The organism is Methylocella sp. (assembly GCA_037200525.1).
Lineage (GTDB): Bacteria > Pseudomonadota > Alphaproteobacteria > Rhizobiales > Beijerinckiaceae > Methylocapsa.
Genome location: JBBCGG010000001.1, coordinates 865,074 through 965,000, shown reverse-complemented (window position 1 = coordinate 965,000; position 99,927 = coordinate 865,074). Strand labels below are relative to the sequence as shown.

84 protein-coding genes and 2 pseudogenes are annotated in these 99,927 nt (G+C 60.1%); 45 read left to right on the top strand and 41 right to left on the bottom strand.

Going from position 1 to position 99,927, the window contains the following annotated elements; genetic code table 11:
• Positions 1–205: 205 nt before the first annotated feature.
• Complete coding sequence (locus WDN46_04425) at positions 206–499, top strand: hypothetical protein (protein ID MEJ0092692.1); 294 nt, start codon at positions 206–208, stop codon at positions 497–499.
• 153 nt (positions 500–652) lie between these two features.
• Here WDN46_04425 and WDN46_04420 read toward each other — a convergent pair whose 3' ends face one another.
• A complete protein-coding gene (locus tag WDN46_04420; GenBank protein ID MEJ0092691.1) occupies positions 653–1,771 on the bottom strand; it encodes an extracellular solute-binding protein in 1,119 nt (372 codons plus the stop codon).
• A 235-nt stretch (positions 1,772–2,006) separates the two neighbouring features.
• Here WDN46_04420 and WDN46_04415 point away from each other — a divergent pair, with 235 nt between their 5' ends.
• From WDN46_04415 to cysN, 4 genes are all read left to right on the top strand, one after another.
• On the top strand, positions 2,007–2,441 hold the full coding sequence (locus tag WDN46_04415) for a heme-binding protein (protein MEJ0092690.1): 435 nt from the start codon (positions 2,007–2,009) through the stop codon (positions 2,439–2,441).
• A gap of 148 nt (positions 2,442–2,589) precedes the next feature.
• A complete protein-coding gene (gene cobU, locus WDN46_04410; GenBank protein ID MEJ0092689.1) occupies positions 2,590–3,144 on the top strand; it encodes a bifunctional adenosylcobinamide kinase/adenosylcobinamide-phosphate guanylyltransferase in 555 nt (184 codons plus the stop codon).
• A 163-nt stretch (positions 3,145–3,307) separates the two neighbouring features.
• Positions 3,308–4,159: a sulfate adenylyltransferase subunit CysD gene (cysD, locus tag WDN46_04405; GenBank protein MEJ0092688.1), complete on the top strand. Its 852-nt coding sequence runs from the start codon at positions 3,308–3,310 to the stop codon at positions 4,157–4,159.
• A complete protein-coding gene (cysN, locus tag WDN46_04400) occupies positions 4,159–6,087 on the top strand; it encodes a sulfate adenylyltransferase subunit CysN (protein ID MEJ0092687.1) in 1,929 nt (642 codons plus the stop codon). Before cysD ends, cysN begins: the two co-directional genes overlap by 1 nt.
• 758 nt (positions 6,088–6,845) lie before the next feature.
• Here the strand turns inward: cysN and WDN46_04395 are convergent.
• Both WDN46_04395 and WDN46_04390 read right to left on the bottom strand, forming a co-directional pair.
• Entirely contained in the window at positions 6,846–7,469 is a 624-nt protein-coding gene (locus WDN46_04395; protein MEJ0092686.1) for an IS5 family transposase, read from the bottom strand.
• Positions 7,436–7,573 (bottom strand): annotated as a pseudogene (locus WDN46_04390) (transposase). Before WDN46_04390 ends, WDN46_04395 begins: the two are co-directional and overlap by 34 nt.
• 543 nt (positions 7,574–8,116) lie before the next feature.
• Here WDN46_04390 and WDN46_04385 point away from each other — a divergent pair.
• Entirely contained in the window at positions 8,117–8,602 is a 486-nt protein-coding gene (locus tag WDN46_04385) for an MmcB family DNA repair protein (GenBank protein ID MEJ0092685.1), read from the top strand.
• A 115-nt stretch (positions 8,603–8,717) separates the two neighbouring features.
• Here the strand turns inward: WDN46_04385 and WDN46_04380 are convergent, their stop codons facing one another.
• Both WDN46_04380 and WDN46_04375 read right to left on the bottom strand, forming a co-directional pair.
• Entirely contained in the window at positions 8,718–9,512 is a 795-nt protein-coding gene (locus WDN46_04380; protein MEJ0092684.1) for a Crp/Fnr family transcriptional regulator, read from the bottom strand.
• A gap of 318 nt (positions 9,513–9,830) precedes the next feature.
• A complete protein-coding gene (locus tag WDN46_04375) occupies positions 9,831–11,906 on the bottom strand; it encodes an AI-2E family transporter (protein ID MEJ0092683.1) in 2,076 nt (691 codons plus the stop codon).
• Positions 11,907–12,270: 364 nt separating this feature from the next.
• Between WDN46_04375 and WDN46_04370 the strand changes: the two genes are divergently transcribed.
• Both WDN46_04370 and WDN46_04365 read left to right on the top strand, forming a co-directional pair.
• Positions 12,271–13,260, top strand: a complete 990-nt coding sequence (locus tag WDN46_04370; protein ID MEJ0092682.1) for a flagellar motor protein MotA — start codon at positions 12,271–12,273, stop codon at positions 13,258–13,260.
• 28 nt (positions 13,261–13,288) lie between these two features.
• Positions 13,289–14,323 carry a peptidoglycan -binding protein gene (locus WDN46_04365; protein MEJ0092681.1) on the top strand — a complete coding sequence of 345 codons (1,035 nt, stop codon included), beginning with the start codon at positions 13,289–13,291 and terminating at the stop codon, positions 14,321–14,323.
• 35 nt (positions 14,324–14,358) lie between these two features.
• On the opposite strand, the gene WDN46_04360 is transcribed toward WDN46_04365, so the two are convergent.
• On the bottom strand, positions 14,359–15,918 hold the full coding sequence (locus tag WDN46_04360; protein MEJ0092680.1) for an acid phosphatase: 1,560 nt from the start codon (positions 15,916–15,918) through the stop codon (positions 14,359–14,361).
• Positions 15,919–16,106: 188 nt separating this feature from the next.
• Between WDN46_04360 and WDN46_04355 the strand changes: the two genes are divergently transcribed.
• From WDN46_04355 to WDN46_04345, 3 genes are all read left to right on the top strand, one after another.
• On the top strand, positions 16,107–16,709 hold the full coding sequence (locus WDN46_04355; protein MEJ0092679.1) for a mismatch-specific DNA-glycosylase: 603 nt from the start codon (positions 16,107–16,109) through the stop codon (positions 16,707–16,709).
• 212 nt (positions 16,710–16,921) lie between these two features.
• Complete coding sequence (locus WDN46_04350; protein ID MEJ0092678.1) at positions 16,922–17,635, top strand: SDR family oxidoreductase; 714 nt, start codon at positions 16,922–16,924, stop codon at positions 17,633–17,635.
• Positions 17,636–17,743: 108 nt separating this feature from the next.
• A complete protein-coding gene (locus tag WDN46_04345) occupies positions 17,744–18,820 on the top strand; it encodes a nitronate monooxygenase (GenBank protein MEJ0092677.1) in 1,077 nt (358 codons plus the stop codon).
• 71 nt (positions 18,821–18,891) lie between these two features.
• Here WDN46_04345 and WDN46_04340 read toward each other — a convergent pair whose 3' ends face one another.
• From WDN46_04340 to WDN46_04330, 3 genes are all read right to left on the bottom strand, one after another.
• The gene (locus WDN46_04340) at positions 18,892–20,400 is read right to left on the bottom strand and encodes an amidase (protein MEJ0092676.1); all 1,509 of its coding nucleotides are present in this window, start codon (positions 20,398–20,400) and stop codon (positions 18,892–18,894) included.
• A gap of 282 nt (positions 20,401–20,682) precedes the next feature.
• Positions 20,683–21,876: an urea ABC transporter substrate-binding protein gene (gene urtA / locus WDN46_04335; protein MEJ0092675.1), complete on the bottom strand. Its 1,194-nt coding sequence runs from the start codon at positions 21,874–21,876 to the stop codon at positions 20,683–20,685.
• Between the two features lie 350 nt (positions 21,877–22,226).
• Positions 22,227–23,009, bottom strand: coding sequence for a hypothetical protein (locus WDN46_04330; protein MEJ0092674.1), 783 nt, complete (start codon positions 23,007–23,009; stop codon positions 22,227–22,229).
• Between the two features lie 323 nt (positions 23,010–23,332).
• Here WDN46_04330 and WDN46_04325 point away from each other — a divergent pair, with 323 nt between their 5' ends.
• Complete coding sequence (locus tag WDN46_04325; GenBank protein MEJ0092673.1) at positions 23,333–23,596, top strand: hypothetical protein; 264 nt, start codon at positions 23,333–23,335, stop codon at positions 23,594–23,596.
• Positions 23,597–23,668: 72 nt separating this feature from the next.
• Positions 23,669–25,465 (top strand): SulP family inorganic anion transporter, encoded by a 1,797-nt coding sequence (locus tag WDN46_04320; GenBank protein ID MEJ0092672.1) that lies wholly within the window; start codon positions 23,669–23,671, stop codon positions 25,463–25,465.
• 74 nt (positions 25,466–25,539) lie between these two features.
• Here the strand turns inward: WDN46_04320 and WDN46_04315 are convergent, their stop codons facing one another.
• The 6 genes from WDN46_04315 to WDN46_04290 all read right to left on the bottom strand — a co-directional run bounded on the left by WDN46_04315 (position 25,540) and on the right by WDN46_04290 (position 36,184).
• The gene (locus tag WDN46_04315) at positions 25,540–26,859 is read right to left on the bottom strand and encodes an HlyC/CorC family transporter (GenBank protein ID MEJ0092671.1); all 1,320 of its coding nucleotides are present in this window, start codon (positions 26,857–26,859) and stop codon (positions 25,540–25,542) included.
• A 3-nt stretch (positions 26,860–26,862) separates the two neighbouring features.
• Positions 26,863–28,701 carry a 3-dehydroquinate synthase gene (gene aroB, locus WDN46_04310; protein ID MEJ0092670.1) on the bottom strand — a complete coding sequence of 613 codons (1,839 nt, stop codon included), beginning with the start codon at positions 28,699–28,701 and terminating at the stop codon, positions 26,863–26,865.
• Positions 28,702–28,785: 84 nt separating this feature from the next.
• Positions 28,786–29,562, bottom strand: coding sequence for a hypothetical protein (locus WDN46_04305; GenBank protein MEJ0092669.1), 777 nt, complete (start codon positions 29,560–29,562; stop codon positions 28,786–28,788).
• 206 nt (positions 29,563–29,768) lie between these two features.
• Entirely contained in the window at positions 29,769–31,925 is a 2,157-nt protein-coding gene (locus WDN46_04300) for an amylo-alpha-1,6-glucosidase (protein MEJ0092668.1), read from the bottom strand.
• A gap of 87 nt (positions 31,926–32,012) precedes the next feature.
• Complete coding sequence (locus tag WDN46_04295) at positions 32,013–33,170, bottom strand: glycosyltransferase family 4 protein (protein ID MEJ0092667.1); 1,158 nt, start codon at positions 33,168–33,170, stop codon at positions 32,013–32,015.
• 242 nt (positions 33,171–33,412) lie between these two features.
• Positions 33,413–36,184 (bottom strand): DUF6165 family protein, encoded by a 2,772-nt coding sequence (locus tag WDN46_04290; GenBank protein ID MEJ0092666.1) that lies wholly within the window; start codon positions 36,182–36,184, stop codon positions 33,413–33,415.
• A 309-nt stretch (positions 36,185–36,493) separates the two neighbouring features.
• Between WDN46_04290 and WDN46_04285 the strand changes: the two genes are divergently transcribed.
• Positions 36,494–36,877 (top strand): response regulator, encoded by a 384-nt coding sequence (locus WDN46_04285; GenBank protein MEJ0092665.1) that lies wholly within the window; start codon positions 36,494–36,496, stop codon positions 36,875–36,877.
• A 37-nt stretch (positions 36,878–36,914) separates the two neighbouring features.
• The gene (gene hrcA / locus WDN46_04280) at positions 36,915–38,015 is read left to right on the top strand and encodes a heat-inducible transcriptional repressor HrcA (GenBank protein MEJ0092664.1); all 1,101 of its coding nucleotides are present in this window, start codon (positions 36,915–36,917) and stop codon (positions 38,013–38,015) included.
• A 9-nt stretch (positions 38,016–38,024) separates the two neighbouring features.
• On the opposite strand, the gene WDN46_04275 is transcribed toward hrcA, so the two are convergent.
• The 3 genes from WDN46_04275 to WDN46_04265 form a co-directional block, all read right to left on the bottom strand.
• Positions 38,025–38,498, bottom strand: coding sequence for a MarR family transcriptional regulator (locus tag WDN46_04275; protein MEJ0092663.1), 474 nt, complete (start codon positions 38,496–38,498; stop codon positions 38,025–38,027).
• Positions 38,499–38,587: 89 nt separating this feature from the next.
• Positions 38,588–41,269, bottom strand: a complete 2,682-nt coding sequence (gene mutS, locus WDN46_04270; GenBank protein ID MEJ0092662.1) for a DNA mismatch repair protein MutS — start codon at positions 41,267–41,269, stop codon at positions 38,588–38,590.
• Between the two features lie 229 nt (positions 41,270–41,498).
• Positions 41,499–43,427 carry a potassium transporter Kup gene (locus tag WDN46_04265; GenBank protein ID MEJ0092661.1) on the bottom strand — a complete coding sequence of 643 codons (1,929 nt, stop codon included), beginning with the start codon at positions 43,425–43,427 and terminating at the stop codon, positions 41,499–41,501.
• A gap of 399 nt (positions 43,428–43,826) precedes the next feature.
• Here WDN46_04265 and hrpB point away from each other — a divergent pair, with 399 nt between their 5' ends.
• A complete protein-coding gene (gene hrpB / locus WDN46_04260; GenBank protein ID MEJ0092660.1) occupies positions 43,827–46,331 on the top strand; it encodes an ATP-dependent helicase HrpB in 2,505 nt (834 codons plus the stop codon).
• A 27-nt stretch (positions 46,332–46,358) separates the two neighbouring features.
• On the opposite strand, the gene WDN46_04255 is transcribed toward hrpB, so the two are convergent.
• Positions 46,359–47,681: a UDP-glucose/GDP-mannose dehydrogenase family protein gene (locus tag WDN46_04255; GenBank protein ID MEJ0092659.1), complete on the bottom strand. Its 1,323-nt coding sequence runs from the start codon at positions 47,679–47,681 to the stop codon at positions 46,359–46,361.
• Positions 47,682–47,951: 270 nt separating this feature from the next.
• Here WDN46_04255 and WDN46_04250 point away from each other — a divergent pair, with 270 nt between their 5' ends.
• The 5 genes from WDN46_04250 to WDN46_04230 all read left to right on the top strand — a co-directional run bounded on the left by WDN46_04250 (position 47,952) and on the right by WDN46_04230 (position 55,371).
• Complete coding sequence (locus WDN46_04250; protein ID MEJ0092658.1) at positions 47,952–49,412, top strand: FAD-dependent oxidoreductase; 1,461 nt, start codon at positions 47,952–47,954, stop codon at positions 49,410–49,412.
• A 13-nt stretch (positions 49,413–49,425) separates the two neighbouring features.
• Positions 49,426–51,048, top strand: coding sequence for a HAMP domain-containing sensor histidine kinase (locus tag WDN46_04245; GenBank protein ID MEJ0092657.1), 1,623 nt, complete (start codon positions 49,426–49,428; stop codon positions 51,046–51,048).
• 251 nt (positions 51,049–51,299) lie between these two features.
• On the top strand, positions 51,300–52,964 hold the full coding sequence (locus WDN46_04240) for an FAD-dependent oxidoreductase (GenBank protein ID MEJ0092656.1): 1,665 nt from the start codon (positions 51,300–51,302) through the stop codon (positions 52,962–52,964).
• A 5-nt stretch (positions 52,965–52,969) separates the two neighbouring features.
• Complete coding sequence (locus tag WDN46_04235) at positions 52,970–54,691, top strand: cation:proton antiporter (GenBank protein ID MEJ0092655.1); 1,722 nt, start codon at positions 52,970–52,972, stop codon at positions 54,689–54,691.
• 272 nt (positions 54,692–54,963) lie between these two features.
• Complete coding sequence (locus WDN46_04230; GenBank protein ID MEJ0092654.1) at positions 54,964–55,371, top strand: DUF4399 domain-containing protein; 408 nt, start codon at positions 54,964–54,966, stop codon at positions 55,369–55,371.
• A 128-nt stretch (positions 55,372–55,499) separates the two neighbouring features.
• Here the strand turns inward: WDN46_04230 and WDN46_04225 are convergent, their stop codons facing one another.
• Together WDN46_04225 and WDN46_04220 are read right to left on the bottom strand one after the other, a co-directional pair.
• Positions 55,500–57,116 (bottom strand): porin, encoded by a 1,617-nt coding sequence (locus WDN46_04225; GenBank protein MEJ0092653.1) that lies wholly within the window; start codon positions 57,114–57,116, stop codon positions 55,500–55,502.
• 554 nt (positions 57,117–57,670) lie between these two features.
• On the bottom strand, positions 57,671–58,447 hold the full coding sequence (locus WDN46_04220; GenBank protein ID MEJ0092652.1) for a PRC-barrel domain-containing protein: 777 nt from the start codon (positions 58,445–58,447) through the stop codon (positions 57,671–57,673).
• A gap of 528 nt (positions 58,448–58,975) precedes the next feature.
• Between WDN46_04220 and WDN46_04215 the strand changes: the two genes are divergently transcribed.
• From WDN46_04215 to fae, 14 genes are all read left to right on the top strand, one after another.
• A complete protein-coding gene (locus WDN46_04215) occupies positions 58,976–59,332 on the top strand; it encodes a phasin family protein (GenBank protein ID MEJ0092651.1) in 357 nt (118 codons plus the stop codon).
• Between the two features lie 318 nt (positions 59,333–59,650).
• Positions 59,651–60,274: a glutathione S-transferase N-terminal domain-containing protein gene (locus WDN46_04210; GenBank protein MEJ0092650.1), complete on the top strand. Its 624-nt coding sequence runs from the start codon at positions 59,651–59,653 to the stop codon at positions 60,272–60,274.
• Positions 60,275–60,522: 248 nt separating this feature from the next.
• Complete coding sequence (msrA, locus tag WDN46_04205; GenBank protein ID MEJ0092649.1) at positions 60,523–61,194, top strand: peptide-methionine (S)-S-oxide reductase MsrA; 672 nt, start codon at positions 60,523–60,525, stop codon at positions 61,192–61,194.
• Between the two features lie 311 nt (positions 61,195–61,505).
• On the top strand, positions 61,506–61,997 hold the full coding sequence (irrA, locus tag WDN46_04200; protein MEJ0092648.1) for an iron response transcriptional regulator IrrA: 492 nt from the start codon (positions 61,506–61,508) through the stop codon (positions 61,995–61,997).
• A gap of 534 nt (positions 61,998–62,531) precedes the next feature.
• Entirely contained in the window at positions 62,532–63,764 is a 1,233-nt protein-coding gene (locus WDN46_04195; GenBank protein MEJ0092647.1) for a M48 family metallopeptidase, read from the top strand.
• Between the two features lie 90 nt (positions 63,765–63,854).
• Positions 63,855–64,373: a YqhA family protein gene (locus tag WDN46_04190; protein MEJ0092646.1), complete on the top strand. Its 519-nt coding sequence runs from the start codon at positions 63,855–63,857 to the stop codon at positions 64,371–64,373.
• A 95-nt stretch (positions 64,374–64,468) separates the two neighbouring features.
• Positions 64,469–65,812 carry a ClC family H(+)/Cl(-) exchange transporter gene (locus tag WDN46_04185; protein MEJ0092645.1) on the top strand — a complete coding sequence of 448 codons (1,344 nt, stop codon included), beginning with the start codon at positions 64,469–64,471 and terminating at the stop codon, positions 65,810–65,812.
• A 193-nt stretch (positions 65,813–66,005) separates the two neighbouring features.
• A complete protein-coding gene (locus WDN46_04180; GenBank protein ID MEJ0092644.1) occupies positions 66,006–66,977 on the top strand; it encodes a beta-ribofuranosylaminobenzene 5'-phosphate synthase family protein in 972 nt (323 codons plus the stop codon).
• 55 nt (positions 66,978–67,032) lie between these two features.
• Positions 67,033–67,878 (top strand): NAD(P)-dependent methylenetetrahydromethanopterin dehydrogenase, encoded by an 846-nt coding sequence (locus WDN46_04175; GenBank protein MEJ0092643.1) that lies wholly within the window; start codon positions 67,033–67,035, stop codon positions 67,876–67,878.
• Positions 67,865–69,004 (top strand): ATP-grasp domain-containing protein, encoded by a 1,140-nt coding sequence (locus tag WDN46_04170; protein MEJ0092642.1) that lies wholly within the window; start codon positions 67,865–67,867, stop codon positions 69,002–69,004. The genes WDN46_04175 and WDN46_04170 overlap by 14 nt, the downstream gene beginning before the upstream one ends.
• A 50-nt stretch (positions 69,005–69,054) precedes the next feature.
• Complete coding sequence (gene mch, locus WDN46_04165) at positions 69,055–69,969, top strand: methenyltetrahydromethanopterin cyclohydrolase (GenBank protein ID MEJ0092641.1); 915 nt, start codon at positions 69,055–69,057, stop codon at positions 69,967–69,969.
• Entirely contained in the window at positions 69,953–70,900 is a 948-nt protein-coding gene (locus WDN46_04160) for a RimK family alpha-L-glutamate ligase (protein MEJ0092640.1), read from the top strand. The genes mch and WDN46_04160 overlap by 17 nt, the downstream gene beginning before the upstream one ends.
• Positions 70,897–71,745: a triphosphoribosyl-dephospho-CoA synthase gene (locus WDN46_04155; protein MEJ0092639.1), complete on the top strand. Its 849-nt coding sequence runs from the start codon at positions 70,897–70,899 to the stop codon at positions 71,743–71,745. The genes WDN46_04160 and WDN46_04155 overlap by 4 nt, the downstream gene beginning before the upstream one ends.
• A 146-nt stretch (positions 71,746–71,891) precedes the next feature.
• Positions 71,892–72,401 (top strand): formaldehyde-activating enzyme, encoded by a 510-nt coding sequence (gene fae, locus WDN46_04150; GenBank protein ID MEJ0092638.1) that lies wholly within the window; start codon positions 71,892–71,894, stop codon positions 72,399–72,401.
• Between the two features lie 132 nt (positions 72,402–72,533).
• Here the strand turns inward: fae and WDN46_04145 are convergent, their stop codons facing one another.
• Entirely contained in the window at positions 72,534–73,244 is a 711-nt protein-coding gene (locus WDN46_04145; protein ID MEJ0092637.1) for a HisA/HisF-related TIM barrel protein, read from the bottom strand.
• A 154-nt stretch (positions 73,245–73,398) separates the two neighbouring features.
• Between WDN46_04145 and WDN46_04140 the strand changes: the two genes are divergently transcribed.
• Positions 73,399–74,436, top strand: coding sequence for a hydantoinase/oxoprolinase family protein (locus tag WDN46_04140; GenBank protein MEJ0092636.1), 1,038 nt, complete (start codon positions 73,399–73,401; stop codon positions 74,434–74,436).
• Here the strand turns inward: WDN46_04140 and WDN46_04135 are convergent.
• From WDN46_04135 to WDN46_04105, 7 genes are all read right to left on the bottom strand, one after another.
• Complete coding sequence (locus tag WDN46_04135; protein MEJ0092635.1) at positions 74,421–74,984, bottom strand: DUF447 domain-containing protein; 564 nt, start codon at positions 74,982–74,984, stop codon at positions 74,421–74,423. The genes WDN46_04140 and WDN46_04135 overlap by 16 nt on opposite strands.
• Positions 74,985–75,020: 36 nt before the next feature.
• Positions 75,021–76,409, bottom strand: coding sequence for a DUF6513 domain-containing protein (locus WDN46_04130; protein ID MEJ0092634.1), 1,389 nt, complete (start codon positions 76,407–76,409; stop codon positions 75,021–75,023).
• A gap of 7 nt (positions 76,410–76,416) precedes the next feature.
• On the bottom strand, positions 76,417–77,088 hold the full coding sequence (locus WDN46_04125; GenBank protein ID MEJ0092633.1) for a hypothetical protein: 672 nt from the start codon (positions 77,086–77,088) through the stop codon (positions 76,417–76,419).
• The gene (locus tag WDN46_04120) at positions 77,085–78,266 is read right to left on the bottom strand and encodes a (5-formylfuran-3-yl)methyl phosphate synthase (GenBank protein ID MEJ0092632.1); all 1,182 of its coding nucleotides are present in this window, start codon (positions 78,264–78,266) and stop codon (positions 77,085–77,087) included. Before WDN46_04120 ends, WDN46_04125 begins: the two co-directional genes overlap by 4 nt.
• Before the next feature lie 321 nt (positions 78,267–78,587).
• Positions 78,588–79,148, bottom strand: a complete 561-nt coding sequence (locus WDN46_04115; GenBank protein MEJ0092631.1) for an aminodeoxychorismate/anthranilate synthase component II — start codon at positions 79,146–79,148, stop codon at positions 78,588–78,590.
• Positions 79,145–80,509: an aminodeoxychorismate synthase component I gene (gene pabB / locus WDN46_04110; GenBank protein ID MEJ0092630.1), complete on the bottom strand. Its 1,365-nt coding sequence runs from the start codon at positions 80,507–80,509 to the stop codon at positions 79,145–79,147. The genes WDN46_04115 and pabB overlap by 4 nt, the downstream gene beginning before the upstream one ends.
• A gap of 359 nt (positions 80,510–80,868) precedes the next feature.
• Positions 80,869–81,135 (bottom strand): hypothetical protein, encoded by a 267-nt coding sequence (locus WDN46_04105; protein ID MEJ0092629.1) that lies wholly within the window; start codon positions 81,133–81,135, stop codon positions 80,869–80,871.
• A gap of 509 nt (positions 81,136–81,644) precedes the next feature.
• Here WDN46_04105 and WDN46_04100 point away from each other — a divergent pair.
• Genes WDN46_04100 through WDN46_04085 form a run of 4 tightly spaced genes read left to right on the top strand, consistent with a single transcriptional unit; the run spans position 81,645 to position 86,061 of the window.
• Positions 81,645–82,736 (top strand): tungsten formylmethanofuran dehydrogenase, encoded by a 1,092-nt coding sequence (locus WDN46_04100; GenBank protein MEJ0092628.1) that lies wholly within the window; start codon positions 81,645–81,647, stop codon positions 82,734–82,736.
• The gene (locus tag WDN46_04095) at positions 82,737–84,365 is read left to right on the top strand and encodes a formylmethanofuran dehydrogenase subunit A (GenBank protein MEJ0092627.1); all 1,629 of its coding nucleotides are present in this window, start codon (positions 82,737–82,739) and stop codon (positions 84,363–84,365) included.
• Positions 84,353–85,261, top strand: a complete 909-nt coding sequence (gene fhcD, locus WDN46_04090) for a formylmethanofuran--tetrahydromethanopterin N-formyltransferase (GenBank protein ID MEJ0092626.1) — start codon at positions 84,353–84,355, stop codon at positions 85,259–85,261. The genes WDN46_04095 and fhcD overlap by 13 nt, the downstream gene beginning before the upstream one ends.
• The gene (locus WDN46_04085; protein MEJ0092625.1) at positions 85,258–86,061 is read left to right on the top strand and encodes a formylmethanofuran dehydrogenase subunit C; all 804 of its coding nucleotides are present in this window, start codon (positions 85,258–85,260) and stop codon (positions 86,059–86,061) included. Before fhcD ends, WDN46_04085 begins: the two co-directional genes overlap by 4 nt.
• 73 nt (positions 86,062–86,134) lie before the next feature.
• Here the strand turns inward: WDN46_04085 and WDN46_04080 are convergent, their stop codons facing one another.
• The gene (locus WDN46_04080; GenBank protein MEJ0092624.1) at positions 86,135–86,518 is read right to left on the bottom strand and encodes a 4a-hydroxytetrahydrobiopterin dehydratase; all 384 of its coding nucleotides are present in this window, start codon (positions 86,516–86,518) and stop codon (positions 86,135–86,137) included.
• A 68-nt stretch (positions 86,519–86,586) separates the two neighbouring features.
• Between WDN46_04080 and WDN46_04075 the strand changes: the two genes are divergently transcribed.
• Complete coding sequence (locus WDN46_04075; protein ID MEJ0092623.1) at positions 86,587–86,928, top strand: hypothetical protein; 342 nt, start codon at positions 86,587–86,589, stop codon at positions 86,926–86,928.
• A 114-nt stretch (positions 86,929–87,042) separates the two neighbouring features.
• Here WDN46_04075 and WDN46_04070 read toward each other — a convergent pair whose 3' ends face one another.
• Entirely contained in the window at positions 87,043–87,273 is a 231-nt protein-coding gene (locus WDN46_04070) for an ArsR family transcriptional regulator (protein MEJ0092622.1), read from the bottom strand.
• On the opposite strand from WDN46_04070, the gene WDN46_04065 reads away from it, so the two are divergent.
• Positions 87,163–87,429 carry a hypothetical protein gene (locus WDN46_04065; protein ID MEJ0092621.1) on the top strand — a complete coding sequence of 89 codons (267 nt, stop codon included), beginning with the start codon at positions 87,163–87,165 and terminating at the stop codon, positions 87,427–87,429. The genes WDN46_04070 and WDN46_04065 overlap by 111 nt on opposite strands.
• Positions 87,430–87,533: 104 nt before the next feature.
• Positions 87,534–88,253 carry a glutathione S-transferase gene (locus WDN46_04060; GenBank protein ID MEJ0092620.1) on the top strand — a complete coding sequence of 240 codons (720 nt, stop codon included), beginning with the start codon at positions 87,534–87,536 and terminating at the stop codon, positions 88,251–88,253.
• A 6-nt stretch (positions 88,254–88,259) separates the two neighbouring features.
• On the opposite strand, the gene WDN46_04055 is transcribed toward WDN46_04060, so the two are convergent.
• On the bottom strand, positions 88,260–88,925 hold the full coding sequence (locus WDN46_04055) for a histidine phosphatase family protein (GenBank protein ID MEJ0092619.1): 666 nt from the start codon (positions 88,923–88,925) through the stop codon (positions 88,260–88,262).
• A 394-nt stretch (positions 88,926–89,319) separates the two neighbouring features.
• On the opposite strand from WDN46_04055, the gene WDN46_04050 reads away from it, so the two are divergent.
• Positions 89,320–89,631: a hypothetical protein gene (locus WDN46_04050; protein MEJ0092618.1), complete on the top strand. Its 312-nt coding sequence runs from the start codon at positions 89,320–89,322 to the stop codon at positions 89,629–89,631.
• A gap of 20 nt (positions 89,632–89,651) precedes the next feature.
• On the opposite strand, the gene WDN46_04045 is transcribed toward WDN46_04050, so the two are convergent.
• The 3 genes from WDN46_04045 to WDN46_04035 are packed head-to-tail and all read right to left on the bottom strand — an operon-like array spanning position 89,652 to position 93,967.
• A complete protein-coding gene (locus WDN46_04045) occupies positions 89,652–91,148 on the bottom strand; it encodes an efflux transporter outer membrane subunit (GenBank protein MEJ0092617.1) in 1,497 nt (498 codons plus the stop codon).
• Between the two features lie 45 nt (positions 91,149–91,193).
• Complete coding sequence (locus WDN46_04040) at positions 91,194–92,765, bottom strand: DHA2 family efflux MFS transporter permease subunit (protein ID MEJ0092616.1); 1,572 nt, start codon at positions 92,763–92,765, stop codon at positions 91,194–91,196.
• Entirely contained in the window at positions 92,762–93,967 is a 1,206-nt protein-coding gene (locus WDN46_04035; GenBank protein ID MEJ0092615.1) for an HlyD family secretion protein, read from the bottom strand. Before WDN46_04035 ends, WDN46_04040 begins: the two co-directional genes overlap by 4 nt.
• Before the next feature lie 85 nt (positions 93,968–94,052).
• On the opposite strand from WDN46_04035, the gene WDN46_04030 reads away from it, so the two are divergent.
• Positions 94,053–94,649 (top strand): TetR/AcrR family transcriptional regulator, encoded by a 597-nt coding sequence (locus tag WDN46_04030; protein ID MEJ0092614.1) that lies wholly within the window; start codon positions 94,053–94,055, stop codon positions 94,647–94,649.
• Positions 94,650–94,661: 12 nt separating this feature from the next.
• On the opposite strand, the gene WDN46_04025 is transcribed toward WDN46_04030, so the two are convergent.
• From WDN46_04025 to WDN46_04000, 6 genes and pseudogenes are all read right to left on the bottom strand, one after another.
• The gene (locus tag WDN46_04025; GenBank protein ID MEJ0092613.1) at positions 94,662–95,336 is read right to left on the bottom strand and encodes a lactate utilization protein; all 675 of its coding nucleotides are present in this window, start codon (positions 95,334–95,336) and stop codon (positions 94,662–94,664) included.
• Entirely contained in the window at positions 95,333–96,751 is a 1,419-nt protein-coding gene (locus WDN46_04020; protein ID MEJ0092612.1) for a LutB/LldF family L-lactate oxidation iron-sulfur protein, read from the bottom strand. Before WDN46_04020 ends, WDN46_04025 begins: the two co-directional genes overlap by 4 nt.
• A 3-nt stretch (positions 96,752–96,754) precedes the next feature.
• Positions 96,755–97,516, bottom strand: coding sequence for a (Fe-S)-binding protein (locus WDN46_04015; protein ID MEJ0092611.1), 762 nt, complete (start codon positions 97,514–97,516; stop codon positions 96,755–96,757).
• Positions 97,512–97,685, bottom strand: a pseudogene (locus WDN46_04010) (L-lactate permease). Before WDN46_04010 ends, WDN46_04015 begins: the two are co-directional and overlap by 5 nt.
• A gap of 158 nt (positions 97,686–97,843) precedes the next feature.
• Positions 97,844–99,472: an L-lactate permease gene (locus WDN46_04005; GenBank protein MEJ0092610.1), complete on the bottom strand. Its 1,629-nt coding sequence runs from the start codon at positions 99,470–99,472 to the stop codon at positions 97,844–97,846.
• Between the two features lie 147 nt (positions 99,473–99,619).
• Positions 99,620–99,781, bottom strand: a complete 162-nt coding sequence (locus WDN46_04000) for a hypothetical protein (GenBank protein MEJ0092609.1) — start codon at positions 99,779–99,781, stop codon at positions 99,620–99,622.
• Positions 99,782–99,927: the final 146 nt, after the last annotated feature.

The following is a 99,927-nucleotide window of genomic DNA, read 5'->3' as shown; positions in this document are numbered from 1 at the left end:
GCACGCGGCAAAGCGGATGCTCCCGAGGGTCCTCGCCGCGCGATGAGGCTTTTGGCCAGCTTAAAAGTAGTCCTTCAAACACAGCAATCCGTTGCGGCTCAGCTGGCTAAGGAGTACGATTGAGGGGTTGCAAACTAAATAAAATTAGGCCGCCAAGGTCATTCATTCCGTTCGATTTTAGGCGGCGCCTAAGAGGAGTGGGGAAATGTCCGCGACAATCATCAATTTTATTATTCAGCTCTTGGCCGGCGCTGTCGGCGGCAACCTTGCCGCGAAGGCTAAGGATTTTGGCCTCGGCCCAGTCGGCAATACGATCAGCGGGGCCATTGGCGGCGGCCTCGGCGGTCAAATTCTCACAAGCCTGATTCCCGCTTTGACGGGCGCAGGCGGCGTCGACATCGGCACGATCCTTGGCCAGGCGGTCGGCGGCGGCGTCAGCGGCGCAATCGTCACCGCGATCGTCGGCCTCGTAAAAAACGCCATGGCGAGAACGAAATAGCCCGACCCGCTCTGGCGATAGATTGGATTGTTTTCCGGGAATATCGCCTCGAAAAAGCTCGCGCTTTTTTGACGTCATGCGTCGACCCACGCCGGCGACGTGCGGTCGCCGGATGCTCGAGCACCGATCAGAGCGGCCGTAAAGAGAAGTTGCTCATGGATATTTGCCGGTTTTGATCCTGACCCATTCGCGGGCGATTAATTTTTGGGTCGCAGGGTCGGCGTTCGAGACCGCAAAAAGCCGGCTCATCATGTCCGGCTCGGGATAGATCGCCTTGTCATCAAGGATATCCTTCGCGATCCAGGATTTTGACGCTGGAACGCCATTGGCGAATTTGGTCGTATTGGTATTGCACGCGGCGATCTCAGGACGCAGCAAGAAATCGATCAGCGCATAGCTGTTTCCGGTATGCGGCGATTCTTTTGGAATGGCCAAATTGTCCAGCGATATCAACGTGCCTTCTTTTGGGATGGCGTAACCGATGTCGACGCCGTTTTCCGCTTCGCGCGCCCTCGCTCTTGCCTGGAAACCGCCCCCGGTCCAGCCAACCGCCAGGCAAATATCGCCGTTGGCGAGGGCATTGGGGTAGTCGGAGGAGCTGAAGGCCTTCACGTAACGGCGGAGGCCGCTCAAAAGCTCGGCGGCGCGCCTGAGGTCGTTCGGATTCTTGGAGTCGGGATTAAGACGCAGATAGCGCAAGGCGATGGCGAACAGATCTTCGGGGCTATCGAGGACGTCGATGCCGCAATCGGCGAATGCCTTGAAAATGTCCGGCTTGAGGATGGTGTCCCAAGATGCGACGAAGCCGGCCTCAGTGGACGCGGGAGCCAGCCTCGCCTTGGCTTTTTCGATGTCATAGGCGATGCCCGTCGTGAACCAAAGATAGGGGACCGCATACTGATTGGCCGGATCATAGAGGGCGAGACGCGCCATCAGCTCGGGCGAGAGGTTGCGGCTATTTGGCAATTTCGCCTTATCGAGTTTTTGCAGCGCGCCCGACGCGATCAGCCTTTGCAAGGATGCGCCGGGCGCGACCACCATATCGTAATCCGTTTTTCCGCCCCGGAGCCGCGCCTCGAGTTCGTCGCTCGACGCATAAGTATCGTAAACGATCTTGATTCCAGTCTCGCGAGTAAAATCCTCGAGGATTTTGGGATCGAAATAATCGCTCCAGCTCAAAATATTGACGATCTTCGACTCGGCGAAGGCGGGAGACGCGAGCGTGAAGAAAACAAGCGCGAATGCCCAGAATGTGATGCGGAAGGATCTCATTCTCACCCATTGTCGCAGCGCCGTCGCGGATTTCCACGACGATGCGACGATAGGGCAACTTCTTCGCGCGAACAATTGCGCCCGCAAGATGTTACCGAATTGGCTGTAAGAATGGCCGCGAGACGTGTTACTGCGGATTTATCCGGGGTTGAATTGCGCGCCCCGCGCCGCCGGTTTAATGATGCCGCGGGGATGCGCCACGGCGCTGGAATCGCAATAAGGGAGGCGAGCGAACATGCATGTTACCATCGCGCACGCGGAGGCAGCCATAGAGGCCGCGCGGAAGAAGGCCGTCGAGCTCAAAACGCAAATGTGCATCGCAGTCGTCGACTCGGGCGCCAATCTCAAAGCCTTTTATCGGATGGACGACGCCTGGGTCGGCAGCATCGACATCTCCATCAAGAAAGCCAAGACCGCTCTCTTTTTCGGAATGCCGACGGGCGCGATAGGCAAGCTGTCACAGCCAGGCGGCTCGCTGTTTGGCATCGAACATTCCAACGATGGGCTGATTACCTTCCCCGGAGGGCTGCCGATTGTCGATGAGGAAGGCGTCCTCGTCGGCGCAATCGGCGTCAGCGGCAGCGCGGTCGAGAACGATCATAAGGTGGCGCAGGCGGGCGTCGCGGTTCTCGGCGTCAGCGATCTGCCCGACCATCCGTGGCGGACCTGACGCGAATATTCGCCGCGCATAGGCTAGGTCGCGACGCTGCGTCATGTATGCGACTGTCCAAGATGAGGCCGCCTTCGCCAATTTGGCGGCCTTATCGTCTTATGCCTTTCAACGCTGCTTCAAAGAGCCTGCGGGTCGGTAACGCATCATGCCGCGTCTCAATCAGCCCGCCAAAAATCTCCTCGTTTTGGGCGGCGCGCGATCCGGCAAGAGCAGTTATGCGCAAAAGCTTGCGGAAACCTCGGGGCGTCGCCCGGTCTTGATTGCAACCGCGCAGGCCCATGACGCGGAAATGGCGGCGCGCATAGCCCGCCATGCCGCTGAGCGCGGCGCCGACTGGGGCCTCATCGAAGAGCCTTTGGAGCTCGCTCCCGCATTGGTGCGCGAAGCCCGCGAAGACAGAATAATCGTCGTCGACTGCGCGACGCTCTGGCTCAGCAATCTGCTGTTGCTCGAGGCGGATCTCGCCGAGGCGACAGACCAACTGGCGCGGAGCGTCGCGCGCCTTGGCGGCCCGGTCATTTTCGTCTCGAATGAAGTTGGCGGCGGCATCGTGCCGGAGAACGCGCTGGCGCGCACCTTCAGAGATGCCCAAGGCTGGTTGAACCAGGCGCTCGCGGCAGCTTGCGACTCCGTCGTTCTCATTACCGCCGGGATTGCGCTTCAGCTAAAGCCCTTAGAACAACCGCAATTCCGTTTCTGACCGGTTCGGTCTCCCTCGCGACCCGGGCGGGCGTTGCAAACGCAATAGCGAAGGAATAAATGGCGTCTCACGCTACGTGAAATCTTGCGTATTACAGGAACTATACGTGAAACAAGCCGCCTCCCCTCATCTGCGCCGCCTCGAAGCGGAAGCAATATTTATTATGCGCGAGGTGGTCGCGGAGTTTGAGCGGCCGGTGATGCTCTATTCCATCGGCAAAGACTCCGGCGTCATGCTGCATATCGCGCAGAAGGCGTTTTTTCCAACGAAGCCGCCGTTTCCGTTGCTTCATGTCGATACGACCTGGAAATTCCGAGAAATGATCGCCTTTCGCGACGAGATGGCGCGGCAGGTTGGGATGGAGCTTCTCGTCCACATCAATCAGGACGGATTGAACCGGGGCATTTCGCCGGTCGCATCGGGCTCCTCCGTGCATACGCAGGTGATGAAGACCGAAGGCCTGCGCCAGGCTCTCGACAAATGGAAATTCGACGCGGCTTTTGGCGGGGCGCGGCGCGATGAGGAGAAAAGCAGAGCCAAGGAGCGCATTTTCTCGCATCGTTCGGCGGCGCACGCCTGGGACCCGCGCAATCAACGGCCCGAACTTTGGCGTCTCTTCAACACAAGGATCAAACAGGGCGAGTCGATGCGGGTATTTCCCTTGTCGAATTGGACCGAACTCGACGTGTGGGACTATATCGCCGCAGAGGATATCCCGGTCGTGCCGCTTTATCTCGCCAAGGACCGGCCCGTCGTCGAGCGCAATGGCGCGCTGATCATGGTCGATGACGATCGCCTGCCCCTGCGGCCGAGCGAAACGCCGCGCATGGAGAAAATCCGCTTCCGCACCTTGGGTTGCTATCCGCTGACCGGAGCGATGCGGTCGGACGCCGAAACCCTGCCCGAGATCATCGCGGAAATGCGCGCCTCGACCATGTCGGAGCGCGAAGGCCGCTTGATCGATCATGACGAGTCGGGCTCTATGGAAAAGAAAAAGCGCGAGGGTTATTTTTAATGCTGGAGGCTGTGCAACAGCGCCAACAGGCGCCAGACTCGCAACAATCGCCGGCGCTTCCGACGTTGCGGCTGATCACCTGCGGCTCCGTCGATGACGGCAAGTCAACGCTGATCGGGCGGCTTCTGTTTGAGCAAAGCCTCATTCTCGACGATCAGCTCGCAGCGCTCGAACGCGATTCCCGCCGGCACGGGACGGATGGCGACAATATTGACTTCGCTCTCCTCGTCGATGGATTGGAGGCGGAGCGCGAGCAGGGCATTACGATCGACGTCGCCTATCGCTACGTTTCGACACCGCAGCGCTCCTTCATCATCGCCGATACGCCTGGCCATGAGCAGTATACGCGCAACATGGCGACGGCCGCCTCCGGCGCCGATCTTGCGATTTTGCTCGTCGACGCCCGCAAAGGCCTGTTAACCCAGACCTGCCGTCATGCCGCGATTGTCTCGCTCATCGGCATCAAACATGTCGTCCTGGCGGTCAACAAGATCGATCTCACCGGTTTCGATCAGGCTGGATTCGACAAAATCGTCTCCGCCTTCAAGACATTCGCCGCCCCGCTCGGATTCAAGACGATCGCGCCGATCCCGATTTCGGCCCGCCACGGCGATAATATTTCAGAAAAAAGCCAGAATACGCCCTGGCATAACGGTCCTGTCCTCGTTTCCTATCTCGAATCCATCGATGTCGAGGAAGACACCAGCGGTCAGCCCTTCCGCCTTCCGGTGCAATGGGTCAATCGCCCGCATCTCGATTTTCGCGGATTTTCGGGAACGATCGCGAGCGGAACGATCCGCCCCGGCGACAAAATCGTCGTCGCTGGTTCAGGCAAAACCTCGCGTGTCGAGCGCATCGTCACCGCCGACGGCGAACTTCCCGTCGCTGCGGCGGGCGACGCCGTCACTCTCACCCTGGCTGACGAGCTCGACATCGCGCGCGGCGATGTATTGTCGGAGGTGAAAAACCGGCCCGAGGTTTCCGACCAGTTCGCCGCCCACATCATATGGATGAGCGACGACAAATTATTGCCGGGCCGATCCTATCTCTTGAAAGCTGGGGCGAAAACGGTCCCGGTCACCATCACGGAGCTCAAACACCGCATCGACGTCAACACGCTCGGCGAATTGCCGGCGCGGACCTTGAGCCTCAATGAAGTCGGGGTTTGCAATCTGGCGACGAGCGCCCCTATCGCCTTCGACCCCTACGCGGAAAATCACGCGACCGGCGCCTTCATTCTCATCGACCGGGCCAGCAACGCCACGGCGGCGGCGGGCCTTATCTCGTACGGTCTGCGCCGGGCGACAAATATCCACCGCCAGGGGCTAAATGTCGCCAAGATCGACCGCGCCCGGCTGAATAACCACGGACCGGCTGCGCTTTGGTTCACCGGCCTCTCCGGCTCGGGTAAATCGACCATCGCCAATCTGGTCGAAGCACGGCTTTACGCGCATGGCGTCCACACTATCCTGCTCGATGGCGACAATATCAGGCATGGGCTGAACAAGGACCTCGGATTCACCGAGGTTGACCGGGTCGAGAACATCCGGCGCGTCGGCGAAGTGGCCAAGCTCATGGTCGAGGCGGGGCTGATTGTTTTGTGCTCGTTCATCTCGCCGTTCCGGGCTGAGCGGCAGCTTGTGCGCGACCTGTTCGATGACGGCGAATTCATCGAAATATTCGTCGATACGCCGATCGCCGAATGCATAGCGCGCGATCCAAAGGGCCTCTACAAAAAAGCCATTGCAGGCGAGATCAAGAATTTCACTGGCATCGATCAACCTTATGAGGCGCCCGAGGCCCCGGATCTGGTTGTCGCGCGCAAGAGCCAAACAGCCGAACAGGCCGCGGCTGCAATTGTCGCGACGCTGATCAAACGCGGCTTCATCGACAGGATTGAAGAGCCCCGCGACGATTGGTCGATCTGAGATAGACACAGACCCATCTTGCGTCAAAGAAACGCGCTCCGGTGGGGTCATCCACGGCCCTACGACGACTACGCGGCGCCTCGTGGCAACGTCAAACTTGGTCCGCCTGCTTGGAACATCACCACGCTTGAACCTCAGTCTGGACAGGTGGCCGGCTATCTGCGTCACGCGATTCAAGATGATATTTTTGCGCTCTGATCAATCGCCTATTGGATTTTGACAAACTAATCTCTCTGTCTGGCATGCGTTGAAGCGTACAAGGCCCACAACTTTTCTTTCATGGACCAAGATGATGAAGGTTATTCGCAGGGAATTTGCCTGTGATGATTGTTGTGTATTAACAGCTGTTATGTAACATAATGAATGTGGATAATTTTTTGTTATAATGTGGCATTTGCCACAGACAGAAGCGTAGCCATGACAAAATATGCCGGAGTTAAGGCGATCAACAAAAAACTAATTGGACAACTCTAGCAGCCGTATTCAGGCCCAACGAGGGTGATAAGCATGTACGTCTTATTCATACGCGGAATACGCAAACAATATAGATGACATAAAAGATACATAATAGAGTAGCGTCAGAGTTTGTAAGGCGTTAGGGAACCCCATGACACACGATGTATTGTCTACGGACGCACCGGATGAGATTCAACCTGCACAAAACGCGCACATAACAACCCAAAATACATTAGACTATATCTCGTCATTAACAAACGAACTGGCGCAACTCGCATTCGAGGGACGCCTAGGCTCAGGACTCATTGATTGAGATAGAAGAGGACGGCGGCTGCGATGCAGATGGCGGAGAAGAAAGTATGGGCGCATCGATCATAGCGGGTTGCGATGCGGCGCCAGTCCTTGAGCTTGGCGAAGAGGTTCTCGATTCTGTGGCGCGTTCGATAAAGCGTCCTGTCATAGTGGAGCGGCGCTTTGCGGCTTCTGGTTGGCGGGATGCAGGGCTCGACGCCCCTGGCCTTCAGCGCGGCGCGGAACCAGTTGCTGTCGTAGCCCCTGTCGGCGATCAACATTGAAGCGGGCGGTAAAGCCTTGAGCATCAGCCGCGCGCCCTTGTGGTCGCTCATCTGGCCCTCCGAGAGCAACATGACGAGGGGCTTGCCGGCGCCGTCGCAAACGACGTGGAGCTTCGAGTTCAGTCCGCCTTTCGTGCGCCCGATACGGCGGGGAAGAGCCCCTTTTTGAGCAGGCTCGCCGCTGTGCGATGCGCCTTCAGATGCGTGGCGTCGATCATGATGCGCTCGGGCTTTGGACCTTCGCCAGCGAGCGCGGCGAATATGCGGTCGAAGACGCCGAGCCGGCTCCAGCGGATGAAGCGATTGTAAAGCGTCTTGTGCGGCCCGTAATCCTTGGGCGCATCTTTCCATTGCAGGCCGTTGCGGATCACATAGACGATTCCGCTGACCACCCGACGGTCGTCAACCCGCGGAACGCCATGCGACAGAGGAAAATGCGGCGCAAGCCGCGCCATCTGCCGCTCGCCCAACAAAAACAAATCACTCATCCCAGCCTCCCCATGCGGAGACCAGGAATCACATCTCAGGCAAATTTAATAGGTCCTGAGCCTAGATTTGTTGTGCTATCTCCTTCGAAAGGCACAAACAGAAGCGGATCGCCTTATGGCTCACACGTCGTGACCCCTTCGACCTTGTCAATAATATGCGCAATTTTGGGGGCGGCTCCGGCTCTCAGAGCGCTGTTCCGCTAATCGGCGCCGATGCGGCGGGGATGAGAAGCTCCGCCGCATCAATCTAACTCACGGCGCCTCGCGAAGCGCTGCCTTGCGTTTTGATTGACGCTGATCTCAGCAAAAACCCGCGGCGGCGGCCTTCTTCAGAACTAGACAAGCTTTGGCAACATAGGCCTCGGCGCTTGTTCAATGCGAAAATCTCCCTACCCTGCAATACTTACGCCTTGAACGTCGAATCAGTTTGACACAAGATCCGTCCGGTATTCCTGCTCTGTGAACGTCACCCAAGTCTTTTCGCCGATCAGGAGCCTCAATCAAACCTCTATGCCAAAATTGCTCCAGCCCATTGTGAGACAAGATGGACGCCAGTCCGAAACCGCTCTCTTCGTCGCGCGCGGAACGCGGCGGCTTTTGCGCCGATTGAAATTCTCGACCCTCACCGAACTTTCCCTGCTCTCGGGGCGACGGGCCGACATTGTCGCGCTGGCCGATGATGGCGCGATCCACATTGTCGAGATCAAATCCTCGATCGCAGATTTTCGGGCGGATATGAAATGGCGCGACTATCGCGCCCATTGCGACCGGCTTTATTTCGCCATTCCAGAAACTGTGCCAGTCGAGATCATGCCGCCGGACGCCGGCCTCATCATCGCCGACGCTTATGGCGCGGAGATTGTGCGGGAGGCGCCCGAACATCGGATTGCCGCGCCAACGCGGCGCGCCGTGCTGATGCGCTTCGCCCATGCGGCGGCGCATCGGTTGCATGGCCTAAGCGACCCTGAGGTTTTGGCGCTGGAGCCGCTGGGCTGAACCAATCTGGCCGCCCTCGCCCGCGGAGAGGATACTGCTATCCCCACCTTGCATCTTATCCTGCGTCAAAGCCTCGTGATGACTGCGCGAGGCCCTATCCACCGATCGCGAAATTTCATGTACAAATTGGCGACGTCAAACGTCTAGGCGCTTGCTTCGAATAGAGCGCAAAAAATTGCTGACGCAGTTCATTTATAACCCCGTAGCACTCGCATACTGACGATTCCAGGCCGGGACGATCTTGAATTTGGATCTTACCGCGAGAATAGCTAATCAATCCTGCCATCTGAAGACCTTGTGCAGCAAGAGTCACCGATTTCCGATCGACGCCAAGCGCGTGAGATAGAGTTTCATGCGTAAAAGGAAGATGTTCGCTTTCGGCGCAGTCAGGCATGATGAGCAGCCAACGGCAGAGCCTTTCATAAACAGTGTGCACGGTATTGCATGCGAGAGTCTGCTGCATTTGTGCGAGCCGCATGCTTAAGTAGTTCATTAGCACACGTCGTAATGTTTCGCTTCTCTCAAACTCCTCTCGCAGGACCTCAACCGGGATTCGGAATATCGTCCCTTCCAGCAGTACGTGACAGTGGCAGTATGTGATTTTGCTATAAATGCCAGCGAAGCCAAATAGGCCTTCATTGCCTATGTTTCCCGTCTCAATTGCAGATCCTCGCTCTAAAACGGTCGACAGCGTAAGAATTGCGCTTTTCGGAAAGTAGACATATTCGAAAGGCTCATGCGCCTCAGCAATAACATCGCCAAGCTTGGCCTTCATTGTTTGAACATGTCGCTCAAGCCGTCGGCGACTGTCCGCATCAAGCGACTCAAAGATGATATTTTTGCAGTCCGATCGATCGTATATCGGATTTTGCTGGACTAATTTTTGTTCCGAATGTCCGTAGATCGCCATATCGAGGCCACAACTTTCGTCTGCGCCGATTCGGTTGTGTATAATTTTATATTGACAGTTGTCAGACAGCGAATAACTATTGATAATCAAGTGTTCTTATGTGTCAATTAGCCACAGGCGAGAGCGGAGCCATATCCATCTATGGCCCAGATAAGTCGCTCACAGAATTGGCGTTTGCGGCGTACCTGGGTTTACTGCACTAACTTCTTAGAATGGCTCAAACTGAAGCTGATCCAATTGCTCGAGGCCCCAAGGCCACCGTTTGTCGCCCGCGGAGACCACGAAGTTTTGGCGTTAAGGCCGTTCGACCGAACAAATCTAAGCCACTCCCGCTAGCCCCGGCGACGTGGCGGCCTCGCCAGCCCGCTCTTCTGCGCCGGACCGGCCCACAGAAGATTGGTCCGGCGCTTGAGCCTCCTGCACGCAAAATGTTACGGCGTCGACAAGGCGCGTTGCGCAGAAATCGGCCTTCGTCTGGGCGCAAAGATCGGACGCTTTGTCCGTATCCCCCTGCCAAAAGCCGGCAAGAATCTTTGCTTCCGGCAGGCGGCGGCGCAAACGGCGAACCGCATAGCGCGCGCCCGCCGGGCTGACGTCGGCGTCAAGATAAGACAGGCAAATGATCTGCGCCCCCGTCCCCGCAAGATGCATCACCCCGCCGATAGTCAGCATTTCCGGCGGCTCGATTTTGGCCTGCACGCCGTGTTTTTCGAGGATTTGCCCAAGCAACGCCGCCGCCGCTTCGTCAAGCGGACTGCGGCCGGCGATGCAAAGCACCGGTTTGCGCGCCGATTGAACCGAAGGAAAGGCTACCGGCGCCTGCCCCGGCGGCTCGTCGGCAAGAACCGGCGAGTCGGACGAGGTCAGCAACGCATAAGGCTCCGCTTTCTCCGAAGCTGGCGCATCCGGCTTTTCATCCGCTTGATCGGACAAATTCTCGATGACTTCCTCGATCGTCTCCTTGATCCGGTTTTGTCGAGGCTCATCAAGCACGCCGCGCCGCAGATCGGCTTGCGCCATCAACAAGGCCTTCAGCGCAACGTCGTCATAATAAGCGATGAGCGAATTGGTTTTCAAAAACCGCTCGGCCTGATCGGTGACTTCAGACGCATCGCCAACCAGCATGCGCTGGTAAAAGTTTTCGACCGGCGTCAGGGCCGGCGCATCGCCCAAGATCACGTCGAGAAAACCAAGCTGGTCCACATGCCGGCCAAGAACGAGAAGGCAGACCGTGAGGGGCGTTGACAACACAAGGCCAATCGGCCCCCAGAGCCAAGTCCAGAAGGTCGCCGAGACTATCACGGCGATCGGTGAAATTCCGGTGTTCTGGCCATAGAGCCAAGGCTCGACAATGTAGCTAATCGCATTGTCGACAATGAGAAAGAGGGCCAGAGTTTCGAGCGCCATCCCCCAGCCCGGATCGACGGCCCCAGCCAATGCGATGGGGAAGGCAGCGGCGATAAACGACCCGATATAGGGAATGAAACGCAGCAGAAACGCGGCGATGCCAAACAGGATCGGGCTCGGAACCCCGATCAGATAAAGCCCCAACGCGACAATGACGCCGAAGCTGGCGTTGACCAGCGTCTGCACCAGAAAAAAGCGGCTCAACCGCCCGGCGGCGTCGTTCATGGCGACGGTCGTGCGTTGCAGATCCTGCGATCCAACAAGTCTTATGAATCTGTTTCGCAGATCCTCGCGTTGAAAAAGAACGAAAATCACGAAGATGACGACGATGCCGATCGTCTCCAGCGGGGAGAGCGCCGTTCCGGCGACCGTCCGCAGCACGGTGAAAGGTCCGGGCGAAGGCTCATGCACCTCAACCGGCACCGGACGCGCCCCTTCTTGCGCCTGCGTCAGTATATTTCTCTGCGCGTTCTGCGAAGATTCCTCGCTCGCGAGCGTCCGATTTGGACTTTCGCCAATGCTTTCGAACGCCGTCGCGCCCTTCTTGAAAAGCGCATTGCCCGTCACCGCATCGCGCAACCGCCCGATCTTGACGTTGATCGTCGTCTCATATTTCGGCAAGTCGACGGCAAGGTCGGAAACCTGTCGGGTCAAAACGGCGCTGATCGTAAAGGCGATCAAAAGACTGGCGATAACCACGATCACGACGGATACAGCGCGATGGAGGCCCAAGCGCCGCAAAAGCAGAATGGGCGGCGATAGGACGAAACTGAGCAGAATGGCGATTGCGATCGGCACGAAAATGTCGCGGCCGACATAAAGCGCGGTAACCGCCAGTGCGCCGACAAAAAGCGTCGCGAGCATTTCCAGCGTCCGCGCCGGGTCGCGCCCCGCGTGCCTGCGAGCCACGGACCTTTCGAGCAAATCGCTCATCTGCTCCTCCACAACCGGTCCGGGCAACTCTCCATGGGGCTCAAGGTTCCGCATGGCGTCCCGGTCGAAATTACATAGCATATTGAAATAACGTATTTTTCAGAAACAGAGGGTTCTCGTCGCGGCGAGCGATTTCGCAGCGCCCCTCGCTCTTTGCGCGCCGCTCAGGCGCAGTTTTTAGAAGGTTCAGCCGCTTCGCTTCGTCAAATGTCTGGTCCGATCACGGCGAATCTGCTTACACTCGGGAGAGAGCAGGATCGCATCGCCAGAAAGCGATTCTGTTCCCTATCTGGCTGTTTTAACGCATGATCTTGGCCGAAAGGCCGACACGTTTTCAAAGATCATGGTCAAAGGATCGGCGCAATGACCATCGCGGAAGCGCTTTTCGACGGCCTCTCTTGCGCAGCAGGTGATCGACATGGGCCCTTTGATCCACACGAGGAATGACCGTCCCGGCCAGCTATCTGCGCCGCTCATCTTCCTTGTGCGTATGCTGGCGTTTCTCATCCTAGCCGGTTTTTGCGCGCTCATTCTGCATCGCCAGATCATCACCGCCTTCATGGCCAATCCCGGCCTCAACGGCTTGATCATAGGAGTGCTCGCGTTCGGCATCATCATGGGGCTGCGGCAGGTCATCCGCCTGTTTCGCGAAGTCCGATGGGTCAATGCGCTGCTGCGCGGCGAAGCCGGGCGCGTCAAGCCGCCTGTTCTTCTGGCCCCCGTCGCATCGCTCATTGGCGACAAGCCCCTGGCGACTGCAATGGCCCCGGCGCCTTTGCGCGCCGTTCTCGACACGATCGGAGCCCGGCTCGACGAGGCGCGCGACACGGCTCGCTATCTGACCGGCCTGCTCATTTTTCTCGGCCTGCTCGGCACGTTCTGGGGCCTGCTTGAGACCGTCGGATCGATCGGCGGCGTCATCAAGTCGATGCAAACCGGCTCCGACGCCGCCGTTATGTTCGATGATCTCAAAAACGGGCTCTCGGCCCCAATCGCCGGCATGAGCATTTCCTTCACCTCGTCCCTGTTCGGCCTCGCCGGCTCGCTGGTGCTCGGCTTTCTTGATCTCCAGGCCGGGCAGGCCCAAAACCGCTTCTTCACCGAACTCGAGGACAGCCTGACCGCAATCTCCGTAGCCTCCCCGCTCGAGACTTTGCCAGGACTCGAGGGCATGTCCGTCGAGCTTCGCATCGCGCTTGAAAAAATCGCCGCGGGGGCCGACCAGAGCCATGCGAAGGCGACCTCGATCGCAGTAGCCAATCTGGCGGAAGGCGTTCAGTCGCTGGTTCAGCATATGCGTTCTGAACAGCAGATCATCCGCGATTGGGTTGAGGCTCAGGCCGAACAGAACCGCGAGGTTAAGGTCGTGCTGCAAAGTCTCGCCGCCGAATTGAAGGAGCGCAACTGATGCGCCTCCGCTTAAGGGAGCGGCTCTGATGGCCTCCCCCCGCGCGCGTCAGCGCATGCGCCAGATCGATTATTGGCCGGGCTTCGTCGACGCTCTGTCGACCATGCTGCTCGTGATGATTTTCCTGCTGTCCGTTTTCATGCTGGCGCAATTCTTTCTCGCCCGCGAGGTCATCGGCAAAGATACGGCATTGCAGAAACTCAATCGCCAGATCGAGGAATTAACCTCTCTGCTCGCGCTTGAGCGTACGAGCAAGACCGAGGCGGAGGGGACCGCGGCCACGCTTTCGGCGAATCTTGAGGACGCTCAAAAAGACAATACGCGCTTGCAGAGATTGGCCGATTCCAGCAAAGCCGCGGATGGGGTCGACGCCGCCAACGCGCGGATCGCCGACGCGCGGCAGGAACTCAATGCCGAACAACAGATTTCCGCCCGCGCCCTGGCGCAAGTCGAGATCCTCAACCAGCAGATCTCGGCCCTGCGACGCCAGCTGGCCGCGCTCGAGGACGCCTTGTCTGCGTCAGAAAAATCCGGACAGGAATCGCAGGCGAAAATCGCCGACCTTGGTTCTCGCCTCAACGTGGCTCTCGCGCAGAAAGTCCAGGAGCTCGCCCGCTACCGCTCCGATTTCTTCGGACGCCTACGCCAAATTCTTGGCGACCGGCCGGGCGTCAGCGTCGTTGGGGATCGATTTATTTTTCAGTCTGAGGTGCTCTTTCAGTCGGGCCAGGCGAGCCTAGACCCGGCGGGGCGCGACGAGCTCGACAAGCTGGCGGCCGCCTTGGTTGAACTCGAACATGAAATACCGCCAGATATTCCCTGGATCATTCGCGTCGACGGCCATACTGACAAAAAGCCGATTCAATCGACGCAATTTCCCTCGAACTGGTCATTGTCCGCCGCGCGCGCCATCGCGGTAGTGCAATATCTCGTCGGCAAAGGGGTGGCGCCGCAACGGCTCGCCGCCGCCGGCTTTGGCGAATTTCAGCCGCTCGACTCCGGCGATAGCGACGATGCCAACAAGCACAACCGTCGAATCGAATTGAAGATTACGGAAAGATAGCGCCGCCGCAGTGCCGCGGGACTCGCAAAGCGCGGTCAAGGGCCGAAATCGAGGGAGCCGGTCAGGTCGCCAAGCGTCTGTCCTCCGGCGGCGGACATAGCCTCGTCTCGCGCTCGCAGGCCGCTCAGAACCGGCAAATCGAAGCGTCTGGTAATGAGGCGCAGCATTGAGGTTGTGTCGTAAAGCGTGTGGTCGACAAAGCCTTTTTTGGCGTAGGGCGACACGATAAGGGTCGGAATCCGCGTTCCTGGGCCCCAACGGTCGCCCCTTGGCGGCGCGACATGATCCCAGAAACCGCCATTCTCGTCATAAGTGATCACAACAAACATATGTCCCCATTGCGGGCTGTTTTCGAGATGCGCCACGAGATCGGCGACGTGCTGGTCGCCGGATAGCACGTCGGCGTAGCCAGGATGTTCATTAAGGCTGCCCTGCGGCTTGTAAAAGCTCACCTGCGGCAAAGTCCCGGCGTCGATCGCTTCGATGAACTTCGCCCCATCGATTCCGCCATCGCGCAAATGTTCGGCGCGCGCGGGAACGCCGGGCGCGAGGCTGGCGAAATAGTTGAACGGCTGGTGATGGAACTGGAATTTCGGATTGGGCGTGATCGCCGCGCCATCAAGGGCGGCCCCCCAGGCGCCGGCATACCACGCCCAAGTCACGCCCTTCGCGCTCAGAAGGTCGCCGATGGTGGTTTCTGTTTGCGGCGGAAGCGTTGTCGGCCGGTTTCGATCGGCATAGGCCGGGTCGCCGCCAGGCGCGGGCTTGTTGCCGCTCGGCTGATAGGGCGGCTGCATTGTATTGATGGCGTAGAAATCCGGCGAGATGCTTCCGTCGTTGACAAATTTCGGGATGCCCTCGAGCGCGGACTTCGGCGAATTCGGCGCCAGCGTCAGTGAAACTCCATCGGGCTCGACGGCGGCGATCAAACCCTTGGCGGGACTTTGATCAGCATTGAGATAGCGCGGCGTACAGGAGCAGATCAAATAAAAGTGGTTGACGAAAGAACCGCCGAAGGCTCCCATGAAGAAATTATCGGCGAGCGCATAGCGTTGCGCGATCGGCCAGAGCGGCAGATTGGGGCCGTCGGAATAGTAGCCCATGACCAGAGCGCCAGAGTCGCCATAGGCGACGAATTTGTCGTTCCTGCCGCCATCGATCTGCATCTGATTTTGATAGAAGCGATGCCAAAGGTCGATCGTCGGGACGCTGATCGGCGTATTGAGGCCTTTTGGATCGTCGATGGCGAATGGGGCGTTTGGCATATGCGCCGCCAGCTGCTCGCCGCCTTCCGGCCTATATTTCTTGGCGGTGAGGCCGCCCCAGATCGGCGGCAGTTCTTTTAAAGGCGAGCCGTCGCGATCGACCTGCATAACCTGATCGGGCGTCACGTTGTCGAGACCATTGGCCCCTGGAAAATGACCATAGAGATTATCGAAACTGCGATTTTCCGCGTAGATCACCACAATCGTTTCGATCTTCGAAAGCCCCTTGGACCCGCTCAGGGCTTCATCTGCGGCGGCGGCTCCCGCCAGAGCCGACGCAAAACCACCGCCGACCAGAATGGCGAGACGCCCAAATTTTAGGTTCATCATTTTTCCTCAACGCGGTCGCGATGGCTCCGACAGATCCGAATGCCTCGTTGCAATTGTCGGCCTTTTGCATTTCGTTTTCTTGACGCTCGAGCGCAAGCCTTCGCATGATCGAGGCCAGTTGACACCATCGTCGTCGAGAGCTGCGGCGCTTTCAACGGCTGACGTTTGGCGCAAGGCGCGACGACGCAATGGAGCACGAGCCAATGGATGAGGAAAATCCGCCAAGCCTCCCCGATCTCGTGCGCGAGGGCCTCAACGTGATCTTCATCGGCATCAATCCTTCAATCTTCTCGGCCTCGCAGGGACATTATTTTGCCCGCAAGACCAATCGCTTCTGGCCAGCTTTCTCACGCTCGGCTTTGAGCGGGACGGCGCGAGAGGCACTCGGCGTCCCGCTTTTGGGTCCCGAGCACGACCGCCTGCTGCTCGATTACGGATTCGGCTTCACCGACGCGGTCAAGCGCCCGACCGCGCGAGCCAGCGATCTCAATCCAGTGGAATTCATCAATGGCGTGGCGCTTCTCGTTGAAAAACTTGAGCGCTATCGTCCAGATGTCGCGTGTTTCCACGGAGTGACGGCATATCGGGCGGTTCACCGCGCGCTGGCTTCTCCCGCAACGGAGGCTAACCTCGGGCCGCAGCCTTTGCGCATCGGAGGAAGCCGCGTGTTCGTCGTCCCGAACCCAAGTCCGGCCAATGCGCATTCAACGCCTGCGGATCAGGCTCTTTGGTATGATCGCCTCGCGGCGTTTCTGACGACACGGAAAGTCAGCGATCCCAAAGCGATTTAGAAGCCCATTTTCAATCTTGCTGACCGCCGCCAGTCGCGGCGTCCAAAAAAATTGCGACCGTAGCTCGATTCTCCGACAGCGTAACGATCGCGTAAGGCGCTATCTCTAGGCGATCGGCAGGACCGGGTTGCGGCGGAACTCCGTCGCGCCGTCAGACCGCGCCACTCCTCTTCCGCCAGCCTTAAAACCCAGCCTTGAAACAGAGAAGCATTATGAGCGCAGAACGCAAAGTCGCATTGATCACCGGCGCGTCACAGGGGATCGGGGCGGGCTTGGTCAAGGGGTTCCTCGATCGCGGCTATTGCGTCGTCGGCAATTCCCGCACGATCAAGCCCAGCGATTGTCTGGATGTGGCGACCGTCGCGGGCGACGTCGCCTATCCAGAAACCGCCGACCGCATCGTCGCCGCGGCTATCGATCGCTTCGGCCGCATCGACACTCTGGTCAATAATGCCGGCGCGTTCATCTCAAAGCCATTTGTCGATTACTCCGAAGCTGATTTCGCGGCGCTGGTCGCCACAAATCTGGCGGGCTTGTTCCACCTCTCGCAGCGCGCTTTGGCGCAGATGCTGCGCCAGGGCGGCGGCCATATCGTCAACATCACGACGAGCGTGGCCGACCAGCCTATCGCAGGGGTGCCCGCGGCGCTGGCGGCGCTGACCAAGGGCGGCCTCAATGCGGTAACCCGGTCGCTGGCCATCGAGTATGCCAACCACGGCGTGCGGGTGAACGCCGTCTCGCCAGGCATCATCAAGACCCCGATGCATAGCCCCGAAGCGCATGGCTTTTTCGCGACGCTCCATCCTTTGGGGCGGATGGGCGAGATTGAAGAGATCGTCGAAGCCGTGCTCTACCTTGAGAGTGCGGCTTTCGTGACCGGCGAGGTCCTGCATGTCGACGGCGGCGCTCACGCCGGCCGATGGTGAGTTTCCGCTAAACCGCCCTGAAATCGAACACGTCGTTGACGGCCCGCCTATGCGGCGAAAGACTGTTTCTAGGCTACGGCGCCGCCATCCAGCGCAGAGGGAAGAACAATGACCGATTGGCCCGACCGCCGAATCCTGGATCTCCTCGGGATTGAACTGCCGATCATTCAGGCCCCTATGGCCGGGGTGGTCACATCGGCGATGGTGGTCGCCGTTGCGGAGGTGGGCGGACTTGGCTCGCTGCCCTGCGCGGTTTTGAGCCCGGACCAAATTCGCAGCGAGATTAGCGCCACCCGGCTGCGCTCGTCGAAGCCCATCAATGTGAACTTCTTTTGCCACGTTCCAGCGTCGATCGAGCCTGCGCGCGAGGAAGCATGGCGGCGACGTCTAAAGCCCTACTATATTGAGCTTGGCCTCGATCCTGGGATGCCGGTCCCCGTCTCGGCCCTCGCTCCGTTCGGCGACGCGCATTGCGATCTTGTGGAGGAGCTAAAGCCCGAGATCGTCAGCTTCCACTTCGGCCTGCCAGGCAAAAACCTGTTAAGGCGGGTGAAGGATGCGGGCGCAAAAATTCTATCGTCGGCGACTACTGTCGATGAGGCCATATGGCTCGAAGACCATGGCTGCGACGCGATCATCGCCCAGGGTCTCGAAGCCGGCGGTCATCGCGGAATGTTTCTCTCCAATGATATTTCCGCGCAGGTCGGCATTATGGCGCTCGCGCCGCAGATTGCCGATGCGGTCAAGGCGCCCGTCATCGCGGCCGGCGGCATTGCGGATGCGCGCGGCATCGCCGCCGCCTTGGCGCTCGGCGCTTCGGCGGTGCAGATTGGAACGGCCTACCTATTTTGTCCCGAAGCGAATGTGGCGCCCCTGCACAGACAAGCCTTAAAGACGGCTCGAGATCATCAAACGGCGATCACGAATGTTTTCACCGGCCGTCCCGCGCGGGCGGTCGTCAACCGGCTCGTTCGCGAGATCGGGCCGATCTTCGAGCAAGCGCCCGGCTTCCATCTCGCCAGCGGCGCTCTCGCGCCGCTGCGCGCGAAATCGGAGCCGTCTCGATCGGATGACTTCACGCCGCTGTGGTCCGGTCAGGCCGCGGGCCTCGGCCGGGAGCTCGCAGCCGGGGAGCTGACGAGACGATTGGCTGAAGAGACCCTCGCGAAGCTTGCGGGGCGGTGAGGCGGAGAGAACCCATCTTCCCCCGCTTCGCTGTTGACGGCGTCATCGGCCGTCAACAGCGGGGCGCAGCGTTACTGCGCCAGAGTCGGGACCTTGCGGTGTTTCGTGGCGCTCTCATAGTCGAAGGCGAAGGACAGCAATGTCGCCTCGCTCCACATCGGCCCGACAAAGATCAGGCCAAAAGGCGCCCCGGAGGCGTAATAGCCGGCGGGGACGGTGACGCCGGGCAGACCGGCTATGTTGATCTCGCAGACTGTGGTTTCATGGATCGTCCCCGCGCCGACCAAAGGCGGCAGTTCATCGCGCATTTGCGGGAAGACCAAGCCATCGAGCTTTTCGCGCGCCATGACCTCCTTGAAGATCGAAAGGTAGGCTTCCTTGGCGGCGATGAACTCCGAAAGGTCCGGCGGCGCAAGAGGATCGACGATGCCGGCCTCAAGTTGCGGCAGATCCTTCATATAGAACAGCACGCCCGTCGGCGCGAACGGGTCCTCGCTCGCGACCGCCTTCGCGAATGCCTTAAATGACGGGATCGCAACATCGGGGCCCATTCGTTCCAGATAACGGTCCATATCAAAGGGAACGCATTCCATGCCGCGCGCATCGAAATGGTCGAGGCCCTTGGCGGGGCGGCCGATATCGGCAAAACCGGTGCCCTCGAAAGGATCCGCGACCAGCGTCGCGCCGCGCCTTTCCAATTCGCCGATGGCCCTCTGATAAAGAGCGGCCGCCTCTGGCGATAGCGGCCGATTCCGCCAACCGCGCCCATAGAGCCCAAGGCGCTTTCCCTGTAGCGAGGAGGCGTCGAGATTTGCTGCGTAGCCGCCCTTCGGTTTGTTGCCGATGCCGGCGACCGTCTTCGGATCTTCCGAACTGAATCCCGCGAGCGCGTCGAGCGTCAGGGCGGCGTCGCGCACACAGCGGGCGATCGGCCCCACCACGTCGCGTGTGCTTCCGGCGAGCGGCATGACGCCGGCGTTGGGGACCAAGCCGAAGGTTGGTTTGATCCCAACCAGATCCTGAGCCGAGGCGGGATTTTGGATCGAGCCGCCCGTCTCCTCGGCCAAGCCCAATACAGCAAGGCTGCCGGCCACAGCCGTCGCGGTCCCGGCGCTGCTGCCGCCCGGGAGCCGGCTGGGGTCGACCGCATTAAGGGTCACGCCGGCCCAACTGTTGCTGGCGTGACTTCCCGTAGCGCTCAAAATCGGGACGTTGGTTTTGCCTAGAATGATGGCGCCCGCCGCCCGCATTCGCGCCACAACCGGCGAATCTGTAGCGGGGATAAGGTCGACGCCGCCAGCCCGCGCGCTGAGCAGCCGCCAACCGCCCGTGCTCGGAAGCCCGGCCATGTCCATCGTATCCTTCACCACGACGGGGACGCCTGCGAGCGGTCCGAGCTTTTCGCCAGCCGCGCGGCGTTTATCGATGGCGCGCGCATCGCTCAGGGCGTTCGGGTTCATCGTGATCACCGCCACGTAACGCGGATTATACAGCGCGATCCTGTCGAGATAGGCCTGGGTCAGCGCCTCGGAGGTGAGATCGCCCTGCGAAAAGGCGGCCTGCACCTCCGCGACCGTCATTTCGACGGGGTCGATCGCGGATTGTTTCCTCGCGGTGGAAGCTTGTAGCGTCACGGCAACTCCAATCGGTTGATATATTCGAGAAACGCCGGCGATTTCAGCCGGCTACGCCCCAGGGAGCCACCCAGTCCCCGCCCCGCGGCGAGCAAGCACGGCGGCGCGATCCCGAGCGGCCAGACCAGCGTTCCAAGAACCGACAGCCTTCGGCGGCCCAGGCCGGGGCGCATGGATAAAACAGTCGCGGCGGATAGGGACCTAGCCCACCCGCCGCGAGGAAAAAGCCTATTGATAGCCTTTGGGAAATGGATTCGGCTCGATCAGATCGGTCGTGTCGACGATCTCGAACTGTCCGTCTGGGAGCGCCCTGGCGACGCGGGCCTTCGACCAGAGATGATGATTTGGGTGAACGCGAACTATTCCTTCTGGCGCATCCGGGAACTCGAGCCCAGGCGAGGCCGCGACGACCTTATCCACGTCGAAGCTATTGGCTTTTTCAACAGCCAGCTTCCAGAGATACGGCATGAGGTAGGCGGCCTCCTGCGGGTCGCCGATCACGGCGTCGGGCCCCCACATTTTCTTATAGGCGGCGACGAACGCTTTATTGGCGGGCGTATCGATGGATTGGAAATATTTCATGCATGAATAGGCCCCGGCGATATTCTCGGCCCCGATGCCCTTGATCTCATCTTCCGTCACCGCGATCGTCATCAGCGTCTGCTTGCTGAAATCGACGCCCGCCGCCTTCAATTGCTTGAAGAATGCGACATTCGATCCGCCGACGACGGTGACATAGATCACGTCCGGCTTCTTCAGCTTGATTTTATTGATGACCGAATTGAACTGCGTGTTTCCAAGCGGAAAATAATCTTCGCCGGCCACTTCTTTCTTCAGCACATTCTCGATGTGCTTACGCGCGATCTTGTTGACGGTCCGCGGCCAGATGTAGTCGGAACCGACGAAATAGTAGCTCTTCGCGCCCTTCGCCTTGTCCAGCCAGTTCAGGCTGGAGAGAACCTGCTGCGTCGCCTCCTGGCCCGTGTAGACGACATTTTTGGATTGCTCGAGCCCCTCATAGAAAGTCGGATAATAGAGCAGGCCATTATATTGTTCGAATACCGGCAGAACCGCCTTGCGGGATGCCGACGTGAAGCAGCCGCAGACCATCGCGCATTTGTCGCTTTCGATCAGCTTCTTTCCCTTTTCCGCGAAAGTCGGCCAGTCGCTCGCGCCATCCTCCACGATGATCTTGATCTGGCGACCAAGGACGCCGCCCTTGGCGTTGATCTCGGAGATGGCGAGTTTCTCGGCCTCGACGGCCCCCGTTTCCGAAATAGCCATCGTTCCGGTCAAGGAATGCAGAATGCCGATCGTGACGCTATCATCAGTCACCGCGAGGCCGGTGGTGTCGACCGCGTTGGTCGCCGTGGCGCCAAATGCCTTCGGCGCAAGCAAACCGACCATTGGAAGGGCGGCCATGCCCTTCAGGATCTGACGGCGATCAGCGAACTTCGGATCGTTGTTGTTTGCTTCAAACTCGTTCTTCAACACAATAACCTCACGACATTAAGTTCCACAGGCCGCGAGGCAGCCGCCCTCAAGGACGATCGCGCGCTCTTGGCGACTGCCAAAGCGCAAGCACATTCTGTGCCGCGCGGCGGCATTTCGGAACCTTGGCCGCCGCGATCGCCGCGTTTCCGACAACTCATCATGCTGGTCCAGCGCGCCGACCGGCCGGCGTGGTTAGCTCCACGAGCGGCAATTCGGCGCACCCGCATCGCCCAAGGCGATGCGGCGCGATGTCGTGGCTGTAAGGTGCGTCCAGCCGCCTAACGGGCGCCCACTTGCGAATTCGCTGCCGCTACCGTCCCGACGGCTTCTACGCCGCTTGCAAGAATGCTGGCGAGAACCTTATTGCCCTTTGCCTTGGGGTGCGTCGCATCGCTCGCATAAAGATCTGCCGTCCACCTATCGTCGGCCGCGACGTCGATGCATTGAATCGCGAGAGAGCGGCACATTTCGATGATGTCCGCCGTCGCCGCCGTCCAGGCGGGCTTGTTCAGAAAGAGGGTCTTTGTCGGATATAGGAAAATCAAGACCTCGCGCGTCGCAGCCATGTTTGAGATCACGGAGGCGAAACGTTTCAGCTGTCGGGGATCCGCTTCGCCCGTTGGCGGCAGAGAACCTGATTCATTCAAGACAATATTGCCGATAAGGCGGGGCAGCACGTGTTTGGTGAAAATATAGGACGTTAAAATTGGGGGATTGTGGTCCGGGAAGACATAGTACCCCGGCCATTTCGCTATCTCGGAAAGACCTCCCGCCATATATTCCACGATTACGACATCGCTGTTCTGCAAAACATCCTTATTCTCGTCGAGATAGTTCATCTCATTAACGTCGGTCCATCCTCCGGCGGCGGCGGACCATACCGCATACTCTGCGCCAAGCACGGCCTGTAACTGCGGCCCCAGCTTGTCGGCTTGATCGTAGGTGTTTCCGCCAAGGACTATGCTGTTCCCGAGCAAAAGAATGCTTGAATGTTTATCCGGGTTCCAGTTTACAGCGTTTCCCATATGGCGATCATTGAACACCCATTTGTTTTCGTTCAAAAATGCTCCGCTTTGATTGGAGCGAGGAACATATTTAAGGTTCGCATCCAATTCATATATTGGGAAAGAACCAAAGCCGGCGATGCGAAGGTAAAGCTCTATTCCTGCAAATGACGTCAGTATAATTCAATGGGAAGCGATCGACCTTCGCGATCAAGAGCGGTCCGCAGCCTTGATCGACGCGGATCGATGGGCAAGCGACCCTCCGCAAGGCCCTTGCAGCCATTAGAAGCCTCGCCGCTTGACGCGACATTTGCAATAGTTGATAAAGTTTATGGATTGATGGAGCTCGGCCGAGGCTCCACTGGCGTTCCGGGGCATCGATGAGCACAATTTCCAGATCCCGCAGTGCGACTGTGTGGACCAATTTGGCTGCGGTCGCGGCTGTCGCCATCGCGGTCGCGCTCATCGCCGTCAAGAATCTGCGGACCGACGTCGCGAGCGAGACGCCCAGCGTTTCTCATGAGTCGATGCGCGAACTTCATCGCGGCCTGGACCAACAATTCAGCGGAGCCTATGAGAACGAGGCTGGCGAACCGTTGCGCAGCCAATCGCGTAGCGTCATCAATGCCGTGCTGAAACCGTGACGCGTTGAGCTGCGCTCGAGAACTGAACGCTAAGGTCTAAAGCCGATGCTCGGTCCCAATTCTCGAGATGCCGTGGCAAGTCGCTTCAGTAAAATTTTCAGCCTGAATTATAGCGGCGATGAATGGCGCAGGGATCTGCTCGCCGGATTGACCGTCGCCGCGATTTCCCTGCCGCAGGCGATGGCCTATGCGCTGATCGCCGGCGTCGATCCTCGTTTTGGACTTTACTCGGCCATTGTGGTGACGGCGGTCGCCGCCTTGTTCGGATCGTCGTCCCATCTGATCAATGGACCAACCAGCGCCATTTCTCTTGTCGTCTTCAGCGCCTTGGCCGCTTTCGATACGAATGCGCGCGCCGCGGTTTATGAAGCCATGTTCCTCCTTGGCGTCATGGTCGGCATCCTCCAGATTTTCATTGCGGTTTTCAAACTCGGAGATCTGACGCGCTATATTTCGGAATCGGTCATTCTCGGCTTCATGACCGGAGCCGCGCTTCTGGTGGGCATTGGCCAGATCTCCAATTTCCTCGGCGTTCACGAGCGGGGAACCGGACATCAGGAAGTCTTGCTTCGTCTGTGGATGACACTGACCGGGGGCGATCAATTTAACGTCAAGGCGATCGGCGTCGGCGTCGCAACTATCATCCTGGCCTTGAGCTTGCGGAAGTTGGTTCGCGCCTACAAGCTGCCGCAGATGGATATGCTGGCGAGTCTCGTGCTGGTCGCCGTCGCCGCTTTCCTGCTCGGCTGGTCGCAACCCGATTTGGGCGGCAAAACTTTGGTGGCGGTCGTCGGCTCCGTGCCGGGGAATTTGCCTTCGCCGCATATACCCGAGATTAAATTCGCCTGGGTAGCGCAGCTTTCCTCAAGCGCTTTGGCGATTGCGTTCCTCGGCTTGATCGAGGCGCTGGCTATCGCCAAATCCATCGCCACCCAGACGCGTCAGCCGCTCGATTATAATCGCCAATGCCTCGCCGAGGGTCTCGCTAACCTCGTCGGCGGCTTTTTCCGCTGCCTGCCAGGCTCTGGCTCTCTCACGCGCTCGGCGATCAATTTCCAGGCTGGCGGCGCGACAAGATTTGCCGGCCTCGTCGCGGCCGTTTCGGTGGCGGTCGCCGTCGTGATTTTCGCGCCCTTGACGCGCTATATTCCGAAAGCCGCCCTAGCCGGATTGTTGGTCATCACAGCTGCGCGTTTGATCGATATTCCACGCCTGCGCTATGCTTTTCGCGCCTCACGGTTTGACGCCGCGCTGGTCGTCATCACCGCCTTGACCGCCATTTTCATTGGCGTCGAATATTCAATTCTCGTCGGCGTCGTCTTGTCGGTTGTGCTTTTCGTGCCGCGCGCCTCGAAATTGAAGGGCGTCGAATTGATCATCACCCCTGAACAGGTGATCCGCACGCGAACGCCGACGGACCCGCCTTGCGAGGCGATGATTCTATTTGATCTGGAAGGCGAGCTGTTTTTCGGCGCCGCCCCGGAACTCGACCGCTATCTCGAAGGATTGACGGAGCGGGCGACGCAGCAAGGAAGCCGCTTTATCGTGCTCCGGCTCAAGCGCGTGCGCCACCCGGATGTGGTCTGCCTCGAGCGGCTCGAGCATTTCCTGCGCGAGGCGGGAAAACGCGGAATCACGGTCTTGCTCGCCGGAGTCCAGCCCGACCTTATGGCCGCGATGAGGCGCCTTCATTTTCAGGATTGGCATCCTGCGGACCAGGTCTTTGCGGAGGAGGATGATTTCGATTCCGCCACGCTCGAAGCGGTGCGGCAGGCTCTTCGACTTCTCGGGAAAGGCAGCGGCCGCATCAATGGCGGGAAAGACGAGACCGTCGAAAGCCGCCCGCTGAGCTTGTATTATTTAGTCTAAATGTTTGGTGGCGAAGCAGCGCTCACCCTCCGGAGGGGCTGATGCGGCCACGCGCCTTCGACACTATCGCTAGATCAGCGCGCATGGACTGGAGCCGACCCCTGCCCGTCCGCGGGGAAAATGCGCAGCAGGGTGATCCGGTTCTTCGCCTTGCGCAGCACCTCGAAGCGGAATCCATGAAAGCTGAAAACCTGCCCGGACTCGGGAATCGCGCGAGCCTCGTGAATGACGAGACCCGCGATAGTAGTCGCCTCCCCGTCGGGCAAGCTCCACGCCATGACCCGATTGAGGTCGCGGATCGGGACCGAACCCTCAACGATTACCGAGCCATCCGCCTGCGGGCGGACGCCATGGACGACAAGATCGTATTCATCGGAGATATCGCCGACGATCTCTTCGAGAATGTCCTCAAGCGTGACGATGCCCATCACGACGCCGTACTCGTCGACGACGATGGCGAAATGCGTCTTGCGTTTCAAAAACTCCTGCAGCTGGTCGTGAACCGACGTGGTATCCGGCACGAACCAGGGTTTTAGCGCGATGCTTTGGACATCCAAATTAGCGAAATCGCCGCCCGAGGCGTCGAGCGCCCGCAGCAGGTTCTTGGCGTGCAGCACGCCGACGATATTGTCGGGTTCGCCGCGCCAGATCGGCAGGCGCGAATAGGGCGAGGCGCCGATCTCGCGGATCAGCTCTTGCGGCGGCAGATCCGCATTGTGCATGACCATCTTGGTGCGATGCACCATTACGTCGGAAACTTCGAGATTGCGAAGATCGAGAAGGCCGCCGAACATATCGCGATCGGACCGGCCGACGCCGCCCTCCTGATGCAGAAAGTCGACCGCGCTTTTCAATTCCTCATGCCCCGACAGAATCGATCGCTGCCGGCTCGTATCGACGCCGAAAAGTTTTAGGGCTCCGAGCACAATCGCCTCGACGGCGACGAGCAGCGGCCCGAATATGGCGACAAAGAACGACAGGATCCGCGCCACCAGAAGCGACACGCGGTCGGGAGAGTTGATCGCCACCGTTTTGGGCAGGACTTCCGCAAAGACGAGAAGCAAAACGGTCATGATCCCGGTGGCGTAGACGGCGCCGCGATCGCCGACGAGCGCCACCAATATGCTCGTCGCGAAGGCCGAAGAGCCAATATTGACCAGCGTATTGCCGAGCAAGGTGGCGCCGATCAACCGGTTGCGGCTGGCGAGCAGGCGGTTAACCAAAGCCGCGCGGCGATCGCCGTTCTTTTCCAATGAATGCATGCGCGCGCGGGAGGCCGCCGTAAGCGCGGTCTCGGAGCCCGAGAAAAAGGCCGATAGGGCAATGCATAAGAGGATGATTGCGATCGCGAACCAAAGGTCGATCGGCGAAATTCCGGCGCCTTCGCCGTGCATGGTCTAATATCCCGTGTTCAGTTCATCTTGAAGAAAACTGCGGATCTTGCCGGCGTCGATATTCTTCGCCACGAAGCAATCGCCAATTCCGCGCGCGAGGATGAACGTCAGCGCGCCTTGCTCAACCTTTTTGTCCTGATGCATCGCCTCGACGATTTGATCGGCGTCGAGAACGTCGAGAACAAGGCCTGCAATGTGGGCGATCCGAACGGGAAGGCCAACCTCGCGCAAATGGCGCTCGACGCGCAGGGAATCCTCTTGCGGGCAAAGCCCCAGCTGCGCCGAAAGCCGGAAAGCGCAAGCCATGCCAATTGAAACGCCCTCGCCGTGCACCAGCCGCGCGCCATCATAATGGTTGATCCGCTCGAGCGCATGACCGAAGGTGTGCCCGAAATTAAGCAGGGCGCGGTCGCCCCGCTCATGTTCGTCGCGCGCGACGATCGCCGCTTTCGCTTTGCAGCTGATCGCAATGGCGCGGACCCGGTCATCGCCGCCGGCGAATATTCCGCGCCAATTGGCCTCGAGCCAGCTGAAGAACGCGGGATCGCCGATGAGGCCGTATTTGACGACCTCCGCGTAGCCCGCGCGAAATTCACGCGGCGGCAGGGTTTCCAGCATCTGCGTGTCGGCGAGAACCAAGGAGGGCTGATGAAAGGCGCCGATCAGGTTCTTGCCATGCTGGGAATTGATCCCGGTTTTGCCGCCCACGGACGAGTCGACCTGAGCGAGAAGGCTCGTTGGAAGCTGGATGAAACGCATTCCGCGCCGCACCGTCGCGGCGGCAAAGCCCGCGAGATCGCCGATGACGCCGCCGCCAAGGGCGAGGATCAAATCGCCGCGCTCAAGCTTTGCCGCGATCAAGGCGTCGCAGACTTCGGCATAGCTCGCATAGGATTTCGACGCTTCCCCTGGCGCGACGATGATGGCGGAGTGGCGAATCCCAGCCGCATCGAGCGATTTTTCCAGCGCCGGTAGGTGCCGTTCCGCGACATTGGCATCAGTGACGATCGCGCAAGCCGCTCTTGGAGCAAGGCGGCGGACGTGGTCGCCCGCCAGAGCGATCAAGTCGGGCCCGATAAAAATGCCGTAGGATCGCTCGCCGAGATCAACTTCGACCGTTGGCCGTGTCGCCTCACCGGATTTAGCGAGGGCGGCAGACTCTGCATTGAATGAAAGCACTGGGTTCGCCGTCGAATTTTGGTTCAAAGTCGCATTTCTGGAAGCGTTCATCGGTCTCAAACAAGTTAGGGGCGGCGGTTCGGGAGAAAAACGCAGAAAGAACTCAATGCCCGCAATGATTTCCTCGACCGCAATCTCATGCGGCCCGTCTCGCGAGACGACCGTGACATCGGCCCTCGCATATATAGGGTAACGCTGTTCGAGCAGCGTCCGCATGGTTTTTTCCGGATCGGGGCTTTGCAGGAGCGGCCTGTGGGAGCGTTTGCGCACCCGGCGCCACAAAACATCGGGATCGGCCTTCAGCCAGACCGAGATCCCGCGCTCGGCGATCCTCGCCCTTGTCTCCGCGTGAAGAAAAGCGCCGCCTCCCGTCGCGACCACCCGGGGGCCGTCCTCGAGAAGGCGCGCCATGACCCGGCGCTCTCCGTCGCGAAAATAAGGTTCGCCATGCCGGGCGAAAATATCGGAAATCGACATCCCCGCGGCTGCTTCGATCTCGACGTCGGCGTCGACAAAGGAGAGGCCGAGCCGCTGCGCCAAACGACGCCCGGTCGAGGTTTTGCCTGACCCCATGAAGCCCACGAGGACGACCGAACGGGATCCGAGCGCCTGCGTGAGTGACGTGATACGCCGATCCCGCGACTTCTCGTCCTCCTGTGGCATCGGCTCAACAGCGCTCATCGCGCGACTGTAACATGCGTGCAGATCTCATTTAAGCGGCAGTATGCAATTTGGCTCCGCCAAAATCTAGCGCAAGGCGCTCCAGGCGGCAAAGCTCTTCCACAGGAAGGAGCCGCCCATCAAAAGCAACAAAAAGAACGCGGCCGAGCCCAAAACCTCGATCAAAAACGAGAGAACGGCCAAAATCGTGCGGGAAAAGGCGGCCTCCCCACGCGACAGGCGTAATTGACTCTCCGCCAGATCTGCGGAGCCGCGCGGCTTTTTCGCCGGTCTCTCGCCTTTGGCCGCGCGACGCAAACGGCCCGCCCGATCGGACCTCACACCGGATGCAAGGGCTTTCTCGCGCTCGATGAGGCGGTGAGCCATATAATCGGCGATCGCATCGATCATCTCGTCGATATCTGCGCTTTCGGCCAGAGCGGTGCGGCCATGCCGCGTATCCTGAACAAACCGATAGGTGCGCCGGTCGTGCGCGAGTTCGACGAAGCCGATCATGTCGATAAACAGACGGGGATGCGCGCCCGGCATGATAGCGACATCGAAAAGGTCAATAGTTTCAGGTATTTCGGACAGGAGCGGAGCCAATTCCTCCTGCAGCATCTCAAGCCGGGCGATTTCGGCGCCGCGAAGATCGGCAATCACTTCCGTACGCTCGGCTTCATCGAGCCGAGCGCGGCGCAACGCACGCTTGAGACTCGAGCCGGCTTGCGCGCGGGTCGCCCATGCTTCTTGGCGGGGCAAATCGTCTTGCCCCAAGGATGTCTCGTATGTAGATCGCGCGCCGGAACGGGGCCATGTCGTCGCCGGGTCATTCGCCGCCGGATTGCGCGACGGGTCATCCAAAGTCGATCTCCCCTGATCGAGACTTGAGCAATTCGCGCCGAATCGCCTCTCGCTTCGCTATCGCGCGAGGAAACGGTCAATCGCTGGCCTCGCCCCCAGCGAAGCCCTGGCCGATATGCTGACCGTTTCTTGACACGAATGCGTTAATTTATTGCAATTTCAGCAATTGGGGAATCGCGCAAACTGAGACGCGCGGAAGCGCGATCTCATTTGACCAGCATCACTTTCACATCGCCTTGCCTCTCCAGCAAATTGAGGGTCACGTCTTCGCCATGACGCTGGAGCTTCAGCTTTACGCGTGAGTCGCGGAGGGTTAAGTGCGTGATGTTCACCGTGTCGAGGAAGGCCGGCATGACCGGATCGACGAAGCGGATCGAATTGCTTTCGTTGTTAAGCTCCATGCCAAGACAGGCGCCGAGCATCCCGATCGGCGCCGCGGCGGCCCAGGCTTGCGGCGCGCAGGCGACAGGATAGGCGGTCGGCCCCCGACGCGGCTTGCGGATAAAGCCGCAGAACAGCTCCGGCAACCGGCGCAACTCCTGCTGCAAAGCCGCCTCGAAAATGGCGGTGAAGATTTGCGCCGCCTCCCGGCCTAGCCCATATCGCGCAAATCCGAGCGCGATCATCGCATTGTCATGCGGCCAGACCGAGCCGTTATGATAGGAGATCGGATTGTAGCGCGCCTCGCCGCTGGCGACGGTTCGAATGCCCCAGCCGCTGAAAAAGTCCCGGCCAAGCAGAGTTTGCGCAACGCGCACGGCTCGCTCGGGCGCAGCGATGCCCGTGAAGAGAGCATGTCCGGCGTTCGAGGTGCGCACGCGGCAAGGTTGCTTTCGTCCATCAAGCGCCAAAGCGAACGTGCCAAGGTCCTCACACCAAAACGCCGCGTCGAAGTTTTCCTGCAGTTCCCGCGCCTCGGTCAGCAGTTTGGTTTCGAGATCGAATTCGGAAAGCCGCCGCGCCAGCTTCGCCGCGTGGGTTTTGGCGCTGAATACATAGCCTTGCACTTCGCAAAGCGCGATCGGCCCCTCGGCTAAAGACCCGTCGGCGTGGAAGATCGAGTCATAGGAATCTTTCCAGCCCTGGTTGACGAGGCCGTTTTCCGCCTCGCGCGCATATTCGACAAAGCCGTCGCCGTCGACATCGCCAAATATATCGATCCAATCGAGCGCCGCCATGATGTTCGGCCAGATCGCCTTGATCGTCTCGATGTCGCCGGTCCGGTCAAAATACATTCCAGCCAGCATGACGAACAACGGCGTCGCATCGACCGCGCCGTAGTACAGCCGAAACGGCACCTCGCCAAGGAGCGCCATTTCTCCTTTGCGGGTCTCGTGCAAGATCTTGCCGGGTTGCGCGTCGGCGCTGGCGTCGAAGGCTTTGGCTTGCATCGCGCTGAGAAAATTCAGCACGCCTTTGGCGACAGCCGGATCCAGCCATAACAACAGCATGGCTGTGATGATCCCATCGCGTCCAAAGGCCGTGCTATACCACGGAATGCCCGCATAAGGATAAAGGCCATGCGGGGTTCGCGAAATCAGCATATAGAGATCGGAGGTAGCTCGCCGGCAAACCTCGTTGAAAAGATCGTTGGAGCTGTCGATTGTCGCGATTGCGGCGGTTTTGGCGCGAATCGCACGCCGCCGGTCCCGAAACGCCAGCGCGAAATCGCTGCAATGCGGTTCATTTCGATCTTCGCACAGGATCGAGATGAATAGCGACGCGCCCGCCCGGGGGGCCAAAGTGAAGGAGAACGTCGCGCGATTTTGGTCAACCTCAATGGGCTCAGGCGAAAACAGCAGCTTGGTTTTGCGCTTCAGCCCGTCAAGCCCTTGATAATGAAACTCCGCGCCGACGTCGGTGCGAACCCATCGGACCTGCCCGCGCTTTGCGCGCATTGAGCCGCGCACTTCGAACAAGTCGAGGAAATCTGCGCCAAAGCAAATATCGATGCGGAATTGTTTCTCGCTGTCTGCATAGTTGCAAAATCCAATCCGCTCGTAGCAGACCGCCTGCCAAAGAAACTTGGTTCGTTCGATCGAAATTATATCGCGCGGCAACGAAATGGCGCCATGGACATGAACGTCCGGATTGGCGAGATCGACCGAGAGAGCCGCATTGTCATCCTGAACCACAGAGCTCAAGAGCAGCGGTCGCTTGCCTTCAATCCTGAGTTCGCATCGGGACAAAAAGCGGGTGTCGTTGAAGTACAACCCTTCCGGCCCGGCGGCGCCGACGCCAATGTCGCCGTAATCATCGAAGACAGCGAACGCATCCCCGTGTTTCAGGCTCCGAAGGCCGCCCTGAAGCAGGGACGTTTCGGTCTCAATATAGTGTTCCGGCAGTTCTACTATGGCGTCCATGACACGGCCCCATCGCCGGCGATGCCGCGCGGCCCCAAATATTGAACACGCCTCTGGCGGCCGCTTGCCGCTCCAAGCCCAAGACGGCTAGCTTGCAGCGCGCCCCCCAGCAAGCGCCCCGCCGCCATCCGCGTGCGGCGAGACATGCTCCCATGCTGGAGCTGCCAGAGCCAATTTGACCGTGATCGAGCGCACCGGGGGCGCCGGAGTTTTCACCGCAGCGCGCGCCAAAAGGGAACGATAGGCGGCAAGATGAGCGCTCGCCATCCGCTCCGCCGTAAAGCGCGCTTCAAATTCGGCTCGAACCGCGGCGCGACTCATCATCGAGACCCGCTTTACCGCCGCGACGGCATCATCAATTGAGTCAACGATGAGTCCATTGACGCCATTCACAATCACCTCGGGGACGGAGCCATTGCGCCAAGCGATGATGGGCGTTCCCGCCGACATGGCTTCAATCATGACGAGCCCAAACGGCTCCGGCCAATCAATTGGGAACAAAAGCGCTCGCGCCTTGCCAAGAAACTGGGATTTTTGCGCTTCGTTGATTTCGCCAATGAATTCAATCAAGGGATGATCGAGCAAAGGCTCGATCTCAACCTTGAAATACTCGAGGTCGGCGTTGTCGACCTTGGCCGCAATCTTCAACGGCGTCCCTGAGCGCTTGGCGATTTCGATGGCGCGATCCGGACGTTTTTCCGGAGAGATGCGTCCGAGGAACGCCAGATAATCGCCTCCATCCGCATCGAAAGGAATGACTTGCGGCGGCAAGCCATGTTTGACCGTAGCAAGCCAATTAGAGGCGGGCGGCATGGGGCGGCGTTGAGCGTCTGAAATGGAAATCAGCGGCATTTCCGGATAGGCTGCATAGACCGGCATATAATCGGGCAGATCCAGCCGTCCATGCAAGGTCACAAGACACTTATCTACAAGATCATGGAACAGCGCCTGGGGCAGAAGATCTATGTGAAAATGAATGATGTCGAATTCATCGGCTCGCATGCGAACCTGCCGCAACATGGCGAGCGTCGCGCCGATATGATCGCGAACACCCGCCAACCTCAGGCTCTGCGGCGCGCAAACGACAAGCTCGGCGGCCGTTTGTGATTCCGCGCTCGCGAACAAAGTCACCTTGTGGCCTTGTCGAACAAGCTCCTCGGCCAACCAGGAAACCACCCGCTCGGTGCCGCCATATAGCTTCGGTGGAACCGCTTCGGCCAGCGGAGCAACGAGCGCGATTCGCATTGGCTTATCCTTTCAAGGTGAAGTGCTTGCGGTTGAGCAATGCTTTAACCAAGCCGAAGTTCCCACTCCTGTACTTAGCCTCCGCTTTGGCGGACTCCCGCGCATGCGGACAAAATTCTGACTTTGCTTGAATACGGACACAGTCAGGCATCGCCCGACTACAGCCTAATTGAGACCCAATCGAGCTCATGTAATGTATCGTTCAGCAAAAGACAAGCGCGGTAACTTTTCGAATAATTTCCCTAAGCGTAAGATTTCTCCTCGATGATCGCTGAATTAAACAACAGGTTGAGCTGCTTCTTCAAAGCCGCGCGCCGATCGTTTGACTTGTAGACAAGCCTTGCCAGAGACACGAAACCTTCATCGAACTGCGAACGCGCCTCGCGCTCGCGCAAAGCATCCTCGACATCCCAGAGAACCGTGTTGGCGGTTTTGAGTTCGGCCTCGAGTTCGGCGAGTCTTGGACCACTGAAACCAGCCTCGGACTTGAGCTTGCGCAGGAGGTCCAGCTCGAATCTTATGTGGTCGAGTTTTGCCGCATCATCGACGTGGCTTTCCTTGATCTCCAGAATGATGATCTTGTCGATGAGCTCGCCGATTGCGATGGGAACGGCGAGGAGACCAGCGTCGCTTGTCGCCGCAGCCGGCGCTTCCGGCGAGGGCTCCGTTCGAGAGGCGCGCATTTGAACGCAACTTTCGACACATGCGGAAATCTGGTCGAAAACGGATGTCCATTCATCTCGTTCGCTTTGCCGAAAGAGCCGCATGGTCGGGTACCAGGGACAATCGGTCCGCTGCATCAGCCAACGCCAATCAGGCACGCGCTTCAGGGCGACGAATACAGGGCGCGCCAAAGCGCCGGCCAGATGCGCAATCGCAGTGTCCGAGGTGACGACGAGATCAAGACTAGCCATCGCGGCCGCGCAATCGACGAAAGAATCGGGACCCGCGTCGAAATCATCGCCTAGGCTCTCAATGTGGAAACCGCCATTTGGCGTCTCAACGTCAATTGGACCTTCGCCCTTCACAAGGCTGATCAGGCGCACGCCTTCAATCGCCGCAAGGGGAGCGAATGAAGGGAGCGGAACCGTCCGCTTGAGATTGATCGAGGCGTTGCCATGCCAGCAAATCCCGATCCGAAACCCTTCCCCTCCGATGCGTTCAGCCCATTTCGAAACGAGGTCCGATTCTGGATAAAGATAGGGCGTCGCCGCCGGGATCGTCTCCAGCGTCGTCCCGAACCCGCGAGGCAGACTGAGCAAAGCGCTCTGGAAAGCGAAGGTCTGATCTTTATCGAGAGCCTCGATGAATCGCACAGGCTTCGGCAAGGAGCACAAAAGCCGCCGCATGTTTTTGCGGCACAGCAGCGTGACATCCGCGCCGGCGTCGATGAGGCCGACGAGATAGCGAGAAAATTGGATGAGGTCGCCAAGACCCTGCTCATCCCACACGAGGATGCGCTGGCCGTTTAAATTCTCGCCGCTCCAGCGTCGCGCGCCTTTGACAATTGTCTTCGGCGGCGCGTTGGAACGGTCCCACCGGCTTTCGAAATCGTCAAAGCCCGCTTTCAGCAACCCTTTGAGAAGCAGCGCGCCAGCCCGGTTGTTGCGCGCGTCAGGATAATTGGGCTTGTGCAACAACGCCTCATTAAAGCGCGTCAACGCTTCATCAATTTGGCCCACTTCCTTCAAGCCGACGCCAAGGCTGGACAAAGCTTCGGGATAATTGGGACGAAGGCGCAACGCTTCATCATACGAGGACATTGCTTCAGGCAATCGATCCAGCTCTTGCAGAACATTGCCGCGATTGAGCCACGCTTCCGGCGCGGCCTGGTTGAGCGCAACAGCTTGGTCAAGCGCGATCAAGGCCTCCTCAAGCCTGCCAAGTTTATGCAGGGCGGCGCCGCGGATGCCGGGCGCCTGAGGATGCTTAGCATCGCGCCGCAACGCCTCATCGCAACTCCACAGGGCCTGATCGAGGCTTCCCCTTTGCAGGAGAATATTGGCGCGATTGGTCAGCGCCGGCAGAAATCCGGGCCGGATCTTCAGCGCGTCGGCGTAAGCTGCGAGGGCCTCGTCGAGACGCCCGAGTTCGTGCAGAACATTGCCGCGGTTGCTGCATGCTTCGCAATAACGCGCATCCTGCGCGAGAGCCGCGTCATAGGCCGCAAGAGCATCGATAGGGCGGCTGAGCGCCTGCAGCGCTATGCCTTTGTTATAGAGGGCTTGCGAATAATCCTGGCGGCATTGCAGAGAGCTGTCATAGCAGGCGAGCGCTTCTTGAAGGCGGCCGAGCTTTTGCAGCACATTGCCGCGATTGAGTTCGGTTTCTGCATCAAGCGGACCAATCCGAGCGGCTTCCTCATAAGCGGCGAGCTCGTCTTCGTTGCGCCCGAGTCTTTGCAGGACAGAGCCCGTGTTAAACAAATTCTCGGCATCATCCGGCCGGATCGCTGCGATCGCTTGAAAACAAGCTAGCGCCTCTTCAAATCGGCCAAAACGCTCAAGCAGGGCCCCGCGATTGGTCAAAGCCTCGCGGTGATTCGGGCGCCAACGCAGCGCGTCCTCATAGGCGACGAGCGCCTCTTTCATTCGCCCGAGGCTCTGCAAAATAACCCCGATGCTGAATAAGGTATCAGCGTCGTTCGGCTGAAGCTTGAGGATCTCATCGAAAGCCGCAAGAGCGTCTTGCGGTTGACCAAGCCTCTGGAGCACGACGGCGCGCGCGCCCAACGCCTCGACATAGGTCGGCTTCAAGGCGAGCGCCCGCTCCAACCATACCAGCGCATTGCGCAAGTCGTCGGCGTTGAAATAAACTAAGCCAAAAACATAGTAAGCCACATCGCTCGGCGCGATAAGGGCCGCCCATCGCTCGAGATGCGCGATCGCCTCTTGCGGCTCGCCAGCGTTGAGAAGGGCGAAAGCTTCCGTAATCGCTACTTGGAGGAGCGCTTTGTCGCGAATTTCGGCATGGCCTTGTATGCGGTCAATTCCTTCGGATTTTTGGGCACTCATTCGAACGCTCTTCAAAGGCGCCGCCGAGAACGCCGGCTAACGCGAGATCTAAATGAGGACGCCTGCCGCTCCGAACGAAGGAAACAGCCTGGGGGCCAATCTTCCGGCGCGCCTTGCAGGGCATCCAATGGGATTGAAGCCGAAAAATCTTTCGCGGGCCTGACGACTCCGCCGGTTTGACGAGCCCGCGAATTTCGCAATCGATCATGCCGGAGCGCCAAAAATTCGGACGAGATTTAGGAACCAACTTCGCCGTGAGCGATTTTACGCTGCGACTGTCCCTCATCGAAAAGGCAGAATGTCTTGAGAATGGAAACTGACTTCCGGGTGCTTGTCGTCGAAGACGAAGTGCTCATCAGCATGTTGATCGAAGATATGCTGGCCGATATTGGGTGCAAATGCGTCGATGTGGCCCCTTCAGTGGAGGTCGCCCTTGAGGCGCTGAAGAAGGAACAGCCGCATTTCGCTATGCTCGACGTCAACCTCAATGGCAAACGGAGCTTTCCTATCGCGGACGTGCTCAAAACCCGCGCGATTCCGTTCATTTTTCTGTCGGGCTATGGCTCACGGGGCCTCGATGGAGAATACCCCGACGCCAAAGTCCTACAAAAGCCATTTCGCCTAGGCGACCTCGAAATGGCGCTAAAGGATACGTTTGGCTGCCTCGACAGACAGCAACAACCTAACGATTGAGCTTGCATCCGCGTATCGGGGGCTCCATTCTGTATCTATGGCGGCGCCATTAGATCATTCACGCGACATCGGGCGGCTGGGCGGCGGCAATCTCACGAGCCTCAATGAGCGCTCGAGGGAGATCTTCCGGCATATCGTTGATTCCTATCTCATCAATGGCGAGGCCGTTGGCTCGCGGCATGTTGCGCGTCTTTTGCCTATGTCGCTCTCGCCGGCTTCGGTCCGCAACGTCATGCAGGACCTCGAAGAACTCGGCTTGATTTACGCCCCCCACACCAGCGCGGGGAGACTGCCGACCGAGTTGGGCCTGCGCTTCTTTGTCGACGCCATGCTGGAACTCGGCGACATCGGCTATGGCGAGCGCGAGCAGATCGACTCCCAGGTCAAAGCCGCCGCGCAGGAACAATCCCTCGAGGGGCTGCTCGGCGACGCCATGATCATGCTGTCGGGTCTTACGCGCGGGGCCGGCGTAGTCGTGACGACCAAGGAAAACCCACGGCTGAAACACATCGAATTCGTCAGGATCGAGCCGGAACGCGCGCTCGCCGTGCTTGTGTCCGAGGATGGATCGGTTGAAAACCGCATTCTTCATATTCCGGCTTGGCTGCCGCAGTCATCCCTGATCGAAGCCGGCAACTTTCTCAACGCCCGGATTCGCGGTCGCAACCTGCTTGAGGTCAAGGTCGAGATCGAAGCCTCGCACAAGGCGGCCGAAGCGGAGCTTGGCGAATTGACGACGCGCCTCATCGACGCCGGCCTCGCGAGTTGGGCTGACACCTCCGGGAGCGAACCACAGCTAATCGTCAGAGGTCAGGCCAATTTGCTGCAGGATCTGACTGCCCTCGAAGATCTCGAACGAATCAGGCTGCTTTTTGCCGATCTCGAAACCAAAAAGGACGTGATCGACCTTCTGAGCCGGGCTGAAGGAGGCGAAGGCGTCCGCATTTTCATCGGCTCTGAAAATAAGCTGTTTTCCCTTTCAGGCTCCGCGATGATCGCAGCGCCCTTTCACGACGAGCAGCAGCGCATCGTCGGCGTGCTTGGCGTCATCGGACCGACCCGGCTGAACTACGCGCGCATCGTGCCAATGGTGGATTACACGTCGAAAATGGTCTCGCGCATGCTGCAAAGGCGATAGATCGCGGGCTCAGAATGAGCCGAGCCTCGGTTCGGACTTTTCGCGCTTGCCGAGCAAAGCATTGCGGATCCGACGCAGCTCTTTTCGCAAGGACTTCAAATCGTCATTGGAGCGTCCCATCGCCCGAGCGATCTGCGCTGGAATTGGCTTGGCTTCGCGCCGCAGATCCGCTCCCTTGGGGGTCAGCTTTATCCGCACCTGCCGCTCGTCTTTCGGGTCCCTGGCGCGGAGGAGGAGCCCGGTCGATTCGAGGCGCTTCAACAGCGGGGTTAATGTGCCGGAATCAAGATGCAGGCGCTCGCCTATGGCTTTGACAGTGACGTCGTCCTCCTCCCACAGCACCAGCATGACGAGATATTGCGGATAAGTCAGGCCGATGCTGGCCAGCAAAGGCGCGTAGGTCTTATTGACCGCGTGCAAAGTCGAATAAATTGCAAAGCAAACCTGTTGATCGAGCCTTGGCATTGCGTCATCTTCAGACATCTGGATGCGCCTTTTGCATGAGCGTTTTCCGGCGCCGGGCTTCTTGCGGCTGACGCCATTAAATTTTGTGCAATTTAATGGCTATCGCGTCAATCGCTTTTTGTTCGCCGCAGCTGTTTCAGCCGGTAAAGCGCGTCCATTGCATCTCGCGGAGATAATTCATCGGGATCGAGCGCGTCCAACGCTTCGCCCAAGACGTCGATTTGAGGCGCGGCGGCTGCCCCGGAGGGCGCTGCGGCCGGGACAGGCGAGGCCGTAAAAGAGGCTGAAAACAAAGGCAGATCGGCGACAAGGCGATCGCTATGGCTCAGCCGGTCGGCAGCCTCGAATTCGGCGAGCAGATGCTTCGCCCGGGCGACGACAGGGGCCGGCAATCCGGCGAGTTTTGCGACCTGGACGCCGTAAGACCGGTCTGCGGCTCCGGGCACGATTTCATGCAGGAACACGACGTCGCCGTTCCAGTCGGTCACGCGGACGGTGAGATTGTCGATCCGGTCGAGGCGTTTGGCGAGCTGGGTCAGTTCGTGAAAATGAGTGGCGAACAGCGCTCGGGCGCGGTTCTTTTCATGCAAATGCTCCATCACCGCCCAGGCTATCGACAGACCGTCGAAAGTCGCCGTACCGCGACCAATTTCGTCGAGAATGACGAGGGAGCGTTCCGTCGCCTGATTGAGAATGGCGGCCGTCTCGACCATCTCGACCATGAAGGTCGAACGGCCGCGCGCAAGATCATCCGCCGCGCCAACGCGGGAGAATAAGCGATCCACGACGCCAAGATGGGCGCGCTCCGCTGGGACAAATGAACCCATTTGCGCCAGCACGGCGATCAGCGCGTTCTGGCGCAAATAGGTCGATTTTCCGGCCATGTTCGGGCCCGTTACGACTGCGATCCGGCCGCCTTTGGCGACGACGCCGGAGAGATCGCAATCATTTCCAACGAAAGCCTCTCCGTTAAGGCGCAACGCGGCCTCGACGACCGGGTGGCGCCCGGTTTTGATTGCGAAAGCCAAGGAATCATCAACTTCGGGCCGAGTCCAATCGCAAGCCGCCGCCAATTCGGCGAGGCTCCCTGCAACATCGATCACGGCGAGCGCATGGGCGGCGGATTTGATCGTCGCTTCCTCCGCCAAGACCAAACCCGCGAGTTCGGCGAAAATTTTTTGCTCGCGGCTCAGCGCCTCTTCGGCCGCCGAAGAAATCTTGACTTCGAGTTCAGCGAGTTCCCGCGTCGAAAAGCGCATCGCGCCCGCCATCGTCTGACGATGGACAAACATCGCAGCATGTGGCGGCTTCAACAGCCGCTCGCCTTGCGCTTGCGGAACCTCAATGAAATAGCCGAGGAAATGGTTATGCTTGAGCTTTAGCTGCCGCGTCTCGGCGATATCGCAATAGCGCGCCTGGAGAGCGGCGATCACCTTGCGCGTTTCGTCTCGCAGAGCGCAGAACTCATCGAGAGCGCCATCAAAACCCGGGCGGACGAAGCCGCCGTCGCGCCGTTGCAATGGCAAAGCCTCCGCGAGGGCTTCGCCCAAACGCTTGGTCAGCGCCTGATCGCAAGCGCTGGCGCCTCCGCTCGCCTCGACCAGTTCGGCGGGCAGCGCCGACTCGCCAGCCAGGGCTTGCGCCACCGCGAGCGCAGCATCCATTCCATCGCGCAACGCGGCAAGGTCACGCGGACCGCCGCGATCGAGCGCTATGCGGGACAAAGCTCTGGTCAAATCCGGGGCCGCCTTGAGCTTTGCCCGCACGTTCTGGCGCAACGCCGGCTCGTCGACGAAAAATGCGATGGCGTCGAGCCGCCGGGCAATGGCTACAACGTCCGTCAGCGGCGAGGCGAGACGCTCGGCAAGAAGACGCCCGCCAGATGCTGTAACCGTCTTGTCGATCGCGCCGATCAGCGAGCCCTCCCGCGCTCCAGCGAGGGTCCGGGTCAGTTCGAGATTGGCGCGCGTCGCGGCGTCGATCGCCATATGGATCTCGCGTCCAAGCCTTGCGGGCAAGTTCAAGGCAGGCCGCGCCCCAAATTGCGTGCGTTCGATATAGAAAATCGCCGCGGCGGCGGCGGCGATTTCCGCGCGGGACAGCGCGCCCAAACCATCCAGCGTCGCAAGGCCAAAATAATCCTTAATCCGGCGCTCGGCCGAGAAACCATCGCCGCTCTGACGCCCAAGCGGGGTCAAAGGAAGCTTGGCCTCACGACAGAGGCGCACGAAATCAGGCAAGGCCATCAGCGCCTCGGGAGCGACGATTTCGGCCGGGTCGATCCGCGCGATTTCGGCTTCCAGCAAAACCTTCGTCGCTTCGCACACCGCGAAGGCTCCGGTTGAAATATCGAGAGCGGCCAAGCCATAGGTCCATTCGCCGTCCGATTGCTGCGCCCGGGCGATCGCCAGCAGGCAATTGGCGCGGGAAGGCTCAAGCAAAAGATCTTCGGTGATCGTCCCCGGCGTCACGAGGCGTTTGACTTCACGCCGGACCACCGATTTGGCACCGCGCTTGCGCGATTCCGCCGGGTCCTCGACCTGCTCGCAGACGGCGACGCGATGGCCAAGCCCGATCAGCCGGTGCAGATAATCCTGCGCGCGCTCGACCGGAACGCCGCACATCGGAATGTCATCGCCCTGATGTTTGCCGCGCTTGGTGAGGACAATCCCCAAGGCTTTTGCGGCGACTTCGGCGTCCTCGAAGAACAATTCGTAGAAATCGCCCATCCGATAGAACAACAGCGAACCCTGATTGGCCGCCTTGATCTCGAGATATTGGGCCATCATCGGCGAGATTTTGGCCGGCCCCACCCCGTCTAGGTCGGGCGCGCGCGGAAGAATTTCGGCGCCCTCTTGCGAGATCGATGCATTTTGATCGGAGGATAAGGGCTGGCCCGCGCGCTTTGGCATCGGCGCAACCTAGCAAAGCCAGCTGGGCGATGCACCGTTTTGCGTCGATTATTCAGAGCATTTTCGCCCCGGCCGGATACGCCGGACCACCTCGCGGCGGCTTGGCTCAAACCGCTACTTGTTCACCGAGTTCGACGACGCGGTCCGAGGGGATCGAGAAGAAGTCGGTTGGGTTCGCCGATTGCCTGAACAAAGCGATGAAGAGCTTGTCCTGCCACAGCGGCATGCCCGAATTCTTCGCCTCCTTCAGCCTTCGCCGCCCGACGAAGAAGGAAGTCGTCATGATATCGAACTTTAGGCCAGCTCTGCGCAGGCTCGCCATCGCTGCGGGAATGCGCGGACTCTCCATGTAGCCATAATGCAGGATGATGCTCGTGAAATCCTCGGAAAGCTTAGTGATTTCAAACCGTTTGGCTAGCGGGACGCGGGGCGTATCCTCGGTGTGCACCGACATCAGCAAAACCCGTTCATGCATGACCTTGTTATGTTTCAGATTGTGCATGAAGGCGGAAGGAGCGACCTCGGGCGTATTGGTCAAGAATACCGCGGTCCCGGCGACTCGGATGGGTTTCGACTTCTCCAGCATCCGAATGAGATCTTGCATCGAGATCGAATCGCGGCGGGTCTTGCTGGCGAGAAGATCGGCGCCGCGGACCCAGGTCCACATCACGACCATAGCGCAGCCGCCGATGAGGAGAGGCACCCATCCGCCATCGACGATCTTCATGAGATTGGCCGCGAGAAACGCGAGGTCGATGATAAGAAATCCGGAAATAAAGAGAGAGGCGAGCCAGAGCGGCCATTTCCAGAGCTTCCAGACGACGATGAAGGCGAGCGAGGTGGTGACCACCATCGTCCCGGTCACCGCAATGCCATAGGCCGAGGCGAGAGCGCTCGAATTCTTAAACATAAGCACGAGCAGCAAGACGCCGATGAGAAGCAGGCGATTGACGCGCGGAATGTAGATCTGGCCCTCCTGCGTCTCCGACGTGTGCAGAATGAGCATGCGCGGCAGAAGTCCGAGCTGGATCGCCTGGCGGGCCAGCGAAAATGCCCCAGTTATGACCGCCTGGCTCGCGATGACCGTCGCAATGGTCGAAATGATTACAAGCGGCAACAGCGCCCACTGCGGCGCAAGCAGAAAGAACGGATTTTCCACCGCAGCCGGATTGGCTAGGACGAGAGCGCCCTGGCCGAGATAATTCAAGGTCAACGCCGGAAGCACAAAAAATAGCCAGGCGCTTTGGATGGGGATGCGGCCAAAATGCCCCATGTCCGCATAAAGCGCCTCGGCGCCGGTGACGGCGAGAAAGACGGAGCCCAGCACCACAAAACCGATAATGCCGTGGTCAAACAGAAAGCGCAGGCCGTAGATCGGATCAAAAGCCAAGAGGATGCGCGGCGAATCGGCGATGTGCATTGCGCCGAGTACGCCCATCACCAGGAAAAACACCGCCATGAACGGGCCAAAGAATGTCGCCACCCGGGCGGTGCCATGGCTTTGGACCCAGAAAATCGAAATCAGGATGGTGATCGTCGCGGGCAAAATATAAGGCGTGAAAACCGGCGTCAGCAGTTCGAGCCCTTCGAGCGCCGACAAGACCGAAATCGCCGGGGTGATGATTGCATCGCCCGAAAACAGCGACGCCCCCGCGACGCCGAGGAAAAACACCACCGCGGCGCGGTGGCCGAGCGCTGTCTGAGCAAGCGCCATAAGCGAAAGCGTGCCGCCCTCGCCCTTGTTGCCTGCCCGCATCAGGAACAGCACATATTTCGCGGTGACGGTAAAAAACAGCGCCCAGAGCAGCAAGGACACCGTTCCGATTACGCCGGGGTTGGTGACGCCGGTGGTCTTGATGTGGTGAAGCGACTCGCGCAACGCATAGAGCGGGCTCGTCCCGATGTCCCCGAAAACGACGCCAAGAGATCCAACCGCTAAAGCGGCGACAGTGGTTTTTCTAGGGGCCGCCGGGTCGCAGACGTCAGATTCCCCTTTTACCGGCGAACCCGATCCCTGCACCATTTGCTGCGCCATTTGAACGTCCTTCACGAGGCGCCCTCATGAAACGAGACCGGGCGGCGTGCGGCGGCCTATAGCCCCTTCTTGCGCAAGTGAGAAGGGCTTGGAGCAAAAGCAAGCGTTCGACCAAAACCCTCCGTTCAAGCTCTCGAGGTCATCTCAAAAGCTTTCGACACGGGCCTCGATGCGTGATTGCGTCTCCCCAAGACTCCTCAAACTAGCTTCAAACAAATCGTGTTGATAGCCAGGAGATTGCACTTTTTTCCAGCAGTCGCGCCGGCGCCACCTATCCGCTCGGGGCTTCCTCCGCTTCGAAATGCCGCTAGCCCGGCGATGATGGGATCTCAAGCTTGACATTAGCTCGTCGGCGGCGGCGCATTGCCCGATGCGCGGCGAGCTGTCATCACACTTTCCATGCTGAACCTTATCCCAGCGTTGCCGATTGACGCGGTGCTCGGCGAGATCGCCGCACATTTGTCCGCCCGCGCCAAAGTGGTCCTTGTCGCCCCGCCCGGCGCAGGAAAGACCACGCGGGTTCCGCTTGTTCTGTTGAACGAAGCCTGGGCGGAAGGGCGCAAAATCATTCTTCTCGAACCGCGGCGCATCGCCGCCAGGGCAGCCGCCGACCGCATGGCGTCAACGCTTGGAGAGCGCGTTGGCGAGACAATTGGCTTTAGGGTGCGCTCGCAATCCCTTATCAGCGCAAAGACCCGGCTCGAAGTCGTCACCGAGGGCGTTTTTACGCGCATGATCCTCAGCGACCCCGGCCTCGAGGGCGTCGCGGCAGTGATTTTCGATGAATTTCATGAACGCTCCCTCGACGCCGATCTTTCCCTCGCGCTCGCGCTCGATGTCGCCGGCGCCTTGCGCGAGGATCTCCGCCTTCTCGTGATGTCGGCGACCCTCGATGGGGCGCGGGTGGCGCGTCTTCTCGACGATGCGCCGGCGATCGTCAGCGAGGGCCGCGCCTTCCCCATTGCGACCAAATATCTCGGGCGAGATCCCGCCGAGCGGATCGAGGCTGCGGTCGTCTCGGCGGCGATGCGGGCATTGGCTGAGGAATCCGGGTCAATTCTGGCGTTTTTGCCCGGTCAAGGCGAAATCAAGCGCGTCGCCGCGCTGCTGGCGGAGCGCTTGAAGGACTCCAAGGTCGAGATCGCGCCGCTTTATTCCGCAATCGACCGGGCGGCGCAGGATCGCGCCATCGCTCCGGTTAAATCGCCGGCGCGAAAAATCGTGCTCGCCACCTCGATCGCGGAGACCTCATTAACAATCGAAGGCGTGCGGATCGTCATTGATTGCGGATTGGCGCGGGGACCGCGTTTTGAACCCGATCGAGGCTTGACGCGCCTTGAGACGGTGCGCGTCTCCCGCGCCGCCGCCGATCAGCGCCGCGGCCGCGCCGGCCGCACCGAGCCCGGGGTCTGCTATCGCTTATGGGAAGAAGCCGCAACGGGAGCGTTAGAGGCTTTTTCGACGCCCGAGATCATGGCGGCGGATCTTTCCGGCCTTGTCCTTGATCTCGCCGCATGGGGCGTGCGCGAGCCGGCCAGCCTGAACTGGCTCGATCCGCCGCCGGCTCCCGCCGTCAAGGAGGCGCGCGCGCTGTTGCGCGACATCGGGGCCATTGACGCCGATGGCGCGCTGACCTCATCCGGGAAAACCATCGCCAGCCTCGCCTTGCCGCCGCGGCTCGCCAAGATGATCGTCGCCGCCGCCGCCGATGGAGAGGCCAGCGCCGCCGCAGAGGTTGCGACGCTCCTTGTCGAGCGCGGGTTGGGGGGCGATTTTCCCGATCTCGCGACGCGGATCGAGCGTTTTCGGCGCGATCATTCTCCGCGCGCGGAAGATGCCCGGCGCCTCGCCCGTAATTTCGCCGGGGCCGCCGCCAGAGGCGTTCGGCAGCCAAAATCCCCGCCTGCCTCGGAGACCGCGGATTGCGGCCGGCTTTTGGCGCTCGCCTTTCCGGACCGGATCGCCAAGGCGCGCGGCAAGCCGGGTGAATTTTTGATGGCGAACGGCCGAGCGGCGACGCTGGAGCCGCATGAAGCGCTGGCGCGCGAACCGTTTCTGGCGATCGGCGAGATTTCCGGCCGCGCCAGCGCCGCACGGATCATTGTGGCGGCGGCGCTCAGCGAAGCCGATGTCGAAAACATCGCGCGAGACAGCATCGCGACAGTCGAGGACGTCAGTTTCGACCGGGAGCGATTGGCGCTGCGGGCGCGGCGCCGGCGCCGGCTCGGCGCCCTGGTCTTGAGCGAGCAGAACTTGCCGGTCCCGCCAGGACCGGCCGCGGCCGCGGCGCTCGCCGAAGGGATTGCGGGTCTGGGGGCGGACGGCGCCGGGATCGAACGGCTCCCCTTCGTCAAACCTTTGATGCAATGGCGCGACCGCGTCGAATTTTTGCGCCGTTCCGAGCCGGGCGATGCTTGGCCGGATCTTTCGAACAAAGCGCTCGCGGAAAACGCCGCAAGCTGGCTCGCGCCTTTCATCGAGGGCAAAACCAGCCTCGTCGCGATCACCATGGATGATCTCGACAAGGCGCTCAAAAGCCTGCTGCCATGGGATATGCAGAGACGCCTCGACGAAGAAGCGCCGACCCATTTCATGACCCCTGCCGGATCGCGCATCGCGCTCGATTATTCAACCGAGGGAGGTCCCACTCTCTCCGTCCGCGTGCAGGAGCTGTTCGGCCTCGCCGCCCATCCGGCGATAGCCAAGGGGCGCGTCGCCTTGACGCTTGAATTGCTTTCGCCGGGGTCGCGCCCGATCCAGATCACCGCCGACCTGCCGGGTTTTTGGCGCGGGTCCTGGACGGCGGTGAAAGCCGAAATGAAAGGCCGTTACCCGCGCCATCCCTGGCCCGACGATCCAGCGCGCGCGCTTCCGACGACTCGGTCCAAGCCCCGCGGACAGTGAGGCTTGGCCGCGAGGCGATCTACGGCCTCAGACTTTTGTCGAGACGGTTCCGCGACCGACGCCCGAATATTGAAATTCGTGCCGCTCCATCTCGGAAGGATCATAGATGTTGCGCAGGTCGATCATAATTGGCGCGTTCAGCAGCGATTTGACGCGATTGAGATCGAGGGCGCGGAAGGCGTCCCATTCGGTGATTATGACCAGCGCATCCGCTTTGTCGCAGCAGGAATAGGGATCATAGAAGAAAGTGAGATCATCCATGATGAGGCGCGCCTGATCCATGCCCTCGGGATCGAAGACATTTATGCGCGCGCCGCCGTCCTGCAGCGCCGTGATGATCGAGATTGCGGGCGAATCCCGCATGTCGTCGGTATTTGGTTTGAAGGTGAGGCCTAAAACCGCGATGGTCTTGCCGCGCACTGAACCGTTGAGAGCGGCGAAGACTTTGCGCGCCATGGCGCGTTTGCGTTGATCGTTGACGGCCGCGACCATCTCGACGATCCTGATCGGCGCGCCGAAATCCTGCGCCGTCTTGATCAGCGCCTGCGTATCTTTTGGAAAACAGGAGCCGCCGTAGCCTGGCCCCGCATGCAGGAATTTGGAGCCGATGCGCTTGTCGAGGCCGATGCCGCGCGCGACATCCTGCACATTTGCGCCGACCCGCTCGCAGAGATCGGCGATCTCATTGATGAAAGTGATTTTCGTCGCGAGGAAAGCGTTGGCCGCGTATTTGGTCAGTTCGGAGGTGCGGCGGCTGGTGAAGAGGAAGGGCGCCTGGTTGAGATAGAGCGGCCGATAGATTTCCGTCATCACGGCTTCGGCGCGCTTGTCGTCGACGCCGAGAACGATCCGATCCGGCCGCTTGAAATCGTCGATCGCCGCGCCCTCGCGCAGAAACTCGGGGTTGGAGACCACACCGAAGTCGGCGTCCGGGCGGGCTTCGCGGATAATGCGCTCAACCTCGTCGCCGGTTCCGACGGGAACGGTTGACTTCGTGACGACGACGGTGAAGCCGTTGAGGCCGGCGGCGATGTCGCGCGCCGCCTGATAGACATAGGTCAGGTCGGCGTGGCCGTCGCCGCGCCGCGATGGGGTGCCGACGGCGATGAAGACAGCCTCTGCGCCGCGAACGGCTTCAATGAGATCGGTGGAGAAGGAAAGCCGCTTTTGACGAACGTTATTAGCGACGAGATCCTGTAAACCCGGTTCGAAAATCGGCATCTTGCCGGCTTTCAACGCATCAATTTTCCTGACGTCCGTGTCAATACAGACAACGGTGTGTCCGAAATCGGCAAGACATGCCCCTGAAACCAGGCCGACATAGCCCGACCCGACCATTGCAATATGCATGTACTAATCCCCAAACGACGACTGCTCGCGAGCCTCAGTTCCCATAGCACGGTTGCAGCAAGTCTTGAAGCAACCAGAGGTTTGTTCCGATTGATCGACAAGTTCTAATTTTAAGCAGTTCGCATCCAGCATCGTTGATTTGTAACGTAATACGCCGATCGAGGATTCGCTCTCCAGCATTGGAGAAAGACTAGGCGCTTCCTTGAGAGGCTTTGACTAACGGGGTCTGATGATGAATGGCTTTGCCTGGGCGAAAAGGTGCGCATCGGCATGAAAGATAACGTCAAAGACAACATTTTACGGCCGGATTTATGCGTCCTCGGCGGCAGCGCGGCTGGGGTCGCGCTCGCCGGGTCGGCCGCTGCTTGCGGCCTCTCCGTCATGCTCGTCGAAAAGGATCGCATTGGCCGCGACAGGCTCGAGGACGCCGTTCCCGGCCACGCTTTGCGTGCGGCGGGACATTTCGCTGCGACTTTGCGTCGCTCCTCGCACTTTGGCATCGCGCTTCAAGCCCCCGAGATTGTTTTCTCTCGTGTGGCGGCGCACGCCGCCGACGTGGTCAATACGCTAGAGCCGCAATATGCGCCGGTGCGCCTTGAGAGCATGAACGTGAAGCTGATTAAGGCAGTGGGACGATTCATCAGCTTGGATACGCTTGATGCAGGCGGCCTCGCCATCAAGGCGCGCCGTTTCGCCATCGCCACTGGATCGCGCGCGAAGTCCATGGCGATTCCGGGGTTGGACTTGGTCCGGCCGCTGACCGCCGCCGCGCTTTGCCGGCTCGCGAGCCCGCCGGGGCGGCTCATCGTAATTGGAGCCAACCCCGATGAGTTGGCTCTCGCCCAAGCCGTGCGCCGTCTCGGTTGCGAAGTCGTCGTGCTGTCGGAAACGAAGATTTTTCAGCACGAGGACGAGGAGTTGGTCGCACCCGTGCGCACGCAGTTCGCGCGAGACGGCGTCGTCGTTCATGAATGCGCGCGGATTTTGCGAATCGAACCCCATGGCGAAGGCCTTCGCGTCTTCATCGCGCCCGGATTAGGTCGCAGATCGAGTTCAGGCGACAGCAACGCGCAAAGCGGGACGGAGGCGATCGAGGGATCGCATGTTCTGCTTGCCGCCGGGGCCGCGCCGCAGGTCGAGGGTCTTGGCCTCGCAGCCGCGGGAGTGCGCTACGATGCGACCGGGATTAAGGTCGACGCACATTTGCGCAGCAGCAACCGGCGCATCTACGCGATCGGCGCCGCGGAAGGCCAACTCTCGGCGGGAGCCGCCGAACATCACGCCAATCGCGTGTTGCGCCATATACTTGGATTGCCGTTTGGCTTTGCGACTCCGCAACCCAGCGCCTGCGTCATATTGACTGACCCCGAACTCGCCGTCGCCGGCCTGTCGGAAGCGCAAGCGCGACAACGGCGCGGGTCTATTCGGGTGCTGCGCTGGCCATATGCGGCGACGGACCGCGCCCAAATCGAGCGGGCCTCGGTCGGTCACGTCAAGCTGATTACCTCGCGCAGCGGCAAAATTTTGGGCGCGGGCATCGTCGGACCGGCAGCGGGGGAGTTGATCAATCTCTATACGCTCGCCATATCAAAAGGGATGTATGCTTCCGATCTAGCCTCGATCATGGTTCCCTACCCAACCTTCGCCGACGTGGCGCAGGGGGCGGCGGCTCAGACGCGCCAAATGCAGCGCGGATGGCGGCTTCCGCCATTTTTTCGCTGGCTGAGATAAAGGGGCGATATCGATGAGCGATTTCGCTATGCCCCCTAACGCCAGACCGGACGCGGCCCCCTCTGCACCCGCCCAATTTCCGGCGGCGCAAAAAGCGGGCTTGGCGCAAAAGCAGCACAAGCCGATCCGTTTTGGCCTCGCAACGCGGGTGCTGGCTCTCAACATCGCTTTCATCATTTTCGCCGCGCCTTTGATCTATGTGCCCGCCATCGCCGTTTACCGCGACAATTGGCTGCGCAATCGGCTCAGCGCCGCGTATACGGCCGCGCTTGCGCTCGAGGCGGCGCCGAGGGCGATGGCGCCGGAGGCCGTTTCACGACAATTGCTGGACAGCGTCCATGCGCGCGTCATCGTGCTCGATATGCACGGCGCGAAGCGGATTCTCGCCTCCTCGGATCTGCCGCCCGCGGTCGATGAGGTCTATGACTTGCGCGAACCCGATTTTGTGGCTTCGCTCACCAACGCAATTCGCACCCTCTTTGCTCCAAAAGACCGGGTCATCACAATTTTAGGCGATGCTCCCATGGGCGGGGAGGCGGTGGCAATCACAATGGACGAAGCGCCCCTTATAACCGGAATGTACAATTATTCAGGGCGCCTGCTGATTATGACCATCGCTATGTCGGCGATCGTTGCGAGCCTCGCCACCGTTGCGCTGAACGTCATGGTGCTGCGTCCCGTGCGCCGGTTGACGAACAGCCTCATGGAATTTGGCGCCGATCCCGAGAACGCCGCGCGCGTCATCGTCCCATCCGGCCGCAATCACGAGATCGGCCAAGCGGAAGCCGCTTTGGCTATCATGCAAGACGCCCTTGTGCGTGAATTGAACCAAAAAAAACATTTGGCCGCGCTTGGACTCGCGGTGGCCAAAATCAATCACGACATGCGCAACATGTTAGCCTCGGCGCAGTTGCTGTCCGACCGCCTCGCCAACATCACCGATCCGCTCGCCCAGAGGCTCGCCCCAAAACTGGTCGCAACGCTCGATCGCGCAATCCGATTCTGCCAGGCGACCTTGACCTATGGCCGCGCCATCGACGATCCGCCAAAGCTAAGCCGCTTTGCTCTGCGTCCTCTTGTCGATGAAGCGGCGGAAAGCATCGCGCTCGACTCGGCCGCGCAGGTCCAAATCGTCAACAAGGTGGCGGAAGAAGTCGAAGTCGTCGCCGACGCCGAGCAGATATTCCGCGTGCTCATCAATCTCATGCGCAATGGGGTGGAGGCGCTGCAAAGCGCCGGTCCGACGCCCGGCTGGCCCGCGCAAGTCTGCATCGCCGCCAGGCTCGAAAGCGGACCGCAGCAGTCAGAGTCCACGGTGATCGAGGTGGCCGATACCGGACCCGGAGTGCCGCCAGCGGTGCGGCCGAAGCTTTTCAACGCGTTTTTCACCTCGAGCCGCGCTGGCGGAACGGGCCTTGGCCTTGTGATCGCGGCCGATCTCGTGCGCGCCCATGGCGGCAGCCTAGTGCTCGCTCCGCCCCATGCAGGGGCGGATGCGGACGATCCGCCCGGAGCGACATTTCGCATCACCTTGCCGCTTCGCCGGGCCGCGGAGGAGGCGGGAAGAACTTTCCCGGCGGCGCTGGCGCAGGAGCGGACAGAAAAATCGGAAAACAGCCGACGGAGAAAGGCTTGAATGGGGGCGATCCCTAAAAGCCGCCCACAAAAATCGCGCATCAAAACAAGGAGAGAGCCTGATCGATTCTAGATGTGATCGTGTTCGGATCACCCGATTTATCCTGGCGTCCGATGATCGAACGGTTACCATGACCGAAGGCGCAGAACGTCCGGAGGGCGATAGATGCGCTGTTCGATCGAGCGACGTCCCATCGCCGCCCGCAAATTCCTGGCGCCCGCCGCGTCACCCTCGTCTCCGGGAGGCCCCACGTGAGCAACCAGCCCGAACTCGATCCGCAGACCGACCCGGCCGATGAACGCGAGGCGCAGACTTTTCCGCGGCTGACCTATGAACAAGCGGCGCGCGCGGCGTCGTTCGGGACGCAAGAGGATCTTCCCAAAGGCGCTCTGATCTTTGAACGCGGCCAGCGCAGCGTCGACTTTTTCCTGGTCCTCGAAGGGGAGATTGAGGTCTTCGATCAGGGCGATGAATGCCAGCCGCAGGTCTTCGTCGTTCTCACAGGGCGTCAGTTTACGGGGGAGATCAACCATTTCAACGAGCGCCAGGTTCTCGTCAGCGCTCGAGCGGGATCCGCCAGTCGCGTCGTGCGCATCAAACGCGCGGATTTTCGCCGCCTTTTGGCGACTGAGACCGACATCGGCGAAATCATTATGCGGGCGTTCATCCTGCGCCGCGTCGGGCTCATCCGCCACACGCATGGGGCCGTATCGCTGATCGGCCCGGCCCATGGCGGCGACACGATAAGAATTCGGCGCTTCCTGACTCGCAACGGCTATCCCCATCGCATGCTCGATACCGAGTCAGACCCCGGCGCCGACGGCTTTATCGATTGCTTCGGGCTTATCCCCGCGCAGCTCCCCGTCGTGATCGACGCCCGCTATAGAGTTTTGCGCAACCCCTCGATCCCAGCCCTGGCGGATGCTCTGGGGCTGACCGAGACGATCGATCCGACGCGCGTGCACGACGTCGTGGTCGTCGGCGCCGGTCCCGGGGGGCTCGCGGCGGCGGTTTACGCCGCCTCGGAAGGGCTCGACACTCTGGTGATCGAGGGTCAATCCCCCGGCGGACAGGCGGGGACCAGCTCCAAGATCGAGAATTATCTCGGCTTTCCAACAGGAATCACCGGGCAGGCCCTGGCCGGCCGCGCCCAGATCCAGGCGCAGAAATTCGGGGCCAAATTGGCCATTTCGCGCGATGTAGCAGGCATTGACTGCTTCTGCCAGCCTATGGCGCTGCGGCTCGAGGGCGGCGGCGTCGTGAGGACCGAAACCCTCGTGATCGCCTCGGGCGCGCTCTACCGCAAGCTCGACATCAAGAATTATGAGCAATTCGAAGGGCAGGGAATCCATTACGCCGCCACCGCCATGGAAGCCAATCTCTGCCGCGGCGAGGAGGTCATCGTCGTCGGAGGCGGAAACTCGGCTGGCCAGGCGGCGGTGTTTTTGTCGCGCCAAACCGCCCACGTGCACATGGTGGTGCGCCGCAAGGATTTAGCGGCGACCATGTCTCACTATCTCATTGAGCGAATCGAGGCGTCGCCGAGAATCACGCTCCACACGCAGACCGAGATAATCAGGCTGCACGGCGAGGAGAAACTCAGTCAGGTCACATGGATCAATCGGGCGAACGGAAAAAGCGAGACATTGATGATCGGCAATATCTTCGTGATGATCGGCGCTGCTCCGAATACGGACTGGCTCGAGGGCTGTTTGACGTTGGATGAAAAAGGCTTTGTCGCGACAGGGTGCGGCGCTGACCGCGCGGACGTTTCGCGTTACGCGACCTCGCGTCCGGGCATTTTCGCGATAGGCGACGTGCGGTCGGGATCGGTCAAACGCGTCGCCTCCGCCGTCGGCGAAGGAGCAGTCGTCGTAGCCGACATCCACCAGTTCCTCGAAGCCAGGCGCGGCTGATCGTCATGGAGCATCCGCACGCGATTCTTGACGCTCTGGAGCCGGTGGTTCTGCTTCTGCTGTTTGGCGTCGTCGCCGCGATGGCGTGCCGCGCCGTTCGTCTCAGCCCAATTGTCGGCTATCTCGCGCTCGGCCTTGGCCTGAAAGCGAGCGGCGTCGAGTTGTTTCAAGCAAGCTCGACGGTGGCGTTGCTGTCCGAACTCGGCGTCGTGTTCCTGCTATTTGAAATTGGATTGCACTTCTCGATCAGCAATATTCGGGAGCACGCTCGCGACATCTTCGGCTTCGGATCGGTCCAGGTAGCGCTCGGCGCCCTAAGCCTTGGGGCTGTCGCTGTTTTCACCGGCCTCGCCCCGCTGCCGGCTCTTCTAGTCGGCGCAACATTGGCGCTTTCCTCTACCGCCGTCGTGGCGGGATTGATTGCGGAGCGGCATCAGCAGAATTGTCCGGTTGGCCTGACCGCGACGGCCATTTTGATTTTTCAAGACGTCGCCGCGGTCTTTCTTCTCATTGTCGTCAACGCCCTCGATGAGCGCGGCGGCGGTCTTGCCTTAATGCTGCAGCTCGGTTTGGCCGTCGCGAAGGCCGCCGCCGCTTTCGGCGTCGCTTACGCGCTGGCCCGGTTGGTCGTGCGGCCGCTGTTTGATTTGATCGCCCGCACCGAGAATGAGGAAGTCTTCACCGCCAGCGCTCTTTTGGTTGTGCTGGTCGCGAGCTGGGCGACGGGCTCAATTGGATTATCGCTGACGCTTGGCGGTTTTCTCGGCGGGATGATCATCGCTGAGATTCCCTATCGTCCGATCATCCAATCGGAAACAAAGCCTTTCAGAGGGCTGCTGCTCGGTTTTTTCTTTATATCGGTCGGGTTATCGCTCGATCTTGCGTCGCTCAGCGACCATTGGGCGGCTGTTGTCGCCATTACGATCCTTTTTGTCGCCGTCAAGATCTTGAGCAACGCCGCGTCGAGCCTGCTCTTTCGCTGGTCGGCGCCGGGATCGCTGCAGCTGGGTTTTCTACTGGCTCAAGGGTCCGAATTTGCCTTTGTGATCCTGAGCCTGCCCGCCATGCGCGCGCTGCTTGGCGATGAAACGGCCTCAGTCTTCATCGCCGCTGTCGCCTTTAGCCTTGCGCTGACGCCGAGCCTCGCTCAAGCCGGGCGCGTGCTCGCGGGAAAGATGCGGGCCCATCGCAAGCGGGAGAACGATCGCGAGCTTCTGCAGCGCGAACTCGCAGCCCCCGTGCTGATCGTCGGGATGGGGCAGATTGGCCGCACCGTCGCCGACGCCTTGACGGAGCTTGACATCGCCTATGCCGCCATCGAGCGGAACCAAAAGGCTTTCGCCGAGGCCAATGCCGACGGTTATGCGGTCGTCTTCGGCGATGCCTCCGACCCGCGGATCTGGGAGCCCATGGCGATGCGCGACCGCAAGATAGCCGTGCTGACTGCTCCAAGGCTGGAGGTGTCTCGCGCTATTGTGCCGCTCCTCACGCGAAGCCTTCCCGATCTAAAGCGTTTCGCGGCTGTTTCCGATCCCTCGGAGCGCGCCGCCTTCACCGCCCTCGGCGTTATCCCGATAGTTGATAGCGGCTCGCCGCCGGGACTTGCCCTGGCGGCGGCGGTTTTACGCGATCTTTCCGTCGACGATGAAGCGATCGCGACCTGGATACGGGGGCAAAGAGATCGCGATCGCAACGCCGCGCTCATCGCTGCGGAGGCGGCGGAATAACGGCGGCGACAGGAAGCTCTGGCGCGCGCGGATGAGGGCGCCTCCCCCTTTCGCGCGCAAAAGCTTGCGGAGACGAAGAAGCTGTCGACGATGCGCCAATGCGCACACAGCCAATCATTTCGAAGCGATAGAACGCTTTGGGTCAAGCTGACGACGCAGAAGCTGAAAAGGTTGGTCACAACAGCTTGACCGTTGCAACTAGCCCAATATCGTCTGTGGTTCGACGCTCGCGCCAAAGCGCTACCCGCCCCCGCTATCATAGGAACCGACCCATGAAACGAATCCTACCGTTCGGACTGGCATCCGCCATCGCGATCGCCGCACTGATCTCAACGCTCCATGCGGCTAGTCCGCGCGTCTTTTTCATCGAACCCAAGGATGGGGCCGAAGTGTCCAGCCCGTTCAAGGTGAAGTTCGGTCTGGAAGGCCTCGAACTCAAACCGGCAGGCGATCAGACGCCGAGCAGCGGGCATCATCATCTGATCATCGATGGGGCGCCGCCGCCAAAAGGCGAGTTCATACCGCTTTCTGATAAATCACTGCATTTCGGCAAAGCGCAGACCGAAGCCGAACTGACCTTGCCGCCGGGGAAACATACCCTGACGATGCAACTCGGCGATAGCGGCCACATCTCCTATGGGCCAGATCTCAGCGCCACGATCACAGTCAATGTGAAGTAAGCAAGATAGAACGCTTTCTGGCGGCAAACGCCGCGCGCTCGGGCTTGATCGCCAAACTGGCGTATCCAGAACGAAAACGCCGCCCATGTGCTGAGCACAGGGCGGCGTCGCTAAAGTAGACGTCCCGCTTAGAAGAAGAAGGTCGTTCCAGCCACGAATGCGTTCGTGGTGATGGCGCCGCCGGATTGGTTACGCGAGATCGAGTTGATGAACTCGGTCTGGAGCGCAACCCAATCGGTCAGCTTGTAGCGCAAGAAGCCGATAGCCGACTGATTCGATTTCAACAGCCAGGGAACGTACCCCTGAGAGAAATCGAAGCTGTTTGCGTCAAGCCAGCTGCCGCCGTAGCTGCCGCCGAACGTGAAGCGATCGAAGATGGTGTATTCAGCTTCGCCGTACCAGCCGTGCGAGGTGCGCGCTTGACCGTTCGGGCTGATAGCATCGAAGAACAGCCCTGTGGTGCCGAGAGCGCTGCCCCAATAGGCGTAGCCGACGGCGCTGAACGGACCCCAATCGAGCCTGGCGCCGCCATCGACGGCAGAGGATCTCACGCTGGAGCCAGGGCTGATGAAGGCGGTGACAGAATCACCAACTTCGGCGCGCTGCAGCTGGGTTAGCCCGTCCACCCAAGCCGTCAATTTCACGTCCGGCGAGAACTTGCCGATATATTTGATGCGGCCCTGAATCTGGGGCTGATCATGCGCCGTCATATTTCCGGAAGTATCGGCAAAGGCTGCCCCGGTGAACGGGACGACAAAGGCGCCGGTGGTGTCGAGCGGGTCAAGAGGCGTGAAAATGCCGGCGGACGCCGTAAAGCCCCAGAAGTCAGGCGTAGTATAGGTGACTTGCGGAATCCAGTCAGGATAGACATAGCCGATGCCAATGCGGCCGAGGCTGGTGTTTCCAGGCATCGCATTGCCAGCTGGCGTGCCGACCCCGAACAGGGTGAAGTCGTTGAGAATGGCGTCGCCGCCGAACAGACCGAGATCGCGACCGATCTTGACGGTGCCGAATTCAGGCGTACCGATTGTGCCATAGACTTGGCGAAGATCGATGCCGGAGGTGCCAAGCCCAAACGGTGAGCCTGGTCCGTTGGCGTTCAATGCGTTTGGCGCGACATTGTTGCCGCCGATATAAGCGCCAAACACAGCGCTGAGATCGATGCCTTCCTGTCTGGTGGCGAGGCTGAGCACAATCGCGCTTGGCAAGAGGCCCGAGCGGATCGAATTGCTGTTGTTGACTCGGCTGCCGCCGGCGGTAGCTCCTAGAACGCCAGCCGCTGGGCTGGTGGGAGTGAATGCGCCACCCGGAATTGGATTAATCCCGGCCGAACCCGAGAACGAGCTCTTGAAGCTTTCGGCGCCGAAGAACACAAGGTCGCCAGAAATCTTGACGTCGACATCGCCGACCGTAACGACGCCGTTCTCCTTGCTCACGACCGTAGTGCCAGGAATGCGGAAGCCGATGCCCTTGTCGAGCTTGGTGATGTATTGAGCGTTGCTGGGTCCCGGACCCGGGCCTGGGCCCGGAACGGGTTTCGCCGCGACTTCAGCCTCATGACGCGCCTTGAGCTTTTGATACTCAGCCTTCGTCAGAATGCCCTTCGCCTTGAGTTGGTCGAGCAATTGATCCGTTGTGTCGGCGTGGCCTTGGCTCGCGCCAAACAGCATGGAAGCGACGACTCCGGCCATAGCCACAGAGACCCCACGCCGACGGCTTCCAAATTTCCCAATGCGGTTAGCCATAACTCTCCCCATCCGATGTTAGTGTTTATCTCGTGATTTTATTTGCACTTATGGGTATGCAATTCTTTTTATTCTCTCACCTGATAGGCAAAGGCCGCAGGCGAACACGGCCCCATCTTAAGTCCTAGGCAGATGACTTATCTAGTGGCCGGATCAATGCTATACGTGTACTTATAAAGATTATTTTCGTACGTATAGATCTATGATTAGGGGTACATTTCGTTCCGAGTCGTGTCAACGGAAAGAGCGCCTTTTCAGACCCATTCGAAACAAAGCGCCGACGGGTGCGACATTTTGGCAACGATTTTTCGGCCGGGCGTCGCGGAGAGGCTGATTTATAGACTTTCGGAGCGCCAGCCAAAGCATGTCGGTTGCTGAGTTAGCGAAGCAATCTGCGCGCGCCGTCGACCTTGGCGCGCCGGTCTACTGCGGTCGAGAGGCGTTAGCGCCTCTTCGACCGCCATCCCGCAGCATTTCGCGAGCCTATGCAGCCCAATAAATGAGGTCTTCTTAATTAGATGAAGTCTTCTGACGCGAAGCTTTCCGCCGTGATCTCAGTTGGGGTAGATCCAATAGCCGGGCCAGCCGTAATGCCCGTGCAGCAGCCGCTCATAGGCTTGATCAACCATGTCGATCGAATCGCAGGCGGGACTGGCCTTGACTTGCTCGATCGTAATGTTGAGCAGCGCGTGGCGATCCGCCCAGTCGATCTCCTTCACCGCGTAAGGCGACATGAGGACGTGCTGTCCTGGCAACCAGTTTTTCGTGTCGACGCCAAGATAACGAACATCCCAGTTTTCGTGATCGACCACAAAATTCTCGATGTGGCCGATTTCGCCGTCGATTGCGGTGAGTCGATAACCAGTGACCTCCTCGATGCTGCGGAGATGCGGATCCGATTCGCCGGGATGCAATTCCGCCTCGGCCACTTCGTCCGAAGTGGCGTCGCCGACCAATGGCGGCAGCGACAAAGGCGCAGCCATCGCGCCAACGCCAAAAAAACTGCCGCCCCAAGAGGGATCCCACTGATAATAGTCATAAAGGTGGGATTCCATCTGACGCGATACCGGCTGGTGCTCGAGGAAATCGGGCCCCCCCTCCACCTGGGCTTTCGTCAATTCGACTGGTACTTCCCTTCGCATCGGGTCGGGGCTTCCGATCGCCGAGGCGTGGACCAGAACCTTGCGTCCGGGCAGCCAGGTTCCGGTATCGACAACCAGCCATCGGATCTTCCAGCTTTCATCGTCAAACAGGAAATCTTTGACCGTTCCGATCTTGCCGTCCTTTGCCGCCACGGCAAAGCCTTTGAGCACCGATACGACGAACAGCATGGCGAGTCCCTTCTTGAATGAATTTATTCGACCTTCGCATATCTCGTAACCTACGCGAAAGCGAGGTTTCTGACCGCTGCCCAAAAGTGTCGAGGCGCTTCCGCATATATCCGGTCGCAAGCTTTCGGCGATTTGTATTCCATACAAGAACGCAGAATATTGCGGCCGCACATGCGGCTTTACTTACGCTTGAGAGAAACAATCGGCCGGGCGCTACTTCTGGACGAATTATTTTGTTCCCTCTTAAGCCGGACTCAATCAAACGTGAAAACGCGCGGGGCCGGACGAGGGTCAGACGCCGGAAAAAGATGGCGCAAAGGCGGAATTTCTGTGAAGATAACTGCGTACCGCTTTGGCGTGACTAATCTGACGTAGGTTGAGGTCTAAGGCCGCATGCGCATCGCCTCTTCAGTCAAATCCCCGTTTCTTTGCGCTCGGGGCTCCTCCGAATGCCTTCGCGTCACTTAAATTTCCCAGCTTTTCGCTTCCTTGGGGGTTGCCGAAACGCTTAGCTGCAGGAGAGTACTCATGGTTGACATTCCACAGCAGATCCCATCGCAGGTTCGCGAGCTCGCAGAAAAGAATTTCGAGCAGGCCCGAGAGGCGTTTCTAGGCTTTATCGGCGCCGCCCAGAAAGCGACAGGCGCAGCGGATGCGCTTCCGTCAGGCGCGAAGGATGCGGTGGCGAAGGCCATCACATTTGCGGAAAACAACGTCAACGCGGCTTTTGATCTGGCGCAAAAGCTTCTCCACGCCAAGGATATGCAGGAAATTTTCGCGCTGCAGACCGAATATGCAAAGACGCAACTGGCCGCAATCCAGACGCAAGCGAAAGAGCTTGGCGCAGCGGCTCAAGAGGCTATCGCTTCCGCCACCAAGAAATGATTTCGAGGGGCCGCGCGCTCTACATTCAAAGCGCATCTTTCGACCCAGCTTCGCGACGTAGCCAATGATGTCGCGTTGCCGCGCGCGCGCCGGATCGGCGAGGCGAGCTTATTGCACCACCTCTCGCCTATCGAGATCGCCGGCAGCGCGACCCGCGGATGGCAGCGTCCGCAGAATACCAAAGAGCAAGCGCCAGGTCGCGCCCCGGCGTTTGCTGTTGATGCTTTCGATGCCAATCTATGATCCTGCTCGAAGCGCTTTACCGGACCTGCGAGGCTTGACGCGGCCGGCTTCGCGCCAGAACGTCACAAGCACGCGATGATTACATTATATACTTGGGCGACTCCCAACGGCCGCAAGGTTTCGATCATGCTGGAGGAGCTCGGGCTCCCCTACGTGGTCAAGACCGTGAATATCAGCAAGCGCGAGCAATTTGCCCCTGAGTTCGCAGCGATTTCTCCAGGCAATAAGATTCCGGCGATTGTTGACGAGGAAGCAGGGCGCGCTCCTCTGACGCTATTCGAGAGCGGAGCTATCCTCATTTATCTCGCGGAGAAGACGGGTCGCCTGCTCCCGGCGTCAGGTCCGGAGCGCGCCAAAGCGCTCGAATGGCTGCATTGGCAGATCGGCGGTCTTGACCAAACGCTGGCGCAGTTCGGCTTCTTCGCCTTGTTTTCGAAGGAAAAAATCCCAGCGGCTCTCGATCGCTTCTCCGCCGAGGCGGATCGCCTCCTCGGCGTTATGGATCGTCGCCTGGCGGAGACGGCTTATCTCGGTGGGCAGGATCATTCGATCGCCGACATAGCGGCCTATCCTTGGGCGTCGGGCGCAACCATCCTGCTGGAGGACAAAGTAGCCGGAAAGCCTCACGTCCTCGCTTGGCTCGAGACCGTCGGAGAGCGGCCGGCGGTCCAGCGCGGCATGGCGATCCCCAAACTCTGACAATCATCCGCCGCTCAACATTCCGTTACCGCGTAACGTTTTGCCTGGGGCCAGCGAAAGAAATTGAGAAGGCCGTTCGACCGCGCCCCAATTCGACGATGCTTCGCGACTTCGGTATTCGGTTAGTCCGCGCCGGAAACATGCCGCGGCACGACCTACATTCACGAGAGAGGAAAAATTTCATGGACCCAGCACCACGACGCAACGGCCGCGCCTTGATCGACCGCCGCCAGATCGCTCGCAGCCTCATGATCCTGCCGGTTTTGACCTTGGCGCACGCAGCTCTCGCCGCCGAAGCCGCGACCCTTGTTCCGCCTCCGTCAGCCGAGCCGCCGGCAGCCTCGGACGCGCTTCAGACTCTCGTCATTTCAGGCGGCTGCTTCTGGGGCGTCCAGGGGGTCTACCAGCATGTCAAAGGCGTTGAATCCGCAGTCTCCGGCTATGCCGGCGGGGCGCAGGCGACCGCCAGTTACGGAACCGTCAGCACTGGCCAAACCGGCCACGCGGAATCGGTGAAGATCACTTTCGATCCGCGCGTCGTCTCGGCCGGCTCGTTGCTGCGGATCTTCTTCTCGGTGGCTCACGATCCGACGCAGCGCGACCATCAGGGCCCGGATTTCGGCACGCAATATCGCTCCGCGATTTTCTACGCCGACGAGGGCCAGATGACTCTTGCGAAAAACTATATTGCGCAACTCACCCGCGCCGGCGCGTTCAAGCAGCCGATCGTCACCCGAGTCGAGCCGTTGAAAGGCTTTTACGCCGCGGAAGACTATCACCAGGACTACCTCACCCTGCATCCGACCAGCGGCTACATTGTGATGAACGACCAACCCAAAATCGAAAATTTGAAGCGGCTTTTTCCCGAATTTTATAACGACAAGCCAAAGCTGATCGGAGCGGCGTCGGGTCCGTCCTGATTGCGGCGCTGCGGATTCCCTTTCTAAACTCAGCCAAGGAGGCGCGTTTGGAGGCGCTTCAACGCGGTGCGCGCCCACCGCGATGGATGCCGCGTGCAAAAATCGAATAATATGTTATGCTCTCCATGCGTGCGGCATGAGCTTGGGAAATAGGTTTGAGCCTTGGTCAAATCTCTCCAACGCCCGCGCCGCCCTGCGATCGGATCAAATGTCCAAGAGCTAGAAATGCTCTAAACTTGGTATTTGTCATTGTGCGAACACATAAATTGAGTTCAATAGCGAAAGTCTGACACAGGAAAGCGTGGCGCGTCATGTACGATTACAAGGGGGATGATCATCCTCGCGGCCTGAGTTCTTCGAGCTTTCAGGGCCGCTCGCTCTTGGAAAGATATGGCTTGCGAGCTACACGGCAACGTCTTGGCCTCGCCAAGCTGCTTTTCGGCAAAGGCGATCGTCATCTGACTGCTGACGCCCTCGCCTATGAGGCGCAGGCTGCCCGCATGCCGGCTTCGCTTGCGACGGTCTACAATGTTCTCAATCTGTTTGCACAAGTCGGCTTGATTCGCAGTTTGGCGATCGAGGGCGGCAAAACGGTTTTCGATACGAACACCAGCGACCATTCTCACTTCTTCTTCGAGGATACGGGAGAAGTGTGCGATATCGGGCTGGATGGAATGCAACTGGCTGGCGGCATCAACACGCCGGAAGGCTACGAAATCGCCAAAGTCGACATCGTCGTCAGGTTGCGTCCGAAGGGCGCGGCGGCGGTGCGGCCCGAGATTGATCACAGAGCCGAGGAATAGCGCCTCCAGCGAGCGGACTCTGGCTGCCAGATTCTAGCTTTCGACAGAGCGCCGATTGCGTATTTTCGCCCGTATCGATGAAAACGGGCCGTCGCGAATCTTCGATGCGTCATGTTCCGAGAAGACGATCGCGGGGTTGCGGGCGCGTGTTTTTCCCGGCCGTCCCAGAAAAAATCTCCTCGATCGAATGATGCCGGAAGCCTAAAAGGCGCGCCCTGAAAAGGCAATTTGCTTTCAAAGCAACGGGCCTCGAATCAGGATTGTCCTCAGCGCATATCCCAGCGATTTAAGGCGCCCGACGCCGCCGCGGCGCTTATCGCCCGCGATGCGTGGATCGCGGCGCTCGAAGCCGAGGTCGCCTCCAGCCTCCGCAGAGCCTTGCTCCCGAGAGACCACATTGACTCGAAATGCGGCCGCACCCGACCTATATTCGCTTGCGTACTGGCTTTCGTCTGCACTGTTCATGACTTTGTATTTTTCTGTTTCGGGCCTTGGGGATCATCGGTCCTATCGACAATTTTGGGAATCGCGCCATTGAGCTTGATCGCAACGGCCATCATCGCCGCCATTATTCTGTCAGGCGCGTTGGATCTTTATCTGAAGCGCCGGCAGGCGGCCTTCGTCGCCGAGAACCGATCGAGCGTTCCAGCCGATTTCCGCGACGCGGTTACGCTCGACGAGCATCAACGAGCAGCCGATTACACGTTGGCGAATACGCGGCTTAGCGCGATCCATACGGTGCTCGAGACGGTCATGGCTGTGCTCTGGCTGAGCATTCTGCTGTCGCCGATCTATGCTTTCGCTGCGCAGATTATTCCGCCCGGCATCTCCCGCAGCGTCGCCATAGTCGTGGCGGTCGGCGCGATCAGCTCCGCGCTCACCCTGCCCTTCGCCATCGTCCGCACCTTTTGGCTCGAGGAAAAGTTCGGCTTCAACCGCTCGACGCCGCTTACGTTCGCGCTTGATCTCTTGAAAGACCTCGCGCTGCAACTCGTTTTCACCGTTCCTTTGCTTTATGGCCTGTTTTGGCTGCTCGCGGTCCTCCCGAACCTATTGTGGCTGTTTGGCTGGGCGGCTTCAATGGCGATCATGGTGGCCTTGATCGTGATCTATCCGTCATGGATCGCGCCGCTATTCAATAAATTCACGCCTATGCCCGATGGGCCGATGAAAGCGCGCATCGAAGCTCTACTCGCCAAATGCGGCTTCGAATCCAAAGGCCTGTTCGTCATGGACGCCTCCAAGCGCTCAAGTCATGGCAATGCTTATTTTTCCGGCTTCGGCAGGGCCAAGCGCATCGTCTTTTTCGACACGCTCCTGGAAAAGCACACGCCCGATGAGATCCTATCGATCCTCGCTCACGAGCTTGGGCATTATAAATTGGGGCACATCGGCCAGCGCATCGCGCAGTCGGCGCTTTTTGCGTTCGTGGTTTTTGCGATTCTGGGCTGGGCTTTTTCCGCAGGCGCCCTTGCGCGTCAATTCGGCTTGCCCAACGATCCGGGCCTTGTGCTGATGATCGTTTTGACGGCGATGGGGCCTCTCCTGCATCTTCTGGCGCCGGCGACCAATTGTCTATCGCGCCGCGCGGAATTTCAGGCCGATGATTTCGCCAGGACAATGGTCGGCAAGGACGCCATGATCAGCGCTCTGACGCGGCTTTCTCGCGATAATCTGTCAACGCTGACTCCAGATCGGCTCTACGCCTTGTTCTATTATTCGCATCCGCCGGTTCCAGTGCGCGTCGATGCGCTGAAGGCCGTCTAACTCCAAAATCGTTGCTGCGGCGGTCGCGTCCGCGCGGCGCTCTGTTGCGCGTCGCCGATGATCCGTGGCATCACGGCGTCGGAGGCTAACATGAACCGGATCAGACGCAGCATCGAGACAATCATTTTCAATAGCCGGTGGCTAATGCTGCCGTTTCTATTTGGTCTTATCATTGGCCTCGTCGGACTGCTTTACAAATTTGGCCTCAAGGTCATCGATTTCATACTGCAATTGAAGACCTACCCTGACTCAGAGGTGATTATAAGCGCCCTCAGCCTCATCGATCTCTCTCTGACCGCCAATTTGATCCTGATCGTAATCTGCTCCAGTTATGAGAATTTCGTGGTCCCAATTGATTGGGAAAAACATTCGGATTGGCCAAATGGGATTATCAGAATCGGCTTCTCTGGTTTGAAGCAGAAGCTGCTGGGCTCGATCGTGGCGATCACCGCCGTCAATGTTCTTGAATGGTTCATGCACATCGACAAAAACGCCGACTCGGCGAAGCTCGCCTGGGTGGTCGGCATTATGCTTGCCTTCGCGGTCACGATGCTGGTGCTGGCTATCGCCGACCGCGTCAGCGATTCAGAAGCGAAGAAAACTTATTGAGCGAAAGCGCGCTCCCGCCAGCTTTGACACGCGCGTCTCGCCATAGCGTGGTAAAGCTTTGCGGCTTTTGTCGTCGTTGCGAGTGAGCCGCAAATATGCAGCCGACGCCGGTTCGTTCGAGCCTGCTCCCTTTAACGCTGCTCGCCGCCGCCGCCGGGGCAGGGAGCGGCTTCATATGCGGTCTATTCCGGTTGGCGCTGCGGGAGGCCGACAATCTCCGCATCGCCTTCCCTGAAAACTGGCGCGATCTCCCTTTGCCATGGCGGTTGCTGCCTCCGGGGTGGCGCGATCAGCCTATAGTTGGTTGCCTGCTGATGGTCGGGATCGCCGCCGCGGCCACGGCTTTCAGCGCGTGGCTGGTGCGCCGCTTCATGCCAACCGCCGCTGGCAGCGGCATTCCTCGCGTTGAGGCGGTCATCGACGGCGAGCTGCCGCCAGCGCCATTCGCGTTGCTGCCGGTCAAGTTTCTAGGCGGCCTTTTGGCGATAGGATCCGGCCTCGCGCTGGGACGCGAGGGACCTTGCGTGCAGATGGGCGCGACGCTTGCTCATCGAATGGGAAAACTCTTCGGTCGCAATGAGGCCGATGGCCGATCGCTGCTCGCCGCCGGGGCCGGCGCCGGGCTCGCCGCCGCCTTTAATGCGCCGCTGGCGGGCTCCGCCTTCGTGCTCGAGGAGCTGATCAAAAAATTCGAAATGCGCAATGCCGTTGCGGCGCTCGGCGCTTCGGCCAGCGCGATCGTGGTCGCCCGCCTCCTCACCGGGCCGGAGCCCGACTTTTTCGTTGCATCTCTCCCCTACCCCGACGCAAGCGACAATCTGCTCTGCCTCGCCCTTGGCGGGGTCGCCGGATTGCTCGGGGTCGTCTATAATCGCACGCTTCTTGGCGCGCTCGCGCTGGCCGACCGCTTGGCGAACTGGCCAGTCGAAGTTCGCGCCGGACTGATCGGGGCGGCGGTCGGGGCGCTGGCATGGTTCGCGCCAGGACTCGTCGGCGGCGGCGACGAGATCACGCAAACGACGCTCATCGGCGCCGAACCGCTCGCTCTGCTTCCCTTGTTTTTCCTGGTGCGGCTGGTTCTGGGTTCTGCGTCATACGCCGCCGGAACGCCGGGAGGCCTGTTCGCGCCCCTCCTCGTCTTGGGCGCGCAAATGGGCTTCTTTTTTGGCGCGCTCTGCCACCCGGATCCAGGCACCTCAGCCACACACGCCATCATGTTCGCGGTCGTCGGCATGGCCGCATTTTTTACCACCGTCGTGCGGGCGCCCCTTACCGGAATCATCCTCGTCACCGAGATGACCGCCAACTCGAGGCTGCTCCTGCCGATGCTGGCCGCGTGTTTTTCGGCGATGGCGCTGGCCACGATGCTAGGCGAGCCGCCGCTCTATGATTCGCTCAAGGAGCGCACGTTGAGAGGATCGCAAGGCAAGCCGGGTTGATCTGATCATCAGCGCTCGGTATTTGAATGAACCCCGCAGACTTCAGTGTGCGAAAAGTTGCGGTGGCATCGAGCTGGATCATTCGTTAAACCAACGAGATAGCAAGCGCGAGCGCTTCAACCGAAGCGTTCATGCTCCAATGCGCGGCCTGCCTGATGACTGAGCGCGTGGAATCTTCGGAGAAAGAAGGGTCATGTTCGAAACTGTCACCGCGATAGCACCCGCACGCCTTCATCTCGGGTTTCTCGATATGAATGGCGGACTTGGCCGGCGGTTTGGCAGCCTTGGGCTGGCGATCGACCATCCCGTGACCCGCCTCTCAATCGCGCGCGACGCGACGACCTCAGTCGAAGGGCCGGAGGCCGAGCGCGCATCGGCACATCTTGCTCTTCTCACCCAGCATCTAGGCCTTGCCTCAAATTATAAGCTAATCATTCACGAGGCCATCCCGGCCCATGCCGGCTTTGGGTCTGGGACGCAGCTCGCTCTCGCCGTCGCCGCCGCCCTGAAACGCCTCGAAGGCTTGGCGCCGAATGCGTCGGATGACGCCTTTTTGCTGCGGCGCGGCGGGCGCTCCGGCATCGGCGTCGGACTTTTCGAGCGCGGCGGGTTGATCGTCGATGGCGGTCGGGGCGAGCGAACTTTGACGCCGCCCGTCATCGCCCGCCTCGATTTCCCGCAGGAATGGCGCGTTATTCTCGTTTTCGATCCTCGGATCGAGGGCATACACGGGCCGCAGGAAAGCGCCTCCTTCGCTAAATTGGCGCCTTTCGAGGCCACGGCCGCCGCGGAAATCTGTCGCCTCGTGCTAATCAAGGCTTTACCGGCGGTAGTCGAACGCGATATCGACATGTTCGGCGAAGCAATCGCTCGCATTCAGCAAATTGTCGGCGCTTATTTTGCTCCAGCGCAAGGCGGAGCGCCTTATACGAGCGCGGTGGTGGGGCAAATCATGGCCGAGCTTCAAATGCATGGCGCGAAGGGGCCCGGCCAGTCATCCTGGGGCCCAACGGGCTTTGCTTTCGCCGCAAGCGCCGAGGAAGCGCAGCGCCTCTACAGCCTCGTGCAGGCAAAAGCCGCCGCCTTGGGTGTAGATTTGCGGATATGCCAAGGTATTAATCACGCAGCCATCGTGAAGGGTGAACCCTTGATGGCCAATAAATAGGGGAAGCCGCGTGGCCACGAAAAATATATTGCACATGTTCAGCCCGTTAAAACACATGAGTCCTTTCGACGTGAATATGGCGCTCGACGCCGGCTATGATTCGGTGACGCCTTATACGGGCGTCACGCTCGAGGAAATCACTCCTCTCGTTCAGGACGCCATGTTTTCCCGCTCCCCGCGCGACGCGGTTCGCACCGGCGTCTTCATCGCCGGCAAGGACGCAGGCCTCGCCCTCGACATGATGGAGCGGGTCCGCGCCTCGTTGCTGAAGCCTTTCGAAATTTCGGCTTTCGCCGATCCGGCTGGATCTTTCACCACCGCCGCCGCGATGGTGGCCTGCGTGGAAAAGCTCCTGAAGCAGAAGAAAAATCGGGAGCTCGCCAAGACGAAGATCCTGATTTTCGGCGCAACTGGCGTTGTCGGCTATGCGGCCGGCGTCATCTCCGCGCTGGAAGGCGCCGACGTGATCCTCGCCGGCTATGACGGGGCCAAGCGCGTTCAAGGCAAGGCCGACGACATCAAGAAAAGATTCGGCGTCGATGTCCGCGCCGTCGACGGCAGCACGGAAGAGAAGAAGATCGAAGCGCTGCAGGGCGTCGAAGTCGTATTCTGCGCCGCCGCCGCAGGCGTGCAGGTTCTGTCGTCGGCGACTCTTGCCTCAGCGAAATCCCTGCTCGTCGCCGCTGACGTCAATGCCGTGCCGCCGGCAGGCATCGAGGGCCTCGAGTTGTTCGCCAATGGCGCCGAATTGGCTGGCGGCGTTCTCGGAGTCGGCCCGCTTGCCATCGGCGATGTGAAATACAAGACCGAAGCTGGCTTGTTCCAGCGCATGGCGACATCGACCAAAGCGCTCAGCCTCGATTTTCGCGACGCCTTCGTCCTGGCGCGTGAGATCGCCTAAAGCCGGCGCCGCGATACTTATCGCGGCATCTTCCGGGCGCGCTTTGGCGGCTGCGGCGCGGCGCGGCGGTTACAGACCCCTCGTCGCCGACTTGTTCGACGACGACGACACTCGCGCTCTAGCTGCGGCAAACCGCCTCGCTGGCCATCCGCAATCCGGATTTGAAGGCGAGACTTTAATCGCCGCGCTCGACGCGATGGCGGGGCTGGAAGCCCCCGCCGGGCTCGTCTATGGCGCCGGTTTCGAAGACCGCATCGAACTCCTCGAAAGCCTCGCCCAGCGTTGGACCGTTTTCGGCAATCAACCGGACGCGGTGCGGCGTGTGAAGAATCCGATCGAATTGGCGCGCCTCTGCGCCGTTCTCGGCATTCCGCATCCAAACATCAGCGTCACGATGCCTCAAAACGCTGAAAACTGGCTCGTCAAAAGTGTCGGAGGCGCAGGCGGAAGCCATGTTGCGCCAGCCGCCGCATGGCGGGCTGGCGACGAGTCCGTCTATTTCCAGCGCATCGCCCCGGGCGATCCTGTCTCATTATTATTGCTCGCCGATGGAACTGAGGCCGATGTGCTTGGCGTGAGCCGTCAATGGCCTGCGCCCGCGCCTGACGAGCCTTTCCGCTTCGGCGGCAGCCTGCGTCCTGCCCGCCTGTCGCCCAAAATGGAAGTTTTGCTGACGAAAGCCGCCAAAGCCGTGGCTGGCGCTGCGAGCCTTCGCGGCCTAAACAGCATCGATTTTCTGGTCGATGGCGCCGATTTCACCCTGATCGAAATCAATCCTCGACCGGGCGCGACGCTCGACATTTTCGAGGATCGCGAAGGCCGCCTGTTTCAAGCGCATCTTGACGCATGTCTTGGCCGTCCGCCCGACCGTCCGCTGCAATTTGACGGAGCGGCGGCGGCGGGAATCGTCTATGCGCGGCGTCCAATCGCCTCCATGCCGGCGCTGGACTGGCCGGATTGGGCGGCGGATCGACAAAAACCGCAAACCGCCTTAGTAACAAACGATCCTCTTTGTACGGTAAAAGCGTGCGCCGTAGAGCCTGAGCGAGCCCGAACGCTCTTGGATCAACGGACCGCCTTTATCCATGAGGAAATTGAATTTCGTGGGAAGGAAGCGGCATCTTGAGCGAGAAAGAACCGAGCATCAACGCCTTGGCGGGACAATTGGTGGACCGCATGGTCGCCGACGCCGCCCAGTTGCGAATTGCGGTTTCAAAGGGTGAAAAAGGCGAAACCATTATTGACGCCGGCAAGGCCGCGCGCGGCGGCATCGAAGCTGGCTTGCGCATCGCTGAAATATGCCTCGGCGGCCTCGGCACAGTTGAGCTTGGCCCAACCGGCTCCCATTCCAACTGGCCGTTTCAGATTTCCGTTCGCAGCGCCGACCCAGTGATCGCCTGCCTCGCCAGCCAATACGCCGGCTGGGCGCTGTCGCATGGCGAGAGCAAGGGCGCATTTTTTGCCCTCGGGTCCGGCCCCGGTCGTGCGCTGGCGCGCAAGGAGCCTTTGTTCGCGGAGCTCGCCTATCATGACGACGCCGCTCGAGCCACTCTGGTTCTCGAAGGCGACCGCCCGCCGCCGCCCGAAGTCGTCCAGAAAGTCGCTGACGCTTGCGGCGTAAAGCCCGAAAATCTCGCGTTTATTTTCGCCCCGACGCAGAGCCTCGCCGGCGGCGTTCAGGTTGTCGCGCGGGTTCTTGAAGTCGCGCTGCATAAAGCCCACGAGCTGAAATTCCCGCTCTCGCGCATCATTGACGGGCTGGCCTGCGCGCCGCTTTCGCCGCCCCACCCGGATTTCATCAAGGCCATGGGCCGCACCAATGATGCGATCATTTATGGCGGCCAGGCGCAGCTTTTCGTGACGGGACCCGCCGACGACGCCAGGGCTTTAGCGGAACAATTGCCGAGCACGACATCGCGCGATCACGGGCGGCCCTTCGCCGAAGTGTTCAAGGCCTATAAAGGCGATTTCTATTCGATCGACCCGATGCTCTTCAGCCCCGCGCGCGCGATCGTCACCGCCGTCGATACGGGAGAGACCTTCCGCGCCGGCAAGATCGACCACGCATTGCTCGATGCCTCTTTCTCTTGAGTCGGTCGCGATCGCCAATGCCTCAGGCCGACCAAAGGTCGCGATAGCGGTCGATCTTTACGATTGGCACGCGCGCGATCTGATGGCGGCTTTTTCGCGCGCGGGCGTTGTCGCGGCCCCAATCCGGCTGGCGCAATGCGGTTTCGACACCAAGCGCCGGAGCGGTCTCATCATCCCCGGCTTCGGCGCGGATTGTCCCGACGCGGTGTTCGTTCGCGCGATCGGGTCCGGCAGTTTCGAAAGCGTCACCGTGCGCCTGAGCATCCTGCATGGCCTTGGCGACATCGGCGTCCCGGTCGTCAATTCCGCGCGAACCGTTGAGCTTTGCGTCGACAAAGCGGCGACGAGCTTCGCCCTCGCGCGCGCCAATATTCCAACGCCGCCAACCTGGACCGTTCAATCCGAACAAGCGGCGCACCAGATCGTGCGACGGGAGGCGGCGCGGGGTCCTCTCGTTCTCAAGCCGCTTTTCGGCGCGCAGGGTTTTGGCCTGAAACTCATTCGGCGAGAAGAGGATCTTCCTCCTTTCCATGAAGTCGAAGGCGTCTATTATCTGCAGCGATTTGTAGCCGTGGAGCGCAATGGATTTCGCGACATGCGGTTATTCGTGTCGCATGGCGAGGTCATCGCCGCGATGACGCGTCACTCAAAACATTGGATCACCAACGTCAAGCTGGGCGCCCGGCCGGAATGGCTCGAGCCCCATGATGCAATGATCGATCTCGCCTTGCGCTCGGCGGCGGCGGTTGGAGCCGATTTCGCCGGGGTCGACATTATCTTGGACGTAGATAACGCGCCTCAGGTGCTTGAGGTGAACAGCATGCCAGGCTGGCGCGGATTGCAGAAAGTAGCGCCCTTTTCGATCTCCGACCGGTTGGCCGCCGATCTGCTGGCGCGCATCGACCGAAATGCGGCGGAGGGCGCCGCTTGAACGAAATCGCGGAGGCTTTCATCGCGTCGTGCCGCGATGAGATCGAAGCGCCAAAGCCCGGCAACGTACATATTTTCGCCGCCGGCCACGGCATGGCGGCGGAGCATTTTCTGCGCAGCGCGGAGGTCGCCGCGGCGCCTTTGTGCGAATCCGCGGCCTCTGTCGGGGAGCGCATCCTGTCGGCCGTCGAGGCCACCTGGGCGTCAGTCGGGATGAACACCAATCTCGGCATCATTTTATTGTGCGCGCCGCTCGCCGCCGCAGCGGATTTGGGCGGCGATCTTCGCGCCGCGTTGAAGGCTGTTCTCGCCGGATTGACTCGCGATGACGCGCAATTGGCGTTCCGCGCCATCCTTCGCGCCTCGCCGGCGGGGCTCGGCAACGCCGGCCGCCACGACGTTCATGACGCGGCCGAGACGACTCTTTTAGAGGCGATGCGCGAGGCCGCCGGCAGAGACAGAATAGCCTACCAATATGCCGCTGATTTTTCTGACATATTCGAGACCGGAACCGCAGCTCTCAAAAAGGCCCGCCAAAATGGCTGGCCGGCGCCCTGGCCGGCTGTTTCCGTTTATCTTGGGCTCCTCGCCAGCATTCCCGACAGCCACATCGCGCGTAAAAATGGCCTAGAGGCGGCCGCAGCGGTTCAGGCGGAAGCTCTCACAGCGCGCAACAAATTTATGACCCAATCAAACCCTGCGGATTCGCTCGATGACCTCCTGGATTTCGACCGGCGTCTGAAGGCTGCGGGACTGAATCCCGGCGCGACCGCCGATCTCACCGTCGCAACGCTCTTTGCCAATCGGCTAACTGGCGCCTTGATCCAGCGGCCCAATAATGGTTGAGTGCGCCGCAGCGGAACATCGCCGCTTCTATCCGGCAAACCGGCCCGGCGAACTTGGGTGCTGTCAACAAGGATAAGCCTTCACGTCTGTCGAACTTCTTCGACAGCAGTTTTATGAAGGGGACTCTCATGGGAGGATTTTTTAACGTGACCAAGATTACCAAACTGATGGTCGGCGAGTCGCTCGTCGGTGAAGGCAACGAAGTTGCCCATATCGACCTCCTCATTGGGCCGCGCGGCAGCGCCGCCGAAACGGCCTTCGCCAACGCGTTGGTCAACAATAAGGACGGTTTCACCTCCCTCCTCGCCGTCGTCGCCCCGAACCTGCTCGCCAAGCCCGCGACCGTCATGTTCAACAAAGTGACGATCAAGAATGCGACGCAGGCCGTGCAGATGTTTGGTCCGGCGCAGCGTGGCGTCGCCAAGGCTGTCGCCGACAGCGTCGCCGATGGCGTCATTCCGATCAAGGAAGCAAACGACCTGTTCATCTGCGTCGGCGTCTTCATCCATTGGGAAGCCAAGGACGACAAGAAGATCCAGGACTATAACTATCAGGCGACCAAGGAAGCTATTGCGCGCGCCATCAACGGCGACCCGACGCCCGAAACCGTCGTCGCCCAGCGCAACACCGCAAAGCATCCCTTCGCGCCGAATTAATGCATGATCCCGAAAAGTCAGACTTTTCGGATAAGACCATGCGTTGAAGCGAAGGCATGATCCCGGAGAGTTTTAGACTTTTTGGACAAGGTGCTGCGCTATCAAAAACTTAAAGGGGGCTCCGGCCCCCTTTTATTTTGATCCGGCCGCGGCGAGATCGGCGCTCGTCAACAGGCCGTCATGCAAGGCCGAGGCGACGAGAACGCCTGCGATCCCAGCTCGCGCAAGAGAAGCAAGATCGGCGGGACCGCGAACGCCGCCTGCGGCATAGATGCTGAAGTCGGCTTCAGGGCCCCTCTCCGCAATCGATTCGAGGCGATCGAGATCCGGGCCGGCATTGCCGCCAACGCGCGCAAGCGTCATGACGATGACTCGCGAAGGCCATAGGCGCGGCTCTGCAAACAGCGCCTCCGGCCCGAGAAAACATTCGCCGCGAAAGTCGAGCGAAAGAATAATCCGGCCTTCCGGTTTCAACGCTGCCAGGACTTCGGCGCCCTTGAGCGTTTCGCTGCCGAGAACGAGATTTTCTCGCGCGTGACGCAGAAGCCATGACCGCGCCTGATCTGCATCGCTGATGCCGGCGTCGACCCAGAAAGTCACATTTGGAAAAGCGGCGCTCAGCGAGCTGAGGCTTTCCTCATGGTCGCCACGCGATTCAATCGCATCAAGATCGGCTACATAGATCGTGCGAAAATTATATAGCGTCAGCATCCCGGCGACGACATCGACCGGCGCGCTTGTCGGGGACAGCCTCGTTTCGATCGGCGCATAAGAATCGCGTTGTCCAAGGCGTGCGCGAACCACCGCGCCGCTCTTGAGGTCGATGACGGGAATAACTTCCATCCAAATCTCCTGCATCGCGAGAGCGTGAGCGTTGCGATCGACGCGCTCGCGTTGATTTTCGCTGTTTCCGCCCGCGATGTTATGCAAAACAATCGCATGTTTCTCGCTTGATCGAGGTGAAATCGGCGAGAAAAATCGAGACGGGTCGTCACACATGAAAACGGTCATCGGTTGGGACGTAGGCGGCGCGCATCTCAAAGCCGCGCGCCTCGAAGACGGCGTCATCACTCGCGCCGTGCAAGTCGCCTCTCCGCTATGGCTGGGACTGAGCGAACTCGACCGCGCCTTCGCGAAGGCTGCGGCGGCAATCGGCTGCGCTCCGCTCAACGCGGTCACGATGACGGGCGAATTATGCGACGCCTTCGCTACCCGCCAGGAGGGGGTAGAGGGCGTCGCGGCGATTGTCGAACGCCTGCTGGCTCCAGACCGCGCAGTGTTTTACGCAGGTCGCTCCGGCTTTGTCGGCAGAAGCGAAGTCGCAATCCATGCGCTCGATATAGCCTCCGCGAATTGGCGTGCGAGCGCGGCGCTGATCGGCGCCCGCAAAGGCCAAGCGCTCTTCGTCGACATGGGCTCGACGACGACGGATGTCATTCCGATCGCCGACGGGTCTGCCGCCAACAAGGGCTACACGGATGCGGAGCGGCTGGCGCATGGCGAACTCGTCTACACGGGCCTCGTGCGAACCTTTCTGATGGCCGGACCAAAACTGGTCCCTTTCGCCGGCCAATGGACCGCCTTGATGAACGAGTGGTTCGCGAATACGGCTGATGTCTATCGCATCCTCGGGCAATTGCCGGAGGGCGCCGATAAAATGGATACGTCGGATGGACGCGAGAAGACGGCGGCCGCTTCCCGCGCGCGGCTCGCGCGCATGATCGGGCGGGACGTCGGAGATGCTGACGACGCCGCATGGAGCGGCCTCGCGCATTTCTTCGCTGAAGCGCAGTTGCGCGAGATCATGGATGCAGCTTCTCTCGTTTTATCGCGCGGGCTGTTGGACGCCGCCGCGCCGCTGGTCGGGGCTGGAGTCGGACGCGGCGTCGTTCGTCAATTGGCAGAAAGATTGGGGCGCCCTTTTATCGCCTTTGACGATCTGATCGATGCGCTTCCTGAGGCGCGGAGCCAAGTCTCTGATTGCGCTCCCGCATCCGCTTTGGCGCTTGCCGCGGCGCTTCACTTCGGGGCGTAGAATGCCTCGCGCGCGTGCATCAGCCATGACCAGGCCTCACGCTCGCGCGGACCGGCCGTCTTCTCGATGGCGATCGAGAGATAGGCGATTTCGGAGTCGATTTTCTCGCGCGGCAGCATATGCAATCGCGTCATGAGAATCGCGCATTCGAGCACGGCGTTTTTCGCGCGATTGAATCCTTCAAATGGCGCATGGTTCTCAAGACGCACCATGTTGCAATGGAACCTTGGCCTCTCGGCATGATTCTCGATGTGCGAGACGCGGAGTTCGGCGTGAGCCAGCGCCGCCTCAAGACGAGGCGGACGGCCAGCCGCCGCAGGCGCAAGCGGCCAGTCGCGCCGGCCGGTCACGAGGCCGGCGAAAATGCGCGCATCATCGGTGTAATTGGCGATCGCGATAGGCACGCTCAAAAGATTGTCGAGCGTTATCGACGGGCGGAAGGGCGCAATGATCCAACCGTCGCCGTCTTCTATCAAGCCCAGCGGCGCAAGATGCGGCTTGCCCGATCGATCGATGGTCGTAACGATGACTTCGCGAATCACCGGCATCTCGCCACCTCCTCCCAAATCAGCGCCTTGCTCCGATCACTCCTTGCGGCGGAGAGTGTGCCCGGCTTCGCGCAAACGATCTCTTTGCTCTTCGGGTGGGTCAGTCGCGCAGCCCCAGTCGAGCAATTCGTCCTGCGTATAGCGTTTGCCGAGCGCGAAAGCGATCTCGGCTTTGGTCAGCTCGGCGCCAAGGTAAAATGCATGAGCTCCATCCGCCTCGACGCCGAGCTTGGGAAATAGCGAGAAAGCCTCGCGCGCCACATGATGGCCGTCGCGATTGTAGATGTGGATTCCGTCCTCGGCTGTCGCTATGCGAAAATTGCCGTCGCGCACATCGGCCGCAACCTCGGCGATTTCCGCGACCGTGGATGGATAGGGCGACTTATCGTGAATCTGAAGCAACCCGCCGCCGTAGCCTTTGGGCAAAGCGCCGTCGGTCGAGGCCGCCAGCATGAGACGGCGCGCGGCATCGTGCTCCTCGATCGTCCGCCGCGTGTGCGAACTGACGTGGACGGTGAGCACGTTATGGATCTCGAGTTCTGAACAAAGGCCGATCAGCAGCGCGGTGACGCCGCTCGAATCCGCCTCGGTCAGCTCAGTCAAATTGCCGGTGCCCATCATCATTTCGGCCTGCGGTAAACGGCGTCTCGTTTCGACGTAACGGACGAGAGAGGCGGCGAATCCGAAATGAATCGGATCGAGAATGGGATCGACGATAAATGGCAAGCCGCGCCGCGCCGCTCCTTCAGCGGCGCGAACCAGCGAGTCGATGTCGTGCAGCGGCGCGCCGACAAGAATCGGCGTCGCGCCCGTGTCCTCAGCAATGTCGAGATTGCCTTCATCAAGGCTCAACAGAAAATCCGCGCCGGCCTTGGCCCCGCGCCTCAATTCATCGGGATTGGCGGAGTCGATGCTGACCCCGCTCCCGGCTGATTTCAGCGCGCGAACGCAATCCTCAAGGTGCGGAAACGGAGTGTCTGGAAGACAGCCAAGATCAATGACGTCAGCGCCCGATTTGCGCAGCCGCTCCGCGCGGGCAAGCAATTCCTCAAGAGGCAAGGCCGTCGCGTCGATGATCTCGGCGAAGATCCGAATGTTGAACCGCGACAGATCCGGGACGCGCCCGCCGCGCCCAAGAAAGACCGGAAGATCGTGGATCTCATCGGGACCGCGCACGACAGGGACGCCGACTTCGGCCGAGAGCCGCTCCAGATTGGCGCGGCAGCGGCCGGGCAAAATGACTCGGTCCGCGCCAATAGGGCGCGGCAACCGGCGCAGCAGGATGGCTTCGGTCATCAGGGCCGCGACCTTGACGCCTATATCGCAGATCTCCCAGGTAAACGGCGTCTCGCCCATGGATCGCAACAACCGATCGAGGCGCGGATAGGCGAGATGGCCGGTAACGAAAAGGATGCGCTCGCTCATGTTGTGATCAGTTCGCTTCGGCCTTGCGCAATGAATCCGACCGCGCCGACGGAATAGGTTGCATGGCGTCAGGCGCGACGCCGACGCCAGGCATTCCGCCGCATTGCAAAAGCGCCGCGGCGCCTGGCAGCGACGCCGGTCCCGCGATCCAAACGGCCGCGCGGCTTTTAGCGGCGAAATGCGGAAAAAGCGGATCGACGATCTTATGCGCGACCAAGTCGCGCGCGGAAACCGGCCCCCTAAGATCGCAGGATTTGATCAGCAGCAAGCGGGGCGCGGGATAGATCCCCGCAAGCCACGCGGCAAGCGAATCCGACGTCACATCCCAGCACGCGGGCACATCCGGGGCGCCCAAGGCCATGAGCGATGGCAGCCAGATTGGAATTTTTCCGGCGTTGATGGCGGCGTCCATGTCTCGTCGCGACGCCGCTAAAACGAAGGCCTTCGAATATGAGCTGAGCGCCACGGCGAATTGCTCCATCGCAAGCAGCGCCATGCGATGAGCTGCAACATCATCAAACCCAAGTCTGTCCTGCGAGTCGCGCACGGCATCGGCAAACGGACCGCCGCCTGGAACGAGGATCAGCGGCCCACCCCAAGAAACCAGCGCCGCAAGCCAGGCTTCGCGCTGCGGCGAAGAGGCGAGGCTGCCGCCGAGTTTGACGATGGTGGCGCTCAACGACTCCTCGTTGTGCTGGCGGCGCCCGGCTCGCTCAGAAAAAGCTTCTCGACTGCAAGCGACTCGGCCGCGCGCTCGCGTTTGATTTCGACGCCGACCTGTCCTCGGATGACGTCGAGCTTTTCGACCCGAACGGAAACCTGCGCGACGCACGGGTGATGCAACACAGAATCGGCGATATCCCTCGCCAAAGTTTCGATTAAATCGATATGGCCGCGGCCAAGGATTATTTTGATCGCATCAACGATCAGGTCGTAGGAAAAAATATAGCGCATATCATCGGAATGATGCTGCAGGCGCCTGACATCCACATCGATGTTGAAACGCACATCCTGTTTCAGCCCGCGTTCAAAATCATAGGCTCCGATCGAACATGGCATGACGAGATCATGCACAAAGACCCGATCCGTCTCGGCGCCGCGTTCACTGGCCGGGACATAGCCGCGGCCAAGCAAAAGCCGCCAATCCACAGTCGGCTCGCCCGCCGCGCGGACGCCATTGGCTTCCCGTGGAATGAGATCGCGGATGATCCGCACCGCCGCCGGATCGATCTCCGCTACGCGGGATCGGCCCCGACATAAGGCCCCGCGAAATCCAAGATAGTTCGGTTGAAGCGGAAGCAGACGCGGCACATCGGGAGCCTCCAGCGAACCCGCGAGACCCGACATCAGCCCCGCTTCTTTGCATCGCTCGACGAAGCCGACGAGACTCGCAACGTCCATATGATCGAGAAGACGCCGGTCGCCTTTTATGGCCGTATCGAGCATGGCTCCGACAAAGCCCTGTTTGGCCATGAGCTTCAGGAGATCCAGATCCGGTTCGCCATCGGCGAACAGAACGCCGACAAGCTTGGCGTTGCTTGCGAGCGACCCCAATGCGCGGACGCAATCGGCTCCGGTCGCATCCGACTTGACGCCAACTTTGACGTAATCGACCCCGGTCGCAGCCATTGCGCTGACCGCGTCGACAACGATCTGCGGCTCGGCAAGCTCATCGCCGATGGTCGCGCTAACCGGCCGCCGTTTGGCGACCGTGCGAACTAAATCGGCGACGACTTCGACGTCCAGCGCGCCAAGAGCCCCTCTCGCCGGGTCTTTGAGATCGACGATGTCGACGCCGCCCGCCAAAACCGCTTCCGCCTCAGCAGCGCCCGTTACGCTCGCGAGCATCAAAGTCATTGCGACGATTCCCCCAGCGTCGTTGGCAGGATCGCTCTAAACTGAGCCGATCATGCTCTCTATCCATCTGTTTCTTCGTGAAGATCGCGTGTTGCTAGACTGCCGGAAGACGAAACGCTCGCCCCGCCAGACAGAAAGTCAGCGCAACGAACCCGCTAAGCCGCGTTGCGCCATGCGGTTCCAAAGATTTTGGGCTTGGCCTTCGCCACTATTTTCCAGCGTGATTTTCGCAACAATATAGGGCCTGGAGCCGGAAAAGCAATTCTGGCCTCGCTGCGATGCGCCCTGGGAGGTCCAGCCGGCTCATGGCTCCGCCCGTCATCACCGTTTGATCAATCCAAGGAAATTGCGCAGCAATTGATGCCCTTGCTCCGTCAGTATCGATTCGGGATGAAACTGCACGCCGAAGGTCGGGTGATCGCGATGTCGCAGAGCCATGATCTCGTCTTCTTGCGACCATGCCGTCGCTTCGAGCGGGGTGTCTTGTTCATCGAGTTCGACAATCAGTGAATGGTAGCGTCCGACGCTGAGCGGATTGGGCAAGCCTTGCAGAATGCCTGCGCTGGCGTGCCGCACGGAGCTTGCCTCGCCATGCATTGGCCGCAAGGCCCGCGTTACGCGTCCGCCGAACGCCTGGCCAATGGCCTGATGGCCAAGACAAATGCCAAGGATTGGAACGCGCCCGGAATAATCGCGCACGAGCTGCATCGACATTCCCGCCTCGTTCGGAGTGCAAGGCCCGGGCGAAATCACGATCGCCTCCGGGGCTTCATTAGGCATTGCGGCATCGTTGCGAATGACGACGGGAGTTTCGCCCAACTCGCTGAGATAGTTCGCCACCGTATGGACGAACGAATCATAATTATCGATGACGAGGATCATTGCGCGAATTCCATCGCGCCGAAGGCTTCGAAAATGCGTCGCGCCTTGTCCAGCGTTTCGACATATTCCGATGCGGGATCCGAAGCCGTGACGATGCCCCCGCCCGCCTGCACGACGCAAGAGCCCCCGCGGAAACTGGCGGTGCGGATGACGATGTTCAGGTCCATCGTTCCGTTGAACCCGAGATAACCGATGGCGCCGCAATAGGGGCCGCGCGCATGACCCTCAAGCTCGGTAATGATTTCCATGGCGCGAAGTTTTGGGGCGCCGGTGATCGATCCGCCGGGAAAAGCGGCCGCAAGCAAGTCGACGGGGCCTTGGCCGTCGCGGAGCCGCCCGACGACGGAAGAGACGAGATGATGGACGGTTGCAAAGGACTCAAGGCCGCATAGTTGCGGCACCTGCACGCTGCCTGGGATGCAAACTTTGGACAGGTCGTTGCGCAACAGATCGACGATCATGACATTTTCGGCGCGATCCTTGCGGCTTTCGCTCAAGGCCTTCGCCTGCAGCATGTCGACGAGCGCGTCCGCAAAGCGCGGCCGCGTGCCCTTGATTGGGCGCGTCTCAACGAGATCGCCCTCAACGCGCAGGAAACGCTCTGGCGAAGCCGAGGCGATGATGAAATTGGCGTGGTCGAGATAAGCGGCGAAGGGAGCCGGATTGATCTTGCGCAAACGGCGATAGAAACCGAAATGATCGAAATCCGGCGGGACGGGCGCTTCGAACCGCTGCGACAAATTGGCTTGAAAAATATCGCCGGCGAGAATGCGCTCGATGACTTCCGCGACCGCCCGCTCATATCCCTCGCGCGTGAAATTGCTGGACCAACCCCCGAGCGAGATATTCGCCGCCGGAGAGATAGCGGTCTGTCGCGCAAGCTCGGCCTCAAACCACAGCCCGCGTTCGACGGCGCGCCGATTGCGCGCCTGAGGCTCCATCTCGGGAAGGCCCGTCGAGATGATCCACCCGCGCCGCTCCACCACGTCAAAAGCGACGACCACATCATAGAGCCCAAGCGATAGATCGGGAAATGCGAGGTCGTCCCGCAACGGTTTTGGCAGCCGCTCCAGGCTGCGGCCAAGCTCATAGGAAAAAAGCCCCGCGGCCCCGCCTTGAAACGGGGGCAAGTTGGGTAAGGGGGCGATGGCAAAATCGGCCAAAAGCGATTTTACGCGCTGGACCCAGCTACGATCGGTTTCGCGGCCTTGAATTCGCGCAAAAGGGTCGGCAGCGATGAAACTATAGCGGCCGAGCTTTTCATCGACCATCGCGCTGTCGAGAAAGGTCAGGAAAGGCAAATGCCCGAGCCCGTAGGCCGCGTCGGCCGGGTCGCGAAAATCAATTTCGATGACGTGCATGGACTTGCCTCTGAACCTTCATCCCGCCGTGGTCAGGCCCCCTTGATTGCGCGCTCGAAGGGCGGGTTTGCGGAAGCCGAACGGTCTCCATCAACCCACCCGTCAAATACCTCTGGAGCGATCCAATCCATCGACATGATGGCCTGGAATCCGCGCTCAACGACGAACCGATCGATCATCCTGTCCGCTGTCGGTCGCCCGGTGTCTCAAGCTGATTGATTCAAATCGGAGTGATCAAGCTCAATACCCCCCTAAAATATATGAACGCGATTCCCATCCGAAAAGGCCGCAGCTTTTCAGATAAGATCATGCTCTCGGGGGCGTTCCTTGCCGGGAAGCAAATAATGCGCGCCGCGCGCCTATTTGGGCTCTTTTGCCGGTTCGGCGGGCTTAGGCGCTTCTGGAGGGGGATTGTTCGAAGCATCTTTCTTAGGAGCCGGCGCCTTGGCGGGCTCCGGGTGCGGCGTCGGCCTGCCTTTATAGGCGAACCAGCCGTCCAGCCGCTCCGTCGCATCGAGGGCGGCGACCAAACGGCGACCAAACAAGGCCTGCGCGCAAAAACGACCGTCGGCAGTCATGGAATTTGGAGCCTGATTCAGCACGGACTCTTCCTCCGGTAGTCCCATCGGCTTAACATGAAGGGGTCGCAAAGACCGAACTTCCCGAGAGAACGTCCAAAATTTCGTATGCATATTATTGGCGGCGGCGTCAACTCTCAAGAGAGGGACGGCGTCCGGATGGGCGCGGTCAAAAAAACGACGTCATCGTCTTGCGCCGCATGGATGCGCGATCAGCATTTATTTGAGGTTGCGCCACCCTGCGGCCCCACTAAAGCCCTCGCCAAACACCATTGCAATCGATAAAACGATGTCGTTTCCGACGTTGGGATCGACCGGGTCGCCTGTCGCGGGAGGAATGTCTGTTTTTTGTCGGCGGTCCCGGCATGATTTCTTGGAAATTCCGTCAATTCCGTAAAAGCGCGAGAGGCGACTGAGTCGGTCCGCGCGCAATAACTCGAGTGACGCGACCCTTCCTCGACGCCCGCCGACCGGCGCGAAATGCAGGAAAGGCGCGCGAAGGCAATGCAAGCTCCAACGGCGCGATCGCCGCGCGAGCGAGTTCTTTAGGAGGAATCATGACTGAGGCCCGGATAGATGGAAAGCCCGCTTCGATCGAAGCGGCTGCCGAACGCTCCGCGGAAATTCTGTCGCACGCGCGCCTCCCCGTCATCGCCGGCCTCGGGACGGACGTCGCCGGGGCAAGAGCTTCGATCTTGCTCGCTGAACGCGTGCGCGGCGCCTATGACCATTTGCGATCGAATCAGATTTTCGCCGACCTTGATGTCGTCCGCCAGGCGGGCCTTATGGTCACGACGCCGAGCATCGCCCGGCTGCATGCCGATGTTCTTCTCTTCATCGGCGGCGATCTGACGCGCATCTGGCCGCAACTCATAGAGCGTCTCGCGCCCGCCGAAATCCCGCCGATGAGCCTTGTGCAGGAGTCAAGAAAACTCATCTGGATCGCGCCCGGCCCAGACGGCGCGGCGATCGAGGGCGTCGCCGTCGAAGCGCTGGAGACTTCAGATTTGCAGACGACCCTCGCATCTGTCCGCGCGCGCGTGGCCGGCCGGCCGATCGCCGCCGCAGAGGCCGTCAAGAGCAAGCTCGACGCGGTCGCCGAAATTCTCAAGCACGCGCGGTTTGGCGTTGCGGTATGGGGGCCCGATCTGCTGGATCGGCTCTCGATCGAAATGCTTTATGGCCTCTTGACCGATCTCAATAAGACGACCCGCTTCACCGGCCTGCCGCTCGGGACTGACGACAATGCGTTCGGCGTTTTGCAGACATCGGGCTGGATGACGGGGTTCCCGATGCGTACCTCGTTCGGGCGCGGCTTTCCCGTACATGATACATGGCGGTTCGACGCCGATCGGCTGATCGAGAGCGGCGAAGCCGACGCCGCATTGTGGATCTCCGCCTATAGCGCGGCGACGCCGAAATGGAAAAAGCAAGTCCCGCTCATCGCGCTTGTTCCGCCGGAAACGCAATTTTCGCAAGAACCGCAGGTGCGCGTGGACATCGGCCGTCCCGGCGTTGATTACGACTCGGCGCAGTTCGCGCGCGAGGTTGGAGCGATTGTCGCGCGCGAGGCCTTGCATCCGAGCAATGCGGCTTCAGTCGCATCCGTCATCGCAAGCATCGCCCAACAGTTCGGTGGAGACGCCTAAATGCTGATTCTTCTCAAGGGTGGCCGGATCGTCGATCCCTATCATCATCGCGATGAGATCGCCGATCTCTGGATCGAGGATGGCCGCATCATTGCGGCGCCTCATGGCCGCCAGCCAGACCAGACGCATGACGTCGCCGGCAAGATCGTCATGGCCGGCGCGATCGACATTCATTCGCATATCGCCGGCGGCAATGTGAACACGGCGCGCTTGCTGCTGCCGGAAATGCACCGCGCCGGCAGGGCTCCGACGCTGCCGCTCGCCACCTCCAAATGGTCGACCTTCGAGACCGGCAACATCTACGCCTCCATGGGCTTTACAACGGTCGTCGAGCCGGCTGTTGCGCCGCATCAGGCGTTGCAGGCGCATCTCGAACTTTCAGACATTCCGATCATCGACAAAGCCACGCTGACCATTCTCGGCAATGATGATTTTCTTCTGAGCCTCCTGCGCGACGGCGAAAGCCCGGCGGCGATCGCCGATTACGTCGCCTCGACCCTGGCGGCGACCAATAGCCTCGGCCTCAAATGCATCAACGCCGGCGGAGCTGAAGCCTTCAAATATAATGCGCGGACCTTTGGCCTCGACGATGTCGTGCCCTTCTATGGCGTGACCTCGCGAAGAATCGTCGAGGCTTTGCAGCAAGCGCTGACGGAGCTCAAGGTCCCGCATCCATTGCATCTGCACTCCAACAATCTCGGCATTCCAGGCAATGTCTCGACCGCGCTCGCAACCATCGAGGCCGCGCGCGGCATGCCTTTGCATCTGGCGCATATGCAATTCTACGGTTACGGCTCCGAGGGCGAACACGGCTTTTCCTCCGCCGCCGCAACCCTCGCCGCAGCGATCAACGCGACGCCCAACGTCACCGTCGACATCGGTCAGGTGATGTTCGGGCAGACCGTCACGATCTCATCCGACGTGTTGCGCCAGTTCAGCGCCGTCGGGAGCGCCAAGCCGCGGAAATCAGTGATTTTCGACGGCGATGCGAATGGCGGCGGCATTGTCCCCTACCTCTATCGGGAGGGCGATTTCGTCAACGCCGTTCAATGGGCCTGCGGGCTCGAGCTGTTCCTGCTGATCAATGATCCGCACCGGGTTTTCTTCACCACGGATCATCCCAATGGCGCGCCATTCACGACCTATCCGGAGATTTTCGCGCTGCTGATGAGCCGCAGCCGCAGGGCGGAGGTTTTGAGCCGCATTCCGCAGGACGTTCTCGCCTATACGACGCTGCCTTCGATCGCCCGCGAATACGACGTCAATGAAGTCGCGATGATGACGAGAGCGGCGCCGGCCAAGCTGTTCGGCTTCAAGGATCGCGGCCAGCTCGGCGCAGGCGCGGTGGCCGACGTCGCGGTCTATGCGCCTAGTGACGACATCGCGAAAATGTTCCGCCACGCGCATCTCGTTTTCAAGGACGGCGATCTCGTCGTCCGCGATGGGCGCGTCAGCCACTACCGCTGGGGCAAGGCGCTCAAGGTCAACCCCGGTTACGACAAGGCGATCAACCGGCGCCTCGGCGCATATTACGAACGCCACTATGGCGTCTCGCATAATATGTTCGCCGTGCCCGCCCATATGCTCCCGCATAAAGATCCGTTCCAGGAGGTCGCATGCGCCAAATGATCAGCAACGGCGTCCGCATTGACGAGTCGTTCGCCGAGGCCTTTCCAATGAGAGGCACCGCGATCGTCATCACCGCGCCCACTATGAAATGGGCCAGGCAGGCCGCTACGACGATGACCGGATTCGCCACCTCCGTCATCGGATGCGGCATCGAGGCGGGCATCGGCCGCGAATTGCCCGCGGACAAGACCCCGGACGGCCGCCCCGGCGTCCGTGTGCTGGTCTTTTCCATGTCGTCCGGCATGTTGCAGACGCAGCTCGTCGATCGCCTCGGCCAATGCATTCTGACGTCGCCCGGATCAGCCTGCTTCGCCGATCTCGAGGGAACCGATAGGTTGCAGCTCGGCGACGCAATCCGCACCTTTGGCGATGGCTGGCAGATCTCGAAAAAGTTTCTGGATCGCAGCTTCTGGCGAATTCCCTGCATGGACGGCGAGTTTTTTTGCGAGGCGACGACAGGCCTGACCAAGCAGGCGGTCGGAGGCGGCAACCTCCTGATCATGGGCGCCAATTGGGAAACTACAATGCGCGCCGCCGAACATGCGATCGAGGCGATGAATGGCGTCGATGGCGTGATCATGCCCTTCCCCGGCGGCGTCGTGCGATCCGGCTCCAAGGTCGGGTCCAAATACAAAGGCATGTCGGCGTCGACCAATGACGCCTATTGCCCGACTTTGCGCGGCGTCGCGAAAAGCAATCTCGACGAGGACATTGGCTGCGTCCTCGAAATCGTCATCGACGGACTGACCGAAAGCGCCGTAGCCGAGGCCATGCGCGCCGGCCTTGGAGCCATTGTGAAGCTCGGGCCGAAAGAAGGCGCGGTGCGCGTCGGCGCCGGCAATTATGGCGGCAAACTCGGCCCCTTCCACTTCCATTTGAAGGATCTTTTGCCGTGACGCTAGTCCTAACTCTCAAGCAGGAGCCGGATCAGCGGCTCGATCTTGCTCCTCTCGTTCCGCATTTGCTCGAAGGCAAATCCGAGGCGGATATCGCCGCGATCGAATTGCAGACAACTCGGGAAAAGCGCACGGTCGGCGATATTTTTCGCATCAAATCCGGCGGCGCCGACGCGATCCGCTTCGAAGGCGGATCATCGCGGTTCGATAATCTCGGCCACGCTTTAAGCGGCGGCGAAATCATCATCGAGGGCGACAGCGGCCAGTTCGTTGGGCGCAACATGAGCGGCGGCAATCTCGTCGTTAGCGGCGACGCCGGCCCGTTCGCGGGCTCCACCATGTCCGGCGGCCGACTCGAGATCAAAGGCGATGCCGGCGATTTTGTCGGAGCCCCGATCGATGGCGAGATGGAAGGCATGACCGGCGGATTGCTGATCGTGCGCGGTTCGGCCGGACATCGGGCTGGGGACCGTCAGCGTCGCGGCACGATCATAATCGAAGGCTCCGCCGGAGATTATCCGGGCAGCCGCATCATCGCCGGCACGCTGGTCGTGCTTGGCGCTTCTGGCCTCTTGCCGGGCTATCTGATGCGCAGAGGCACGATCGTTTTGGGTCAGGCGACAGCGCTGGCCCCGACTTTCGTCGATGGCGGCGCCGTTGATTTGACCTTCGCCGCCGTTTTCTCGCGTTTGCTGAGCTCAAGCAGCAGCAGCGCCGCGAAACTTCTGGCGGGCCGGCTCAAGCGCTTTGGCGGAGATACCGCTGTTCTTGGAAAAGGCGAGCTCTTTTTTCCAGCGTGACAAGGCGTTCATCGGCGCCTTGCGTTCAACGCCAGCTCAACGCCGCGCCCCGTTCCGGCGCGGCGGCAACCGATCAAGCGTCATATTTCAAATAAGCGAAGCGCGGATCTTTTTCCGGCGTTCCCTCGAGCGATCCCCCAGCCTTTGCGGGCTGCCAGGAGACCACTTCTTCGATCTTCTTCGCCAGTTCAAAATCCTTGTCGGTGATGCCCTTGGCGTTGTGGTTCTTGAGCCGCACCTCGACCCACGCATAAGACGCCGTAATGTCTGGATGGTGCCAAGCCGCTTCCGCCAAGTGACCAACCGTGTTGATCACCATGAGCGTGCCTTTCCAGCTATGCGTCTTGAACTTGCGGCGAATCCAGCCTTCTTGCAGATGCCAACGCGGCAGCTCGCTCTTTAGCCGGGCTTCGACTTCGTCATCCAAATAGGTGCGTTCTTTTTTTTCGTCCGTCATGGTGGAAGCCTCCAAGCGCCTTACGCGCGTACAACCTCAAGCGCGCCGTGATCGTCGCAGTGGGCGCCATGAGGATGATGAAGATGCCCGTCGACAAGATAGTCGACATGGTCGCCGTGCGGCACGGCTTCGTGACCGCATCCCGGTCCATGAACGTGGCCCGGCTCGTGGCCCGCGCAGCGGTGCTCCGGCGTATCGCGATCGGGATTTTTGGCGCTGACCTCGATCACATGTTCGTCAATATGACCTGCATGGGGGTGGTGCAGATGTCCGCTATGGAGGTAATCTATATGACCGTCGTGACGGACGGCGACGTGACCGCAATGCGGCCCGTGCACATGCGGATGGTCGGCGTGGATGGCATGATCATGGCTGCTCACGAATTCATCCTTTCGAGAATGATGTGGTGATAGTGTAGACCGATTTGGAGCCGCGCCCAAATAAGTCATGCTTTTTCTTCAGCGCAGAAGAAGCGAGCTCTGCGGGCGCGAGAGTAGTTGAGACAGTCGAAGCAGACGCCCTGATCAAGATGATGCGCCGCCAGTCTCGGATGCATGGTCGATGGCGTTGCGCACAAGGTTTAGAACGTGAGCATCGGCGATTGAATAGATGATCGTCCGTCCTTCTCTCGATCTCTTTACCAAATGAGCGGCGAAGAGAATCTTCAGCCTTGCGGATACCGTCGATATCTTCTCGCCTTCGCTCTCGGCAAGTTGAGTTACGTTGAGCGCATCCTTGGAGAGCCTGATCAACATCTTGAGCCGGAATGGATCCGCCAGCGCGCGAAAAATATTCGCCGCCGCATCCAATTGGCCCCGACCGGCGCTTACGTTCATTTTGCCACGCCAAATTATTATTCTGACAATCTATGGAATGTTAAATTACTTTCGTCAACTGCAAAAACTGGCTGAGCGAGGAAGCGAGAGCCAGACTGAAACCTTTTTCACGGACGCACTCATAAATTTATCGGCGTAGGCCATCCGCATTGAGGAGCGGCCTCATGCGGAGCTAAAACATGGCGTATGAACTATATTATTGGCCGGATATTCAGGGACGCGGCGAATTCGTCCGGTTGGCGTTAGAAGAAGCAGGAGCCGCCTATGTCGACGTCGCCCGCGGTGCGGAAAGCGGCATGGATGATCTGTTGGAGTACATGGGACGGAAAGACATTCCGCATCCGCCCTTTGCGCCGCCGTATCTGAAGGCCGGCGATGTGCTGATCGGCCAAACCGCCGCCATCCTTCTTTATCTCGGCGATCATCATCAACTGGCCCCCCGAGATGAAGTCAACCGGCTTTGGACGCATCAAATTCAGCTCACCATCGCCGATCTCGTCGCCGAAGCTCACGACACGCATCACCCTTTGGGCGCCGATCTCTATTATGAGGAGCAAAAGCCGGAAGCGTTGCGCCGCGCCAAGCATTTCCGCACCGACCGCATCCCCAAGTTCCTCAACTGGTTTGAGAGCATCCTGACCCGCAATCCAGATGGCGACAAACATCTCGTCGGCAAGTCTTTAAGCTACGCCGACCTATCGCTGTTTCAGGTCGTCGAAGGTCTGCTCTATGCCTTTCCAATCCGCATGAAGCAGGCGCTGAGGAAAACTCCGCGCGTAAAAGCTTTGCACGATTTGGTGGAGCAGCGTCCGCGCATTCGCGTCTATCTCAAGAGCCCCCGCCGGATAGCATTCAGCGAGCAAGGCATCTTCCGCAACTATCCTGAACTCGACGGGTAGGCGACGCTAAAAGTCTGTTTGGAAAATCCCCTTCGATGGGCTGTTCAGCTCATCCCGCGAGATCTCAAGATGGCTCTGCTCCGCCCAGCTGAGCAGCGCCCATCGCCCGTTGCGGCGCTCGATCCAATTCAGGGCCGCATTGGGCAGCAGAAAGTCCCGCTCGGCCTCAATCGATTGGCCGGTCGCCACGCGGCGCGCGATGTCGAGCACGCCGCCGTGCGTCACCAGCAGCAGCGTCTCGCCGCTGTGCCTGCCGGTGAGATCATTCGGGACCGCCTCGACGCGGGCCGCGAGATGGCGCAGGCTTTCACCGCCGCCGGGCGGAGCATGATCAAGATCGCGCTGCCGGAAACGAAGATAGTCGCCGGGGTAGCGCGCTTGCGCCTCGCTATGGGTCAGCCCTTGAAAATCGCCGAAATGGCGTTCCCGCAGGGTTGGCGTCGATTCGACGCCAAGACGGAGGGAGCCCGCCGCAGCGTCGGCGGTTGCGAGAGTGCGCGCGAGATCGCTGCTGTAGAGGGCGCCGAAGCTTTTGGCCGCTAGCTCGCGAGCCGCCGCCTCGGCCTGGGCCTTTCCCGTCGCATTGAGCGGAATGTCGATCTGGCCCTGAATCCGATGCTCGACGTTCCAATCGGTTTCGCCGTGGCGGATGAGACAAAATCTGGTCGGCATCTCTATGTTCCGTTTCGTCCAATTGTTTCGATGCGGCGGGGCTGCAATGCGTTCTACGCCAGCGCGACGGTGGAGACGTTTTCAACAAAGATCGCCTGACGCGCAAGGATCTCTTGGCGCGCAAAGGTAGATTCCCATACCGGGCGAATTTATCGGAGCCCTTTTGGCCGATCCGCCGAGCGCGGGAACATGTCTTTCCGCTCGCGCCGGACGCGGTTTAGTGTATAAATTACCTGTCGTTTCATTGGCCAATGCTTGAGCTAGAGGCGTGACGACTATGCCTGTCTTTGATTTTCTTGCCATTTATTCAGATTTGAGGCTCAAGGGGGAGCCCTCGCTTCGTCTTCGCGATCTGATCGGCGGTTTAAGGAGCGGGGATATTCCGTCCGCACCCTTGCTCGATCGTCTTGACCCCAACCTCGCCGACGAAATTCGCGCCGTCGCGGCGCACCGCCGCGTTTCCGTCGAGAACTTCCTCAGCAATGTGCTGCGGACGTTCGCCCTCGACGCCGCAGATGAAACATGGCGTCAACTGGTGGAGCGGTTGGAGCCGATTTCCGACGACGCCGAAGCCGACGCGCTTGGCAATTTGTTTGCCGAAGCGCTGCGTCGCACGCTTGCCCGAGATATCCGCGTTAGCGCGCAAGGCGTCAAAACAAAACCCGCCCGGACGCTTGCAAGGCGGGTTGGACCCTCCGCACGCTGAACGCTTGGCTTGGCGCCCGCTCATTGCGGAGGCGCCGCTGCGAGGGCCTCCGCGCGCTTGTCCGGGAAAGTCGGCTCCCAGCCGCCGCCGAGCGCTTTATAAAGTTGGACAAAATCAGTCGATACGTTGGTCGTGCTTTGCGCATATTGCTGCTGCGCCTGCAACAAGGTCCGCTCCGCATCGAGCACGGTGATGAAATCCGCGACGCCATTGACGTAGCGTGCGCGCGAAAGAACCAACGCCTGCCGCGAATGATCCACCTGCGACTTCAGACTGTCGCGCCGCTCCTGCTCGGTACGATAGGCGACCAGGGCGTTGACGACGTCGTGCCAGGCCTGAAGCACGGTTTTGTGGTAAGCGATGGCTGCTTCCTGTTGTTGGTTTTCGCGTAGTTCCAAGGTTGATTTCAGGCGCCCGCCTTCAAAGATCGGCAGCGAGACGCTCGGCCCAAAGGCGTATTGCAACGAGCTGCCCTTCCAGAGATTCTTGAGATCCAGCGCATTGAACCCGACGCTGCCATTCAATTTGACGCTCGGATAAAAATCGGCCACCGCGACGCCGATATCGGCAGTGGCGACATGGAGCTGCGCCTCGGCCTGACGTATGTCGGGGCGGCGGCGCGCAAGTTCGGATGGGACGCCCAGCGGCGCGCGGGGCGGCGTCGGCGGCACAGGTTTTGCGCGCGCAAGCTCGCCCCGCAGCGATCCTGGCGGTTCATCGAGCAGTAGACTCAAGGCATTGATTTCGACCGATTCCTGATCTTGCAACGTCGGTATTTGCGAGCGGATGTTTTCGACCTGGGCGGCGGCGTTTTCGACGTCGAGGCCAGTGGTCAGGCCTTTTTCGGCGCGGGTCTTCGTCAACTGCAGAATGTCGCTCGAACTCTTCAGATTCTCGTTGGCTATGGCGATTTGGGTCTGCGCGCCGCGCAGCGTGATATAGTCTCGCGCGAGTTCGGCCAAAGTCGAAACGAGCGTGTCGCGCCGCTGATATTCGGCGGCTTCAATTTGTGCGTCCGCAGCCTCGACCTGGCGCCTGACATGCCCCCAGATGTCGAGTTCCCATGATGCGTCGAAGCCGGCCTGATAGATGCTGATCGGAGGCGCGACGAGATTGGGCCCGGCAAGACTCACGATGCCGTTCTTACTATAAAGTTCGCGCTGGTAGGACGGCGTGGCGTTGAGCGTCGGCAAGGCAGCCGAGGCGGTGACCCCGCGTTGCGAACGGCTCTCGGCGAGCCTCACCGTCGCTGTCTGAACATCGAGATTGGCGCTCGCCACGCGTTCGGCGAGCGAAGTCAGGATCGGATCGCGGAACATCCGCCACCATTCAGCATCGACCGGCGCGCCGGCGGGGGCGCTGGCGTCAACCGGCGCAGGCTCCGGCCGGCCAAAGAAGGAAGCGCGCGGCAGCAAAGGATCGGGGGCCGCGTAGTCCGGCCCGACGGAATAGCAGCCGCTCGTCAAAAGGGAGGCTAACCCCGCCGCCGCTATCCATATGCCGTGTCTATCAGCCATTTCATTCCTGGCGCGTGCGTTTCTGCGCGGAGGAGACAACGCGGGCTAGTGAGCCGCGGCCCTGCCCGCTCCGGCTTTCGTGTTTGTGAGAAAGAGGCAAAATGGCACCACCGCGAAGGAGACGATGCCAACATAAAGGAAAACATCCGAATAGCCGAGGACGGACGCTTGAGTCCGAAAGGCCTGATAGACGCGCCCGATAGCAATATCATGCGCGGCGCTCGCAGCATGTCCCATCGCGACTATCGATCTTTCATAGCGCGCGATCAATTCATTGTACGGCTGATGAAAAGGGGTCGCCCATCGCGCGAGATAGGATTGGTGGACCTGCGTGCGCTCGGTGACTGCGGCGCTCGCCAGCGAAATTCCAACCGACCCGGCCACATTGCGGAACATAGAAAAAAGCGCTGTTGCATCGCCATTCAGTTGGCGCGGCAATGTCGTGTAGGCGATCGTGCTGATCGGCACGAAAAGGAATGCGAGCCCCGCCGTTTGTGTGGCGCGCATGAGCACCAGAGTGCCGAAATCAATGTCCGGCGCGAGCATGCTGGAATAGAGATAGGCTGAACCCATCGTGAAAAATCCAACCGCTATGATGATGCGCGTTTGAATGAAGCGCATCAAAATGCCGACGATCGGAATCAGAAAGATGATAACCACGCCGCCGGGCGAGAGAATCATGCCCGCCCATGTCGCAGTGTAATGAATGACCGATTGGGCGAATTGTGGGATGACCACGGAGCCGGAATAAAGAATGCCTCCTGTCGCGGCGATGCAGACGCACCCCGTCGCGAAATTCCTGTCTTTGAAAACGTCGAGATTGACGATGGGATTTTTGGCGATCATCAACCAGCCGATCGCGCCAAGAATGCCAAGCACGGCCAAAACCGCCATGACCTGAATGAACTGCGAACCAAACCAGTCTTCATCCTCGCCGCGGTCCAGCATGACTTGAAGGCAACCAAGACCAAGCGTAATCAGCGCGAGGCCTATGATGTCGATGCGCCGCGCAAGTTTTTTCGCCCAGGGGGGGTCTTCGACCAAAATCGAGACCAGAAAAACCGCGATCAAACCGATCGGCAGATTGAGAAAAAAGATCCAGCGCCAATTATAGGTGTCGGTGATGACGCCTCCCAAAGTTGGCCCCAGCACCGGCGCGACAATGGTTGCGATCGCGGTGATGCCAAACGCCGCGCCGCGTTTTTCCGGCGGGAACGTATCGAGAATGATCGCCTGTTGACTGGGCTGCATGCCGCCGCCGAAGAAGCCTTGCAGAAGCCGGAAGAAGACGAGCTGGGGCAGGCTATCGGCGATGCCGCAAAGGAACGAGCAAACCGTGAACATAGAGATGCAGATCACGAAATAGCGCTTGCGGCCGATCACTCCGCTCAACCAGCCTGAAATCGTCAGCACAATGCCATTGGCGACAAGATAGGAGGTGAGCGCCCAAGTGGCCTCGTCGTTGCTCGACGACAGACTGCCCGCGATATGCGGCAGGGCGACGTTGACAATCGTCGTATCGAGAATCTCCATGAAAGCCGCGAGCGTGACGACGACTGCGATGGCCCAAGGATTATGCGAAGGTTTCCAATTCGCGTGGCCTTCGGCGTCGCTCATTGCAGCTTCACCGTGGGCACCACCGAAACGCCGAGCGGAAGCGGAAGCGCGGGATCAAGGCCGCTGTCGATGATGATCTTGACCGGCACGCGCTGCACGATCTTGACGAAATTGCCGGTGGCGTTCTCGGGTGGAAAGGCAGTGAATTTCGAGCCCGATCCAAGCTGGATGCTATCCACATGCCCTTTGAGATCGAGGTGCGGATAGGCGTCCACCTCGATGTTCACCGGCTGCCCGGGACGAATCCGATCGAGCTGAGTCTCCTTGAAATTCGCGGTGACCCAGATTTCGGGCGAAACGATCGAGAAAATCTGCTGGCCTGGGGTGACATAGTTTCCGACCTCGACATTTCGCTTGGTGATCCAGCCGTCTTGCGGCGCGGTGACCACCGTCCAGGCCAGATTCAAATTCGCCTGATCGAGTTTTGCTTGGGCTTGCTCGACCTGACCCGCCAGTTGGCCGATGTCTGTGTCGGCTTGGCCGATGCGTTGCGGCGCGGGCTCCGCCTGCGTCACTTGCGCCTCGGCGAGGCTTACTTGCGCTTGAGCCTGCTGCAGCGCCGCCGTTGCGGCGTCGACCTCCTGCTGGGTCGTCGCCTGTTTTGGCAGGCTGCGCTGGCGCTGATAATCGGCCTGCGCCTTCACCTCTGCGGCCTGGGCCGCCGCCAGCTGCGCTTGCGCCTGCTTCAGCACCGCCGGGAAATTTTTCCGCGCGATCTCGGCGCCAAGTTTTTGAGACGCGAGCTGGGCTTTGGCGGTGTCGAGGACGCCTTGAGCTGAGTCGCGGTCATGCACAAATTGCCGGGGATCGATATGGATCAGCGGATCGCCTTTGCGTACGAATTGATTGTCATTCACATCCAGCGAGACGACGAGTCCTGAAACCTGCGGCGCGATCGTCACCGCCCGGCCATCGGTATAGGCGTCATCCGTGGATTGGATATTGCGGTTTGACCACCAAAGGTAAGCGCCGCCGGCGGCCAACGCCGCGACGATGAGGAGGCCTGCCAGCGGCACAAAAGAGCGCTTCTTCTTGGACGCTGCTTGTTCTGGCCCCGGTTCGCGCGGCCCGCTCACGACATCGGCGCGTCCCGGCGGAGGAGCCTCATTCGCATCAGCCTCCGGCGCTTTATCATCATTCTCGCGCAAAAGTCCGGTTTCTGAGCGTTGATCCGTCATGAAAGCCGCCGAATCCAATTGCATCTCTTGAGCCTAACCGAACTGTCTGGTACGGTTACAGGGAGAAATAGCGCGAGTCAATTATTTGCAGATCTGTCCAGTACGACGGGTGCCACGGGGGGAGAAGCGCCGCGAGGAGATCGCGGCCGTCGCCGAACGCGTTTTTCTCGAGCGTGGCTTTGCGGACACGACAATGCAGGTGATTGCCGCGCGAGCGGGCGCGTCGAAGGAGACCCTTTATCGGCATTTCGGCAGCAAGGAGGGGCTTTTTTCCGAAGTCGTGCGCAATCGCTCCGCGCGGGTCACCAGCGGACTGGAGGGGGAATTATCCTCCATCGGGGCGCCGAGCAAAATCTTGTCCGACCTCGGGCTCACCTTGCTGCGGTTCCTGCTCAGCGCCGATTCTCTGTCGCTTTATCGGGTTGTCGTCGCGGAAGCCCCGCGCGCCGCAGAACTCGGCCCAATATTCTATGCGCAAGCTCCGGGCCGGTTGCTCGATCAGCTCGCGCGTTACCTCGGCTTAGCGACGCAGCGCGGCGAGCTGCGCTGTCCCGAGCCGGACCGGGCGGCCAAACTCTTCGTGGGCGCGGTAGTCTCGACCTATCAGATGCTCGGTCTTATCGCCGAGGCTTCGTTTGGCGAGGCCGAATTGCAGGCTCATGTCGAAGAAGCCGTAAACTTGTTTATCGCACGCTATGGATTCTGATCCCGATCGGGATCAGGGCTTGCGCTCATCAAGATCCCGTCCATCGACGATGATCACATGCAGATAGCCCGGCCCATGCGCGCCTTTGACGAGAGCGCCTTCAATATCGGCGGTGCCGCTGGCCCCGGTAATGAGATTGACATTGCGCGGCGCTTTTGCGCCCTTCTCCGCCAGCGCGTAATCCTCAAGATGTGCGAGTATGCGCTCATGCTCGATGACGCAAATATGGTGCATCGGCAGGAAGGACAATAAGGTTGGAGACGTCGGGCCGGAATGGAACACGAGCGTGCCGGTTTCCGCAATGCCCCATCGCGCTTTCGCGATCGCCAGCATTTCATCGCCGCCGGCCGTCGCCTTGATCTCGAACCCGCTCCAATCGAGCTGTTGCAAAGCGGGATCGGGCTGCAAGACGATGGCCCAATCCAGACCATGGACCGCGCAATAGCGGCGCACAGCCTCAGGCGCATCTTCCAAGCGCTTCACCCTGTCAACGGAAGCGCCGACCACTTTGGCCGAGACAACGCGAGCGGCGAACGCCTCAACCAGATCGGCTTGCGGAAGCAGCGGCCAGCTGTCCTTCGACTCTCCCGCCAGCGCCTCCGCTGCGGCGGCGATCGCGGCTGGCTCCTGCGGCTCGCGATGCAGATTGCGCCTTATCGCGGCAAGAATATCGTCTCGCACGCTCATGCGCTCTTCTCTCGCTTTTGGGCCTGATATTCCTGCATGAAGGTTCGCGCGGCCGGCTTGGGAAAATCGCGATAACGCGTCCAGCCGCCTGCAAAAGGCAGCTTGCTGATCCATCCGTCTTTTGCGAATAGGCGAATCGCCTTAACGGCGAAAATCGTCCCGATTCTATAGAGCGCTGCATGGTTGGCGACAAACGCCCAAATCCCGAGAAGGCTGCGTTGCGACTGCGGTTCGAGCCCTTGGCTCCAGCTTTTTTCACGCCAGCCGCGCAGCATGGTCGGCAAAGGGATGTCGACGGGGCAGACCGCCTGGCACCGCCCATTCAAAGTGCAAGCGTGGGCGAGATCGCGCGACTTCTCCAATCCATCGAGAATGGGCGTCAGCACCGCGCCCATCGGCCCTGGATAAACGCCGCCGTAGGCATGACCGCCGATTTCGTTGAAAACAACGCAATGGTTCATGCAGGCGCCGCAGCGCAGGCATCGCAGCATTTCGCCTAGCCCCTGCTCGAGCATGCGCGTGCGGCCGTTATCGACGAGAACGATATGAAACTCTTGCGGACCGTCGAGATCGCCCTGCCGCTTGGGGCCGCAATGGAATGTCGTGTATTGCGTGATGTCGGCGCCGGTCGCCGAGCGGACGAGAAGGCGCAGCAGCGCGAAAGCATGCGTCAGGCTTGGGACCAGCTTCTCAATTCCGGCGGTGACGATATGGACGCGAGGAATCGTCGTCGTCAATTCCGCGTTGCCTTCATTGGTCACTGTGCAAATGGCGCCGCTGTCCGCAATGAGGAAATTCGCGCCTGAAATGCCGACGTCGGCGGCGAGAAAACTGCCGCGCAACGCCCGCCGCGCGCTCGCCACCATCGCCGGAATATCGTCGCTGTTTTGCGGTGCCTGATGATGTTCGCGAAACAGCGCCGCGATGTCTTCGCGCTTGTGATGCAAGGCCGGCCAGATGATATGCGAAGGCCGATCATGGGAAAGCTGCACGATATGCTCGGCAAGATCGGTCTCGACGCGATTGAGGCCGGCCTCGTCAAGCGCGTGCGGAAGGCCGATCTCCTCGCCGAGCATCGACTTTGAACGGGTAATCGTTTGCGCCTTGGCGTCGCGGCAAATGGCGACGACGATCTGGCAGGCCTCCTCCGCCGTCGCAGCGTAATGCACCTTTGCGCCCGATGCTTGCGCATTGCGTTCGAACTCGATCAGATAGTGATCGAGGTTCTCGATGACATGATCTTTGATGCGGCGAGCAAGATCGCGGGCCTTGGCGAAGCCTGGCCAATCCGCGACGGCGGCGTCGCGTTTGCTCCGCGCCGTACGGGTTGTGCGGTCGATCGCAATTTTCAGATCGCGATCGGCGAGCGCCGCGTCAGCGCGCGCTTTGAAGGTATCCGCTTCGGCGAGAGTCATGCTCTAGCTCTCCTCGCCGATCGCCGGGCCATCGCCCATCCCGGCGATTATTTCAGCGGCATGGAAGGCCCGCACGCGAGAGCCGCGCCGATGAAGCTTGCCCGCCATGTTCATCAGGCATCCAAGATCGCCGCCGAGCAATAGATCAGCTTTCGTCGATTCGATATTTTCCGCCTTCGCTTCGACGATCGCGTTGGAGATCGAAGGGTATTTGACGCAGAACGTTCCACCGAATCCGCAGCAGGCTTCAACGTCGGGCAAGGGCGTCAGACGGAGGCCTTCGACTTGCGCGAGAAGCGCGCGCGGTTGCTTCTCGACCTTGAGTTCGCGCAGGCCAGAGCAGGTATCGTGATAGGTCGCGGTCGCAGCAAGCGCGACGCCTGCCGGGCGATAGTCGCAGACATCGACGAGAAAGCTTAAGAGCTCGTAGCCGCGCGCAGCCAGTTTTTCCGCGCGCAGCCTCCAAGCCGGATCATCCGCGAAGAGTTCGGGATAGTGCAGCTTGATCATCCCCATGCATGAACCTGACGGAGCGACGATATAATCGAAACGCTCGAAGGCGGAAATGACCTTCTTGGCGAGTTCGCGCGCGTCGGCGGAATCGCCGGAATTGAAGGCCGGTTGGCCGCAGCAGGTCTGGATTTGCGGAACCTCGACCGCGCATCCCGCGCGTTCAAGCAGGCTAAGCGCGGCAAACCCCGTTCGCGGCCGAAACAGATCGGCGAGACAGGTGACGAATAGTCCGACTTTCGGGCCTGCGCTAATGAGTCACCGCCTGCGTGAAGGAATAGACATAGAGTTGGAGCATGACGAGGACGCCGATAATTCAGATTAGTGTGATCGAATGCGGAAACCCGAAGCGGAGAATCGTCTCTTCATGACTGAACCGGTTCGTCGCGACGGAAGCGACAACCATCGATTGCGCATTAATCATGAGAAGGCTTCGGCCACGGCTTGATCAATTCCCCGGACGATAGCCCATCGCCAAGCCTCTGACAATTACCGGCGGGAAGGCCATGACGGTCGTCCTTATGAGCGTCATGAACTTGAAAACCGCGCCCTCGATTGAAGGCGCGGGCTCTTCTTGTTCTACTAGTGATTTGGAATCATCCACGGCGTCACATACTGTTGCAGCAAGACAAGGAAGCCGAGCAGCACGGTTAGCGCGATGCTGTGCTTGAATGTGCGAGCGAATATCACGCCCTCCTGCCCTTTCAGATCGGTCACGGAAGCGCCGGTCGCGATGTTTTGGGGCGAGATCATCTTGCCCATCACGCCGCCTGAAGAGTTTGTCGCCGCGATGAGCACGGGATTGAGGCCAAGCTGGTTTGCGGCCACGACTTGCAGATTGCCAAACAGAGCATTGCCCGACGTATCGCTGCCGGAGAGAAATACTGCGATCCAGCCAAGGAACGGCGATACTAACGGGAAGATGAATCCCATCGATGCGACGCCGAGGCCGAGGGTGTAATTCAGTCCCGAGTAATTCATCAGATAGGCGAGACCCACGATCAAGGTGACGGTCAGGACCGCAATCCGGCTTTGGCGCCAGGTCATGCCCATGCAATCGACGAACTTGCGAGGGCCGACCCCGACGCAGGCCGCTGTGATAATCGCAGACAGAAGGATGGCTGTGCCCGTCGCCAATGGCTGGAACACCCAGTTCGCGGCGTAAGGCTTATTGTTGTAGAGGGTGATAAGGATCTGATTGTGCAGACCCGGCCAAGGTATGACGTTCTGCCCGATCGTGAACACCTTGAGGTGAGTCCACACGATCACGATCGCTGAGACAATGATCCAAGGCAGCCACCCTTGCCAGGCGGACAGCTTACCCGTTGGCTTCGGACCGATATCCGCGGCGCCGTCCTGCACCGCCCGGAGACGAACCGAAAACTCCGGGTCGGGCGCAGGCTGCCAGACGCGGAGAAAAGCCAGCGTCGCGATCAGCGATGTGAGCGATGAGAGCACATCGGTCAGAGCATAGTCGAGAAAGTTCGAGGACACGAACTGTCCGAGCGCGAAGCTGCCGCCGGCCACCAGCAGCACCGGCCACAAGGCGCGCAAGGACCGCGTCCCGCCGTAGAGAGTCATCACATAGAACGGCAATAGCATTGCAATAAAGGGCAGCTGGCGTCCGATCATGGCCCCTAACGTCACCGGAGATATGCCGGTGACCTGGCCGAGCACAGTGACCGGGACGCCGAGCGCGCCGAACGCAACGGGCGCCGTATTGAAAATCAACGTGAAGGTCAGCGCTTCCAGCGCCGGAAAGCCGACGAGGATCAGCAAAGCGCTGGTGATGGCGACAGGCGTGCCGAAGCCGGAGATGCCCTCCAGCAAACAGCCGAAACAGAAACCGATCACCACCAGCACGATGCGCCGATCATTCGGGAGGTGGTTCAGAACCCAATCGCGGAAAGCGTCGAATTGTCCCGATACGACTGCAATATTGTAAAGCAGCAGCGCGTTGAATACGATCCACATCACCGGCCACAGCGCAAACACCGCGCCGGCGGCAATGCTGTTGAGCGCGAGGCCGACCGGAAATTGCCAAATCAGCACGGCGATGGCGAAGCCGACGATGAGGCCGCCCAGCGACGCCTGCCATGCCGGGCGGCGCAACACGCCGAGCATTATCAGCACTACCGCGATTGGCGCGACCGCGACCAGAAACGATAAAGCCAGGTTGTCGCCAACCGGCGTCAGAATTTGGTGGAACATATTTCCTCCCGTTCGAATTTCTTGTCGATTGTCTTGATTAGGCGCGCAGGGCGATTCAGCGTTGTGAGCGCCGGCTTGGTTCGGCCGATCGGCAGGCCAAGCCGTTCGACAGCGTGCGCTACCGGCAGCCTTCCATTGCGATCCGCGCTATGCATCCGGCAGCGGAGCGCCAGCAGATGATCGGGCGCAGCGCTTGATTTCGAAGGCCATTTTCTCCGGCATCGTGAATACAAGGGTTGCGGCGGCGAGCAGCGGCGCGCGCAGGACCCGGTTACAAAATGCCTGTCCGATTGTGCTCAGCAGTGTCATTTGAAGCCAATTTGTCGCATTAGCTGTTTCATCGGAGAAATTTGAAAAACTGTCCACGCGTCGCCTTTTGTGGTGTGCTCAGCGAAACTTCCTGACGCGCTCGCTCCGCATTTGTCTTACCTGACCTTAATCAAAAGAGCGCGCAG

Bases quoted from the DNA above. Each gene is read 5' to 3' on its own strand.
- WDN46_04425 (MEJ0092692.1), top strand. From the start codon at position 206: ATGTCCGCGACAATCATCAATTTTATTATTCAGCTCTTGGCCGGCGCT.
- WDN46_04420 (MEJ0092691.1), bottom strand. From the start codon at position 1,771: ATGAGATCCTTCCGCATCACATTCTGGGCATTCGCGCTTGTTTTCTTC.
- WDN46_04415 (MEJ0092690.1), top strand. From the start codon at position 2,007: ATGCATGTTACCATCGCGCACGCGGAGGCAGCCATAGAGGCCGCGCGG.
- cobU (MEJ0092689.1), top strand. From the start codon at position 2,590: ATGCCGCGTCTCAATCAGCCCGCCAAAAATCTCCTCGTTTTGGGCGGC.
- cysD (MEJ0092688.1), top strand. From the start codon at position 3,308: ATGCGCGAGGTGGTCGCGGAGTTTGAGCGGCCGGTGATGCTCTATTCC.
- cysN (MEJ0092687.1), top strand. From the start codon at position 4,159: ATGCTGGAGGCTGTGCAACAGCGCCAACAGGCGCCAGACTCGCAACAA.
- WDN46_04395 (MEJ0092686.1), bottom strand. From the start codon at position 7,469: ATGGAAAGATGCGCCCAAGGATTACGGGCCGCACAAGACGCTTTACAA.
- WDN46_04385 (MEJ0092685.1), top strand. From the start codon at position 8,117: ATGCCAAAATTGCTCCAGCCCATTGTGAGACAAGATGGACGCCAGTCC.
- WDN46_04380 (MEJ0092684.1), bottom strand. From the start codon at position 9,512: ATGGCGATCTACGGACATTCGGAACAAAAATTAGTCCAGCAAAATCCG.
- WDN46_04375 (MEJ0092683.1), bottom strand. From the start codon at position 11,906: ATGCGGAACCTTGAGCCCCATGGAGAGTTGCCCGGACCGGTTGTGGAG.
- WDN46_04370 (MEJ0092682.1), top strand. From the start codon at position 12,271: ATGGGCCCTTTGATCCACACGAGGAATGACCGTCCCGGCCAGCTATCT.
- WDN46_04365 (MEJ0092681.1), top strand. From the start codon at position 13,289: ATGGCCTCCCCCCGCGCGCGTCAGCGCATGCGCCAGATCGATTATTGG.
- WDN46_04360 (MEJ0092680.1), bottom strand. From the start codon at position 15,918: ATGATGAACCTAAAATTTGGGCGTCTCGCCATTCTGGTCGGCGGTGGT.
- WDN46_04355 (MEJ0092679.1), top strand. From the start codon at position 16,107: ATGGAGCACGAGCCAATGGATGAGGAAAATCCGCCAAGCCTCCCCGAT.
- WDN46_04350 (MEJ0092678.1), top strand. From the start codon at position 16,922: ATGAGCGCAGAACGCAAAGTCGCATTGATCACCGGCGCGTCACAGGGG.
- WDN46_04345 (MEJ0092677.1), top strand. From the start codon at position 17,744: ATGACCGATTGGCCCGACCGCCGAATCCTGGATCTCCTCGGGATTGAA.
- WDN46_04340 (MEJ0092676.1), bottom strand. From the start codon at position 20,400: ATGACGGTCGCGGAGGTGCAGGCCGCCTTTTCGCAGGGCGATCTCACC.
- urtA (MEJ0092675.1), bottom strand. From the start codon at position 21,876: ATGGCCGCCCTTCCAATGGTCGGTTTGCTTGCGCCGAAGGCATTTGGC.
- WDN46_04325 (MEJ0092673.1), top strand. From the start codon at position 23,333: ATGAGCACAATTTCCAGATCCCGCAGTGCGACTGTGTGGACCAATTTG.
- WDN46_04315 (MEJ0092671.1), bottom strand. From the start codon at position 26,859: ATGCACGGCGAAGGCGCCGGAATTTCGCCGATCGACCTTTGGTTCGCG.
- aroB (MEJ0092670.1), bottom strand. From the start codon at position 28,701: ATGCCACAGGAGGACGAGAAGTCGCGGGATCGGCGTATCACGTCACTC.
- WDN46_04300 (MEJ0092668.1), bottom strand. From the start codon at position 31,925: ATGGACGCCATAGTAGAACTGCCGGAACACTATATTGAGACCGAAACG.
- WDN46_04295 (MEJ0092667.1), bottom strand. From the start codon at position 33,170: ATGCGAATCGCGCTCGTTGCTCCGCTGGCCGAAGCGGTTCCACCGAAG.
- WDN46_04290 (MEJ0092666.1), bottom strand. From the start codon at position 36,184: ATGAGTGCCCAAAAATCCGAAGGAATTGACCGCATACAAGGCCATGCC.
- WDN46_04285 (MEJ0092665.1), top strand. From the start codon at position 36,494: ATGGAAACTGACTTCCGGGTGCTTGTCGTCGAAGACGAAGTGCTCATC.
- hrcA (MEJ0092664.1), top strand. From the start codon at position 36,915: ATGGCGGCGCCATTAGATCATTCACGCGACATCGGGCGGCTGGGCGGC.
- WDN46_04275 (MEJ0092663.1), bottom strand. From the start codon at position 38,498: ATGTCTGAAGATGACGCAATGCCAAGGCTCGATCAACAGGTTTGCTTT.
- mutS (MEJ0092662.1), bottom strand. From the start codon at position 41,269: ATGATGGCCCAATATCTCGAGATCAAGGCGGCCAATCAGGGTTCGCTG.
- WDN46_04265 (MEJ0092661.1), bottom strand. From the start codon at position 43,427: ATGGCGCAGCAAATGGTGCAGGGATCGGGTTCGCCGGTAAAAGGGGAA.
- hrpB (MEJ0092660.1), top strand. From the start codon at position 43,827: ATGCTGAACCTTATCCCAGCGTTGCCGATTGACGCGGTGCTCGGCGAG.
- WDN46_04255 (MEJ0092659.1), bottom strand. From the start codon at position 47,681: ATGCATATTGCAATGGTCGGGTCGGGCTATGTCGGCCTGGTTTCAGGG.
- WDN46_04250 (MEJ0092658.1), top strand. From the start codon at position 47,952: ATGAAAGATAACGTCAAAGACAACATTTTACGGCCGGATTTATGCGTC.
- WDN46_04245 (MEJ0092657.1), top strand. From the start codon at position 49,426: ATGAGCGATTTCGCTATGCCCCCTAACGCCAGACCGGACGCGGCCCCC.
- WDN46_04235 (MEJ0092655.1), top strand. From the start codon at position 52,970: ATGGAGCATCCGCACGCGATTCTTGACGCTCTGGAGCCGGTGGTTCTG.
- WDN46_04230 (MEJ0092654.1), top strand. From the start codon at position 54,964: ATGAAACGAATCCTACCGTTCGGACTGGCATCCGCCATCGCGATCGCC.
- WDN46_04225 (MEJ0092653.1), bottom strand. From the start codon at position 57,116: ATGGCTAACCGCATTGGGAAATTTGGAAGCCGTCGGCGTGGGGTCTCT.
- WDN46_04220 (MEJ0092652.1), bottom strand. From the start codon at position 58,447: ATGCTGTTCGTCGTATCGGTGCTCAAAGGCTTTGCCGTGGCGGCAAAG.
- WDN46_04215 (MEJ0092651.1), top strand. From the start codon at position 58,976: ATGGTTGACATTCCACAGCAGATCCCATCGCAGGTTCGCGAGCTCGCA.
- WDN46_04210 (MEJ0092650.1), top strand. From the start codon at position 59,651: ATGATTACATTATATACTTGGGCGACTCCCAACGGCCGCAAGGTTTCG.
- msrA (MEJ0092649.1), top strand. From the start codon at position 60,523: ATGATCCTGCCGGTTTTGACCTTGGCGCACGCAGCTCTCGCCGCCGAA.
- irrA (MEJ0092648.1), top strand. From the start codon at position 61,506: ATGTACGATTACAAGGGGGATGATCATCCTCGCGGCCTGAGTTCTTCG.
- WDN46_04190 (MEJ0092646.1), top strand. From the start codon at position 63,855: ATGAACCGGATCAGACGCAGCATCGAGACAATCATTTTCAATAGCCGG.
- WDN46_04185 (MEJ0092645.1), top strand. From the start codon at position 64,469: ATGCAGCCGACGCCGGTTCGTTCGAGCCTGCTCCCTTTAACGCTGCTC.
- WDN46_04180 (MEJ0092644.1), top strand. From the start codon at position 66,006: ATGTTCGAAACTGTCACCGCGATAGCACCCGCACGCCTTCATCTCGGG.
- WDN46_04175 (MEJ0092643.1), top strand. From the start codon at position 67,033: ATGAGTCCTTTCGACGTGAATATGGCGCTCGACGCCGGCTATGATTCG.
- mch (MEJ0092641.1), top strand. From the start codon at position 69,055: ATGGTCGCCGACGCCGCCCAGTTGCGAATTGCGGTTTCAAAGGGTGAA.
- WDN46_04160 (MEJ0092640.1), top strand. From the start codon at position 69,953: ATGCCTCTTTCTCTTGAGTCGGTCGCGATCGCCAATGCCTCAGGCCGA.
- WDN46_04145 (MEJ0092637.1), bottom strand. From the start codon at position 73,244: ATGGAAGTTATTCCCGTCATCGACCTCAAGAGCGGCGCGGTGGTTCGC.
- WDN46_04140 (MEJ0092636.1), top strand. From the start codon at position 73,399: ATGAAAACGGTCATCGGTTGGGACGTAGGCGGCGCGCATCTCAAAGCC.
- WDN46_04135 (MEJ0092635.1), bottom strand. From the start codon at position 74,984: ATGCCGGTGATTCGCGAAGTCATCGTTACGACCATCGATCGATCGGGC.
- WDN46_04130 (MEJ0092634.1), bottom strand. From the start codon at position 76,409: ATGAGCGAGCGCATCCTTTTCGTTACCGGCCATCTCGCCTATCCGCGC.
- WDN46_04120 (MEJ0092632.1), bottom strand. From the start codon at position 78,266: ATGACTTTGATGCTCGCGAGCGTAACGGGCGCTGCTGAGGCGGAAGCG.
- WDN46_04115 (MEJ0092631.1), bottom strand. From the start codon at position 79,148: ATGATCCTCGTCATCGATAATTATGATTCGTTCGTCCATACGGTGGCG.
- pabB (MEJ0092630.1), bottom strand. From the start codon at position 80,509: ATGCACGTCATCGAAATTGATTTTCGCGACCCGGCCGACGCGGCCTAC.
- WDN46_04105 (MEJ0092629.1), bottom strand. From the start codon at position 81,135: ATGGGACTACCGGAGGAAGAGTCCGTGCTGAATCAGGCTCCAAATTCC.
- WDN46_04100 (MEJ0092628.1), top strand. From the start codon at position 81,645: ATGACTGAGGCCCGGATAGATGGAAAGCCCGCTTCGATCGAAGCGGCT.
- WDN46_04095 (MEJ0092627.1), top strand. From the start codon at position 82,737: ATGCTGATTCTTCTCAAGGGTGGCCGGATCGTCGATCCCTATCATCAT.
- fhcD (MEJ0092626.1), top strand. From the start codon at position 84,353: ATGCGCCAAATGATCAGCAACGGCGTCCGCATTGACGAGTCGTTCGCC.
- WDN46_04080 (MEJ0092624.1), bottom strand. From the start codon at position 86,518: ATGACGGACGAAAAAAAAGAACGCACCTATTTGGATGACGAAGTCGAA.
- WDN46_04075 (MEJ0092623.1), top strand. From the start codon at position 86,587: ATGAGGATGATGAAGATGCCCGTCGACAAGATAGTCGACATGGTCGCC.
- WDN46_04065 (MEJ0092621.1), top strand. From the start codon at position 87,163: ATGAGCGGCGAAGAGAATCTTCAGCCTTGCGGATACCGTCGATATCTT.
- WDN46_04070 (MEJ0092622.1), bottom strand. From the start codon at position 87,273: ATGTTGATCAGGCTCTCCAAGGATGCGCTCAACGTAACTCAACTTGCC.
- WDN46_04060 (MEJ0092620.1), top strand. From the start codon at position 87,534: ATGGCGTATGAACTATATTATTGGCCGGATATTCAGGGACGCGGCGAA.
- WDN46_04055 (MEJ0092619.1), bottom strand. From the start codon at position 88,925: ATGCCGACCAGATTTTGTCTCATCCGCCACGGCGAAACCGATTGGAAC.
- WDN46_04045 (MEJ0092617.1), bottom strand. From the start codon at position 91,148: ATGGCTGATAGACACGGCATATGGATAGCGGCGGCGGGGTTAGCCTCC.
- WDN46_04040 (MEJ0092616.1), bottom strand. From the start codon at position 92,765: ATGAGCGACGCCGAAGGCCACGCGAATTGGAAACCTTCGCATAATCCT.
- WDN46_04035 (MEJ0092615.1), bottom strand. From the start codon at position 93,967: ATGCAATTGGATTCGGCGGCTTTCATGACGGATCAACGCTCAGAAACC.
- WDN46_04025 (MEJ0092613.1), bottom strand. From the start codon at position 95,336: ATGAGCGTGCGAGACGATATTCTTGCCGCGATAAGGCGCAATCTGCAT.
- WDN46_04020 (MEJ0092612.1), bottom strand. From the start codon at position 96,751: ATGACTCTCGCCGAAGCGGATACCTTCAAAGCGCGCGCTGACGCGGCG.
- WDN46_04005 (MEJ0092610.1), bottom strand. From the start codon at position 99,472: ATGTTCCACCAAATTCTGACGCCGGTTGGCGACAACCTGGCTTTATCG.
- WDN46_04000 (MEJ0092609.1), bottom strand. From the start codon at position 99,781: ATGACACTGCTGAGCACAATCGGACAGGCATTTTGTAACCGGGTCCTG.